Here is a 115,343-nt window from a genome sequence, read left to right as displayed (position 1 = left end):
CGGAACGCGACGACACCATCCTGATGACGGACCCGTTCGCCGACTGACCCGGCGGCAGGATGGTTGAAACAGCGAAGGGCCGGCGCATTGCCGGCCCTTCGCTTTTCTGAGTGATCCCGCGGCGGTCAGACCGCGCGGGTCAGGCCGCCGTCGACCCGGATGTTCTGACCGGTGATGTAGCCCGCCCCCGGCGAGGCCAGGAAGGCGACGGTGGCGGCGATCTCCTCGCTGCTGCCGTAGCGCTGCATCGGCACGCCCTGGCGGCGCTCCTCGGTCGCCGGCAGGCTGTCGATCCAGCCCGGCAGGACGTTGTTCATCCGCACATTCTGCACGGCATACTGGTCGGCGAAGATCTTGGTGTAGGCGGCCAGCCCGGCACGGGCGACGGCGGAAGTCGGGAACATCGCGCTCGGCTCGAAGGCCCAGGCGGTGGAGATGTTGACGATCGACCCGGCCTTCTGCGTCACCATGACTGGCGCCACCAGCCGCACCGCCCGCACAACGTTGAGGAAATAGACCTCGATCCCGCGGTGCCAGTCCTCGTCGGTGATCTCCAGCAGCGGCGCACGGGGGCCGTGGCCGGCGCTGTTGACCAGCACGTCGATGCGGCCCCAGCGCTCCATGGTGCTGTCGACCAGGCGCTTCAGATCGTCATTGGACTGGTTGGTCCCGGTCACGCCCAAGCCGCCCAGTTCGCCGGCCAATGCCTCGCCCTTGCCCGACGAGGACAGGATCGCGACCTTGAACCCGTCGGCCGCCAGCCGCCGCGCCGAGGCGGCACCCATGCCGCTGCCGCCGGCGGTGATGACGGCAACCTTGTCTGCGGACATTACGAATCCTCCCGAAGCCCTGCGCCCGGCATCGACGGCCGATACCGGCGCCTTGAGTTCCGGCAAGCATATGGTCGGCCGGCCGCCGCCTCAAACCCGATTCGAGGCAGGGGTATCGTTCATCGATGTCAGATGTCGAAATTCGCCGCGATGTTGCCGGTGGACTGGCGATGGCGCAGGGCGTCGGCCAGGGTGCGGTTGTCCAGCACATTGGCGGTGGCATCGCGGACCTGGACCATCAGCCAGCGGACCGAGCAGGTCTCGGTATCGATGCAGTCTTCGCAGGGCTTGAAGGACGCCTTGCTGGCGCAGGGGATCGGCGCCAGATGGCCGTCGATCAGGCGAATCACCTCGCCGAAGGAGATCTCGGTGGCCGGGCGGGCCAGCCGGTAGCCGCCGCTCTTGCCGCGCTTGGCGAACAACAGGCCTTCCTTGCGCAGTTCGACCAGGATCGCTTCGAGGAACTTGCGCGGGATGTTCTCGCGTTCCGCGATGTCGGCGATCAGGATCAGATCGCCGGTGTCCTTCTCCGCCAGCATGATCAGGGCACGCAACGCGTATTTGGCTTTCTGCGAGAGCATTCCGGCGGAATCCGTTCCTTTGCGGCGGCGGTCGGACCGACCGCTTCGCTCTAAAGCTTGATGGTTAACATTTCGTACCGGCCCGATATTCGACCGAAGGGGCCGGGACCGTGCTGTGAACAGCGGACAGTAGCCAGATTCGACCACCGAAGAGAAGGGTTTGCGCGAAGGATTTGCGGCCAACGCCCCCGGCGCGTTAAGGTCGCGCCGCTATCCGACCCGTCGCACCCGTTCGCAAGCAGCCCCGAAGGACAGGACATGCAGTACGCGATCGTTCCGGTCACCCCGTTCCAGCAGAACTGTACGGTGCTCTGGTGCCCCGAGACGATGAAGGGCGCTGCCATCGACCCCGGCGGCGACCTCGACCGCATCCTCGCCGCCGCGAAGGCCAAGGGAGTGACCCTGGAGAAGATCCTGGTCACCCACGGCCACATCGACCATGCCGGCGCCGTCGCCGACCTTGCCGACAAGCTGTCGCTGCCGATCGAGGGGCCGCAGCGCGAGGACCAGTTCTGGATCGACGGCATGCCGATGCAGAGCCAGATGTTCGGCTTTCCCCCCGTCCGCTCCTTCACGCCGGACCGCTGGCTGGAGGAGGGCGATACGGTGACCATCGGCAACCAGACGCTGGAGGTCCGCCACTGCCCCGGCCACACCCCCGGCCATGTGGTGTTCGTCCACCGGCCGTCCAAGCTCGCCATCGTCGGCGACGTGCTGTTCCAGGGCTCGGTCGGCCGCAGCGATTTCCCCAAGGGCAATCACGGCGACCTGATCGCCTCGATCCACGACAAACTGTTGCCCTACGGCGACGATTTCGCCTTCATCCCCGGCCATGGTCCGATGTCCAGCTTCGGCCAGGAGCGGCTGTACAACCCGTTCCTGAACGACTGAGGGGACCCGCCGGGCTCCTCAGCCCACCATCGCTCAATCCACCGTCGGGTCGTCGCCCAGCAGCAGGTCGATGCGGCGGCGCAGCCCGATCAGTTCGCGGCGCTGCATGTCGTCGACATAGGCGCGATGCTCGCGCGGGTCGCCCAGCCGGGCGGTGGCGCGGCGCAGCGCATCCAGGAAGCGGCCGACCGCCGACATGGTGCGCAGCGACGGCTCCTTGGCGGCATCCTTGCGGCTGCGGGCGGCCTGGACAGTACCGTCGCCCGCCTTCACCTGCTCCCACAGCGCCATCTGCTCTTCCAGATCCTTGATCCAGGCGATCTCGATCAGGGTGGAGCGGGAGACGTCGTGGTGGGCGGCGGCATATTCCTGCTTGATCGTCTCCGGCAGTGCGTTCAGCCGAAGGGTGTGGCTGATGTTGCTCTGGCTCTTGCCGATGATGCGGCCGAGCTGCTCCTGGGTGTAGCCGAAACGGTCGATCAGCCGGGCCAGCGCCTCCGCCAGTTCGAGCGCGTCGAGGTCGACACGCTGGACATTCTCGACCAGCGTCAGCTCGTCCGGATTGCCGGAGGTGACCAGCGCGTAGACCGTCGCCAGCCCGAGCATCTCATGCGCGCGCAGCCGCCGCTCGCCGGCAACCAGCCGGTGGCCGCCGACCGTCTCCTGCACCAGGATCGGCTGCTTCAACCCGTAATGCGCGATCGAGTCGGCCAGCCCCTGCATCTCGTCCGGGTCGAAATGGCGCCGCGGCAGGTTGGGATTGCGGATGATCCTCGCGACGTCCAGTTCCAGCAGACGGGGCGGCTTGCCCGCATCGTCGAACAGGTCCGAATGATCGGGTGCGAGCGTCGGCATGGCGTGTCGTGGTTCCCTGTTCACTCTTTCTTCCACTCCTGCGACCGTGCCCCGTCCGTCACGGCCCTGTCAACGGCGCAGTGAGAAGAAAAGGAGAACAGGACGGATCGGTTCCACCATGGCCGGCACCCGCCCCCCTTACGCCGCCCTCATGCCGCCTTGATATCGGCCAGGAAGCGTTCGATCTCCGCCCGCAGGTGGCCGGCCTGTCGCGTCAGGTCCTGGGACGAGGTCAGAACCTCTCCCGCCACCGTTTTGGTCGTGTCAGCGGACCGCGCCACCCCGTCGATGATCGCGGTGACCGACTGGGTCGCCTTGGCAGCCTGATCGGCGTTGGCGGCGATGTCCATCGTGGCGTTGCCCTGCTCCTCGATGGCGTTGGCGACGATGTCGGAGATGCGGCCCATGTCCTCGATCACCGTCACGATCTGACCGATGGAGGCGGCGGCCCCGTCTGTCACCGACTGCATGGTGCCGATCTGGCTGCCGATCTCGTCGGTGGCCTTGGCGGTCTGCGAGGCGAGGTGCTTGACCTCGTTGGCGACGACGGCGAAGCCCTTGCCCGCCTCGCCCGCCCGCGCCGCCTCGATGGTGGCGTTCAACGCCAGCAGGTTGGTCTGCGCCGCGATGTCGTGGATCAGCTGCACGACGGTACCGATGCGGTTGGCGGTCTCCACCACCACCCGCATGGTCTCGCCGGCCTGGGCAGCCGCGCCGACGGCGGCCTGGGTGATGCGGCTCGATTCCTGGATGTGACGGCCGATGTCGCCGATCGAGGCACGCAGCTGGTTGGCCGCCGACGCCACCGTGCCGACGTTGCTCGCGGTCTGGTCGGCAGCCGCGGCGACGCTGGTCGCCTCGTGCAGCGTCCGGTCGGCGCCGTCGCTCATCGACCTTGCGGTCGTCTCCAGCCCGCCGGCGGCATTGGCCACCGCGCGGACGATGCCACCGACCCGCGCATCGAAGCCGTCCGTCACCCGTTCCAGCTGGCGGGTGCGCTCCTCGCGCAGCAGCTGGATCCGCTCCTGTTCGGCATGGAGCTCGTCGGCCCTGATCAGCGCCTCCTTGAACACCTGCATGGCGCCGGCCATCCGGCCGATCTCGTCATGGCGCTCCTGCGCCGGCACGTCGAGCCGGCGTTCGCCCTGGGCCAGACGCTGCATCGCCTCGGACATCGCCGACAGCGGACGGGTGATGCCGCGGGCAAACAGGACGCCGCCCAGGCAGACGACCAGCAACAGGACGGCCCCAGCTCCGATCATCTGGTTGCGCATGGAATGGACCGGCGCGAGGATCTCGTCCACCGCCGCCTCCGCCAGCACCAGCCAGTGGAAGCCACCATGCGCCATCGGCCGATAGGCGGTCAGGGCCGGGCCGTTGCCTCCGACGTCGGTCGCCTCGACCACCCCGGCCCGGTCGGGATCGCTCTTGATGGCGCCGATGGCGCCGCCGTCATAGGGCTTCAGCACGGCCATTTCCCGGGCGAAGCGCGGCGTGCTGCGCAGCCGTCCGTCCTGCCCCAACAGGAACGTGTCGCCGCTGTCCCCCATGCCGCCGGTGGCACGCATGATGCGGTCCAGCCCGTTCGACTCCATGCGGAACACCAGCGTCGCCAGCGTCTGCTGGTTGCCGTCCGGCTGCCGCAGCACCACCGGAGTGGCGAGGAAGGCCGAAGGCACGCCGCCGGCCGGCGTGTAGGCGGTGAAATCGGCGCTCTGCGCCTCTTCGGACTTGGGATCGCGCTTCACCGCATCCATCAGGGCGACCAGCGGCCCGTCGGCGACCGGCTTGCCGAAATCGCCGCCCTTGGCGGCGCTGTAGACCACCTGCCCCTCCTGCGACACCAGGAGCACGTCGGCCAGCCCGCGGCGCAGCATCAGGTCGGTCATCCAGGAATGCAGCCGCAGATGCGCCATGTCGTACATGGTGCTGCCCTCCGGCTTCTCCATCTTGTAGCGCTCGGCCGGCGGGTTGGGATTGTCGTCGACATAGCGCTTGCGCAGCAGGGTGCCGGGGTCGCCGCGGTCGGCCTCGATCCGCCAGCCGTTGTTCAGCGCAACCGCGGCATCGCGCATGGAGCGTGTGTTCGCCGTCAGGACGATGTCGCCCTCCAGCCCCTCGATATACGATGCCACACTGGCGGCGCGGGCATCGGCCAACGCCACCAGCTTGTCCTGGGCCGCGGTGCGCAGCCGATCGGTTGCCGCGACATAGGCGAAGCTGCCGAGCAGCAGGGCCGTCAGCACCGCCGACCCGACCACCGCCCCCGGAATCTTGTGGCGCAAAAGCAGGCTATTCAAGGTTGCATCCCTCCCGGAAGAGCATGGCACCGGTTGATCCGGATTCATTGGCGCCGCATCGCCCGGTCCCACTCGCCGGAAAGTTGCCCACCGCAGGCGGCACGAACGTTGCGTCGCATACAAATTATCCTATCCATCAACTGTTAACAAATGCTGATATCGTCGATTCTTACGGTTTTGTTAAACGATCGTTCAAAATCCATTCGGCTGGCGCAATGAAACGCAACTCAGTAAAAGAGGTTGAAGCAGAGCCGAGGAATTGATCCGGCATCTGTGAGGAGGTCGGTCGATGTCACTTGCTGAACGCAAGCTTTTTGTCGAGCGCTGGATTCGCTCACCCCTGAAGGTTGCCTCCGTCACCCCGAGCGGCCCCGAACTGTGCCGGGCCATGGCCAAGGCGACGCAGTGCGGTCCCGGCCGCCGGGTGGTGGAACTGGGACCGGGCACCGGACCGGTCACCACGGCGCTGCTTGCCCACGGCGTCACCCCCGACAATCTGCTGATGGTGGAACTCGACCCGGCCTTCGCCGACCATCTGTCGGTGTTGCACCCGGACGCCACGGTGGTGCGCGGCGATGCGACCCGGCTGCGCCGGATCGTGCAGGCCCATGGCTGGGAGGATTGCGACGCCGTGGTGTCGGGACTGCCGCTGATCGCCATGCCGCTGTCGGTCCAGGCGCGAATCGTGCGCGGCGCCTTTTCCGTGCTGGCGCCCGACGGGGTTTTCGTGCAATTCACCTACGGTCCCTTCGCCCCGGTGAATCCGGAACTGATCCGCCGGATGCGGCTCAAGCCGCGGCGCCATGCCTGGATCGCCCGGAACCTGCCGCCGGCATCGGTGTGGACCTTCCGACGGCTGCCCTGACGACGAGTGATTTTGACCACTGATCCTGTTCTGGACCAAGCGCGCGCCCTGATCGGCGCGCGCCGCCACCGCCCCGCCCTGCGCCTGCTGCGCGGTGCGGCCGCTCCCGGCGGGATGGAGCGGCTTCATCTGCTCGGACTGGCCTATCTCGGCCACCGCGACCCGCCGGCGGCCATCGCCTGCCTGCGCCGGGTGCTGGCGGACAACCCCGGCGAGGCCGGTCGGCTGGCGGTTCTCGCCAGGGCCCATCAGGCCGACAACGCCCCTCTTCCCGCCGTCCGCTGGCTGGAACGTGCGGTCCGCCTCGCCCCCGAGCGCCCCGACCTGATCGCTGCGCTGGCCGGCGCGCTGCGCCGAGACGCCCGCTATGCCGATGCGCTTTCCCTGGCGCGCAAGGCGCTGGCCGCCGGTGATCCCTCCGCCGACATCCGCTTCGAGGCGGCGACGGCCGCCGCCTATCTGGGGTGCGACAAGGAAGCGCTGGCCCATTTCGATGCGCTGCTGGCCGACGATCCCGAACATGCCGCCGCCTGGTTCGGCAGCCATGCCCAGGCGCTGCATCATCACGGTCCCGACGACGCCCTGCGCCGGCTCCGCCGCGCCACCCGCTGCGGCGGGGCCAACGGCAAATACTGGGGCTATCTCGCCGCCACCCTGCGGCTGCTCGGCCATGGCGAGGAGGCCGACAGGGTCGAAGCCGCGGAGGTCGGCGACAACCCGAAGCGCCGGCCGCTGCCGGACGGGGCGAAGGCCCTGCTGCCCCGCCTCTCCGCCGATTTCCGGCTGTTCGGCAGCAGTGGACGGCTGCTGCGTCACGCGCTGGCCTGTGCGCAAGCGCCGGGTCTGGTGCTGGAGTTCGGCGTACGCCGCGGCACCTCGCTCGACCATATCGCCGAAGCGGCCGGGCAGGAAGTCCACGGCTTCGATTCCTTCGAGGGGCTGCCGGAAGGCTGGGTCAATTCTCCGCGCGGCGTGCTGACCACCGGCAATCAGTTGCCGCCGGTGCGCGACAATGCCCGCCTGCATGTGGGCTGGTTCGAGGACAGCCTGCCGCCCTTCCTCGCCGCACAGCCGGGGCCGGTGCGTTTCGTCAATGTGGACAGCGACATCTACGCGTCGGCCCGCACCGTACTGACCGCGCTTGCCGACCGGATCCGGCCGGGAAGCATCATCGTCTTCGACGAATATATCGGCAACCTGAGCTGGCGAGACGACGAGTACCGGGCCTTCCAGGAATTTGCTGTCGAGCACGCCGTACGCTACGAGTATTTCGCGGCAAGCCCCTATACGAAGCAGGTGGCTGTGCGGATTTTGGGAATCGGCACCGCGTCTTAGGTGGTCGCAGCGCTTGCCCCCACCCCGGCCCTCCCCCGCTATTGCGGGAGAGGGTGCCTTCTGCGAAGCGGCGGCAGTCCCCTCCACCGCCAGAGGCGGGGGAGGGTTAGGGAGGGGGCAAAAGCCCCCGTAACGCCAGAACTTACACCGCCGCCTTCACCTGACGGCGACGGGCGTGCAGCACCGGTTCGGTGTAGCCGTTTGGCTGAACGCGGCCCTTGAACACCAGATCGCAGGCCGCCTGGAATGCGATGCTGCCGTCGAAATTGCCGGCCATCGGCTTGTACAGCGGGTCGCCGGCATTCTGCTTGTCGACGACGGCGGCCATGCGCTTCATGACCTCCATCACCTGGGCCTCGGTGCAGATGCCGTGATGCAGCCAGTTGGCGATGTGCTGGCTGGAGATGCGCAGGGTGGCGCGGTCCTCCATCAGGCCGACGTCATGGATGTCCGGCACCTTGGAACAGCCGACGCCCTGGTCGACCCAGCGCACGACGTAACCCAGGATGCCCTGGGCATTGTTCTCCAGCTCCTGCCGGATCTCGTCCTCCGACCAGTTGGGACGGTCGGCGAGCGGGAGGGTCAGAATGTCGGACAGGGCTGCCGCCTGGCGCTTGGCCAGCAGGTCCTGCACCTCGGCGACGTTGACAGCGTGATAGTGGGTTGCGTGCAGCGTGGCGGCGGTCGGCGACGGAACCCAGGCGGTGTTGGCGCCGGCCTTCGGATGGCCGATCTTGGCGACCAGCATGTCGGCCATCAGGTCGGGCATCGCCCACATGCCCTTGCCGATCTGGGCACGGCCCTTCAGCCCGGCGCGCAGGCCGACGTCGACATTGTTGTCCTCATAGGCCGAGATCCATTTGGTGGCCTTCATCGCCGCCTTGCGGACGACCGGGCCGGCCTCCATCGAGGTGTGGATTTCGTCGCCGGTACGGTCGAGGAAGCCGGTGTTGATGAACACCACGCGATCCTTGGCGGCGCGAATGCACTCCTTGAGGTTGACGCTGGTCCGCCGCTCCTCGTCCATGATGCCGACCTTGAGGGTGTTGCGGGCCATGCCCAGCAGATCCTCGACGCGGCCGAACAGCTCGTCGGTGAAGGCGACCTCCTCGGGCCCGTGCATCTTCGGCTTCACGATGTAGACCGAGCCGGCGCGGCTGTTGCGCAAGCCGCCATCAGCTTTTTGAGGGGCCTTCAGGTCATGGAGGGCGATCAGCGAGGTGAAGACGCCGTCCAGGATGCCTTCCGGCGCCTCGCTGCCGTCGGACAGCTTGACCATGTCGATGGTCATCAGGTGGCCGACGTTGCGGACCAGCAGCAGGCTGCGGCCGTGCAGGGTCAGCGTGCCGGCCGGCGTGGTATAGACGCGGTCGGGGTTCAGCTTGCGGACGACGGTCCTGTCACCCTTGGGGAAGCTGGCCTCCAGCGTGCCCGTCATCAGGCCGAGCCAGTTGCGGTAGGCGCCGACCTTGTCCTCGGCATCCACGGCGGCGACGGAATCCTCGCAGTCCTGGATGGTCGACAGCGCCGCTTCCAGCACGACGTCGGCGACACCGGCCGGATCGTCCTTGCCGATCATGCTGGCGCGGTCGATGCGGATCTCGATATGGGTGCCGTTCTGGACCAGCAGCACCGCCGACGGGGCCGCGGCATCGCCCTGCCAGCCGACGAAGGCGGCCTTGTCCTTCAGGCCGGTCTTGCCGCCGTCCTTCAGCGTCACCGCCAGCGCATCGCCCTCGACCGCATAGCCGGTGGCGTCGGCATGGCTGCCGCCGGCCAGCGGCACGCTGTCGTCCAGGAACCTGCGCGCCCAGGCGATCACCTGCGCGCCGCGCGCGGCATCGTAGCCGCCGGCCGCCGGGGTGCCCGGGATCGCATCGGTGCCGTACAGCGCGTCATACAGGCTGCCCCAGCGCGCATTGGCGGCGTTCAGGGCATAGCGGGCATTGGTGATCGGCACCACCAGCTGCGGGCCGGCGAGATAGGCGATCTCAGGATCGACATTGCCGGTGCCGACACTGAAATCCTCGCCCTCCGGCACGAGATAGCCGATCCCGCGCAGGAAGGACTCATATTCGGCCTGGTCGAAGAGCGTGCCGCGGCGCGCGGTGTGCCACGCATCGATCTGCGCCTGCAGGCTGTCGCGCTTGTCCAGCAGCGCCCTGTTGCGCGGCGCCAGATCGTGCAGCAGCGCGTCCAGGCCGCTCCACAGACGATCGGCGTCGACACCGGTCCCGGGCAAAGCCTCGTCATTGATGAAGTCATAGAGGGGTTGGGCGATCTCGAGGCCGCCGCGGCGAATCCAGTTGCTCATCTCGTTGCGTGTCCCATTCTCTTGCGCTCGGTTCGCAGACTCCTCTCCGGGAGTCTTGGTCACCGGTTATCGCGTCATCCGATCGAACCGGTCAACACAATGTCGCACCGCAGCGTATGGCGAATTGGTAGCAGGCGCGATGCACCTCAGGCCAGCAGGTCGACCGCCACGGACGGCTGGACCGCCGGCTGTCCGGCCATGGCTCCCGCCATGCCCTCCATGCCTGTGAACGCGTCTGTGCCGAGGCCGTCCGGGCTGTCGTCGTCCGCCCCTCCGGCCAGCAGCCCCGCCGCCGCCAGCGCGCCGCTGGAGCCGAAGGCGGCTGCACGCAGCGCATTGACCTCCTTCTGGGCGCCCTCGACCATCTTGTCGTCGGCCTTGAAGCCCTCGCGCCGCTCCCGCCGCCGCTGTTCGGACGCGTCGAGCATGTTGGCGGCCTTGGCCTCGCCGATGATCCGCTTGGAGGTGGCCAGCACGCCTTCCACCCGCTGGCCGAAGGTGTCGGCCTCACGGTAGCGCGACATCTTCGCCGCGTTGTCGGCCATCAGTTGGTGGATCATCGCGCTGCGGCCGCCGGTGCCCGACGCCGCGCCCGACGCCGCCTGCCCTCCGCCGGTGAAGCCGCCATCGCCCAACCCCGACAGGACATCGTCGACCAGCTTGGCGATGTCGTCCGGCAGCATGGCATCCCCGGCGGCAGCCCCGCTCTCCACCATCTCGCCGGCCGCGGACTCGGCGGCGGCGGCGGACTCTGCAGCCGTCAGGTCGGCGGCCGTCTCGGCCGATGCCCCCTCCCTGGTCGAGATGCCGATGGTCAGCGTCACCTCGGTCTGCTGCAGGGTCAGGGTCGTGGTGCGGGTGGTGATCGTCGTCTCGCTGGACAGCAGGCTGCCGCCACCGGCGGCGGCGCTGCTGTCCCCGGGCAGCCCAAGGTCGGCCGCCGCCTTGATGCCGGCACCATATTCCTTGGCAGCGCGCCCAGCCTCCCGCGCCAGCAATGCCGCCTCGCGTGCCAGGGACGCCAGCTTCTGCGGGTCGCCCTGGGCGAAGCGCATCGCCAGCTTCAGCTCCTCGATCCGGCGTTCGACCTGTTCCAGCCGGGCGGCTGCGGAAGCCTTGGACCCGCCGACGCGCCGGGCCTCCTCCAGCGCCGTCCTGGCGTTGGCGCTGTCGCTCTGCCATTTGGCGAGGGGCTTGGTCAGACCCTGCGCACGCTCGGCCTTCTGGGCGAGCTGGCCCTGGGCGTCTTTCGCCTCCAGCTCCTTCTCCCACGGCTTTTTCGCCTGTTGCAGCCGGAAAATCCCCGACTGGCCGTCGGCCACCACGCTGAAGACGCTCATGCCGCCACCCTCCGGCCAGACCGCACCCGGATATTCGCGGCAAAGTTTAGCACATTCGCGACGACTGTCCATTTCGCGCAACAGAGTCGGGGAACACCAGGGCTTGGCTGGTGTTTCCCAATCCGACACCCGATTCCGCAACGGGCGGTTTGATGCCGCAGGCGCGGAGACGCGGAATACCGGAATCCCGAGGAGGAAAAACACGATGCCGAACCGCGATACGACCGGCACCGGCGGACCGAACCCGACCGGCCCGACCATTGGCAGTTCAACCACCAGCACGGCCGCCGGCACCTCCACCGGCGGCAGCCTGTCGGGCGGGCGCACCGGCGTCGAGGACATGAAGAAGACGGTGAACCGCGCCGCCGACGAGGCCGTGAACACCGGGCGCGAGGCGCTGGACCAGGCCCAGGGCCGCATCCGGTCGCTGCTGGAACAGCAGACCGGCCGTGCCGCCGACCAGTTGGGCGGCGTCGCCAACGCCCTGCACAAGGCCGCAGAGCAGTTGAACGCCGAGAATGGCGGCATGGTCGCCGACTATGCCGAGCAGGCCGCCGGCCGCGTCGAACGTGTCGCCGACATGCTGCGTGACGCGACGATCGACGACATCGTCGGCGAGGTGGAAGGCTTCGCCCGCCGCCAGCCGGAAGTGTTCATCGGCGCTGCCTTCGCCGCCGGCTTCCTGGTCGCGCGCTTCATCAAGAGCTCGGGCGAGCGCCGCATGCACCGCGCCTCCACCGCGCTCCGCTCCGGTGTCCACCCGTCGCAAGGCGTGCCCAGCACCCGCAGTCCCGGCCGCGACATGAACCGCGAGCCCGCACGCACGCCCAGCCGCGGCATGGCCGGCGGCATCGCGGAATCGGTCAGCCGCACCACTCCTGCCCACAGCGCCGACACCCCCACCACCGGCAGCCAGCCGGATCTCCCGGCCGCCGATCCGCTTGGTGAACCCAAGCCGGCCTCCGGCCGCATCGGCATGCCGCTGTCCTCCGCCCCGGCTTCCGTCACCGGCCACACCGCCACGCCGTCGGCCGACACCGCGCTCGGCACCAGCACGGTTCCGGGCGCCACGGGCACGACCGGCAGCGCCGGCGGTTCCGCGAATGCCGGCACCACCGGCTTCGCCGGGGTCGCAGGCACCTCCTCCACCTCCAAGCCGCAGGGGCAGCGTCCATGAGCGCCGCCGAGAACCGCTATGACGAGCCGCGGGATCCGCGGCAGGACCGGCCGCTCGCCGGCCTGTTCGCCGATCTCGCCCGCGAATCCGCCAACCTCGCCCGATCCGAGATCGCGTTGGCGAAGGCCGAACTCACCGACAAGGCCTCCGAGGCCGCCGGTGGCATCGCCTTCATCGCCGTCGGCGGACTGGTCGCCTTCGCCGGCGTCCTGTTCCTGCTCGCCTCCGCGGTTCTCGGCCTGTCCAACGTCCTGGCACCCTGGCTGTCCGCGCTGATCGTCGGCCTGGTGGTTCTGGCGGTGGGGGGCATCCTGGCCTATGTCGGCAAGAACCGGCTGAGCCCTGCCAACCTCCGTCCGCGCCGCACCATGAACACGCTGGACGAAGACAAGCGCTGGGCCAAGGCGCAACTCGCCCGCTAAACCCCCGCCCCCGCCCCTGCCCCCGCCGAGAGACGGCGGTAACAGGGATCGCCGCAACAGGGATCGCCGATGACCGAAGACACCCGCCATCCGCAGGATCTCGACGCCCTGGAGGGCGTCATCCGCGCCCGCCGCGCGCGCCTCGGCGGCACAGTAGAGGCGCTGCGCGACCGCACCGCGCGTCTGCGCGACGGTCTGGCGCGATGGACCCCCCATTCTCCGATGGAGCACACCATGAAGCACACCTATACGCCGGCAACGCCGGACAGCAGCTCGCAGTACCGCAACGACCGCCCGGAATCCGCCCGGACGGTTCGTCACAGGGGATCCCAGCCGTCCGGCTCGATGCTCGGCACCGTCACCAGCAACCCGATCCCGCTGGCCCTGGTCGGCATCGGCCTCGGCTGGCTGGCGCTGTCCAGCACCGGCTACGACCGCCGGATCGTCCGTTCCCGGGCCATCCGCTCGGCCCGCCACACCGTGAGCGACGCCGTCGACTATGCCCGCGAGTCGCTGGGCAGCGCCACCGACAGCGTCCGCAACGCAGCAGGCGACGCCTACGACCGGGCGTCGGGTGCCGTCGGCGATGTCTATGACCGGGCGTCGGACACCGTGGGCAACGCCTATGACCGGGCCAGCGACAGCGTCGGCGGCATGATCGGCCGCTCGGCCGAGGATCACGGCCGGGACAACGGGATCGGACAGCACGGGAGCCATGTCCAGGGAAGCCGCTCCCACTCCGGCGGTGTGTCGCGCCTGTCCGCCATGGCGCCGTCGGCCGATCATCTGCGCCACCGGATGCACGATGTCTCGTCCGGATTCTGGGACATGGTGGAGGATCACCCGATCGTCGCCGGCGTCATGGGCGTCGCCCTGGGCGCCGCCATCGGCGCGGCATTGCCCAGCACCCGCTATGAGAACCGGTGGGTCGGCGACTATTCCGACGAGGCGACCGAACGTGCCAAGACCCTGGCGATGGATGCGCTGGACCGCGGCACCCGCGCCGCACAGGCCGCCACCCAGACCGTGGTCGAGTCGGCCAAGGAGGACGTCCGCGACGTCATGTCGGCAGCAAAAAACGCCGCGCGCGAAGAGGTGAAGAAGCCGGGCTGATGCCGCCCCGCTCCCAACCGTATGCTTTCACGGGACGCCCCCGCGCCATGCCGGCGCGGGGTTTTCCGTTTCGGTGGAGAGCTTTTGCTTCAAGATCCGATGTGCGTGCAGATCCCCGCAACCTGGTGCCTGATCCCCGGCTCCCCTGCCCGGCCCACGCGCATCGGGCGGCATTATACCTGAGTGGAGCCGAAGGGTATTCCTGCCGGTGCTGTCATGCCGCAACTGCCGATCCGTTGCGAGGGTCGCAGAAACCCTGCCTTTCAATCGACAAACGCCCCTTGCCCCGCCGGTCAATCAGGACTAAATTGGTCCTGTATTCGAAACCGGAGGCGAAACGGGGTACGGTCATGATCCGGCTGAGCAAGCTCACCGACTACGCCATCGTCGTGCTGAGCGAGATGGCGCGCCATGTGGGCACGGTCCATACCGTCGCCCAGCTGGCCGATCGCACCGGCGTTCCCGCCCCGACGGTCGCCAAGCTGATGAAGGCGATGACCCCGGCAGGGCTCACCACCTCGCAACGGGGCGCTGCCGGTGGTTATGCGCTCAGCCGGCCATCCGATGCAATCTCCATCGCGGAGATCATCACGGCGCTGGACGGCCCGATCGCACTGACCGCCTGCGTCGAGGGTGCCGACAGCCAATGCGGGGTGGAGCAGCTTTGCCCCATGCGCGGCGGTTGGGAAAAGGTGAACCGCGCCATCCGCGGCGCGCTGGAAGAGGTGACGCTGGCCGACATGATGATCCCCATCACCTTCCCGGCTCCCGCCCCCAAGGCAACCGCCACAGCCGCCCAGCCGGCCCGCCCGGCATACTGACCGGCGCGCACCGACCAGAATTCTTGAGAAGGACGAGGCAAAGCCATGGCCGCCCAACCGGAAACCGTCGAGCAGGTCCGCGCCGTCACGGAACAGAAGTACAAGTACGGCTTCACGACCGACATCGAGTCCGATGTCGCGCCGAAGGGTCTGAACGAGGACATCGTCCGCTTCATCTCCGCGAAGAAGGACGAGCCGGAATGGCTGCTGGACTGGCGCCTGAAGGCCTTCCGCGTCTGGCAGACGATGGAGGAGCCGCAATGGGCCGCCGTCAGCTTCCCGCCCATCGACTATCAGGACGCGCATTACTATGCCGCGCCGAAGCAGAAGGCCGGCCCGAAGTCGCTGGACGAGGTCGACCCGGAACTGCTGAAGACCTATGAGAAGCTGGGCATCCCGCTGCGCGAGCAGGAGATCCTGGCCGGCGTCGAGGGGTCGGAGGGCAAGAGCCCGGCCATCGCCGTCGACGCCGTGTTCGACAGCGTCTCGGTCGCCACCACCTTCAAGGCGAAGCTGGAGGAGATGGGCATCATCTTCTGTGCGATCTCCGAGGCAGTGCAGAAGCACCCGGAGCTCGTGAAGAAGTATCTCGGCTCGGTCGTGCCCTACACCGACAATTACTATGCCACGCTGAACTGCGCGGTCTTCACCGACGGCAGCTTCGTCTACATCCCCAAGGGCGTGCGTTGCCCGATGGAGCTGTCGACCTATTTCCGCATCAACCAGGCCAACACCGGCCAGTTCGAGCGGACGCTGATCATCGCCGACGAGGGTGCTTACGTCAGCTATCTGGAAGGCTGTACCGCGCCCCAGCGCGACGAGAACCAGCTGCACGCCGCGGTGGTCGAGCTGGTGGCGATGGACGACGCGACCATCAAATATTCCACCGTCCAGAACTGGTATCCCGGCAATGCCGAAGGCGTCGGCGGTATCTACAACTTCGTGACCAAGCGCGGCGCCTGCCGCGGCAGGAACTCCAAGATCTCCTGGACGCAGGTCGAGACCGGCTCCGCCATCACCTGGAAGTACCCGAGCTGCATCCTGCAGGGTGACAATTCGGTGGGCGAGTTCTACTCGGTCGCCATCACCAACAACTTCCAGCAGGCCGACACCGGCACCAAGATGATCCACATCGGCAAGAACACCCGCTCGACGATCGTGTCGAAGGGCATCTCGGCCGGCAGGGCGCAGCAGACCTACCGCGGGCTGGTGAAGATCCTGCCCAAGGCGGAGGGGGCGCGCAACCATACCCAATGCGACAGCCTGCTGATCGGCGACCGCTGCGGCGCCCACACGGTGCCCTACATCGAGAGCCGCAACCGCTCCGCCCGCATCGAGCATGAGGCGACGACCGCCAAGATCAGCGAGGACCAGCTCTTCTATTGCCGCCAGCGCGGTATTTCCGAGGAAGACGCCGTGTCGCTGATCGTCAACGGCTTCTGCAAGGAGGTCCTGAAGGAACTCCCCATGGAATTCGCGGTGGAAGCGCAGAAGCTGGTCGGCATCAGCCTGGAAGGCAGCGTGGGGTAAGTCCCGCTGCCCCCTCTCCACCCGGGGAGAGGGGAAAATGAAACGGAGAACCGGACGGCGTGCCGGCAGCCTGAAGAAGACAACGAGGCGAAGACGATGATCGAAATCAAGAACCTGCACGCCACCGTGGACGGCAAGGAAATCCTCAAGGGTGTCGATCTGACGATCCGCCCGGGGGAGGTCCATGCCATCATGGGGCCGAACGGCGCCGGCAAGAGCACCCTGTCCTACGTGCTGGCCGGCCGCGACGGCTACGAGGTCACGGAAGGCTCGGTCACCTATTACGGCAAGGATCTGCTGGCCATGGAGCCGGAGGAGCGGGCGGCCGAGGGCGTCTTCCTGGCCTTCCAGTATCCGGTGGAAATCCCCGGCGTCGGCAACACCACCTTCCTCAAGACCGCGATCAACGCCATCCGCAAGCATCGCGGCGAGAAGGAGCTGGACGCCATGCAGTTCCTGAAGCTGATCCGTGCGAAGACCAAGGCGCTGGGCATGTCGGACGAGATGCTGAAGCGCGCGGTCAATGTCGGCTTCTCCGGCGGCGAGAAGAAGCGCAACGAGACGTTGCAGATGGCGGTGCTGGAGCCGAAATTCGCCATCCTCGACGAGACCGACAGCGGCCTCGACATCGATGCGCTGAAGATCGTCGCGGAAGGCGTGAACGCGCTGCGCTCGCCGGAGCGGTCGATGCTGGTCATCACCCATTACCAGCGCCTGCTCGACTACATCATTCCCGACCATGTCCATGTGCTGGCCGCCGGCCGCATCGTGAAGTCGGGCGACAAGGACCTGGCGCTGGAGCTGGAGAAGAACGGCTACCGCGACTTCGGCACGAGCGAGGCGGCGTGATGACGGCGCTCAACCCCCGGTCCGACTCTCCCCTTCACCCGATGACCTATTCGACGCGGGGCGCCGATCCGACGACGGCGCCGGCCCTGCTGGCGCCGCTCGACCAGGTGGGAGCCGGCCTGCCCGGCAGCGGGCTGTCCTGGCTGGATGATCTGCGCAGCGCCGGCCGCGAGCGCTTTGCCGCCGTCGGCCTGCCGACGATCAAGAACGAGAGCTGGCGCTACACCAACCTGCGCGACCTCGCAAAGCTGTCCTTCCAGCCGGCCGCTCCGGCGGCTGCGGCGGCCAGCATCGATTTGCTGCCGAGCGTCCGGCCGGAGGGGGAGGACGGGCCGCGGCTGGTCTTCGTCGACGGCCGGTTCCGTGCGGACCTGTCCTCGACCGGCGGGCTGCCGCCGGGGGTCCGACTGCTGAGCCTCGCCGCCGTGCTGACCAGCCCCGGCGATCTGCCGGGCGACCTGCTGGCCGACCATGTCGGGCGCCTCGCCGCAGCCGACGACCGGCCGCTGGTGGCGCTGAACAGCGCCTATCTGGCCGACGGCCCGGTCCTGCATGTGCCGGCCGGCGTCCAGCTCGAACGGCCGGTCGAACTGGTCTTCGTGTCCGTCGGCTCCGACGCCCAGGCGACCTCCTGCCACCCGCGCACGCTGCTGATCGCCGAGGCCGGGTCGAAGGCGGTGGTGGTCGAGCATCATGTCGGCCGCGGCGCCGGCACCACGCTCGCCAACCACGTCACCGAGGTCTTCGTCGGCGAGGGCGCCACGCTGCACCATTACAAGTCACAGCGCGAAGGCGGCGGGGCCATCCACCTGTCGCACATCGCGGCGACGGTGGCGACCGGCGGCTGCTACGACAACTTCATCCTGACGACCGGCGCCAAGCTGTCGCGCAACGAGGTGGTCAGCCGCCTGGACGGGACCGAGGCGCGGACCCATGTCAGCGGCGGCTATCTGGTCCGCGGCAAGCAGCATGCCGACACCACCACGCTGATCGTCCATGCCCAGCCCTTTGGGACCAGCCGCGAGGTCTACAAGGGCGTCATCGACGACACGGCGCGCGCGGTGTTCCAGGGCAAGATCACCGTCTGCCCGGATGCGCAGAAGACCGACGGCTATCAGCTGAACCGGGCGCTGCTGCTGTCCGACGGCGCCGAGATCGACAGCAAGCCGGAACTGGAGATCCATGCCGACGACGTGAAGTGCAGCCACGGCTGCACCGCCGGCGAACTGGACGACGACGCGCTGTTCTATCTGCGCGCCCGCGGCATCGACAGGGACACCGCCCAGGGGCTGCTGATCGGCGCCTTCCTGTCGGAATCGCTGGAGGAAATCGCCGAACTGTCGATCCGCGACGCCTTCCAGGGGATCGTGGCCGGCTGGCTGGAGGAGCAGAAGTAACCATGTCCGATGCCATCCTGAACCAAGCCTACGACGTGCAGCGGGTGCGGGACGACTTCCCCGTGCTGGCCCGCAGCGTCCACGCCAGGAAGGGAAAGCCCGGCAAGCCGCTGGTCTATCTGGACAGCGGAGCCTCCGCGCAGAAGCCGCGCCAGGTCATCCAGGCCATGACCCGCTTCATGGAGGAGGATTATTCAAATATCCACCGCGGCGTGCATTTCCTGTCGCAGACTGCGACCGACCAGTTCGAGGCAGTGCGCACCAAGGTCGCGCGCTTCCTGAACGCGCCGCACGACCGCTGCATCGTCTTCACCCGCAGCTCGACCGAGGCGATCAACCTCGTGGCGGCCAGCTATGGCCGGACCTTCCTGAACGAGGGCGACGAGGTCATCCTCTCGATCATGGAGCATCACGCCAACATCGTGCCGTGGCAGCTGCTCCAGGCCGAGAAGAAGATCGTCATCAAGGTCGTGCCCTGCGACGAGGACGGCGTCCTCGACATGGACGCCTACAGGGATCTGCTGTCCGACCGCACCAAGCTGGTGGCGATCACCCATTGCTCCAACGTGCTTGGCACCGTCACCCCGGCCAAGGCCATCGCCAAGCTGGCGCATGAGCGCGGCGTCCCGGTGCTGTTCGACGGCAGCCAGGCGGTGGTGCACGGCACCGTCGACGTGCAGGACATCGACGCCGACTTCTACGTCTTCACCGCCCACAAGCTCTATGGCCCGACCGGCCTCGGCGTGCTCTACGGCAAATACGACCTCTTGAAGAAGATGCCTCCCTACCAGGGCGGCGGCGACATGATCGAGAGCGTCAGCTTCGAGGGCACCACCTTCAAGGCTCCGCCGTCCCGCTTCGAGGCCGGCACGCCGCCGATCACCGAGGTGATCGGGCTGGGCGCCGCCATCGATTATGTCGAGGCGCTCGGACGCGACGCCATCGCCGCGCACGAGCACGACCTGCTGCAATACGCCACCCAACAGTTGTCGCAGATCGACGGCCTGCGCATCGTCGGCACCGCGCCCGGCAAGGGACCGATCGTCTCCTTCGCGCTGGAGGGCGTGCACCCGCACGACGTCGGAACCATCGTCGACCAGTATGGCGTCGCCGTCCGCGTCGGCCGCCATTGCGCCGAGCCGCTGGCCGAGCGGTTCGGGGTGGGGCCGACCGTCCGCGCCTCTTTCGGCCTGTACAACACCCGGGAGGAAGCCGACGCCCTCGTCCAATCCCTCCAGGCGGTCAAGGAGTTCTTCGGAGCATGATGGACGATCTGCGCGAGCTGTATCAGGAAGTGATCCTGGACCACGGCAAGCACCCCCGCAACTTCCGCCATCCCGACGACGCCAACCGCGAGGCCAAGGGCGAGAACCCGATGTGCGGCGACCGCTTCATGGTCTACCTGACCCTGAAGGACGGGGTGGTGGAGGATGTGGCCTTCCAGGGTCGCGGCTGCGCCATCTCCACCGCCAGCGCCTCGATGATGACGGAACTGGTGCGCGGCAAGACGGCGGCGGAGGCGGAAACGCTGTTCCACGCCTTCCACGAACTGTGTACCCAGGACGAGCCGGACATTCCGGAAGGCGTCGAGGAGGAGACCATGGAAAAGCTGATGGTCATGTCCGGCGTGCGCCAGTTCCCGGTGCGGGTGAAGTGCGCGACTCTCGCATGGCACGCCATGAACGCGGCCCTGCATGGCGAGGCCACGGCCTCCAGCGACCAGTTTTGACGGAGGGGATCGAGATGCCCGATGAAACCCTGACGCAACGCCCCATCGCCCCGACCCCCGCCGAGGCGGAGGCCCAGGTCAAGGCGGACACCACGGCGGACGCGCCCGAGGCGAAGGACTTCGCCCCGATGCCCAAGCCGCCCGAGGGCTTCGACCCGCGGGAGGAAATCATGGATCGCGTCGTGGCGGCGATCAAGACCTGCTATGACCCGGAAATCCCGGTCGATATCTGGGAACTGGGCCTGATCTACCGCGTGGACATGGATGGGGAGCGGAATGTCGAGATTGATATGACGCTGACCAGCCCCATGTGTCCGGTGGCCGGTGAATTGCCCGAACAGGTGCGCCAGGCCGTGCTGGGCGTCGAGGACGTCAACGAGGCCAAGATCGCGCTGGTGTGGGAGCCCCCCTGGCACCAGGGCATGATGTCCGAAGAAGCCCGTCTGCAACTGGATATGTTCTGAGTCGTTTTAGGAGACAGTCACCATGGCCCGCCCCCTGCCCAAGGCGATCACGATCACCGACGCCGCTGCGGAGCGCGTCAAGGCGCTGATGTCCAAGGCCACCGACGAGATCGTCGGCTTGCGCATCGGCGTGAAGGCGCGCGGCTGTTCCGGCCTCAGCTACGACGTCCAGTATGCCAAGGAAAAGCTGAAGTTCGACGAGGTGGTGGAGGACAAGGGCGTCACTGTCCTGATCGACCCGGCCGCCGTCATGTTCCTGATCGGCAGCGAGATGGACTATGTCGACGACAAGTTCCAGACCGGCTTCGTCTTCAAGAATCCGAACGAGAAGGGCCGCTGCGGCTGCGGTGAGAGCTTCCACGTCTGATATAATGGCATGCGGGCATACTCTTATGCTCCGCATGCCATTTTTATTAAATCACTCAATATTTTCGCGCTATCTCCCGTGGCGACTACTTAAGGCATCTTCAAGATGCTTCATGTCGATACGATGACGAAGCACGAATTCATGATAGTGTTCTGGCGCACTGTCTTTGGCAAAAGACATAATATTGAGATATCTGTCTGTCATGTGAGGATAACCCGAGAAAAATCGGGAGACGGCAGCAAAAAAGCTGCTGTTGACTATTCGGGATTGCGATATGAATGTTTCGCTGGAAACCTTTCCATAAAGAGTTTTCCCGATCATTAATTTTCCCAATCCTGTAATCGCTGCCTCCAATTCACCGCAGAGTGCCAAGCCAATTCGATCCCCAGAGTAAATTATGCAGCGCTCATACGGAAGCACAAGTAGATTAATGAGCGGAATATTCTTTATAGATTCCATTATTTCAAATACAATTGGGTAATAATGATCTTTTTTTATCTTTAGATACCCGACAAATCTGGCGATTGCCCACTCTATGTCACGATAATCTTTTGAAGCCTCGCAAGACTCAACAAAAGAAGAGTGTATAACGATGAATTTTGAAGAAAAGAAACGATATATTATCATATTAATACTTCCATCCTCTATAATATATATCTCTACATCCTTACTATAGCCAATTTTTTTCTTCACATCTCTCAATATATTTGAAATTTCTGGAAAATTATCGGGGCCGACTTTCACGGCATTGCCAATCAATGCGGCCCTCATAAGCTCTAAACCGATCCACAGCAGCAGACCGACAAACAACACATAAAATAATAGAACAGCAAAGAATGGAGGGTATTTGAAAGATATCCACGAAATCCATAATATTATTGGCACAACTGCAACCAGGGCAAGAACAAATCTTGAGTTCGTCGATGGGTGAATATATCGCCCGACATTAAACTCATCTCCTCTTTTAATTGCATAATCTGTCATTTTATATCTCCATCTGATAGTTCGTTAGGAATTTATCACGGTTTAAATTTATAACCAATTGGCATTTGCTCTTTATAAGATTGAAGTACATTGATATGCAATTTTTATATGCACTTATGCAGATTGCACGTATTTTTGGCTTGCAGATCCCATCTGGACAGCCGCCGAAGATCGGACTCTTGGCGCCTGAAGGTCACCGCCGCGTTGAGGATTCTCGTCGTTCTCCCGTCATGAGCCAGACCCAACCGGTTTTCACCGTTTCAGCCAAGGCACCTATTAAGAATCGTTCGCATTTTTGCTCGGACGCAGCTATATCCAACTGATCGATTTCCCACATGGTCGAGAGCCACCGGGCGGTCGTCTCCCTTGCATCCGCCATTCCGCGTATCCGTGACCGACACCTTCCGCTCTGCCCTGCCCGACGACACCCGTCCCTTGCACGCCCGATGACCGGCCCCGTCGGCACCTGGGCGCGCAAGATCGCGGAGCTGTTCGACAGCCACCGGCTGCGGGTCGAACGGGTCATCGCGCGACGAACCGGCGATCCGCAGAGTGCAGGCGATCTGGCGCAGGACGCCTTCCTGCGGCTGGCGCGGCTACCCGACGGCGAGGCGGTTCAGAATCCGGCAGGGCTGCTGTTCGTGGTGGCCGACCGCATCGCGCTGGACCATTGCCGAGCGGCGAAACGCCAGCGGCTGCGCGAGGCCGGACCGCCCGACGACCAGTTGCCGGCGACCGATCCGACTGCCGATGCGGTGATGGAGCGGAACGAGACGATGGCACGGCTGCGCGGAGCCATCGACGCCCTGCCGCCCAAGACCCGCGATGTCTTCCTGCTCTACCATGTCGAAGGGCTGCCCTACCGCGCCATCGGCGAGCGGCTGGGCATTTCACCGCGCACGGTCGAATACCATCTGCGTGCGGCCCTGGAGCAATGCCGCACCCACATGAAGCGGCGGCTACCACGATAATCCGCAGGATTCTTTCGCTTCCCGGACATTTTATTTGAGGGATTGGCCGCAGCCGGCCGTCTTGGTAAGCAGAAGGCAACCGGACCGCCCCCCGCGCGTCAGCGGGCGAACCCCAGCGAGCAGACCCCAGCGAGCAGATGATGGACCGGCAGGACGAACAGCGGAGCGGACCCAACGAGGACAGGCTGTTCTCGGAAGCGAACGCGTGGTTCTTCCGCCTGCAGGCCGACGATCATACCCCGGCGGAGCGTGCCGCGTTCGCCGCCTGGCTCGCCCGCAGCCCCGCCCATACCCGTGCCTTCGCCGAGTTGGAAACTCTCCTGCATGACCTGAAGGACCCTGCCCGGGCCGCGGCCCGAGCTATGCCCGCGCCCGCCCGGATCTCAGCACCTGGACAGGCGCGGATCGCCGGCTTCCGCCGCTTTGCCGCTGCGTTGGCAATCCTGCTGGCGGTCGGCGGCATCGGCCTGTGGCAGGGGCCGACGCGCTACCAGAACGCCATCGCCGATGAGGTGACGTCGCTCGGCCAGCGCCGCATGCTGACGCTGCCGGACGGCTCCAGGGCGGAGATGAACGGCGACACCGCACTGGCGCTCGACTTCCAGGGCGGCGAGCGGAGGGTCCGGCTTCTCCGCGGCGAGGCCTGGTTCCAGGTCGTCCGCGATCCCGACCATCCCTTCGTCGTCGATGCCGGGGCCGGAGCCGCCCGCGTGCTGGGAACCCAGTTCAGCGTCCGCCGCGACGATGACCGCACCACCGTCACCGTCGGGGAGGGGTTGGTCGAGGTTGCCGCGCATCCCGGCGGGAACGCCCATGCGCCATGGCCGGACAGCATCCGCCTCCGCCCCGGCGAAAGCGCGGAGGCCGGCCCCCTTGGCGTGACCGGGCCGCAGGCGGCCGATCCCGGCGTCGCCTTCGCCTGGCGGCATGGTCAGATCGTGTTCCGCCAACAGTCGCTCGCCTCCGTCATCACCGCGCTGAACCGGCAATGGCCCGGCCGCGTGGTGCTGCTGAACGACGAGGCGGCCGAGCGGGTGGTGTCCGGTGTCTTCGCCCTCGACCGGCCGGACGCCGTGTTCGACGCGCTGGAACGCGGCCTGGGTGTCCATGCCACCCGCATCACCCCCTATCTGACCCTGCTTCGGTAAAAAAACGCGGCCCCGAAAAAAAACCTCCCAGGGATTTCCGCTCCGCCATCGTCATGTCCGGGAAGGAAGAGAATGAGACGCAGTCGCGAATAAGCGGCGCGGGTTCGCACCGGACGACAGAGGCAAGCGATGGCATCGGCGGAGTATGGGGTCATGAGGGTAAAGAACGGGCGCCGGGGCAGCGCCTTCCTGGGACGGCTGCTGGCGACCACGGTGCTGATCGCACCGGGTGTCCTGCTTGCGAACGCCCCTGCCGCAGTGGCGCAGACCGCGCCGGCCGGGACGGTGTCCTTCACCATCGCGCCGCAGTCGGTGGACGGGGCGCTCGCCGCCTTCTCCGCCGCCACGCGCATCCAGGTGCTGACCCCCGGCGCGGTGACGCAGGGCGTCGGCTCCCCCGGCGTCAGCGGGTCGATGACCGCGCGCGAGGGGCTGAACCGCCTGCTGTCCGGCACCGGGCTGGTCGCCCGCTTCCTGAACACCGAGACGGTGACGGTGGAGCGGGTTGCCGCCGGCGGCGCCGTCCAGCTCGATCCGGTGCAGATCGAAGGCAACCGGACGGCGGCCGGCCCCGGCGCCCTGCCCCCGGCCTATGCCGGCGGCCAGGTGGCCCGCGGCGGACGCATCGGCGCTCTCGGCAACCAGGACGCCATGGACGTGCCGTTCAACGTCACCGGCTATACCGCCGAGACGATCCGCAACCAGCAGGCCGAGACGGTCGCCGACGTGCTGGCCAACGATCCGGCGGTGCGCACCGGCTTCGGCTACGGCAATTTCTCCGAAAACATCATCATCCGCGGTTTCCCGCTGTATGGTGAGGATCTGTCGGTCGACGGGCTTTACGGCACCGCCCCCCGCCAGATCGTCGCCACCGACATGTTCGAGCGGGTGGAGGTGCTGAAGGGCGCCAGCGCCTTCCTGAACGGCGCCGCCCCCAGCGGCACCGGCATCGGCGGCGGCGTCAATCTGGTGCCCAAGCGGGCGGACGACGAGCCGCTGACCCGCCTGACCGCCAGCTATGCCATGGACAGCCGCTTCGGCCTGTCGGCCGATGTCGGCCGCCGGTTCGGTGAGAACAAGCAGTTCGGCGTGCGGGCCAACGCCGCGGTCCGCGGCGGCGAGACCGCCATCGACGACGAGGAGCGGTCGCTGAAGCTCGGGTCTCTGGCGCTGGACTATCGCGGCGATCGCGCCCGCGTGACGCTCGACGTCGGCACCCAGACCCAGCGGGTGGAACAGGGCCGCACGGTCGTCTATGTCGGCAGCGTCGTCCCGGCGGTACCGTCCGCCTCGCAGAATTACGCCCAGCCCTGGGCCTATTCCGAGATGCGCGACACCTTCGGCCAGATCCGCGCCGAATACGATATCCTGCCCAACCTGACCGTCCATGGCGCCTTCGGCATGCGCAGCATGCGCGAGGACGGCGACTATTCCACCCCCACCGTCACGCGGGCCGACGGCACCAGCACCATCAGCCGCCTGACCGTCCCGCGCGAGGATTTCACCGTCACCGGTCAGGCCGGCATTCGGGCCGACGTCCGCACCGGGCCGGTGCGGCACCAGCTGAACGGCGGCTTCTCGGCGCTGCGCACCACCAACAACAACGGCTACGAGTTCGGCGCGACCTCAACCGTCAACCTCTACAACATGGTCGACATCGCCCGGCCGCGGACGACGCTGGCGGCCGGCATGGTCGGCGACCCGCCCAAGGTTTCCGAGGCGGTGCTGCGCAGCTTCTACGCCTCCGACACGCTGTCGATCCTGGACGACCGGGTGATGGTGACCGCCGGCCTGCGCCAGCAGAACATCCAGGTCCGCGGCTACAACCGTACCACCGGAGCCCGCACGTCCGATTACGACGCATCGGCACTGACGCCGGTGGTCGGGCTGGTGGTAAGGCCGCTCAAGGAACTGTCGCTCTACGCCAACCGCATCGAAGGCTTGGCCCAGGGACCGACCGCGCCCTCGACCGCCGCCAATTCCGGGGAGATCTTCGAACCCTACCGCTCGGTCCAGTACGAGGTCGGCGGCAAGCTGGATTTCGGCAGCTTCGGCGGCTCGCTGTCGCTGTTCCAGACCACCCAGCCCAGCGGCGTCACCGACGCGGCCACCCGCATCTACAGCGTGTCGGGCGAGCAGCGCAACCGCGGCATCGAGCTGATGCTGTACGGCGAGCCGGTGCAGGGCGTACGCCTGCTGGGCGGCGCCACCTTCATCGATCCGGAGCTGAGCGACACCGGCAACACGGCGACCGAGGGCAACGACGCCGTCGGCGTGCCACGCCACCAGTTCAACGCCAACGTCGAATGGGACCTGCCCTTCCTGCCGGCCTCCTTCCCGACGGTGACGCTGACCGGCCGCGTGATCCACACCGGCGAGCAGTACGTCAACACCGCCAACACGCTGAAGATCCCCAGTTGGACCCGCTTCGACGTCGGCGCGCGGATGATCACCGATATCCAGAACCGTCCGGTCACCTTCCGGGCGGCGGTGGAGAACGTGACCGACAAGGCCTATTGGGCGTCGGCCTTCGGCGGCTACCTGACCCAGGGCAACCCGCTGACGGCGAAGCTGTCGGTGTCGGTGGATTTCTGATCCGCCGCCAATCCGCCACCGATCAGCCGGGGGCATGACGGACGCATGAGGAACGCGCGATGACCAACCGAACCATCCGGATCTGGACCCTGATCCACAAATGGACCAGCCTGGTCTGCACGGTCTTCATGCTGCTGCTGTGCCTGACCGGCCTGCCGCTGATCTTCCATGACGAGATCGAGGCGCTGACGGCGGAGGACAACCTGCCGCACATGCCGGCCGATACCCCGCTGAAGACGTTGGACGAGGCGGTTGCGTCGGCGCTCGCGACCTACCCCGGCGAACGGCCGCTGTTCCTCAGCTTCGACGAGGACCGGCCGGTGGTGAACGTCACCACCGGCCCGGCCGCACGGTCACCGGTGTCGCAGATGCACATCTCCGCCATCGACCAGCGCACCACCAGGATCCTGGGCGACCTCAACGAAGACGGCGGCTTCATGCATGTGATGCTGCGCCTGCATGTCGACATGTTCGCCGGCCTGCCGGGGGAGTTGTTCCTGGGATTCATGGGCTTCCTGCTGTTCGTCGCCACGCTGTCGGGCGTGGTGGTCTACGCTCCCTTCATGCGCAAGCTGTCCTTCGGCACGGTCCGGGCCGGGCGCAGCACGCGGCTGAAATGGCTCGACCTGCACAACATGCTGGGCATCGTCACGCTGATGTGGGTGGCGGTGGTCGGCCTGACGGGCGTCATCAACACCCTGTCGGTCCCGCTGGTCGCCTACTGGCGTGCCAACGAGCTTGCCGCGATGATCGCCCCCTACGAGGGCAAGCCGGTGCCCGAGCGCTTCTCCTCCGTCGACGCCGCCGTCCGCACCGCGATGGAGGCAGCTCCGGGCATGCGCCCGCAATTCATCGCCTTTCCCGGCGTGCGCTTTTCCAGCAACCACCATTACGCGGTCTGGTTGAAGGGGGCCACCCCGGCGACCCGCCAGATCCTCACCCCCGCCCTGATCGACGCCGAGACCGGGGCCTTCACCGACATGCGCTCCATGCCCTGGTACATGCTGGCGCTGCGCCTGTCGCAGCCGCTGCATTTCGGCGATTACGGCGGGATGCCGATGAAGATCCTGTGGGCGGTTCTGGACGTGCTGACCATCGTCATCCTCGGCAGCGGCCTCTATCTGTGGGTCGCCCGCCGCCGCGGCAGCCAGGAGCACGCCGCCACCGCCCCCGGCTTCCGCTCCGATGCAAGGGAGGCCGCGGAATGAAGGCGCGCGCTTCCCTGCCCCTGGGCGCGATCTTCGGCTTTCCCACCGCGATCGCGCTGGTCACCATCGCCGGGCTGGTGTCCGCCCTGCTGGATGACGGGCTGGTGGATGCCGTGTCCTGGGTCGCCCTGTCGGTCCCGGTCGCGGTCGCGGCCAGGTCCTGGTGGAAGCGGGAGCGCTGACCGGGCGCCCTCCCGCAGGACATCGACCTCTCACGACATCGGCCTCTCACGACATCGGGTTCGCCGGCGGCTTCGGCATTTCCGGCAGCGGAATGAACTCCCCGTCGTCGAGGTCCGGCAGCTTCATCCGGCCGGCCCGCCAATCGGCCTTGGCCTGTTCGATCCGCTCCTTGCTGGACGACACGAAGTTCCAGTCGATGAAGCGGCGGCCCAGCGGTTCGCCGCCGATGGCCATCACGACCGACTGCTCGGCGGCGGTCAGCACCGCCGGATGGCCGGGGGCGAAGACCGCCATGCGTCCGGCCTCGAGCCGCTGCCCGTCCACCTCGACCGACCCTGCCGCCACATAGGCCGCGCGCTCCCACCCGTCCGCCGGAAGCTCCACCCGGGCGCCGGGGGCGAGATCCCAATGGATGTAGAACAGCGGCGAGTGGGTCTTCACCCCGGCCTTGGCCCCAAAGGCCTCGCCGGCCACCAGCCGGCCGCGGACCGCGCCATCCTCGAAGACCGGCAGGTCGCCAGTGCCATAATGACTGAAGGCGGGGTCCGTCTCCTCGTCGGCTTCGGGCAGGGCGACCCAGGCCTGGATGCCGTGCATCCGTCCGCCTTCCAGCCGGGCGCGCTCGAAGCGTTCGGAATGGGTGATGCCGCGCCCGGCGGTCATCCAGTTCACCTCGCCCGGTCGGATCGCCTGCTGCGATCCCACGCTGTCGCGGTGCATGATCTCGCCGTCGAACAGGTAGGTCACGGTGGACAGGCCGATATGCGGATGGGGACGCACGTCGACGTCCCGGGGCAGGCCGGCCTCGAAATCGACCGGCCCCATATGGTCGAAGAACACGAAGGGGCCGACCATCCGCCGCTGCACGAAGGGCAGCACACGTCCGACCTCGAATCCGCCGAGGCTCTTTCGGCGCTGCTCGATGACCAGTTCCAGCATGGATTTCTTCCCGGCGGGTGGAAAGGGCGTATCGCAGTCAGGCGTTCGGGTCGCGCTGCACGGTCTGGATGACCTCGAACCCCTCGAACTCCGGCGGGCCGACATAGAGCGGCTTGCGCGCGCCGGCGTTGCCGTGGGCGCTGCGGAAGGCTTCCGACCGGGTCCAGCCCTGGAACGCGTCTTCGGATTCCCACACCGTGTGCGAGGAATAGAGCCGGAAGTCGTCCCGGTCCGGCCCGCGCAGCATGTGAAACTCGACGAAGCCCGGCACCTTGTGCAGATGAACCTCCCGGTTCAGCCAGGCCTCCTCGAACTCCTGCTCGGCCCCATGGCGGACCTTGAAACGGTTCATCGCGATGTACATGCGGCAGCCCTTCCCGAATTGGCCGACCAAGCCGGCTTTCCCGAGGATAGAGGTTGGGGCCGCCATCCCGCAATCAACCCTTCGCCTGCCCCTTCGCCTGCTCTTCCCCGGTGCCCGGCCGGCGGAGCGGCCGCAGCCGCCCCGCCCGCCCGGGAAGCGGTCACTTGCGGGCGACCATCTCCGGCTTGCCGTTGCTCCAGACATACATGACGTAGTTCGGCTTGGTGATGTCGCCCTTCTTGTCGAACTCCACCGGGCCGACCACCGTCTCGTGGCTGCCGGAATGCAGGGCCGCGGCCAGCTTGGTCCCGTTGACGCTGCCGGCCTTCTGCAGACCCTGGGCGATCACCTGGACCGCGGCATAGCTGTAGAAGGCGAAGTTGCCCGGCTCGGGCAGGCCGGCCGTCTTGAAGGACGCGATCAGTTCCTGCGCCTTGGGATCGCTGGCCGCCGACGGGCTGTCGGTGTAGAGCGTGCCCTCGCCGGCCGGACCGGTGATCGACCAGTATTCCTGGTTGTTCAGCCCGTCGCCGGCGATGAACTGCGGCTTCAGCCCCTGTTCCTGCGCCTGACGCACGATCAGGCCCAGTTCGGGATGGTAGCCGCCGTAATAGACCGCCTCGACGCCCTTGTCCTTCAGGCTGGTGACCAGGGCGGAGAAGTCGCGCTCGCCGGCCGTCACCGACCCGCGGTAGGCGACCTTGCCGCCGGCCTTCGCCAGCGTCTCGACCACCACGTCGGCCAAGCCCTTGCCATAGGCCTGCTTGTCATCCAGCACCGCGATGTTCTTGCCCTTGAAGGTCTCGGCCAGATAGGTGCCGGCCACCACGCCCTGCTGGTCGTCACGGCCGCAGACGCGGAAGATGTTCGGATGGCCCTTGGCGGTCAGCAGCGGGTTGGTGGCGGTCGGGGTGACCATCACCATCCCTTCCTCCTGGTAGACGTCGGCCGCCGGAATGCTGGCGCCGGAGCAGAGATGGCCGACGACCGCCGCAACCTGTTCGCGTACGAACTGGTTGGCGACGGCGACCGCCTGGCGCGGATCGCAGGCGTCGTCCCCCACCTTCAGCACCAGCTTCTGGCCCAGCACGCCGCCCTTGGCATTGATGTCGGCGACCGCCTGCCTGGCACCATACACCGACTGCTCGCCCAGCGCCGCGACCGGACCGGTGGTCGCCGTGCCGAGGCCGATGACGATGTCCGCCTGCGCCGTGCCGAAGCCGGCCAGCAGCGCCGTCGCGCTGACGAAGGAAATGGCGGTGAGACGCATGATAGTTCTCCAAGGATGACCGTTTTCATGCCGGGCCATACCTGCCGGCCGCGGCATGGGATCTTTTCTGACCGAAGCGGCAGGATTTTGAAAGTGCGATCATGGGTTTCGCAGCGCTCCGACGCCCACCGCGACCGTTCGTCGCCACCCCCGATATGTCTCATTATTTGGGATCACATAAAACTATTTGACACACTGTGGCATGCACTCCTAGCATCCGGAGAAACAACGATGACAAAACAAATCATGGGCGGAATCGTCGAAGAGGCGGACCAGAAGGCAGAGGCAGGCAAGCCGCAAGGCGCCGGCACGCAGACCCTGCTGCGCGGCCTGACCCTGCTGAACTGCGTGGCGGAGGGGGTGTGCGACGTGAAGGGGATCGCCGCCCGGCTCGGCACCCCGCGCAGCACCACCCACCGCATGCTCGTCAGCCTGGTGGCGGAAGGGTATCTCCACCACATTCCGTACAAGGGCTATCTGCTGGGCCCGAAGCTGATCCAACTCGGCATGAAGGCGTTGGAGCAGCGGCCGCTGGTCGCCGTCGCCCGCCCGCACATCGAGGCGCTGGCAAAGGCGACCGGCGATACCGTCCATCTCGGCGTCGAGGAGCATGGCGAGGTCTTCTATCTCGACAAGATCCCCGGCACCCGCGGCCTGGAGATGCGCTCCCGCACCGGGCAACGCATGCCGATCGCCTCGACCGGCCTGGGCAAGGCGCTGATGCTGGGCATGACCCCGGCACGCTGGGCGGCGCTCCATGCGCTGACCTGCCCCCCCAACCTGCCGGCCGACCGGCCGCGGCCGGCGGACTGGCCGCTGTTCGAGGCGCAGTTGAACCGTTACGTCGCCCAGGGCTGGGCGATGGATTTGGAAGAGAACGAACTCGGCATCCGCTGTGTCTCCGCGCCGGTGCGCGACGGGCGGACTCTGGTGGTGGCGGCGATCAGCGTCGCCAGCGCCGTCCCCTATATGCCCGACGACCGCATGGCGGCGCTCGGGCCGCTGGTCCGCGCCACGGCGGATGCGATTTCCAAGGATCTGGGATGGACCACACCGTAACCTCCTCCGCCGAGCCCGCGCTGATCGCGCTGGACTGGGGCACGTCGAGCCTGCGCGGCTTCCTGATGGATGGCGAGGCGGGCATCCTCGCCGAGCGGGCGTCGGCCCACGGCATCCAGAACCTGCCGCAGCCCGGCCCAGCCGGGTTCGAGGCGGCGCTGGCCGGCCTGTGCGGCGACTGGCTCGACGCCTACCCCAGCCTGCCGGTGGTCGCCGGCGGCATGGTCGGCAGCGCACAGGGCTGGGTCGAGGCCCCCTATGTCGCCACCCCGGCCGACGCCGCGACGCTTGCCGGCCATGCCGCACGGGTGAAGACCGCTGCCGGCCGCGTCATCCCGATCGCCCCCGGCGTCCTGCACGATGCGCCGGACGGCATCCCCGACGTGATGCGGGGCGAGGAAATCCAGATCGCCGGCGCCCTGGCCGAAAATGCCGACTGGGCACGGAATGCCTGCGTCGCGATGCCCGGCACCCATTCCAAATGGGTCCGTGTCGCCGACGGCCGGATCACCGGCTTTTCCTCCTACATGACGGGCGAGCTGTTCGCCGTCCTGAAGACCCATTCGCTGCTCGGCCGGCTGATGCCCGCCGACCGCGAGGCCTCGCCCGAGGACGAGGACGAGGCGTTCGCCATCGGCATCCGCGCCGCGCAGGCCGCCGGTCCGGGTGACCTGCCGCACCAGCTGTTCGCCACCCGCACGCTCGGCCTGACCAAGCGCCTGCCCGCGGAAAGCCTGGCGCATTACCTCTCGGGCCTGCTGATCGGGCATGAACTTCGCTCCGGCCTCGCAGCGCTGCGAACGGAGTTTCCGGCCGATACGCCGCTGCTGCTGATCGGCGATCCCCGGCTGTGCCGCCGCTATACCCGCGGGCTGGCCGGCTTCGGCGTCACGCCGACCGCACAGTTGGGCAACACCGCTCCCCGCGGCCTTTTCCAGTTCGCGGCCGCAGCCGGGCTGTTGCCGTCCGCTGCCGCATCGGCCGGCCCTGCCGTAACCGCCAGCATCACGAGCGCCCCATGACCGATCCCACGCTTCCCGTCCGCCTCGACGCCGCCTTCACCGCCCTGCCGCTGGTCGCGATCCTGCGCGGCCTGACACCGGCCGAAGCGGAGCCGGCGGCGGCGGCCTTGTACGAGGCGGGTTTCCGCCTGATCGAGGTTCCGCTGAACTCGCCGGACCCGTTCGACAGCATCGCCGCCATCCGCCGCACCGTGCCGGCCGATGCCCTGGTCGGCGCCGGGACGGTGATGACGCTGGAGCAGGTCGACCGGCTGGCCGGCATCGGCGCCGACCTGGTGGTGATGCCGCATGCCGACACCGCGATCATCCGCGCCGCCAAGGCGCGGTCGATGGGTTGCACCCCCGGCGTCGCCACCGCGACGGAAGCCTTCGCCGCATTGGCGGCCGGCGCCGACGCGCTGAAGCTGTTCCCGGCGGAACAGATACCGCCGGTGGTGGTCAAGGCCCTGCGCGCGGTGATCCCGCACAGCGTGCGGCTTCTGCCGGTCGGCGGCATCACGCCCGACACCATGCAGCCCTACCGCATCGCCGGCGCCTCCGGCTTCGGCCTCGGGTCCGCGCTCTACAGCCCCGGCCTGCCGGTGGCGGAGCTGGCCGCCCGTGCCGCCCGCTTCGCCCGGGCCTGGGCCGAGGGAGCGGGTGCGGGCAGCGCCGCGCATTGAGTTTTCCGTTTCCACCCCACCGTCTTCCCCCACCGTCTTCCCCCACCGTCTTCCAACGACCGGCACGCAAGCCGGCGCACCATAGAGGGAATGCCATGAAGGTTTCCGCACGCCTGTCCCGCACGATCCTGTCGGCCGGCCTGTCCGCCGGCCTGCTGATCGCCGGCGCCGCCACCGTCCAGGCCGCCGACTATCCGACCAAGCCGATCGAGCTGATCGTCCCCTACGCCGCCGGTGGCGGCACCGATCTGGTCGCCCGCGCCTTCGCCGACTCGGCCAAGAAGCAGCTGCCGCAGTCGATCGGCGTGGTCAACAAGACCGGCGGCGGCGGTGCCGTCGGCCTGACCGAAATCATGGCCGCCCGCGCCGACGGCTACAAGGTCGGCATGGGCACTGTCGAGATCACCCTGCTGCCCCACATGGGCGTCGCCCGCTTCTCCGTCGACGACTTCACGCCCGTCGCCCGCCTGAACGCGGAGCCGAGCGCCATCACCGTCAAGGCCGACGCGCCGTGGAAGACGGTGGAGGAGTTCCTGGCGAACGCCAAGGCCAACCCCGGCAAGGTCCGCATCGGCAATTCCGGCACCGGCGCCATCTGGCATCTCGCCGCCGAGGCGCTGGAGGAGAAGACCGGCACGACCTTCAACCACATCCCGTTCGACGGCGCCAACCCGGCCGTCACCTCACTGCTGGGCGGCCACATCGAAGCGGTCTCCGTCAGCCCGGCCGAGGTGTCGAGCCAGCTCGCCGCCGGCCAGCTCCGCATGCTCGCGGTCATGGCCGACCAGCGCCAGAAGAATTTCCCCGACGTGCCCACCCTGAAGGAGAAGGGCATCGACCTGTCGGTCGCCACCTGGCGCGGCATCGTCGTGCCGAAGAAGACCCCGGCCGCGGTGGTCGATACCCTGCGCACCGCCAGCAAGGCGGCGGCCGAGGATCAGGCCTTCCGCGATCAGCTCGCCAAGATGAACCTGACCTGGGCCTATGCCGACGGTCCGGAATTCGGCCAGGCCATGCAGAAGGACAACGCCTTCTTCAAGGACCTGATGACCAAGCTGGGCATGGCGAAGTAACGCCGGACCGCTGCCGGCCCCGGCGGTCCGCCGCCGGGGCGCCTTCCTTCGTGAGAAGACCGGACCATGAGCAACGCCCCCGCCCGGAGCGATGCGTCAAGGCAGTCCGACGCGATCCCGATGACGACGAAGATCGCCAATCTGGTGATTTCCGTCGTGCTGATCGCCATCGCCGCCTCTGCCATCGCCACCACCGCCGATTTCCCGAAAAGCATGCTGGCGACCGACGTCGGCGCGGCACGCTTTCCCATCATCCATGCCGGCGCGCTGATCCTGCTGAGCCTGATCCTGATCGCCAACACGCTGCGGGCGCCGACCGCAGCCGCAGCAGGCGGGCCTTCGGTCGGCGTCGCCGGCTATGCCGGCGTGGCGCTGGGCATGCTGGCGACCGCCGGCTGCATCGCCGCCATGGAGTATGTCGGCTACGGCCCGGCCACCGCCGTCTACATGGCCGTCATCATGGCGCTGATGGGACAGCGCAGCCCGCTCTGGAACCCCGTGCTGGCGGTCGGCGTGACCGGGCTGATCTATGCGGTCTTCCATTACGCGCTGCAGGTGCCGCTGCCGGTGGGGAGCCTGTTCGAATGACCCGCACCACCAATCCCGCGACCGGGAGCCGCCGCCATGCATGAACTCGACCTCCTGATGGGCGGCTTCGCGGCGCTGGCCGCCAACCCGCTGGCGCTGCTGCTGGCGTTGGTCGGCGTCGCGCTCGGCATCCTCATCGGCGCCCTGCCCGGCCTGACCGCGACGATGGGCGTCGCCATCCTGCTGCCCTTCACCTTCGGCATGGACCCGGTGTCGGGCCTGCTGATGATCTCCGGCGTCTTCTTCGGCGGCATCTATGGCGGGTCGGTCACCGCGATCCTGCTGCGCATCCCCGGCACCCCGGCCGCCGCCGCCACGGCGATGGACGGGTTCGAGCTGACCAAGAAGGGCATGGCCGGCGTGGCGCTGGGCACGGCGACGCTGTCCTCCTTCCTGGGCGGCACCGCCAGCATCATCGTCCTGATCTTCATGGCGCCGCTGCTGGCCGGCTTCGCCCTGGAGTTCAGCGCGTCTGAGAGCTTCGCGCTCGCCGTCTTCGGCCTGAGCATCATCGCCAGCATCTCCGGCCGGTCGGTGGTGAAGGGGCTGATCGCCGGCTTCCTCGGGCTGCTGATCGCCACGGTCGGCATGGACCCGATGGACGGCTTTCCCCGCTTCACCGGCGGCTATACCGAGCTGTTCAACGTCCCCTTCATCCCGGTGATGATCGGGCTGTTCGCCGCCGCCGAAGCCTTCAAGTCGCTGGAGGATCCGAAGGTCCGGCTCGGCATGGCGGCGGCGCTGGGCCGCATCATCCCCGACTGGCCGACCTACCGCCGGATGCTCGGCACCGTGGCGCGCTCCACCGGGCTGGGCGTGGTGATCGGCATCATCCCCGGCGCCGGCGCCGACATCGCCGCCTATGTCGCCTACAACGAGGCCAAGCGCTTCAGCCGGACGCCGGAGAATTACGGCAAGGGCGAGCTGGCCGGCGTCGCCGCCTGCGAGGCCGGGGCCAACGGCTGCACCGGCGGCGCGCTGCTGACCATGCTGACGCTGGGCATCCCCGGCGACGCGGTGACCGCCGTGATGCTGGGCGCCCTGACGCTGCAGGGGCTGCAGCCGGGACCGCTGCTGTTCAAGGAACATGCGGATCTGGTCTTCACCCTGTTCGCCGGGATGCTGTTCTGCTACGTCGCCATGCTGGTGATCGGGCTGGGGTCGCTGCGCTTCATGGGCCGGGTGCTGCAGATGCCGAAGTCGGTGCTGACTCCGGTCATCCTGGTGCTGTGCGTGGTCGGCACCTATGCCATCAACAACAGCCTGTTCGACATCGGGATCATGCTGGCCGCCGGCATCGCCGGCTACTTCATGCAGAAGTGGGACTTCCCGGCCTCGCCGGTGGTGCTGGCGCTGATCATGGGGCCGATGGCCGAGGCCAACTTCCGCCGGGCGCTGTCGCTGTCGGGCGGCAGCTACGACTTCCTCTACAGCCGGCCGATCACCGCGATCCTGCTGTCCATCGCCATCCTGACGCTGCTGCTGCCGCTGGTGAAGCGCTGGCGGGCGCACCGGCTGGAGAGCCGCGCCGGCGGCACCGCCAGCCCGCTCAATCAAGCCTGACAATAAGGGAACACGTCCATGTTCGACGATCTGAAGGGCCGCCGCGTCCTGATCACCGGCTCCACCCAGGGGATCGGGCTGGCCGCGGCGCAGGCCTTCGCCCGCCGCGGCGCCAAGGTCGGCATCAACGGCCGCAAGGAGCCGGCCGGGCTCGACGCCACGCTGGCCGCCATGGCGGCGGACGGCGGCGAGGCCGCCTTCTTCGCCGGCGACCTCTGCTCCGGCGACGCCTGCAAGGCGGTGGTGGATGCCTTCGTCGAGCGGTTCGGCGGCATCGACGTGCTGATCAACAATGCCGGCGGGCTGGTCGGCCGCAAACCGCTGGAGGAGATCGACGATTCCTTCTTCGACGCGGTGACCGACCTCAACGCCCGCTCCGCCCTGATGACGACCAAGCATGCGCTGCCGCACCTGCGCCGGTCGGCCGGGGAGAGCGGGCAGACCGCCTCGGTCATCCTGGTCGGCTCGGTCGCCGGCTACACCGGCGGCGGGCCGGGGGCCGGGCTGTATGGCGCGGCCAAGGCGTGGCTGCACAACATCCAGAAGAACTGGGTCGCCTTCCACACCAAGGACGGCATCCGCTTCAACACGGTGTCGCCGGGCACCTTCGACACCGCCTTCCACGCCGACAAGGACGAGGCGGCCAAGGCCCGGGTGTCGACCGGCATCCCGATGGGCCGCTTCGGCCAACCCGCCGAATGCGCCCCGACCTTCCTGTTCTTCGCCTCGCACGCCTGTTCCGGCTACATCACCGGGCAGGTGCTGGACGTCAACGGCGGGCAGTTCATGCCCTGACCGGAGCAGGCCGGGCGGGCGGCGGATGGAACGTTTGGAACGCCGTGAAACAGGTTTCCGCACCCTGTTCACTGTTCCATCCATCCGGCACCGCCGGATCTCCGGCCCCGTTGCGAACACAGTGTACCGCCGGCCCCGGGCCGGCGGGACTCATTTCCCGAACAGCTCGGCCGCCACCGCATCCAGCAGGGCATCGTCGCTCTGCTGGTTGCCGTTGGTGAGGAAAATCAAGGCCATCCGCCGGCCGGGGTAATAGCGGACATCGGCCTCGAACCCGTCATAGCGTCCGTCATGGCCGACGCCGCGGCCCCAGCGATCCGTCCACAGCGCGACGCCCAGCCCCTGCCCCTCCTCGTTCTCCGATGGGGCCTGCATGCGCCTGACCATCGCCGGCCCCAGCAGGCGGCCGTCGCGGAACAGGGCGAAGACGAACCGTTCCAAATCCCCGGCGGTGGCGACCAGCGGCCCGTCGCCGGTCGTGGCCGCCCAGGACCGGCGGCTGACGTCGCCCTCCCCGTCATAGCCATGGGCAAGGCTGCGGTCGCGCGGATCGGCGCCGACACTGGTCGACGCCATGCCGGCCCGCTCCAGCACCCGGCGTTGCAGCACCTGCGCGAAGGGAGCCCCGTCGCGCACCGACGCGATGTGGCCAAGCAGGACATAGTTGCTGTTGGAATAGGCGTAATGCCCGCCGACTGGACCGGTCGCCGGCTCGCCATGGGCATAGGCCAGCAGCGCGCCGCCGCGCGGCAACCGGTCGGGATCGGCCGCCTCGTCCTCCGCATAGGCGTCGGTGAGATAGTCGGGAATGCCCGAACTGTGGTCGAGCAGATGGACCAGCCGCGCCCGGCCGGCATTCGCGAGGCGGCCGAGCGGCAGATCCCCCGCCAACGCCCGCACCGGCTGGTCGAGCGCCGCCAGCCCCTCCTCCACCTGCTGCAACACCGCGACGGCGGTCGCCATCTTGCCGACCGAGGCGACGTAGAAGCGCGTATCCTCCGTCACCGGCCGCTTGCCGCGCCGGTCGGCGATGCCCGACACGACGACGCGCCGGCCATCGGGACCGGACACCAGCAGGATTCCGCCGTCGAGTTCCTCGTCGGCCAGGAAACGGTCGAGCAGCCGTTGCAGGCGGTCGGACCCGGCGGCAGGCCCGGCGTCGGCAGGGATGGGCAGGAGCGCAAGACCCAGCAGGACCGCTGCGGCCAGCGCCAGCCCCCGCATCGGCGAGCCCGCGGCCCGAGTTGGGGCCACATCCGCTCGGCCCCGTCCGCAACGCTGCATGGCCCTGCCTCCTTCCAGTGCGCGACCCGACCGGAGACTGCCGAAGGTCATAGCCGGCCCCGAGGGTAGGCCGGGCAACCGGAACGCCGCAAGGGGGGGCGCCGGATCAGGTGAAGCTGTCGGACAGCCCGAGATTCTTCAGGTCGAAGCCGGCCTCCTTGCAGGTCTGGCGGATGGTGCGGACGGCGGCCAGCACATCCTTGCCCTGGCTGAGCGTCGGCGGCGTGCGCAGGATCTGGGCGAAGAGCTCCTGGTTCATCTGGTATCTCAGCGTGTCCTTGGGATCGTTTTCCAGATGCAGGAGGAACATGTCGTCGAAGATGTTGCTGTCGACGGTGCGGGATTTCGAGGTCTTCACCCGCTTGAACCAGCTCATGCTCTTGGCGAGCTTGGAGTTCTGCTCCACCGTCTTCATCTCGCTCGACAGCTTGGCGTAGGCGGCGGTGTCATCCTCCTTGTCGCTGAGGAACATCTTGAAGATGCAGAGCGCCTTGGTCTTGGTCGGCTCCCCGCGGAAATCCAGCACCATCCAGGGGAACAGCACCCGCTTGAGACGGTCGATCGAGGTCTGGACGGAGTCCACCGCCATGTTCATGGCGACGGCCCCCTGGCTCCGCGACAGGGCGGCATAGACGAGGGCACGACGGGTTTCCACCGGCGCGAACGCGATCTTCTGGGCAACGGACGCCACGCGAACCCCTCCTTTTCAAAGGGATATTTCTGGTCCGTCGGGGGTAACACACATAACTATGCGGGTTCAATGCGTTGTGGGAATGGCGGGAGGGGCGAGCATACTCAATAGGAATATGTGGAGGGTGTAGACCTTGTGGTGGTAACAGTACCATCCACCACCAAGCCGATATCACATTCTGATAGATATGCGTGTTCAGTCACCCCATTGCACGGAACTCATCTCAACGATAGATTCGTGTGTAGCTTTTGCGTATAATTTGACAAGTGAGATGGTTCCATCATCCACCCTTATACGGTGCCTCGCATCATGAACAAAATTATCGGAAAGATTACAGAAGCTCGCGAAATAGATGGGGCAAGGGCGGCGGACCGATTTCGCTTTCAAGCCGACGCTTCTTTATTAAAGGTTCTAAATATTCATCAGCGGAATAGTAACTATAGGGCTTTTTTTGATTGGATTGATGATCTTATAATTGTTCATGATTGCATTACACCGAATTGCATCGAGAGCTATCAAATTAAAGGTTGGGAAGGTAATAATTGCACGCCCTCAAAGATATCTGAGGAAATTGGAGCCTTACCTCCAAAATCCATTGTTGGAAGAATGTACAAAAATTATCAGCAATTTGGAGAACATTTGAAAATTTGCGGTTTAATTACTAACGCAAAGATACACATAACCCTCTCTAGTGGCAGAAAATCTAGTACTGGTGATTTTCTTATTACTGGCACGATGGTCCATGAGGATGATTGGAAAACTATTTCCAATACAATAAAAGAGGATTGCAGCACAGCTCCTGATGAGGAATATCGGAAAGTATTCTTGATTGAAAAAACAAAATTGGGTATCAATGATCATAGAGCCGCTATTTATTACTTTATTGAAGAAGAGATGAAGAAGAGAGGAGAACTTGATGGTCATTCCCCCATACGTGGGGTTTCGGACACGTTGATTCTAAAAGTTGAGGATAAGATCGGAACAGCGAGAAAATTTTCGAGTTACGAAGAAATTTGTGAAGAAAAATCACTTTCCGCAACGGAATTAGAGGAATTTTTGGCAAAAGCATCCAGCGCACCAAATTTTGACCGGTGTTGGCCATACATAAAGGAAGAGCTTATGGGAATAGGGAAAAAGGGTCCATTTATCGAGAAAATGGAGAGAAATTGTCAAAAATATATTTATATGCGCAATAAAGGTTGCGCAAATTATATAAAATTCTCGAACGCATCCCTAGATATTCTTAAAATCTATAAAGTTTCTGGAACTCTTCCTGAAACATATTTGGATACGGCTAAACTTTTATCAAATCTGAAAATCGAAGATCTAGATATTCGTGACGCTTCTGATCTATCATTTAGTGGCGCAATAGTCGAAGCATATGAGATTTTTGAATGAACGAAAATCGTAACCTTAGTCTCTATCGCCTTATCCACTCATTAAGGAACCAAAACAATGCGCATACTGAAATTTTCTCGTCTTTGCTTGCTATCCCAGAACGAGCGCAGCGGCTTGATAATAAAATTTACTCCGAGCCGAAACCTGATAGTAGCGGCAAACCAGAAGGGAAAATCCGCGATAATGAAGAGTCTATATGAGGCATTTGGAACGCAACCTCACAAAGTTGATAAGAAATGGCAGAAAGCTTCTGTTAGCACACTTTTGGAAATAACAATCAATAATCAAGAATATGTTGTTTTAAGAACAGCTGGATATACGTCAGTATATTCAGAAGATAGAGGCCTATTAATAGAGTCAAGCAGCTCAGACAAATTATCTCGATTTTGGTCCGAGATTCTTGACTTTGGGATGCTGATCGGAGATGAGGCTGGAAATCCTGTATCTCCTTCTTGTGCTCATATTTTTGCGCCATTTTATATGGATCAGGATAAAAGTTGGTCTTCTGCTTGGAATTCCTTTAAAGAACTTACCAGAAACCAATCAAAAAGATCCTTAGCTGAATACCATATTGGACTCAAGTCAAGGGAGTATTACATTGCATGGGCTCAAATGGAATCAAAAAAAACTGAAAGAAAGAAAATACTTCGTTTGCGAGATGGTGCCCATCAAGCACTATCTGCGCTCGGTGCGTCAATGCCTGACGTTAAAGTATCACTAGACCTATCAAATTTTGAATCTCAGGTCACTTCTCTTATAAAGGAATTCAATACACTCATGGCATTAGAGGAGTTGTACAAAGCAAAAATAGCTGGACTAAAAGAAGAAAAGAGAATTTGGCAAGAACAAAGAGATATTGCCACAGCTGCACTGTGCGACATGGACGATAGCATTCGTTTCCTTATAAAGCAGCCAAAAGAAATATTTTGCCCAACCTGCGGAAATGCATTCTCAAATTCATCAACCGCCCAATTTGGGCTTGTAAAAGATCAAGATAGTTTTATTCATGCCGCCAACAGAGCCAAATCCCTCATTAAGACTGTCGATCTCAAGATCGCAAGAAACCAAAACAATCTTACTAAGATTTCTGAAAAACTCGTCTCAATTAGGAAAATTCTTTCCTTCCGGAAAAGCGGCGTTCAGTTAATTGACGTAATAAGAGCAAAAGGAAAATTTGAAGCTGATAGTTCTATTCGGGCGAGAATAGCCTCGCTTGACTCGCAGATATCTGGTGTCACGCAAGAGATTTCAGAACTCAAGAGACTGATGGAGCATCAGGTTTCTCAAGACCGAGTTGAAGACATTACATCCTTTTTCTCAAATATTCTTAAAGAATTTTGCAAATACCTCGATGTTAGCACTCCAGAAAATATGCTTTCTGACATAATGCCGCCAGATTTAGGAAGAGGGAGCACTACCCCACGCTCTCTATTCGCGTATTACTTTGCAGTAATCGCGACCGGCAGAAGATATAGTGTTTCTCCTCGTTGCCCTATTGTTGTTGATGCCCCAAATCAGCAAGGGCAGGATGAAAAGCACATTGAAAGAATCATGCATTTCATGTTTGAGCAACAGCCCAAAGATGCGCAGGTCATCGTAGCTTCCGAAGGAAGCTACGATCTAAAGCTAAGAGACGATGAAGTTTTTCATGTCGGATCGGAGGGTGGATTGGTTCTAGACACAAATCAGTATGAAAGAGCGATGGAAGTATTCAGGCCCTACTTAGGTGCATTGATATAGAATATTCCTCAGTGCGCTTCCTCCCAGTTGTCCCCAATCCCCGCCTCCGCCACCAGCGGCACGCCCAGCTGTGCCGCGCCCTCCATCACCCCGCGGACGATCCGCGCGGTGTCCTCGGCCTCGGCTTCCGGCACCTCGAACAGCAGTTCGTCATGCACCTGCAGCAGCATCCGCGCGCTGCTGCCGGCGGCGGCCAGCGCGGCGGGCATGCGGTTCATCGCCCGCTTCATGATGTCGGCCGCGGTGCCCTGGATCGGGGCGTTGATCGCCTGGCGCTCGGCGAAGGCGCGGCGGGCGGCGTTCTTGTCCTGGATGCCGGGCATGTAGCAGCGGCGGCCGAACAGAGTCACCACATGGCCGTGCTGGCGGGCGAACGTCTTGATCGACTCCATCCACACCTTCAGCTCGTGGAAGCGCTCCAGATAGGCCTTGATGAAGGCGTTGGCCTCCCCCGGCGCGATGCCGAGCTGGCGGCTCAGGCCGAAGCCGGAAATGCCGTAGATGATACCGAAATTGATCGCCTTGGCCTTGCGGCGGATGTCCGGCGTCATCTGCTCCAGCGGAATCCCGAACACCTGGGCCGCGGTGGCGGCGTGAATGTCCAGCCCGTCGCGGAAGGCGTCCTTCAATGCCTGGATGTTCGCCATCTCCGCCACCAGACGCAGCTCGATCTGCGAATAATCGACGCTCAGCAGCTTGTGGCCGGGGGACGCGATGAAGGCGCGGCGGATCTTCTTGCCCTCCTCCGTCCGCACCGGGATGTTCTGCAGGTTGGGATCGGTCGAGGACAGCCGCCCGGTGTTGGTCGCCGCCAGCGCGAAGGCGGTGTGGACCCGCCCCGTCACCGGCGAGATCTTCTCCTGCAGCGCGTCGGTGTAGGTGCTCTTCAGCTTGGCGAGCTGGCGCCAGTCGAGAACGCGCTGGGCGATGGTGTGGCCCTGCTCCGCCAACTCCTCCAGCACGCTGCTGTCGGTGGAATAGGCGCCGGTCTTGCCCTTCTTGCCGGTGCCGAGCTTCAGGCCGTCGAACAGGATCTCGCCCAGCTGCTTGGGCGAGCCGATGTTGAAGCTCTGGCCGGCCAGCGCGTGGACGTCCTTCTCGATCTCGGCGAGGCGGACCGACAGATCCTGCGACAGCCCGGCCAGCGCCTGCCGGTCGATGTGCACGCCGGCCCGCTCCATGTCGGCGACCACCGGGATCAGCGGGCGGTCGAGCGTCTCATAGACGGTGACCAGACGCTCGTCGACCAGACGCGGCTTCAGCAGGGTCCACAGCCGCAGCGTGACGTCGGCATCCTCGGCGGCATAGGCCAGCGCCTTGTCCAGCGGCACCCGGTCGAAGGTGATCTGGGCCTTGCCGGTGCCGCAGACCTCCTTGAAGGGGATCGGCGTGTAGGCGAGATGCAGCTCGGCCAGCTCGTCCATGCCGTGGCCGTGGGCGCCGCCCTCCAGCACGTAGGAGATCAGCATGCTGTCGTCGACCGGCGCCACCCGGATGCCGTTGCGGGCGAACAGCTGATGGTCGAACTTGAAATTGTGGCCGATCTTCAGGACCGACGGATCCTCCAGCACGTCCTTGAGGATCGCCATCGCCTCGGATGTCGGGATCTGCACCGGCGGCGGCGGGGCGTCGAAATCGAGCTGGCCGGCGACGGTGCCCGGCGCGACATGGGCGAGCGGGATGTAGCAGGCCAGACCGGGCGCGGTCGACAGCGACACGCCGACCAGCGTCGCGGTCGCCGGGGTCAGGCTGTCGGTCTCGGTATCCACCGCCAGCACCCCGGTCTCGCGGGCGCGGTCGACCCAGGCGCGCAGGGCGTCTGCATCCTGCACCAGCTCGTAGCGCACCTCCGGCACGGTCAGAACCGTCCGGCGGGCGGGGCGCTCCTCCGGCCCGGCGGCGGCGGACGGCGGGACGGCCGCATCGGCGGCGGCGGGCGTCGCGGCGGCGGCAGAGGAGGCAGAGGGGGCAGCAGCCGGGAAGGTGGCGCCGTCGGCGAGGCGGCCGTCCTTCTGCATCTCCATCTCGACGCGGGTCACGATGCTGCGGAAGCCCTGCGCCCGCAGGAAATCGATCAGCTTCTGATGGTCCGGCTCGCGGACGCGCAGCTCGTCCAGCGGCTTGGGCGGCGGGGCGTTGTCGTCGAGCAGGACCAGACGGCGCGATACCCGCGCCTGGTCGGCGAAGTCGATCAGCTTCTGGCGGCGGGCCGGCTGCTTGATCTTGCCGGCATTGGCCAGCAGCGACTCCAGGTCGCCATATTCGGTGATCAGCTGGGCCGCGGTCTTCACGCCGATGCCGGGGACGCCCGGCACATTGTCGACGCTGTCGCCGGCCAGCGCCTGGACGTCGACCACCTTGTCCGGGGCGACGCCGAACTTCTCGAACACCTCGTCGGGGCCGATGGTCTTGTTCTTCATCGGGTCGAACATGCCGACGCCGGGACGAACCAGCTGCATCAGGTCCTTGTCGGACGAGACGATGGTGACTTCGCGGCCGGCCTCCTGTGCCAGACGGGCATAGGTGGCGATCAGGTCGTCGGCCTCATAGCCCTCCAGCTCCAGGCAGGGCAGGCAGAAGGCCTCGGTCGCCTCGCGGATCAGCGCGAACTGCGGCTTCAGCTCCTCCGGCGGCTCGGGGCGGTGGGCCTTGTAGTCGGGATAGAATTCGTTGCGGAAATTCAGCCGCTTGCTGTCGAAGACGACGGCGACCGCCTCCGCCTTGATGTCGGCCAGCAGTTTCAGCAGCATGTTGGAGAAGCCGAGCACCGCATTGACCGGCGTGCCGTCCGGCCGGGTCAGCATCGGCAGCGCGTGGAAGGCGCGGAAGATGAAGCCGGAGCCGTCGACCAGATACAGGCCGCTGCCGTCGCCGGTCGGGGCGGCGGCCCCAACGGCGGTGGTTTCGGTGGCGGCGGTGGTTCCGGCGTCGCTGGCGGTCATGGTCGTCTCTCGTCCCTTCCTTGCGGGCGCTACCATCGCCGAAGGCGGGCCGGGAGTCGAGAGTCGAGACCGCTATCCGCCGGTGCCCTCCTCCGCCGCGCTGCCGACCACCGGGCCGACGAAGGCATAGCCGACGCCGTGCACCGCCTGCACCGGCAGGGGGCAGCCGCTGCGCTCCTCCACCTTGATGCGCAGGCGGCGGACCAGCGAATCGATGGAGCGGCTGTAGGGATCCCAGTCGCGCCCGGTCAGCGCGATGGAGATGTCCTGCCGGCTCACCGGCTCGCCGGGGACGGTGACCAGCAGGGACAGGAACTTGTACTCGGTCGCGGTCAGCGGCACCGGGGCACCGGTCGGAGGCTGGATACGCCATTCGACATCGTCGAACACCCACGCCTTGCGCGCCTCGCCGGGGACCGGGGCGGGCGGCGGCTCCGGCTGGGCCGGCGCGACGGTGCCGCCCTTCTGCATCCGGCGCATCAGCGCCTTGATCTGCGCCTCGACCTCACGGAAATCGACCGGCTTGACCAGATAGACGTCGGCGCCCAGCTCCAGCCCGATCACGCGGTCGATCAGGCCGGACCGCGCGGTCAGCATGACGATCGCCGCATGCGAGGTGGCGCGGATGCGCCGGGCGACCGAGAAGCCGTCCTCGTCGGGCAAATTCACGTCGAGCACGATCACGTCGGCCGGGCCGGCGTCCAGCAGCCGGTCCAGCTCCGCCCCGCGCGACGCGCCCTGCACCTCGAACCCGCAGCGATCCAGATATTCGACGAGATCGTCGCGCAGGTCGGTTTCGTCTTCGACCACAATGATCCGGGCCACGACGCCTCACGCCCCCATCCACATTCGTATGAGGTTATATTAACCGTCTGAACGGCTTACGCAAAGCCAATCCGCCCGATCCGATCCAACCGGGCCTGCGCGATCTCCGTTCCCGTCCCTCACCTGGGCGACAGGTAGCGGTCGCCGACGGTTTCCGCGTAACGCGCCACCGCGGCGCGGTCGATGGCGTCGACCCGGCCCTGCGCCTTGAGGCCGGCGAAGCAGCGGTCGAAGCCGTCGCGCAGCGACTCGTCGCGGAAGACCATGGCATAGGGCGTCGGCGGGAAGATCGCGGTGAACGCCACCGGCTGGGACGGGTCGAACGGCAGGCCGCCGGCCAACCTGGCCTTTTCCTGCAGTTGGCGGTTGTATTCGGCAAAGATCAGGCCGTCGGCCAGCACGGCGTCCACCCGGCCGGCGAACAGCAGGTTGGAATGCACCATCTGGTCGGCGCGCTCGCGGAAATCCTCGAAGCTGGGGATCGCCGCGCGCAGGCCCGGCAACACATCGGGCGCCCCGGCGAAGGCGATCACGCGCTTGCCGGCGAGGTCGGCCAGCGAGCGCACCGCCAGCCCGCTGGACTTCAACACCGATGCACCGTTCCGGTAGAGGATGTAGGGGACGCTGCGCGCACCCGGCATCGCCATGCCGGCAGGAATGGTGGCGACGGCATCGACCGCGGCGCCGTTGCGGAATTCGTTCCAATGGCGGCCGAAGGGCACCACCTTGAAGCGCACCTGATGTCCGCAGGCGGCCAGCGTCTCGCCGATGATCGAGGCCTCGCGCCCGGTCCCGTCGGCGGACATCATCGGCGGCACTTCCGGCGCCAGCACCGTCACCGGACGGGCCGACGCCGGAGCCGGGGCAAGAACCTGGGCGAGGACGAATGCGGCGGTCAGGACGGCCGCGGGGACACCCGTGGCAGCGAATGCCCGAACACCGAAAGCCATGCCCCTTCCTCCCCCGCCGGCAAGCGAACGGGCCGGAGCCTAGCACGCGAAACGCCGCGGCAGTCCACCGAAAAGCTCCACGGAAAAGCTCATGTTCGGCAACGGCTCCCGGATTTCGGCATGGCGATCGTCACAATTCGTCGCAATTCGCCGATCTTCGTCGCCGGCAGTGGCCAGTCGTTTCGATTCGGCCGGACACCGGGCAATGAAGAGCGCGGTTGCCACATGTTCTTTCACGACTGGTTAGGGCGAACGTGTTAAGGATAGTCCCATCCGCCACACGCATCATGCCCGGAGGCCGGTTCGATGACTGTCGGCGTGCCGCATCCAGGGGTGGATTTACTGATGAGCGCGGGTTGGCGGCAGACCGGACCGGGACTGCCATGAAGACTGTTTCGGACGGACAGGCCCCGCCCGGACGGATCAGGAGGATGTGGATGAGCGTCACGGGATGGGACGACACCGAGTCCTATACGCTTCGCGGCTCCGGCCCCCAGGGCGCGGAAGAGAGCACGGTCCCCACGGGCGGTTCGTCGCTGCTGACCCGCGTCATCCTGATGATCGTCGGTTGCACCCTGCTGGTCGGGATGATCGCGATGGGCGTGTCGTCGGTGCTGGTCGGCCGCCAGCAGCGCGAGGCGCTGACCCACCGCGCCGCGTTGGTCGGCACGCTCCAGGCGTCGGCCATGGGACAGGCGGTCTGGGAATACGACACCCGCGGGGTCGAAGCGATGATCCGCGGCCTGATGGCCGAGGATCCGGCGGTGCGCAGCGTCAAGGTGTGGGCGGCCTCCGGCGGACGCGGCGGGCATGGCGAACCGCTGGTGACGGTGGAGCGCCCGGCCGGGCGGGCGGAGCTGGCGACGATCGAACGGCAGATCGGCATTTCCGGCAGCACCGGCGAACGGACGATGGTCGGCCTGCTGCGGCTGACCTATTCGCTGGAGGAGGCGGAGAGCGCGACCCTGACCGCACTGGCGCCGATGGCCGGCCTGGTCTTATTCTCTCTGCTGTCGGTCATCGGCATGATCAGCATCCTGCTGAACCGGCTGGTGCTGGCGCCGCTGGCGCGGCTGACGCGGTCGGCCGGGGAGATCGCCGCCGGCGACTACCGCGTCCGCCTGCGCAACCGCCGGGCCGACGAGATCGGCCAGTTGACCGTCGCCTTCAATCACATGGCCAAGACCGTCCACGGCTACACCGAGCGGCTGGAACAGCGCGTCGCCGAGCGGACGGAAGAGCTGCGCCACTCCAATGAACAGCTCGCCGTCGTCAACCGGCAGGTGATGGACAGCATCCAGTATGCCAGCCTGCTGCAATCGGCGATCCTGCCGGACGAGCGGGCGATGGCGCGCCGGCTGGACGGGCTGTGCGTGCTGTGGCGTCCGCGCGACGTGGTGGGCGGCGATTTCCACATCTTCCGCGAGTTCGACGACGGGCGGTTCCTGATCGGCGTCGCCGACTGCTCCGGCCACGGGGTGCCGGGCGCCTTCATGACCATGACGGTCTCCGCCATCCTCGACCATGTGCTGTCGGAAACGCCGGACAGCGATCCGGCCGCCATCCTGGGCCGGCTGAACCGCATGGTGCGCGCCGCGCTCGCCCGCGGACGCGACAACCCGCGCTTCGACAACGGCCTGGACATCGGGCTGTGCCTGGTGCGGCCCGATCGCGGCGATCTGCTGTTCGCCGGCGGCCGGATCGGCCTGCACATCGTCGAGACCGCCGCCGGAAGCGGTTCGGTCGGCGAGGTGAAGGGCGACGCGCAGAGCCTGGGCTACCGCCGGTCGGACATCGGCCACCGCTTCACCACGCACCGGGTGGATCTTGCGCCCGGCCGCAGCTTCTACCTGACCACCGACGGATTCCTCGACCAGGCCGGCGGCGCGCGCGGCTTCGGCTTCGGCAACCGCCGCTTCAACGCCATGCTGCTGGCGCACGCCGCCGTCCCGATGGCCGACCGCAAGGCGGCCTTCGCCGCCGCGCTGGCGGAGCACCAGGGCGACCGCCCGCAACGCGATGACATCACGCTGGTCGGCTTCACCGTTGCCCCGGCACGCTCCCCGGCGCATTCTGCGACGGTTTCCGCCGCAGAATGCGCCACGGATTCAGGCGGTGCCGAATCCCCGTTCCGCCCCATCCACCCGTAAGGCAGGTCATCAAGTCACGATGAAAGGCAACGAACTCTTCAACCTGCAGGAGCTGCTGTCGCGGCAGAAGCTGCTGATCTGTTTCAGCGGCCCCTTCAGCCACAGCGTGATCGAGGAACTGGGCAAGGCGGTCCGCAATCATCTGGAAAATGAGCGGATCGAGAAGTCGGCGATCATGGACGTCTTCTCCGTCTATGTCGAACAGGCGCAGAATGTCCGCAACTACACGGCGTCGCGCGACATGCTGGGCCGGCCGATCCCAGCCAACAGCGGCATCGTCGTGATCGGCAAGGACGGGGACCATTACGCCGTCAGCTCCGGCAACCTGGTGGAGGCGGACGACGTGCCGGGCCTGTCGGCGATGCTGGAGAGGCTGCGCGGCCTCGACAAGGCCGGGCTGAAGGCCGCCTACAAGGAACAGTCGCGCAAGCCGCGCGAGGCGGGCGCCAGCGGCGCCGGGCTGGGATTGATCGACATGGCGCGCAAGGCGACCCGGCCGCTGGACTACTCCCTGCGCGCGGTGGACGAGCGCTATTTCTTCTTCAGCCTTGAAGTCCAGCTATAAGAAATCACGGAACACTCATAATGGACAGTTTTCGGATCGAGGCAACCTCCTGCTCACCCCTGATCGATTTCGATCCGGCGGTCGGGCTTCTGCGCATCGAGGGGGAATCCTACCCGGAGAACTCCTTCGACTTCTATGCGCCGGTGTTCGTCTGGCTGGAGGATTACCTGAAGGAACCGGCGCCGGCGGTGGTGCTGGACATCGGGCTCAGTTACCTCAACACCAGCAGCATCAAATGCATGATCGACGTGCTGGAGATGCTGGACGGCGCCCACCAGCAGGGGCGGACGGTGTCGGTCCGCTGGCACTATGACAGCGACAACGACCGTGCGCTCGACATGGCGGAGGAGTTCGCGGAAGACGTGTCCCTGCCCTTCGAAATCCTGGCGCATTGACATGGCGCCCTGAGCACCCGAGATGACGATGCGCTCGCAGGAACAGGAGCTTTCTCAGTGGCTTCAACGGCTGGCCGATGACCCGGCCAATGCCGGCAACCCCCTGCTGGCCGAATTCGAGAAGCTGGCGGAGCGGCATGGCAAGCTGCTGCGCCAGTTCCGCAAGATCGCCAAGATCAGCGACCGCCTGCAGACCGAAACCAAGGACATGGCCCGCCAGCAGCGCCAGTTCGTGCTGATGGTCAGCCACGAGTTCCGCACGCCGCTGGCGATCATCGACAGCGCCTCGCAGATGCTGGAGCTGGAACCGAAGCTGCCGGTCTCGGTCATGTCACGGCTCGGCAAGATCCGCAACGCCGTCCAGCGGATGGCGCATCTGATAGAACGCTGCCTGACCGACGACCGGCTGGGCACCGCGGCGGCGCGGCCATCGTCCTTCGACCTCACCGCGCTGCTGACCGCGATGGCGGCGGAGGTCGGCGCATCGTCCCCCGGCCACCGCTTCATGCTGCTGGGCTTCGACCGGCCGGTGCCGATCCCCGGCGACCGCGACCTTTTGTCCGTCGTCTTTTCCAACCTGCTCGAAAACGCGGTGAAATACTCCCCCAAGGGAGGGGCGGTCCGCCTCGAGCTGTCCGTCGGCGACGGGCAGGTCACGATCCAGGTGGCCGACGAGGGAATCGGCGTCAATGCGGCCGACGCGGCGCGGCTGTTCGACAAGTATTTCCGCGCATCCAACGCCGCCGGGACGACCGGGGCCGGGCTGGGGCTGCACCTCGCCCGTTCCATCGTCGACACCCACGGCGGCGGAATCGCGGTGACGAGCGAACCCGGCCGGGGGTCGGCCTTCACCGTCCGCCTGCCCACGGTTCGCCGTGTGGCGGCCGTCCCCCCGGCGAAGGGGCCGTCACCGTGACGGACCAGACGCAGACGGACCAGACGAGGACGGACGAGAACCGGGCGGAAGAGGCGACGACGGACGGGACGAAGACGGCGGGTTTGAACAGACGCTGGGCCTTGCGGCGGGGGACGGTTGGGATGATGCTTCAGGAACAGAAGCTCAAGGACTGGATCGCGCGCCTGTCGGAGAACGGGGAGTACGCCTCCCATCCCCTGATGGAGGAATTCCGCGCCCTGGCCGCCGACCATCTCAAGCTGATGCGACAATTGACCAAGATCGCCAAGATCAGCGACCGCATCCAGACCGACACCCGCCAGATGACGCACGCGCTGCACGCCGCGTCGCAGACCGATCCGCTGACCGAGCTGCCCAACCGCCGCCACATGATCGAACGGCTGGACGCGGAACTGTGCCGCATCGGGCGCAGCGGCGGCGGCTTCGCCCTGATCATGCTCGACATCGACCATTTCAAGCAGGTCAACGACGCCTTCGGCCACATCGCCGGCGACCATGTGCTGGTGGAGATCGCCGGCCTGCTGCGCCGGAACCTGCGCGGCCATGATCTGTGCGCCCGCTGGGGCGGCGAGGAGTTCCTGGTCCTGCTGCCCGACGCCGACCGGACCCAGGCGGAAACGGTGGCGGAGAAGCTGCGCGGCATCGTCGCCCGCCAGCCGATCGTCCATCGCGGGCACGGCATCGCCATCACGCTCAGCCTCGGCGTCGCGGCCCATCGCCCGGGCGGGACGACGGATGCCTGCATCCAGGCGGCCGACGACGCGCTGTATGTCGCCAAGCGCGCCGGCCGCAACCGGTGGGCGACGGCGGCCTGAGGATCCGGCTCCCCGTCCCGGCGCCCACTCCCACGGGCGCCGGCTTCGGCGAGCCGGCGCCCATGCTCCCCCTCCTCAACCCTGCGTGATCGCGATCTTGCGGCTCGACGGCACGCCGGGCGCGGTCTTCGGCAGGGTCACGGTCAGGACGCCGTGCTTCAGGCTGGCGGCGATCGCCTCCGGATCGACAGTCGCCGGCAGCTGGAAGGACCGCACGCACATGCCGTAACGGCGTTCGGAGACGTAGCGGTTCTTGTCCTTCTCCTCCTTTTCCTCCTTCTTCTCGGCGCGGATGGTCAGGATGTCGTCCTGCAGGGCGACCTCGACGTCCTTCTCCTCCATGCCCGGCATCTCCAGGGTCACGCGGTACTCCGCCTCGGTCTCGTCGACCTGGGTGGCGGGAAGGATGGCGTCCATGCGGTCTTCGCTGCGCAGCAGCGGTTCCAGATCGAAGGCGGGACGGCGGCTCCAGAGCGCCCAGGGCTGCCGGAACATCGACGACGCCTCGTCGAACAGGCGGTCGAATTCGCCGCGCAAGGCCAGGAAGGGATGGCGGTTGCGCTCGGCCAATGCCTTGGCCGCGTCCTGCGTGGGGGCGGGTGTGGGCAGGGCGGACGGTGCGGTGGGCGGCGCGGCGGACTGGACGTCCGGTTTCTTCTGATCGGTCATGATGGTATCGGCCATGATGTCCTCCATCGGTCCGCCCCGGCCGGACCGGCGATCCGGGCGGCCGGGGCGATGAACTCCGGTGCGCGCACTGTCGCGCGAAGACCGGCCGGCCGCGTTAATCTGGGTTAAGCGCCGGACCGGACAACGGGCCGGCGACCTCCATCACGGTACGGACCGGAATCGCGAAGCCGATGCCGACGCTGGTGCCGGCCGGCCCGACGATGACGCTGTTGATGCCGACCAGGCGCCCGGCGACATCCACCAGCGCCCCGCCGGAATTGCCGGGGTTGATCGCGGCGTCGGTCTGGATGTAGCCGGCCCGCCAGCCGGGGCCATTCTGCGCCGGCCCGTTTCCGGCCCCCGCTTCCGCCGCCGTTTCCGCCGGTGCGATCGCGCTGACGATGCCCAACGTCGCCGCCTGCGCCAGCCCGAAGGGATTCCCGACAGCCACCACATAGTCGCCCACCCGCAGCCTGTCGGAGTCGCCGACCGGCACCGCTGTCAGCCCGGCGGCCTCGACCCGCAGCACGGCGACGTCGCGGCCCGGATCGACCGCCGCCAGACGGGCGGCGAGCCGGCGGCCGTCGTTCAAGGCGATCCCGATGCGCTCGGCGTCATGGACGATATGGCCGGCGGTGACGACGATGCCGCGGGCCGCATCGACGACCACGCCGGAACCGGAGGACCGGAACTCCCGCTCCTCCGGCCGCACCCGCCGCGGCAGGCCGAGGCTGCGGCGGAGGCCGGGGTCGGCCAGGACCGCCATCTCGTCATCCGACAGCCGCCCGTCCACGGTGATGCCGACGACGCCGGGCAGCACCGTCTCCAGCATCGGCGCCAGCGAGGGCAAGGCGGCCGAGGGGAAGGCCGCCAATGGAAAGGAAGGAGCGGTGCCGGCGCAGCCACCCGGGATCAGCGACAGGGCCGCCAGGACGATGCCCACCGCCGCACCCTTCATCCCGATCGCATTCCGTCCTTGTTGCCGCATCGCCTGACTCCGCCGGGGGGTGTCCAAGTCCACTCCCCCCAATCCGCCCCTGCAAGTCTGCCCCCCGCCCGTCCCGGCAACCTTCATCCAGGTTAAGCCTCCCCGGGCGCAGGCAGCGCCGGACCGGAGGCGGTCAGGCCCAATTCCTCCAGTTGCTCCAGCGCACCGGCCATGCCGGTGGCGACGAGGTTGGCATCGGTCTCGGCGCTGGCGCGCTGCGGCACCTCGGCCTCGGGATGGGCGCTCCACAGGCAGAGCAGGATCGGCACATGCGGGCCGAAATGCAGGCGCAGGCGACGAAGCAGGCGGCGGGCATGGCCGAGCGCCGACGGGTTCAGCGACGACAGCACGATCGCATCCACGCCGCCGGTGCCCAGGCTGGCGATGGCGCGGATCGTCACCTTCTCGCACGGGATGACGTCGGCCCGCAGGCCGCGCCCGGTCAGCAGATAGGCCAGCAACCCGGCCGCCGCCTCGTCCAGATTGTTGCGGGCGCCGACGCAGAGAATGCGCGGCGCCCCCTCCGCCGGGGCGGCGGTTTCCGCCAGCTCGTCCAGCAGGCCGGCCATCCCCTCGGCCACCGCCTGCCGCCCGTCCGGGTTCAGCGTGCCGCGCTGGCGGTCCTGCTCGGCCAGCGACAGGACGGGCAGCAGCAGGCCGTCCGCCACCTCGACCGGGCTGGAGCGGCCAAGCCGTTCCTCCGCGATCTCCGTCGCCTCGACCGGATCGCGGGCGAGCAGGCGCTGGTAGATCTTCGCCTCGTCGGGCAGCACGGGGCGGTCGCCCAGCATCACCTCCAGGAAATGCAGCTGCGGCACATGGCGGCCGAGCACCACCAGACAGACCGTCAGCGGCGTCGCCAGCAGCAGGCCGACCGGCCCCCACAGCGTCGTCCACACCACCGCCGCCACGATGATGGCGAGCGAGGACAGGCCGGTCGCCGAGCCGTAGAGCCAGGGCTCGACCACGTTGTTGGAGAACAGCTCTACCGCGACGAACAGGGCGATGCACAGCAACGGCAGGGTCCAGCCGCTGTCGACCGCGAAGGACAGCAGGATGGGAAAGGCCGACGCGATCACCGGCCCGAGGAAGGGGATGAAGCGCAGGACCGTCGCCAGCATGCCCCACAGCAGCGGATTCGGCACGCCCAGCAGCCAGAGGCCGACCCCGATCGGAAAGCCGTAGGTGACGTTCACCACCACCTGCATCAGCAGGTAACGGCTGACCCGCTGGCCGGCATCGTTCATCGCCTCGGTCGTCCGGCTGAGGTCGCCCGAGCCGACCAGCCGGATCATCCGGTCGCGCAGATCCTCGCGCTGCAACAGCATGAAGATGGTGAAGACCAGCACCATGCCCGCCATGGCGATGGGCGTCATCGCCGGACCCAGCACCCGGCCCATCAGGTCGAACACGCCGCTGTCGGACTGGTCGAGGCGCACCGGAACCGGCTCGCGCCGTGGGGCCGGGGCGTTCGGGCCGGCGTTCCGCGGCGCGTTGGAAGGGGTGGCGCCGGGGGCGGCGCCAGCCGATGTCGGGGCGGATGCGGGCGGTTCGGCGCCGGCGGCGCGCTCCAGCTCCTGCTGCAGGTCGCGGAAGGCGTCGGTCGCCTGTTTCAATGCGCCGCGGTCGCCGGTCGAGGCGGTGGCGGTGCGCAGCGCCTCGATCTTGGTGTGGATGTTGCGCTGGTAGGTCGGCAGATTGTCGGCCAGATCGCCGAGCTGGCTGCCCACCACCGCGCCGAAGCCGATGACCGCCACGAACAGCAGAACCACCACCGCCAGCACCGACGGGATCCGGCCGAGCCGCCAGCGCTGCAACCGGCTGACGATGGGGGTCAGCACGAAGCTGAGCAGCACCGCCAGCGCGATCGGCATCAGGATGTCGGCCGCCAGATACAGCGTCACCACGATCAGGGTGATGATCAGCAGGATCGTCTGGATGGAGACGGGCGGCGCCGCCTTCGTCACCGCGATGGGACGTGCCTGGAGCCGGCGGGCGGTGTCCTCGGCCATGGGTGTCGGGCTTTCCGGTAAGGAGGATGCCCGACAGGAACACCGGCGGACGTCCCCCGTTCCCTACCCCTTTTCCGCTCCTCCCAAACCGGCCGGCCGAGGCGGCGGAGCGACGGAAATCGTCATGCCGTCAAGCAAGCGGCTGCTGTTGTGTAATGCAGTGGATGCCGCCGCCGCCGCGGACGATGTCCATTGCCGCGATCTGCATCACCTCGCGGTCGGGGAAGGCCTTGCGGACGACGCGGAAGGCCTCGTCGTCAGCCGGATCCTCGAAGGCCGGCATGACGATGCCGCCGTTGGCGATGTAGAGGTTGGTGTAGGACAGGGTCAGGCGCACGCCGTTGAAGTCGCGGCGGGCGGGCTGCTGGATCGGGATGACCTCCAGCGCCCGGCCCCTGGCGTCGCGGGCGCGCTTCAGCCGGTCGAGATTGTCCTGGAACGCCTTGAAATTGGCATCGCCGGGATCGTCGGTGGTGATCGCCATCACCACGCCCGGCCGCACGAACAGCGCGATCTCGTCGATGTGGCCGTCGGTCTCGTCGTCCTGATAGCCCTCGCCCAGCCAGATGACCGTTTCGATCCCGAGATGATCCTTGAGCTGCCGTTCGATCTCGTCGCGGCCCAGGCCGGGATTGCGGTTCGGGTTCAAGAGGCACTGCTCGGTGGTGATCAGCGTTCCTTCCCCGTCGACATGGAAGGAGCCGCCCTCCATCACCAGCGGCGCGGTGAAGCAGGACAACTTCAAATGGTCGAGGATCAGGCGGCCGACCTTCTGGTCCTTCTCGCTGCCGTCGTAATTGCCGCCCCAGGCGTTGAAGCCCCAATGGATGCCGGCCAGCCCGCCGGAACCGTTGGTGACGAAGCTGGGGCCGGTGTCCCTGATCCAGGAATCGCTGATCGGCAGGGGCAGGATCTGGATGCCGGCGCCGCAGGCCAGCGACGCTTCCGCCACGTCCGCCGGGTCGCACACCATCGTCACCGGTTCGAACCGGGAGATGGCCTGCGCGACCTCGGCATAGGCCTCGCACGCGGCGTCGAAACCACCCTCCGGCCAAGTCTCGGGCCGGCATGGCCACGCCATCCAGCAACCGCTGTGGCGGGCCCATTCGCCGGGCATGCGGAAACCCTGGTCCGCCGGAGTCGGGGCGTTCGGTGTCGTCATGCGTCGATCCCTCTACCCTTTTTCGTTCCCTGCCCCGTCGCGGGCGCGGCCATGGAAGCGGCCGGTGCAACGCGTGATCGTGACAGTTTCCATACCGCCCAACCCTAACCACGGGAGCGCGCGTTTGGCAATCGCGACCACCACAGCGGGCACTTGGCCTTATGGCAGAGGAACTATGGCGGCGGGATTTTTAAAAAAGGACGCGGACGGCAGGCGCGGGAGGGGCCGCGTCGATCCGCCGGAACAGGAAGCCGGCGGAAGCAGCCCGGTGTCAGGCCGGTGGCGACCCGGCTCAGCGGCCGGACGGCGGGCGCAGGGCGCGGCGGGCAGTGACCGTACGGGTGGTCGAATAAGCACTGGAAACGGGGCTGAAAAATCCAAGCCTCAACAAGGGGAACCACAGGAGCGCGCGCATGGCACGGCCTCTTTCGCTGTTGACGATGAGACCAATATAGCAAAAGAAACGGGCAATTGCCATCCGCGGCGGCACGGGTCTGCCGCGCGCGGATTGACAGGTCTGCGGACCGGACCGCACAGTGCCTAAAAGCCGGCCGATAAGCCGGCCGATAAGCGGTGGTTCAACCGTTCTGGATCGCCATCTGCTCGTCGCGTTTGCGCTGGCGCTCCTGCCTTGCAATGACGAGGCTGGCGACGAAGATGCCGGTCGCCACCACCAGCACCATCAGGGTCGCCAACGCGTTGATCTGCGGGCTGATGCCGAACTTCACGCTGGAGAAGATCACCATCGGCAGCGTCGTCGATCCGGGACCGGAGACGAAGCTGGCGACCACCACGTCGTCCAGCGACAGGGTGAAGGCCAGCAGCCAGCCGGCGACCAGCGCCGGGGCGATCAGCGGCAGGGTGATGACGAAGAAGACCTTGGCCGGACGGGCGCCCAGATCCATCGCCGCCTCCTCCAGGCTGCCGTCCATGCCGGCCAGCCTGGATTGGATGACCACTGCGACATAGGACATGGTGAAGGTGGTGTGGGCGATGGTGATGGTGGTGACGCCGCGCCCGTCGGGCCAGCCCAGCCATTGTTCCATCGCCACGAACAGCAGCAGCAGCGACAGGCCGGTGATGACCTCGGGCATGACCAGCGGCGCGGTGATCATGCCGCCGAACAGGGTGCGCCCGCGGAACCGGCCGAAGCGCGTCAGCGCCAGCCCGGCGCAGGTGCCGAGCACCACCGACAGCGTCGCCGACACCGCTGCCACCCGGAAGGACAGCAGCGCCGCGTCGAGCAGGGTGTCGTTGTGGATCAGCTCGCCGTACCATTTGGTCGAAAAGCCGCTCCACACCGTCACCAGACGCGACTCGTTGAAGCTGTAGACGATCAGCAGGGCGATCGGGACGTAGAGGAAGGCATAGCCGAACCACAGCGCCCAGGACAGGAACCCGATCCGTCTCATCGGCCGGCCTCCGCCTGTTTGCCCTGGACATGCTGGAAGATCATGATCGGCACCACCAGCACCAGCAGCAGCGCGATGGCGACCGCCGAGGCGACCGGCCAGTCGCGGTTGGCGAAGAACTCGTTCCACAGCACGCGGCCGATCATCAGCGTGTCGGGGCCGCCCAGCAGTTCCGGCGTCACGAACTCGCCGACCGCCGGGATGAAGACCAGCAGCGAGCCGGCGACGATGCCGGGCAGCGACAGCGGCAGCGTGATCGCCAGGAAGGACTTGAAGGGCCGCGAGCCGAGGTCGGCCGCCGCCTCCAGCAGGCTGGGATCCATCTTCTCCAGCGTGGAGTAGAGCGGCAGCACCATGAAGGGCAGGTAGCAGTAGGTCATGCCGATATAGACCGCCCAGTCGGAATAGAGGATCTCCACCGGGCCGCTGGTGATGCCGGTCCATTCCAGCAGGTTGCTGATGACGCCGTTGCCCTTGAGGATGCCGATCCAGGCATAGATGCGGATCAGGAAGCTGGTCCAGAAGGGCAGGATCACCAGCATCATCAGCGGCCCGCGCCGCGCCGGGTCGGCCCTGGCGATGGCGTAGGCCATGGGATAGCCGATCGCCAGGCACAGCAGCGTGGTGACCGCCGCGATCCGCAGCGAGTTCAGGTAGGCGAGGATATAGAGGTCGTCGCCGCCCAGCCGGAAGTAATTGCCGATGTTCAGCAGGATCTGCAGCTTCGATGTGCCGGCGTCCTCGTCGGTCAGCCAGTCGACCAGCGACGAATAGGGCGGCTGGGCGATGATCGATTCGGAGAAGCTGATGCCGAAGACGATCAGGAAAGGCACCAGGAAGAACAGCAGCAGCCACAGATAGGGGATGGCGACGACCACGCCGCGGCCCCACAGCCCGATCCGGCTGAGCCCGGAAACCAGGATGGAGACGACCGCGTTCATTGGGTCAGCACCACGCCGGCGAAGGGCCGCCAGCTCAAGCTGACCTCGTCCTCCCAGGTGATCGGCATCTCGGTCCGGCGGGTGACGTTGGGGGCGGTGACGCGCACCGTCTTGCCGGTCGGCAACTCCACCAGATAGATCGACACGTCGCCGAGATAGGCGATCTCGCGCACGATGCCGGTGGTGCTGTTGCGGCCGTCTCCGGCCTCCGCCGGCTCCTTGGACAGGGCGATCTTCTCCGGCCGGATGGCGACCGAGACGGGCGACCCGGCCGGGGCCGGGGTGGCATGGGAGATCAGCAGCTCGCAGCCGGCCTCCTCCGAGGCGACCAGAACCTGATCACCGTCCGTCGAGACCACGCGGCCGTCGAACATGTTGATCGAGCCGATGAATTCGGCGACGAAACGGTTGTGCGGATATTCGTAGATCTCGGTCGGCGTGCCCACCTGCGCGATGACGCCATGGTTCATCACGGCGATGCGCGAGGACATGGTCATCGCCTCCTCCTGGTCGTGGGTGACGACGATGAAGGTGACGCCGAGCTTTTCCTGGATGTTCACCAGCTCGAACTGGGTGCGTTCGCGCAGCTTCTTGTCGAGCGCGCCCAACGGCTCGTCCAGCAGCAGCAGCTTCGGCCGCTTGACCAGCGAACGGGCGAGCGCGACGCGCTGGCGCTGGCCGCCGGACAGCTGGTGCGGGCGGCGCTTGCCGAAGGCCGACAGCTGGACCATCCCCAGCATCTCCGCCACGCGGTCGCGGATCTCGGCCTTGGCAACCCCGTCCTGCTTGAGGCCGAAGGCGACGTTCTGCTCCACCGTCATGTGCGGGAACAGGGCGTAGGACTGGAACATCATGTTGACCGGCCGCTCATAGGGCGGAATGCCGGCCATGTCGACGCCGTCGATGTAGATCCTGCCCTCGGTCGGCTGTTCGAAGCCCGCCAGCATGCGCAGCAGCGTCGTCTTGCCCGAGCCCGAGCCGCCCAGCAGCGCGAAGAACTCGTTGCGGTAGATCGACAGGCTGACCTCGTCCACCGCGACGAAGTCGCCGAAGGTCTTGGTCACCTTCTCGATACGGACATAAGGGGTCTGGCCCGCGTCCTGCCATGGTTCCAGGCGGGTGGGCTTGCGAATCTGCTGACCGGCCATCCGGTATCCTCTTTCATGACGACGCCCCGGCCGTTCCCCATCGCTGGGGATCGGCCGGGGCGGGTCGGCGCGCTGGCGGGCGCCTCACGGGATCGGCTTACTTGCCGGTCTTGACCTTGGTCCACACACGGGTGCGGGCGCGGTCGGTGGCCTGCTTGATCTGCTTCAGCGAGAACAGCTTCAGCGTGCTGTCGGCCGGCAGGAAGATGCCGGGGTTCGACTTGATGTCGTCGGCGACCATCGGCAGCGAGCCCGGCACGGCGTTGGCGTAGCTGACCTTGTTGGAGATGTTGGCCATGTTGGCCGGGTCGAGCACGAAATTGATGAACTGGTACGCCCCGTCCTTGTTGGGCGCGTCGGCCGGCACCGCCAGCGTGTCCCACCAGACCTGGACGCCCTCCTTGGGGGTGACGTATTCGACCTTGGCGCTCTTGGCTTCCTCGGCGCGGGCGGCGCCCTGGATGGCGTCGCCGTTGTAGGCCATCACGACGCAGGCGTCGCCGCCGGCCAGGATGTTGATGTTCTCGCCGGTCACGAACCGCTTGATGTAGGGGCGGACCGCCATCAGCGTCTTTTCGACCTTCTCCAGATCCTCCTTCTTCTCGGAGTTCGGGTCGAGGCCGAGATAGTTCAGCACCGACGGGATGACGTCGATGGCCGAATCCATCACGGTGATGCCGCAGGCCGCGACCTTCTTCGCCACGTCGGGCTTGAAGATCAGGTCCCAGCTGTCGAGCGCCACGTCGGGGGCGACCGCCCTGATCTTTTCCGGGATGATGGCGATGCCGACGGTGCCGCCGAGATAGGGCACGGAGAACTTGTTGCCGGGATCGGAATTTTCCAGCAGCTTCAGGACCTTGGGGTCGATGTTCTTGTAGTTGGGGATCTTCGACTTGTCGAGCGGCCCCACCACCTTGGCCTGGATCAGGCGCGACAGCGTCGGCTCGGCGGTCGGGACGATGACGTCGTAGCCCGACTTGCCGACGAGCACCTTCTGCTCCAGCAACTCCAGACTGTCATACAGGTCGACCCTCGTCTCAGCGCCCGTGGCCTTGGTGAAGTCGGCGAGGGTCGTTTCACCCAGATAATCGTTCCAGATGTAGATGTTGACCGGCTTCTTGGACTGGGCCAGCGCCGGCCCGGCGATGGCGACCGCCGCGACCGCGCCGATGAGGCTGAGAGCGAGTTTTTTCATGGTTTGCCCCGACCTGTTCGTTTCTGTTGCGGGTGCCGCTTCATCCCCACGGCGAACCCTGAGCGCGGGCGCTATTGCACCCACGCCCGGGCGCGTTGTCAACGGTCTGGGTCCGGTCGGGGGCGCAGATTCGCTTCGGCCCCAGCGCCTTGGCGGGAATGGCGAAAGTCGCCATGGGACAGGCCGGGCGCAACGGTCAGGACGGCGATACGGCCCCGGCCACCGTGGACGCTTCCTTGACAGCTTCCTTGGCCGCCGCCTTCGCTGCCCTGGCTTCGTCCAGCAGGCGCTGGGTCTCGCGGATCAGGGCACGGCGGCGGGCACTGTCGATGTCGTGGCGGGCCGCCGCCGCCGCAACGTCGGCGCCGCAATGGGGGCAGTCGGTCTCGTGCGGCCAGATATACTGGTTGCAGGAGCGGCAGAGCGTCAGGCTGGGCGGCACCACGCCGCCTTCCGCCGACCGCTCGCAACTGTGGCGATGCACCTTGGCCGGGTCGCGCTCGGGCAGGCCGGGCGAATCCGCGCCGGGAATCGGCTCGGTGATCAGGGCGAATTCGCCGATGGCGAAGGCCTCCTTCGGGGCGTCCTTGATCTTCACCACCCGCTCGCGCAGGCCGTGCTTGGCAAGGTCGAGCACCCGGTAATGGCAGTAGGGATTGTTGCCGCGCTTGCCCAGCAGCGATTCGGAGGTCCAGGTGCAGCCGGCCCGGCAGGCGTCGGCATAATAGCAGGTCCGGCAATAGCCCCACAGCTCGTCGACCGAGCGGGTGCGGGCGAAGGCCATGCGGTCGGACAGGCGCCAGATGTCCTCCAGCGTCATGTCGCGGATGTTGCCGGAGGCATAGAGCGAGGTCGCCAGCGACGGGCAGCCCTTGATCGTGCCGTCGGCCTCGATGCCGATGCCGGTCTGGCCGGCCGAACAGCCGCTCCAATGCTGCGATTCGTCGCCGAAGCCGCGCCACAGCCGCTCGTACGGGCCGTAATAGCCGACATTGTTGCCCATCACCAGCAGCAGCCCGCGGTCCAGACCCTCGCGGTAGAGCCGGGCCAGCAGCGGCATCACCTCGATCAGCCGGTGGGGCTGGAGGATCAGGTCGGGATTGTCCACCGCATTGCCCATGGCGACGGTGAACTGGATCTGCCAGTGGGTCGCCCCCGCCTCGATGATGGCATCCATGATCGCCGGCAGATGGTCCGGGGTTTCCGGGCCGATCTGGGTGTTGGCAGACACCGCCAGACCGCGCGCCTTGGCCCGGCGCAGGGCGCCGATGGCCTGCTCGTAGGATCCCGGAACGCCGCGGACGCGGTCGTGCAGCTCGGGCATGCCGTCGATGGACACGCCGATGGCCTGCAGCCCGGCCTCCGCCGCGGCATCGATGCGGGCGTCGGTCAGGTTGCGCGCGCCGGTCTGCATCGAGGTGCGCATGCCGTGGCTGCGGCAGCGCCGGACGATCTCAAGCCAGTCCCGGCGCAGATAAGCCTCGCCGCCGATCAGCGAAATCTCGCGGGTGCCCAGCGCCGCCAGCCGGTCGACGAGGTCCAGCGCCTCCCCGGTGTCCAGCTCGTCCGGGCGGGGGCGGCCGGCGCGCGAGCCGCAATGCTGGCATTTCAGGTTGCAGGCAAGCGTGATCTCCCACACCACATGGACGGGAACCAGCCGGCGGTAATCCTCCGCGTCGCAGAAGCGTGCCGGGACATGGTCCTGCGGCAGCTCTTCGGACGGCGAGCGGGCGGGAACGAGGCCGGGAATCGTCTGGTCCATGATGCCGGGATCCTTGGGTCTGCGGGCTGCGGTCTGCGGTCTGCAGTCAGCGAAATATGCGGGCTGCGAAATCAGCATCGGCGGGTGGAGGACGCGCCGCCCCGCCGGAACGGAGTCCGGCGGAGCGGGCACATGTCGGATCAGCCGGCGGCGGCTTCGGCCTTGGCGATCTCGACCTTCAGCAGCTGCAGCGCGGTCGGGATGTCGCCATAGGCGGTCAGAACCTCTTCGGCCTGGGACTGGAGGGTCTTCATCTGGGCGAGATCGCCCTTGGCGATCGCGTCGGTGATGGTGGCCATGTACATCGGATAATGCGGGAAGCGGGCCAGTTCGGACATCTTTCAAGTCTCCTGTCGGTGGAACGCGGGTTGGGAACGGAGTGCGGAACCGGTATGGCCGGCCTCAGGCGGAGGCTTCGGCCTTGGCGATCTCGATCTTCAGATGCTGCAGCAGCCGCCCGACGTCGCCGTACTGGGCCAGATGCTCTTCGGCCGCCGCGGCGACCTCCTTCATCTTCGCGAGATCGCCGGTCGAAATGGCCTCGACAATGGCCGGACCATAGGGGCGGACGGACGTCTTGTTCTGGGGCTCGGTGCTCATCGGCGGACGACTCCTCGGCAGTGTGGGATCGACATTGGGGGATGCGGGTGGTGATGAGGACGGCGGCCGACCGCGACCGCGCGGACGCAAAAGCCCGCACGGGAGACGTCGCGGCCGGCAAAGGAAATCCTTTTCCCGGATGACGGCCCACCGGCCGGCAGCCGGGCTGCCTGTCGCTAAAAATTGTGTCATGTAGTATTTTTGCTCGCGAATATGCTGTCAGTTATACCCACCGAACATTTCCGGTCAATGCCCGAATCATGACATTCCATTTTGAATTTGAAAGATTCGACGGCACAGAACGTTGCCATATCATGGTATTCACTCAAATACAGCCAGTCGTGTGCCGATAATATTGACGCACTGCAAAAAAGAAGGCGCCGCGACTATTGTCACGGCGCCGTCATATTCAGGGATACGGGGTGCGGGAGCGGGATTTTATCCTGTCAACTCTGTGCGGTCAGCACCACACCCAGAACCACCAGCAGCGTGCCGACCAGCCGGACCGGCGTCAGGGTCTCGCCCAACAGCAGCACGCCGAGCGCCAGCGTGACCAGGAAGCCCAGCCCGACGAAAGGATAGGCCATGGTGACGTCGACCTTGGCCAGCACCGCCAGCCACACCACCATCCCCAGCCCATAGCAGGCGAGCCCGGTCAGGATATGCGGCGTGGCGACCACCGACAGGGCGATGCGCCCCGCCTCCCCGGCCGCCAGCGCGGTCGAGACCTGGGGGCTGGACATGCCGATCTTCAGGGAAATCTGCGCCAGGGCCGACAGGGTGACGCTCAGCAGGATCAATCCGACGATGCCGATGGGCATGGGGACTCCGGAATGAAGGGGGCGGGATGAAGGGGGAAGGAACGGCTGTCGGGCTCAGGCCCGGCCGAGGGCGAGCGCGACGGCACAGACCAGGCCGATGGCGATGCTCCACTTGTCGCGGGCGGCGAAGACCACCGGGTCGTCATGCATCAGCCCGCGGTGGGTCTGCAGCCACACCCGCCCGATCCAGAAGAGCAGCAGCGGGCAGACGATCCACAGCGCCTCGGGCCGGCCATAGACGCGGCCGACCTCCGGGCTGTTGATGTAGAGCGCCATCACCAGCACCGACAGGAAGCCGGCGGACACGCCGATGGATTGCAGCACCGGCATGTCGGCGGTGAGGTAACCGCGGCCCTCCGCCTGCCCCAGCCCGAGCTTCACCATGCTGTCCATCTCGGAATAGCGCTTCACCATCGCCAGGCTGAGGAACAGGAACATCGAGAAGGCCAGCAGCCAGAAGGACGGGACGATGGCCGTCGCGGTGGCGCCGCCCAGCACGCGCAGCGAATAGAGCCCGGCCAGCAGCATCACGTCCCAGATGACCCGGTTCTTGGCGAACAGGTTGTAGAACAGCGACGAGCCGGCATAAGCCGCCAGCGCCGCCAGGAACAGCGGCGGCAGGGCCAGCACCGCGACGGCGACGCTCGCCAGCAGCAGCCCCGGGATCAGCCACAGGCCGAGATCGAGCGGCAGTTCCCCCGAGGCGAAGGGCCGGCGGCACTTGCGCGGGTGGCGGCGGTCGGCCGGCAGGTCGAGCAGGTCGTTCAGCACATAGATGCTCGACGCGCACAGGCCGAAGGCGAGGAAGGCCGCCGCCGCCTGCAGGGTCGGCCCGACCTCGCCCAGCTTGTTGCCGGCCAGCAGCGGCACGAAGACCAGCAGGTTCTTCAGCCACTGGTGCAGGCGCAGCGCCCGCAGGATCAGCAGCAGGCGCGGCCGGCCCGGCGTGACGATGGTCTCCAGCGGGCAGAGCGTCGCGGCATGGCGGATCACGGCGGACGAGGCGTTCACCGCCACGCCGCGGCGGGCGGCGCGCCAGATCGCGAAATCGGCCTCGTCGTTGCCCATGTAGTCGAAGACGCCCGACGGCACCTGCGCCCGGATGGCCTCGCACTTGCGCCCGGCCTTCAGGTTGACGCCGTCGTTGCTGGCCAGCACCTGGTCGAACAGGCCGAGATGCCGGGCGATGGCATCGGCGTAGCGATGGTGCGCGGCGGTGGCCAGCACCAGCCGGCGGCCCCGGCTGCGCTCCGCCTCCAGCCGTTCCAGGACGGCGGGGTTGTAGACCAGGGAGGCCGGGTCGATCTCCACCCGCCGGGCCAGCTCGGCCTTCAGCCGCGCCTTGCCCCCGGCCAGCCAGAGCGGGACCAGCAGCGCCGCCCAGGGCTGCGCCTTGATCAGGCCGAACAGCGATTCGTACAGCAGGTCGGTCTTCAGCAGCGTGCCGTCGAGGTCGACGAACAAGGGCGGCTCCCCGGCGGCGGTGGGCTCCGCGGGAGCGGCGAGGGTGGCAGGGGTGAGCGTGGTGGCGGTGAGGGTGGAGGGAGTGAGGTCGGCGGCGCCGGCCTCGGTCCCGCTCCACGGCGCCAGGGCCGCGCGGTCGTGCCAGCCAGCCAGACGGTGCAGCAGCGCCAGCAGCATCAGCGTGGCGATGAACAGGTAGGATTGCAGGACGTTCAACGGTGTGTCGGCGAGCGCGTTGACCGGCTGGAACAGCAGGTTGCCGGCGAGGAAATAGGCGACCGCCAACACGGCGGCCAGCAGGGCGGGCGCGGGCGCCGAACGCCGCGCCCCCGGCTCCATCAGGATCAGGAAGGCCAGCGCGAAGGCCGGCAGCAGGATGCCGAAATGATGAACCCAGGCGACCGGCGAGCCGACGGTGAAGCAGACGCCGGCGACGGTGAAGGCGACGATCCGTTCCGCCCCGCGGTCACGGCGCCGCCACAACAGGCCGAAAGCGACGAAGGCGAGGCCGGAGATCTGGGTCGCGAGATGGACCGCCGGATGGTAGGGGGCGAAGGAGTCCGCCGACCAGTCGAGGTTGTTGCCGTTGTGCAGCAACCGGTTGACCAGCCCGTTGACGGTCTGGTTGACATGATAGCTCTCGCCATGCCGGCCGATGAACAGCAGCACGTCGAGATAGTCGACCATCGGCGCGAAGCCGTAGAGCAGCGTCGCCAGCGCCACACCCGGCACCACGACGGCGGCCCAGCCCGTCGCCATCCGCCAGTCGCCGCGCACCAGCGCCCAGGCCAGGAACAGCGACATCTGCGGCTTCATCAGGGAGGACGCGCCCAGGAGCGCGCCGCACAGCATCCGCCGGTCGCGCAGCAGCGCGATGCAGGCGAAGACGAAGGCGGCGTTCAGCCAGACCTGGACCTGCCCCAGCGAGAAGGCCTTCAGCACCGGGTAGAAGCACAAGGTCGCGGCGAAGCCGAAGCCGCCCAGCAGCAGTTGGGTCGTCCGGTCGTCGCGGGCACCGGGCAGCCGCAGCCAGGCCGCCATCTCCAGCACCAGGATCGCCATGCCGGCCGCCGTCGCCAGCACGAGCAGCAGGTTGATCCGCGAGAAGGCGTGGAGGTCCAGCACCCCCAGCGCCTTCATCGCCTCCAGCGGCAACAGCGAGGTCACCGGATACTGGAACTTGACGTGCTGCTTGAAGAAGACCCCGTCATAGACATTCTCGCCGGGGCGCTCGTGCAGCCAATCCAGCGCCGCGATCATCGGATCCCAGGAATCGACCGGGATCAGGTCGGGATTCTCCAGCACGACCAGATTCTGGATGTCGGTCAGGTTGCTGGCATGGCCGCCGCGATGCAGGACCAGCCCCAGCAGGCCGGTGGTCAGCACGATGAACATCAATGCGGCGACGACGCTGCGCTGGACCCGACCGACGCTGTGCAGGCGTGTTCGAAGGGACGGGATCGCAGGTTGCATGCTCATGCTTGGCCATCCATCGGTTGCGTCTGACAAGGTGCTTTGCCGCCGGCCGCGGGGTCCGGCAGGACGGTCGGAGGCACACCGCGGCGGCTGCCGCCGTGAACCGCCATGGCCCAGGAAAAGACGATCCGTCGTCTTGACCATTTTCAAAGGAGATAACAAATAGAGCGCGCGCGAAACCCGACCCCCGGACCGGGCCGCCTTTTGCCATCTTCGAATATGTTTGGAAAATACACTGTAATTTTACTTGGACCGTCTTCGATTCCGGTACGCCGGCGGTCATAATGGTGTTAGCGGAGATCTTGCGTTTTTATGCTTGGCGCCAACGAAGGGGCGGCGCGGATGGGGATGGATGCGGCACCGGCCCATCGGACGGCCTGGGCGGGCGCACCCGTATGGGTAGGGCGATCGGCGGATACCGTCACGGCCAGCGCAGCCGTTCCGCCCGATCGAGGTGCATCGGCAGGAAAGCCGGCAAACGGGGCGTCGGCCGGTGCGAAGCGCTAAACGGCCGGCAGGTGGCCCGGCACCGGACGCGTGCAGGAGCCGGGGACCGGAAACGTAAAAGGGCGGCCCGCGGGTCTCCCCACGGGCCGCCCCTCGGTGGAAGCCGCCGGGATCAGACGTTCAGCAGCAGGTTTTCCCGTTCCCAGGAGCTGATGACCCGGTTGTAGGCCTCGTACTCCGTCTGCTTCACGCAGGTGACGGCGTCGATGAAGCGTTCGCCGAGGATTTCCTTCAAGGGCTTGCAGGCGTTGAACTTGGTCAGCGCCTCCGACTGGTGGCGCGGCAGGGTGAAGGCGAGGCGATAGGCGGAGCCCTTGATCGGGTCGTTCGGTTCCAGCCCCTGGGTCATGCCGATATAGCCGCAGGCGAGCGACGCGGCGATGGCGAGATAGGGGTTCGCGTCCGCCCCGGCGACCCGGTTCTCCACCCGGCGGGCGTCGGGCTGCGACACCGGCACGCGCAGGCCGGTGGTGCGGTTGTCGCGGCCCCAATGCACGTTGATCGGCGCATCGGAGTTGGGAACCAGCCGGCGGTAGCTGTTGACGTTGGGCGCCAGCAGCGGCATGGCATAGGGCAGGTATTTCTGCAGCCCGGCGATGTGCGACATGAACAGGTCGCTGTCGGTGCCGTCGGGGTTGGAGAACAGGTTGCGACCGGTGGCGACATCGACCACCGACTGGTGGACATGCATGGCGCTGCCGGGTTCGCCCTGCATCGGCTTGGCCATGAAGGTGGCATAGATCTGGTGGCGGATCGCCGCCTCGCGCGCCGTGCGCTTGAACAGGAAGGCCTGGTCGGCCAGTTCCAGCGCGTCGCCGTGGTTGAAGTTGATCTCGATCTGCGCGGCGCCGGCCTCGTGGGTCAGGGTGTCGATGTCGATGTCCTGCTTCTCGCAGAAATCATAGACCGCCTCGAAGATCGGGTCGAACTCGTTGACGGCATCGATGCCGAAGGCCTGCCGGCCGCTTTCCATCCGGCCGTTGCGCCCGACCGGCGGAACCAGGGGATAGTCGGGATCCTTGTTGACCTGGACCAGGAAGAATTCCAGTTCCGGCGCCACCATCGGCTTCCAGCCGCGCTCCTCGTACAGCGCCAGCACGCGCTTCAGGACATGGCGGGGCGAGACGTCGACCGGCCGGCCGTCGGCATAGACGCAGTCGGTGATGACCTGCGCCGTCGGCTCGTTGTACCAGGGCACGAAGCGGATCGTGCGCTCGTCCGGGATCATGTAGATGTCGGAATTCTCGTCCGACGTGATGTCCTCGTCGTCGGGGAACTCGCCGGTCACGGTCTGGACGAAGATCGCCTCGGGCAGGCGCAGGCCGCGGTCGCGCAGGATGCGGAGGAATTTTTCGGCGGGGACGATCTTGCCCCGCGCAATGCCCGACATGTCGGGCACAAGGCATTCGACTTCGGTGATTCGGTTCTTCTTGATGAAGTCTTCCATAAAACCCATGGGTATGGCGGACCGCTCCGGGCGATGGGCAGCCCCCTCCGTGCTGTGAACGACAGCGACACTATGACGCCCTTCGCGCGGCCCGCGCCAGTGGGTTCAGCATGACGGTCCGGTGAAATTTCCGCCTTACCGTTGACCTGCCCCATCGGCCGGGACTTAACTGCGGCCATGCCGAAAGCGACCTACCTGAACAGCTGGTACGCGGCCTCCGCCGCCCCACGCCCCGACCGCCCGATCCTGGAGGGCGAGACCGCCTGCGACGTCTGCATCGTCGGCGGCGGCTACACCGGCCTGACCGCGGCGCTGGAACTGGCCGAACGCGGCTTCGGCGTCGTGCTGCTGGAGGCGGAACGCTGCGGCTGGGGCGCATCGGGCCGCAACGGCGGCCAGATCATCACCGGCTACAACAAACCGATGGCGACCATCGAGGGCTGGGTCGGCAAGGAGGACGCGCGCCACCTGTGGGACTTCGGCGAGGAGGCCAAGGCACAGCTGGCGGAGCGGGTGGAGCGCCACGCCATCGCCTGCGACCTGAAATGGGGCTTCGCCTTTGCGGCGCTGAAGCCGCGCCACATGCAGGACGTGACGGCGCTGGAGCGCGAGGTGCGCGACGGCTACGGCTATGGCCGGATCCATCGGCTCGACCGGGCCGGCATCCGCGGGCATGTCGGCAGCGACGCCTATATCGGCGGCCTGCTGGACGAGGGCAGCGGCCATCTGCACCCGCTGAACTACGCGCTGGGACTGGCCCGCGCCGCCGACGCCGCCGGGGTGCGCATCTTCGAGCACAGCCGCGCCATCGCCATCGACAGCGGCCCGGCGCCGCGGGTGGACACCGGGCGCGGGGGAGTGAGGGCGAAGCACCTGATCCTGGCCGGCAACGCCTATCTCGGCGGGCTGGCCCCCGCGCTGGACCGCCACATCATGCCGGTCGCGACCTATATGATCGCCACCGAACCGCTGGGGGAGGGGCGCGCCGCGTCGTTGCTGCCGACCGACATCGCGGTGTCGGACATGAAGTTCTCGCTGAATTATTTCCGCCGATCCGCCGACCACCGGCTGCTGTTCGGCGGCGGCGTCAGCTATTCCGGAGTCGACACGCCGGGCCTGAAGCAGGCGATGCGGCTGAAGATGCTGGCGGTCTATCCGGAGCTGCGCGACGCCGCCATCGAGTATTGCTGGGGCGGCCGGGTCGCCATCACCATGAACCGCATGCCGCATCTGGGCCGGCTGTCGCCGACCACGCTGTTCGCCCACGGCTATTCCGGCCATGGCGTGGCGCTGGCCGGCATGGCCGGCCGGGTGATGGCCGAGGCGATCGCCGGCACCGCCGGGCGGTTCGACGTGTTCGCCCGCGTCCCCCACCTGCCCTTCCCCGGCGGACGGCGCTTCCGCACGCCGGCCCTGGTCCTCGCAATGATGTGGTTCCGTTTGCGCGATCTGCTGTAGTCTGCACGGGCAATCCACTGCTGCAACCCACCGCCGAGTTCCGCCCCCGCCATGCCGCCCATGACCGACACCCCCGCCAGCGGCGAGCCTGCCACCTCCCCGGCCCCCGCCGTCGACCCTGCGGAGGCCTCGGTCGCGGACAAGGCGGCGAAGGAGAATGTGCTGGTCCAGCCGATGCGGGACACGCATTTCGACTTCCAGCACAAGGTCTTCAGCCTGCCCGGCGCCTTCTTCTGCCAGGAGCCCAACGGCAAGGAGGCGGTGCTGAACATCCTGCTGGGCGACCTGAAGGCGACGCTGGCCTTTCCCACCCTGCTCGAGTCCTTCCAGATCGAGGATGGCAGCCACGATGCCCGCCTGCTGGAGATCATCGAACAGGGGCTGGCCTTCGTGAAGCTGATCCGCCCCGGCGAGGAGATCCCCGGCGAACTGCTGGACGGCCGCGCCTCCTGGTCGGTGGACGACAAGCACCGCATCATCGCCAAGGGCCGGTTGACCGTGCAGATCGTCTCCTCCTTCACCGGCAGCGAGATGATCGTGTCCGACATCGACGAGCTGGAGCAGCTGGTCGAGGATCCCCAGACCAAGGAACGGATGTCGGCCGCCTTCGGGAAGATCGCCGAGCGGCTGAAGCTGACCAACAACGCGGAACAGTATCTGACCGACCGCGTCGACGATCTGGCGCAGGAACTGTCCTACATCGAGGCGCTGCGCGACCGCTTCAAGGACATCCGCCGCATCGAGCAGGCGATGGCCAAGCTCGCCACCATCTACCGCACCGACCGCACCTTCTGCAGCGAGCTGAACCGCATGCAGGGGCTGATCCGCAAGCCGCTGCGGGAATTCGACATGATCTTCGATCAGGCCGACGCCCAGACCGGCGACATCGTCGGCGCCCTGCGCAACTTCCACCCGACCATCCAGTTCATCCGCAAGATCCGCGACGACCTGCGCGCCAAGCTGCTGGAATGGGAGGATCTGCTGCGCGGCTGGGACGAGATCAGCATGGAGCGCTCGGCGAAGATCGAGCAGCTGCAGAAGCAGACCTACCGGTTCCTGGCCAGCCGCTACATCGAGACGACGGTGTGGAAGCGGGGGGGATGAGATTGGGGGGAGAGTTGGCTGCCGAATGCCCCCTCCCCAACCCTCCCCCGCTCTCAGCGGACCTACGGTCCGCCTGTCGCGTCAGCACAAACCGCAGGTTTGTGCGAGAGCTTCGCGGAAGAGGGGGGCAAGAGCTTTTCGCCCCACCCAGCTCTCACGCCACCCCGCGCAGTTCCTCCACCCCGGTCAGGTCGACGCTGACCAGTTGCGACACGCCGCGTTCGACCATGGTCACGCCGAACAGCCGGTCGACGCGGGCCATGGTCAGCCGGTGGTGGGTGATGATCAGGAAGCGGGTGTCGCCCTGGCGGGCGATGTCCTCGACCAGATCGCAGAAGCGGCCGACATTGGCCTCGTCCAGCGGGGCGTCGACCTCGTCCAGCACGCAGATCGGCGCCGGGTTCGACCGGAAGACGGCGAACAGCAGCGACAGGGCCGTCAGCGCCTGCTCGCCGCCCGACAGCAATGACAGGACCTGAAGCTTCTTGCCCGGCGGGCTGGCATAGATCTCCAGCCCGGCATTCAGCGGATCCTCGGCATTCACCAGCTCCAGATAGGCCTTGCCGCCGCCGAACAGGCGGGTGAACAGCTCCTGGAAGTCACGGTTGACGATGTCGAAGCTGGCGACGAGCCGCTCGCGCGCCTCGCGGTTCAGGCCGGAGATGCCCTGGCGCAGCCGGGCGATGGCGGCGGTCAGATCCTCGCGCTCGCCATGCAGGCCGCCGATCTGCGCCTCCAGCTCGGCCGCCTCAATCTCGGCACGCAGGTTGACCGGCCCCATGCCCTCGCGCTCGCGCGTCAGCTTGTCGAGCCGGGACTCCACCGCGCCGGGATCGGGCATCGGCTCGGCGGGGTCGAGGTCGGCGGCGGCGCGGGTGTCCTCCGGCCGGCAATCCAGCCGCTCGGCGATCCGCTCGGTCAGCGTGCGTTCCTGCTGGAGGGCGGCCGACACCGCCGCCTCGGCACGGGCGCGGGCCTCGCGGCCGTCGGCCAGCGCCGCTTCGGCATCGTGCAGCGACTGCTCGGTCCCGGCCAGCCGGGCCTCTGCATCGGCCAGCGCGTCGGCGGCACGCTTGCGCTCGCGCTCGGCCACGGCGATGCGGTCGAGCAGATCCTGCCGCTCCGCCGCGATCTCCGCCGGGCGGCCGGACAGCGTGGCGATCTCGCCTTCCGCCTCCCCGGCCCGCTGGCGCAGCTCCGCCACCCGGCCGCCGGCCCCGGCGGAGCGGGTGTCCCAGGAGGCGGTTTCGGCCTGGATCGCGGCCAGACGCTGGCGTCGCGCCTGCGCCTCGCGTGTCAGGCGATCGAGGGCGTTCTGCCGCTCGGCCAGCACGGCGCGGCGCTCGGCCAGCGCGGCACGCCGCTCGTTCACCCGCTCGCGCCCCTCGCGCGGGTCGGGCAAGGAGTCGAGCAGCTCCAGCATCTCGTCGCGGCGGGACGCCGCCTCGCGCTCGTCGGCGGCAAGGCGCTCCAGCGCCTCGACCAGGGCGGCGAGGCGGGAGGACGCGGCGTCGGCCTCGCGCGCCAGCTTGGCATGGCGGTCGCGCGCGGCGCCCACGGCGGCGAAGCCCTCGCGTACGGCGTCGCGGGCGCGGCGGTCGGCCTGGGCGGCATCCTCCACCGCCCGCCTGGCCGTCTCCAGCCCGTCGCGCGCCAGTTCCACCCGCTCCTCGGCAAGCTCCAGCTCGACGCGCAGCTCGGCCAGCCGGTTGCGCTGCTTCAGACGGATGGCGGCAGCGGTCGGCGCTCCGGCCTGCACCGTCAGCCCGTCCCAGCGCCATGCCCCGCCGTCGCGGCTGACCAGGATCTGCCCGGGCGCCAGCGCCGGTGCCAGAGCCGCCCCGGCGGCGGCATCGGCGACCACCCCGACATGGGACAGCGCGCGGGCGGCGGCAGACGGCCCCTCCACCCGCATCGACAGCGGCTCGGCCCCGCCGGGCAGCGGCGCGACGGCCTGATAGCCGGGCAGCGTGCGCCAATGCACCGGCGCGGCCTCGTCCAGCGGAGCGGTCAGCGCGTCGCCAAGGGCGGCGGCCAAGGCGCCCTCATAGCCGGGCGACACCGTCACCGCATCGACCAGCGGCGGGAAGGGCCCACCAGCCCCAGCCTCCAGCAATTCGGCCAGCGCCCGTTCCTCGGCGCGCAGCCGGGCACGGGCCGAGTCGGCGGCCGACAGCGCCTCCCGCGCCCGGGACTGCGCCGGCTCGGCATCCGCCTTGGCCTGCTCGGCGGCCTCTGCGGCGTCGCGGGCCTGCTCCAGCCGCTGTTCGGCAAGTTCGACCGCCAGTTCGGCCTCCGACAGGTCGGCGCGGGCGGCGATCTCGGCCTCCAGCGCGGCGCGCTGGGCCTGCTGCTCGGCCAGCCGCTTGCCAAGGGTGGCGGCACGATTCTCCAGGTCGGCGGCCTGGCGCTGGGTGGCGGCGCGGCGGGCCTCGTCGATGGCGACCGCCTCGGTCAAGCGGGTCAGCTCGCCGTCGAGTGCCTCGACCTGCTCGCGCGCATCGGCCAGCGCGTCGGCGGCGGCCTCCTCCAGCATCTCCTCGTCGGCCTGCGCCGCGGTCAGGCGGTCGCGCTCGGCCTCCAGCCGGGCCAGCGCCTCGCCGGCATCGGCGGCGAGCGCCTCCTCGCGGCCGAGATCGCCGGCGATCTGGCGCAGCCGGGCCTCCAGCGCCCGCTGCTGCTCGGCGACGCGCTTTTCCTCGGCGTCGAGCTGTTCGCGGGCGATCACCAGCCGCTGCAGCGCCGACGCCGCCCGCGCCTCGCCCTGGCGGATGTCGGGCAGGCCGGCGGCGGCCTCGGTCCGGCGGGCGGCCAGCTGGTTGACCGACAGCATGCGGTCGCGCACCTCGGCCTCGGCAGTGGTGAAGGCGGCATGGGCGCGGGCGCGCTCCTCCTGCGCGGCGAGCCAGCGCAGATGCCACAGCACCGCCTCGACCCTGCGGATCTGGTCGGACAGGTTGCGGTAGCGGGCGGCCTGCCGCGCCTGCTTCTTCAGGCTCTGCAGCTGGGTGTCCATCGCCCTGATCACGTCGTCGAGACGGGTCAGGTTGGTTTCCGCCCCCTTCAGCCGCAATTCGGCCTCGTGCCGGCGGGAATGCAGGCCGGTGATGCCGGCGGCCTCCTCCAGCAGGGCGCGGCGGTCCTGCGGCTTGGCCGAGATGATCTGCGCGACCTTGCCCTGGCTGACCAGCGCCGGGGAACCGGCACCCGACGCGTTGTCGGCGAACAGCAACTGCACGTCGCGCGCCCGCACCAGCTTGCCGTTGACCCGATAGTCGGAGCCGGAGCCGCGCTCGATCCGCCGGGTGATCTCGAGCTCGTCATGCTCGTTGAGGCCGGCCGGGGCGGTGCGCGAGCGGTTGTCGACCGCCAGCGTCACCTCGCCCAGATTGCGGGCCGGGCGGCTGGAGGTGCCGCCGAAGATGACGTCGTCCATGTCGTCGCCGCGCATGCGCTTGGCCGACGTCTCGCCCATCACCCAGCGCAGCGCCTCGACCAGATTGGACTTGCCGCAGCCGTTTGGACCGACGATGCCGGTCATGCCGGGTTCGATGACCAGCTCGGTGGCATCGACGAAAGACTTGAAGCCCGACAGGCGGAGACGCGTGAACTGCACTGGGATAGGAACCTTCGGTGTGCTTGGCTTTATGGGGTGACGGCGTTGGGTGACGGCTGCCCCCTCCCTAACCCTCCCCCGCTTCGCGGGAGAGGGGACTGCCGCCGCATCGCATAAGGCCCCCTCTCCCGCGAAGCGGGGGAGGGCCGGGGAGAGGGCAATAACTGATAAAAACCCTGCAAACAGCTTTACTTCAACAGCTTGTCGATCGCCTTGGAGAATTCCTCGAAGGACTGGGCGCCGTCGATGCGGGCCTTGCCGTCGTTCAGGATGAAGGTCGGGGTCGCCTCGACCTTGTGCTGGTTCTGGCCGGTCAGGCGGCTGTTCAGGATGGCGTCGGCCAGCTCCTTGCTGGCGAAGCAGGCGTCGATGGTCTCCTGGCTCATGCCCGCCAGCTTGCCGTACTGGGCCAGCGCCTTGGCCGGGTCGGACGCGCGGCTCCAGGTCGACTGGCTCTTGAACAGCACGTCGGTCAGCGGGTAGTAGCGCTCGGCCGGCGCGCAATGGGCCAGCATGCTGGCGCTCAACGCCGCCTGGTCGAAGGGGAAGTCGCGGAAGATCAGCTTGGCCTTGCCGGTGTCGATGTAGGCCTCCTTGATCTTCGGCAGCACGTCGACATGGAAACGGGCGCAGTGCGGGCAGGTCATCGACGAATAGTCGAGGATCGTCACCGGCGCCTTGGGGTCGCCGAGCACGCGGTCGGCCATCATCTCCGACACCGGAGGCAGGGTCGCCGCGGCCTGCACGGCCGACGGGGCCACGGTCAGGGCGGTGCCGAACGCGGCGGTGACGCCGACGGCCAGAAGACCGGCCAGCCCGAAATTCCTGCGTCCCATAATTTTGCGGTTCACTTTGCCCTCATCCCTACAAGATGTTGATGTATAGACAATGATGTCCCGGCGCGTCCAGCGCGGGGCCCGGAATTGCCCCTCACCCCCGCGGAGGAGGGGGTCTCTTCGGACGGGCCATCAGCGAGCGGCCGAAGCGTTCCAGCGTGGCGCGCAGCTCCTCATCCTCGACCGCCGCCGTGGTGGCGGTGATGCCGATCTCCTCGTCCGTCGTCAGCGCGCGCGGACGCACCACCGGGGACGGGCTGGACGGCAAGGCGGCATGGATCAGCTTGATCCTCGCCACCGCGCGATAGCCGAAGAAACCGTTGATGCGCTCGATGATCTGCGGCTCCAGATGCTGGAGTTCGAGCGCGATGGCCCCCATGGCGCGGATGTGCAGGGTCGCCTCCTCGCGCTTGCCGCGGGGAAAGCTGAGCTTGTCGGGGGCGGTGCGCAGCGACAGCTGCTGTCCGACGATGGACGGCCAGTCGGTGATCAGCGCGCCGAAGGCAAGCCCGCGCTTGCCCAGCACCTTGCCGGCGACGTCCGGCACGGATTGGCCGATGCGACGGGGTCCGTTCATGCTCTGCGATCGCTCCTGTGCGGTACCGCGGCCTTGGCGGCCGGGTCCGGGTCATGTGGGTTGACGGCACCCTAGCGCAAGCCCGGGCCGATGCCCAGCACCGGACCGGCTCGCCCAACCGGTTCGCCCAACCGGTTTGCGAGCCCCGCTCCCTTCCCCAGACGCTCCGGACCCTCTATTTCTTCCCGACCATGATTCCGAATTCCGACAATCGAGCCTCCCCGGCGCCAGACCCCGAGACAGCCGCCCGGCTGCTGCTGGACTGGTACGACCGCCACCGCCGCGACCTGCCCTGGCGCGCCGGACCGGACGAGACCGCCGACCCCTACCGGGTCTGGCTGTCGGAGATCATGCTGCAACAGACGACGGTCCCCGCCGCAGCCCCCTTCTTCCGCAATTTCACCGAACGCTGGCCGGCCGTGCGCGATCTGGCCGACGCGCCGCTGGACGACGTGCTGGTCGCCTGGGCCGGGCTCGGTTACTACGCGCGGGCACGCAACCTGCACAAATGCGCCCGCGTGGTGGCGGATGGGCATGATGGCCGTTTCCCGGACAACGAGGCGGCGCTGCTGGAGTTGCCGGGCATCGGCGCCTACACCGCGGCGGCCATCACCGCGATCGCCTTCGGCCGCAAGGCGACCGTGGTGGACGGCAATGTCGAGCGGGTGATCGCGCGCATCTTCGCGGTGGAGGAGCCGCTGCCCGGCGCCAAGCCCACCCTGCGGCGGCTGGCCGCCACCCTGACGCCCGATTTCCGCCCCGGCGACTATGCCCAGGCGATGATGGATCTGGGCGCGACCGTCTGCACCCCGCGCAAGCCCAAATGCATGCTGTGCCCCTGGGCGGCCCATTGCGAGGCGCGCGCCGCCGGCATCGCCGAGAACCTGCCGCGCAAGACCGCCAAGGCGGAGAAGCCGACCCGGCGCGGAGTCGCCTATTGGCTGCTGAACCCCGAGGGCGCCGTGCTGCTGCGGCGCCGGGCGGAGGAAGGGCTGCTGGGCGGCATGGCCGAGGTGCCGTCGACCGGCTGGGGACCGGAATTGCCCGGCGAGGCGGCGGTGACGGCGCAGCAGCCGCTTGCCGCCCGCTGGCGCCGGCTGCCCGGCCTGGTCCGCCATACATTCACCCATTTCCACCTGGAACTTGAGGTGGTCGCCGCACAGGCGGGCGCCGATTGGCGGCAGGCGGACGGCAATTGGGTGCCGCTCGACCGGCTGGGCGATCACGCGCTGCCGTCGGTGATGGTGAAGGTGGTGCGCCACGCCCTGGCGCATGTCTGACGATGGAATGAGTGCCGGAATGCCGCGTGCCGTCTTGTCCGCCCTGCTCGTGCTTCTGATGATGGCCGGTTCTTCGATGGGTGCCGCCGCCCGGGCGGCGGAAGCCGCCGGCAGCAAGACCCCAGGCGGGAAAGCCGGGGTGGCGCTGGTGCTGGCGCTCGACGGCTCGGCCTCCATCACCACCGGGGATCTGGAGTTCCAGCTGCAGGGCCACGCCGCCGCCTTCCGCGACCCGGCGGTGGCCGACGCGCTGGCATCGGCGGACGCCCTCGTGACGCTGGCGGCCTATTCCGGCCCGAACAGCCTGCGGGTGCTGATCCCCTGGACCCGGTTGGCGAAGCCGGAGGATGCCGGGCGGCTCGCCGGGCGCATCGACGCCCTGCCCCGCGGCTTCCAGGGCGACTCCACCGCCATCGGCAGCGCCATCGTCGAGGCAGCCAAACTGTTCGACCGTGGCGGCAAGGCGCCACGGCAGGTGATCGACCTGGTCTCCAACGGCTTTTCCAACGGCGGCATCGACCCGGCGGAGGCGCGCGACCGGGTGACCCGGCGCGGCATAATCATCAACGGCCTCGCCATCCTCGACGAGTTCCCCTGGCTGGAGGAGTATTTCGAGGAGAACGTCATCGGCGGCCCCGGCAGCTTCGTGAAGAGCGCCATGGACAAGGACAGTTTCGTCGCATCCCTGCGGCAGAAATTGATCCTTGAAATGGTGGCCCTGCCCGATCACATGCCAAGCCAAAGCGCCGCCGCGCCTTAGGCGGTCGAAAAAATAGCCGACGAAGTTTGCCGAGGAGCGTTGAACGTGGAGCGGGTCGATTTCCTGGTGGTCGGGGCCGGCATCGCCGGCGCGTCCGCCGCATATGAGCTGGCGGCACAGGGCCGGGTGCTGGTGCTGGAGCGCGAATCGCAGCCCGGCTATCACTCGACCGGCCGCTCGGCGGCGCTCTACACCCAGACCTACGGCCCGGCGCCGATCCGCGCCCTGACGGTCGCCAGCTGGGACTTCTATACCAACCCGCCCGCCGGCTTCACCGACCATGCCATGCTGACCCCGCGCGGCGTGCTGATCGTCGGCCGCGACCATGAGACCGGCCGGTTGGACGCGGAATATGAGCAGGGCCGCCGCCTCACCCCCTCGGTCGAACGCTTCGACAGGGCGCAGGTGCTGGCCCGCGCGCCCTTCCTGCGCCCGGACTACGTCGCCGGCGGCGTGTGGGAGCCCGAGGCGCGCGACATCGACGTCCATGCCCTGCACCAGGGCTATCTGCGCGGGCTGAAGGCGCGCGGCGGCCGGGTGGTGACGGATGCCGCCGTGCGCGGGCTGACCCGACGCGACGGGCTGTGGGTGGCGGACACCGAGGCCGGGGCGTTCGCCGCGCCGGTGCTGGTGAATGCCGCCGGGGCCTGGGCGGACGAACTGGCGGCGCTGGCCGGCGTCGCCGCGATCGGGCTGGTGCCGAAGCGCCGCACCGCCATCACCTTCGACCCGGTGTTCGAGGATCCGGCCGACAAACAGGGACTCGACGGCTGGCCGATGGTGTCGGACGTGGCCGAGACCTTCTACGTCAAGCCGGATGCCGGGCGCCTGCTCGCCTCCCCCGCCGACCAGACACCGGTCGCCCCCTGCGACGTGCAGCCGGAAGACATCGACGTCGCCGAAACGGTGGACCGGCTGGAACAAGCGTCGCGCTTTTCCGTTCGCAGATTGGCCCATCGCTGGGCCGGCCTGCGCAGCTTCGTGGCCGACAAGGTGCCGGTCGTCGGATTCGCGCCCAACGCGGACGGCTTCTTCTGGCTGGCCGGCCAGGGCGGCTACGGCATCCAGACGGCGCCCGCCATGGGCCGGGTGGCGGCCGGGCTGGCGTCCGGCCGGGGCCTGCCGGACGATGTGCGGGCGCTGGGGGTGTCGGAGGCCGATCTGTCGCCAGTCCGGCAGCGGTGACCCCGGCGGCGGTGACCAAGGAGGGCATGCCATGACCACGCGTCGAAGCATGAAGGATCGGGCGATGCGCCGTGCGCTCGCTGTCGCGGCGCTGGCCGCCGCCGGGACGCTTGCCGGCTGCGCCAATCCGGCGGCCGACGAGGCGCTGGTCGCGCAGACCGCGCTGATCGGCATGCCCAAGGAGACGCTGCTGTCCTGCGCCGGGGTTCCCGAACGGCAGGCCGCCGTCGACAACCGGGAATTCTTCACCTACCGCAGTTCCCGCCTCGTCTCCTACCCCAGCCCGCCGCCGCTGGGCTATTACGGCGGCGGCTGGGGCTGGCCGTATCACGGTTATGGCTATGGCGGAGCGGGCTATGGCTACGAAGTCAGCAGCTACGACTGCGAAGCAACCTTCAGTTTGAGAAACGGCGTGGTCGAACGTGTGGTCTATGGCGGCACGTCCGGCGGAAGCGCGCGACTTGGACAGTGCTACGCCATCGTCCAGAACTGCGTTGCGCTGATTCCACAGCGGACGATCAAGCCAACTCCTTGAATTCATTGTCCATGCGACAACTCGTCACTGTTGCAGAGCTGCTGCATCGGGCGAGGATCGGTTGTGCCCCTCTAGTACCCTTACTCCGGGTCTGGTAATACCTCCATCGGCTGATGCCACAGAACAGAAACAACGCATTGCCTGGAGCAGACCCCATGAGCATCCTGTCGCGCGCCGCCGCCGCCCTGCTGGCGACCTCGGCCCTCGTCGCCATCGCTTCCCCGTCGCTTGCCCAGGACTTCAAGGGCAAGTCGGCCGGCGACATCGTCGTCCGTGCGCGCGGCCTGGCCGTGCTGCCGCAGGAAAAGGGCACCCTGAACAACAGCGCGCTGGGTGACATCGGGTCGGCCAAGGTCGGCAACGACTACATCCCCGAAGTCGACTTCTCCTACTTCTTCACCGACAACATCGCGGCCGAGCTGATCGCCGGCACCAGCCGCCACAAGGTCCACGGCAACCTGGCGTCCGCGCTCGGTGGCGGCATCGAGGTCGGCAAGGTCTCCCTGCTGCCGCCGACCCTGACGGTGCAGTACCACTTCATGCCGAAGGAGCGCATCAGCCCGTATGTCGGCGCCGGCATCAACTACACCCTGTTCTACAACGAGGATGCGGCCAACAACCCGAACCCGGCCGGCCTGAGCATCACCGACGTCGAGTACAAGAACCGCTTCGGCTGGGCCCTGCAGGCCGGTGTCGACGTGGCACTGACCGGCAACTGGTCGCTGAACGTCGACGTCAAGAAGATCTTCCTGAAGACCGACGTCACCGCCACCGTCAACGGTGCCCTGCCGGTCACCTCGAAGGTCACGCTGGATCCGTGGCTGGTCGGCGTCGGCATCGGCTACCGCTTCTAAGAACGGGCTTCGGGATCCGTCCCGGGCGTTCGACGGGCGGCCTCCCCCATCCGGGGGAGGCCGCCTTTTCTTTTATCCGATCGCCTTGCGGATTGTACGGTCATCCCCATGATTCCAGTATCGGGGTCATCGGAAGAGGGGCCATACCGCCATGCATGTCGCAGCCGTTTTGAAGCGCAAGGGCAACCGGATCGTCGCCGCCGCACCGGCCGACACGGTGGCCGCCGTCACCCGCCTGCTGACCGAGCACCGGATCGGCGCCGTGCTGGTGCTGGCCGACGACGGGCAGCCCGTCGGCATCCTGTCGGAACGCGACGTCGTCCGGGCGATCGCCCGCGATGGCGCTGCGGCCCTCGACCGCCCGGCCGCCGAGTTGATGACGCGCGAGCTCATCACCGCCGCCCCCACCGACACCGTGGCCGACATGATGGCGGTGATGACCGAACGGCGCATCCGCCACGTCCCCATCGTCGAGGCCGGCCGGGTGATCGGCGTCATCAGCATCGGCGACGTGGTGAAGGCCCGCATCGACGACGCCGAACTGGAGGTCGAATCGCTGCGCGGCTATGTCGCCGGGATGGGGTGAGCCGCAAGGCAGGACGGATCGAGCCGCAAGGCCCGAAATGCAAAGAACCCGCCGGACTGCTCCGGCGGGTTCTTCGTTTCCGGCCCTGCCGGCCGGCTCAGGCCGAGTGCGACTGCGGAAAGGCCATCGCCGCCTGGGTGCGGTTGCGCACGCCCAGCGACTTGAAGATCGCGGTCATGTGGATCTTCACGGTGCCCTCGGACAGCCCAAGCTCGTGGGCGATCTGCTTGTTCGACTTGCCTTCGCGCAGACGGTCCAGCACTTCGCGCTGACGCTGGGTCAGCAACTGTTCCAACTGCGGGTCGGACGGCGGCATCACCGATCCGCCGCCGCGCTGGTCGCTTTCGATCCCCTCGCGCAGGACCGTCGCCGGAACATAGACGCCGCCGGAGAAGATCAGGTCGAGCGCGCTCAGCATGATCTTCACGCTGGACGATTTCGGGATGTAGCCGGCAGCGCCGTTCTCCAGCGCCTCCCGCACGTCGGCCTGTGCCTCCGACGCCGAGATGACGACCACCTTGGCGTTCGGCTGCCGGTCGCGCAGCATGCCGATGCCGGAGAATCCGGGCCATCCCGGCATGCGCAGGTCGGTCAGAACGAGGTCATAGGCCTCGTCCTTCACCGCCGCCATGTCCAGAAGCTCGTCGAAATTGCTGGCCTCGGCAAAGGTCGCATTTTCGCGAAGCTGCTCAAGCAGACGGCGAAGACCTTCCCGGAACAGGACGTGATCATCACCGATCAGGATTTTCATCGCTTAAACTCCCGCACCATGCCTGCCCTCCGAAAGTCGCCCCATGGACGTGATAAAAGGAGGGGGCTGTCGCCACCCGCATATTCCCTAAAATCCAAAGGATATAGCAGGCACCGGCCGAACGTAATCTCTATTCAGATGTAACACGCCGGGGAGAGAGCGGACAACCGAAAATTAACTTTTGCTGCAATGCAGGATGCCGTTCGGATGGTACCGACACACCCCATCGGCGATATTCCCAAAGACTTATGACAATTCTAGATCATTGTGCGGATGCACCCTTGAGCCTGTGCGGAAAACATGAAAATAGGCCGGCCGACATCTTGGCGGCGCCGGACCGGCCTGGAGAACCTGCCTAGAAAGCGGCCTCTTCCAGTTCCATCAGCGGACCGGCTCCGGCGGCGATGGTGACGAACAGGCTGTTCACCTGGGGCAGCAGCTTGGTCATGTAGAAGCGCGCGGTCTTGATCTTGGCATCAAAGAAGGCGGCGTTGCCCGTCCCGGCCGCGAGCCCGGACTGCGCCTTCTCCACCATGGTCAGCCAGCTCCAGCCGAGCGCCACCAGCCCGAACAGGCGGAGGTAATCGCTGGCGGCGGCCCCCGCCTCTTCCGGATCCTTCAGGCCCTTCTGGGCGATCAGGGCGGTCGCCTGCTGCAGCTTGGCGAAGGCCTTGGCGAGCGGCATGACGAATTCGCCCAACTCGTCCTTCTCCATCGCCGCCTCGATGTCACGGCCGACCGGGTGGAAGAAGTGGCGCAGCAGGCGCCCCATGTCCTGCGGCAGCTTGCGGCCGACGAGGTCGAGCGCCTGGATGCCGTTGGTGCCCTCGTAGATCTGGCAGATGCGGGCGTCGCGGACATACTGCTCGACACCGGTTTCCCAGATGAAGCCGTGGCCGCCATGGACCTGCACCGCGATGTTGGCCGCATCGAAGCCGATGTCGGTGAACAGCGCCTTGACGATCGGCGTCATCAGCTGGACGAACTCGTCGGCATCGCGTCTGGTCCGGGCGTCGGAGTGCCTTTCCGCCACGTCGAGCTTGTAGGCGGTCAGGGCGCCCAGCGCACGCGCCCCTTCGGTGAAGGCGCGGGCGGTCAGCAGGTTCCGGCGCACGTCGGGATGGACGATGATCGGGTCGGCCGGCTTGTCCGGCGCCTTCACCCCCGACAGCGACCGGCCCTGCAGCCGCTCGCGGGCATAGTTGACGGCGTTCTGGTAGGAGACCTCGGCCAGCCCCAGCCCCTGGATGCCCACGGCGAGACGGGCCGCGTTCATCATCACGAACATGGCGCGCATGCCCTTGTGCGGCTCGCCGACCAGCCAGCCGGTGGCGTCCTCGAAGTTCATGACGCAGGTCGAGGACGCCTTGATGCCCATCTTGTGCTCGATGGAGCCGCAGGCGACGCCGTTGCGGGCACCCGGCGTGCCGTCTTCGCTCGGCATGAACTTCGGCACCAGGAACAGGCTGATGCCGCGGGTTCCGGCCGGGGCGTCCGGCAGGCGGGCCAGCACCAGATGCAGGATGTTCTCGGTCAGGTCATGCTCGCCGGCCGAAATGAAGATCTTGGTGCCGGTGATCTTGTAGCCACCCTCGCCGTCCGGCACCGCCCTGGTGCGGATGATGCCGAGGTCGGTGCCGCAATGCGGCTCGGTCAGGCACATGGTGCCGGACCAGGTGCCGTCGACCAGCTTGGGCAGGAAGCGCTGCTTCAGCTCGTCCGAGCCGTACATCGACAGCGCGTTGTAGGCGCCGAGCGACAGGCCGGGATACATGCCGAAGCTGAGGTTGGCAGAGCAGATGAACTCCTCCAGCATGATGTTGACCAGCTTCGGCAACCCCTGCCCGCCATAGGCCGGGTCGCAGGCCAGCCCCTGCCAGCCGGCGGCGATGTAGGTGTCGTAAGCCTCCTTGAAGCCGGCCGGCGTACGGACCTCGCCATTCTCGAAGCGGCAGCCCTCGCCGTCGCCCGACTGGTTCAGCGGGAACAGCACCTCCTCGCACAGCTTGGCGCCTTCCTCCAGCACCTGGCCGACGAGTTCGGGCGTGGCATCCTCGTAACCGGGCAGCGCGGTCAGCCTGTCCATCCCGACGATCTCGTCCAGGACGAAGCGCACATCCTCAAGCGGAGCCTTGTAGATCGGCATCTCTCGTTCCTCCCCCTCAGTTCCGCAGCGGCTTGCCGGTGAGCAGCATGTGCTCGATCCGGTCGATGGTGCCGCCGGCACGCACCAGCCCCATGAACGCCTCACGCTCCAGCCGCAGGACATGGTCCTCGCCGACCGGCTTGGAGATGTCGGCCTCCCCGCCGCCGCTCAGCACCTCGGCCAATGCCGAGCAGACCACCTTGTCGTGCGGCGTCACCTTGCCCTGCAGGGCGAAGCCCTCCACCGCAAGCTCCATCGCCGCCTTGGCGCTGGGGCCGGGCAGGACATAGGACGTGCTCTTCTCCGGCGGGGTGTAGGTCGCCGCCAGCTCCAGCGCCTTGGCCTTGGCGTCGGCCAGCAGGCGGTCGCGGTTCATGGTGATGCCGTCGGCGGCGCGGAAATACAGCAGCTCCTTGGCCTCCGCCGCCGACTTGGCGACGGTGGCGGTGCTGATGATCTCGAACGCCTTGGCGATGCCGGGCATCGGCCCGCGCGGTGCCTTGGGGTTGGCCTGATGGCGGGCCAGCATCTCGGTACAGCCGCCCCAGGCCGGGATCAGGCCGACGCCGACCTCGACCAGCCCGACATAGGTCTCGGCATGGGCCTGGACATGGTCGGAATGCAGCAGGATCTCGCAGCCGCCGCCCAATGCCATGCCGCTGGGCGCCGCCACCACCGGGAAGGGCGCATATTTCAGCGCGCGGTAGGTGCGCTGTCCGCCCTCCACCATCTCCTCGATCTGCGGCCACAGGCCGATGTTCAGGGCGAAGAGGGCAAGGCCGAGATTGGCGCCGACCGAGAAATTGTCGGCCTCGTTGTGGATGACCAGTGCCTTCCAATCGCCTTTGCCGTCGCCGACCAGACGCATCGCCTTCTCGTAGGCGGCCATGATGTCGGCGTCGACCGCGTTCATCTTGCTGGTGAACTCGACGCACAGCACGCCGTCGCCGATGTCCCACAGGCTGGCCGAGCCGTTCTTCCACACCGGCTTGCCGGCGGCACGCTTGATGTCGGACAGCAGCAGCACGCCGTCCGGACGCACCACCGTGTCGTAGACCCCGGATGTCGTCAGGTGCTGGAGCCTGCCATCCTCCACCCGGTAGAAGGGACGGCCGGCCGCGGCCTCGACCAGCGCCGGGACCGGGATGCCCTCGGACCGGCACAGCTCGGCGAACCAGCCGGTGCCGAGACGGTCGATCAGTTCGAACGGCCCCTGCTTCCAGTTGTAGCCGAGCCGCATGCCCTCATCGACGGCGATGATGCTGTCGGCGATCTCCGGCACCAGGCTGGCGGCGTAGGCCAGCGTCTGCGCCAGGACGCGGCGGGCGAAACGGCCGCCCTTGTCCGGGTGCTCGCACAGCTTGCGCAGGTCGCGGCCGGCGGCCTGGACGCTGTCGAGCCGGGCCTTCTCCGAGGGAGCGTAGTCGCCGGTCAGCAGATTGACCGACTCCTTGACCTTGCCGCCGCCGGCCTTGTTGATGCGGTAGAAGCCGCCCTTGCCTTTGCGGCCGGTGTAGCCCTCCGCGATCATCCGGGTGATGACCGGGTGCTCGCGCATCTGGCCGCGATAGGCGTCGCCGGCCGACAGGGTGGCCGACATGCTCTTGTTGATGTGCGGCATCAGGTCGAGCCCGACCAGATCCACCAGGCCGAACACGCCGGTCTTGGGGATGCCCATCGGACGGCCGCCCACGGCGTCCGCCTCCTCCACCGTCAATCCCAGATCGACCGCGGCGTTCACCGCCGACTGGATCCAGAAGACGCCGATGCGGTTGGCGATGAAGCCCGGCGTGTCCTTGCAGTGGACGACGCCCTTGCCGAGCCGGCGATCGCAGACGTCGGCGATGGCCGCCAGCGCGTCCACCCGCGTGTCGGGACCGCCGACGATCTCCAGCAGGCGCATGTAGCGCGGCGGGTTGAAGAAATGGGTGATCAGGAAGTCCCGGCGGAACTGCTCGCCCTGCCCGTCCGTCAGCACCGCCAGTGGGATGGTCGAGGTGTTGGACGACACCACCGACCCGGCCTTGCGCACCGGGTCGATGCGCTTGTAGAGGTCGGCCTTGATCGCCGGATTCTCGACGATGGCCTCGACGATCCAGTCGACGTCGGCCAGCAGGTTCAGGTCATCCTCAAGATTGCCGGACGTGATCAGCTTGGCGTTCTTCGGATGCATGAAGGGGGCCGGATCGGTCTTCAGCATCTTCGCCACCGCGCCCTTGGCGATGGCGCTGCGGTCGGCACCCTCCTTGGCGGGGATGTCGAGCAGGACACAGGGGATGCCGGCGTTGGCGAAATGGGCGGCGATGCCGGCACCCATCACGCCCGCACCGATCACGGCGGCGCGTTCGATCTTCATGGTCGTTTCTCCCCGATCCCGTCGTCAGACCGCTTCCAGGATGGTGGCGATGCCCTGGCCGCCGCCGATGCACTGGGTCGCCAGCGCGAACTGCTTGCCCTCGCGCTTCAGCAGGGCCGCGGCCTTGCCGGTGATGCGGGCGCCGGTGGCGCCCAGCGGGTGACCGAGCGCCAGCGCGCCGCCATCCGGGTTGATGCGGGACGGGTCGATGTCGAGGTCGCGCATGCAGGCGATGGCCTGGGACGAGAAGGCCTCGTTGATCTCGATGATGTCGATGTCGGCGATCGACAGACCGGCGCGGGCCAGCGCCTTGCGGGTCGCCGGGACCGGCCCCAGCCCCATCAGGTCGGGCGCGCAGCCGGCGACGGCGACCGAGCGGATCTTCGCCAGGATCGGCAGGCCGTTGGCGCGGGCATACTCCTCGGTCGTCACCAGCACGGCGGCGGCGCCGTCGGTCAGCGGCGAGGAGGTGCCGGCGGTGACCGTGCCGTCGGCGGTGAAGGCCGGCTTCAGGCCGGACAGGCTGTCAGCGCTGGTGCCGGGACGGATACAGCCGTCCTTGTCGACCAGACCGGCCGGGGTCTCGATGCCGACGATCTCGTCGGCCAGACGGCCGGAAGTCTGCGCCTCGGCGGCCTTGGCGTGGGAGGCGACGGCCAGCGCCTCCTGCTCGGCGCGGGAGATGGCGTATTTGCGGGCGACATTCTCGGCGGTGACGCCCATCGAGCAATAGGCTTCCGGATAGGAGGCCTTCAGCGCCGGGTTCGGCATCGGGTTGAAGCCCATGATCGGCACGCGGGTCATCGATTCGATGCCGCCGCAGACGAAGACCTCGCCGGCCCCCATCTGGATGGCGCCCGCCGCCTGGTGGATCGACTGCATGGACGAGCCGCAATAGCGGTTGACCGTGGTGGCCGCCGCGGTCTGCGGCAGCCCGGCCAGGAAGGCGATGGTGCGGGCGACGTTCAGCCCCTGCTCGCCCTCGGGGAAGGAGCAGCCGACGATGACGTCCTCGATATCGTCGGTCTTCAGGCCGGTGCGCTCGACCAGCGCCGCGATGATGCGGGCCAGCAGATCGTCGGGACGGACCTTGGTCAGTTCGCCCTTGTGGGCGAAGGCGAAGGGCGAACGGGCGTAACCGGCGATGACGACCGACTTCATGAGTGCTTCTCCTCCATGTCCTGCGTCTCCGTGATGCCGTTGCGGCGAAGATGCTCGGAGATCTGGGTGTCGATGACGCACAGCTCCGCCAGCGTCTGCTGAACGTCGGCAAGCTGCTGTTCGAGGGCGGAAATCCGGCGGCGCGCAAGGCTGCGCATGTAGCGCATCTGTTCGACCTGGGCGTCGTCGGTGTCGTAGAGGTTCAGGAAATCCTTGATCTCGGCGAGGCTGAAACCCAGCCGTTTGCCCCGGCAGATCAGCGCCAGCCGGGCACGGTCGCGGTGGCCGTAGACGCGGGCGTTGCCGACCCGCTCCGGCGCCAGCAGCCCCTCATCCTCGTAATGGCGGATGGTGCGGTGGGTCAGACCGAATTCCCCGGCCAGTTCGCCGATGGCGAGCCGGGACATGGACATGGGCGCGCAGCCGGCCGCCGCACCCCCCTCCTCCGTCCGCTCCATCGCGCCGATGCCGATCGAACTCCGCTCCACGCCGCGTCCTTCCGTTCCAGATCCCTGACGTTTACGTAAAGGTAAGGTCGATGCCGCGCGCTGTCAACAGACTCGTTGACCAAGCAAATCATTTTATCCGCCCTTCCGCCGGGATCCGGACGGGTGCGGCGCGCCCGCGCAGTGACAGGATGCCACGCCCCGGCCCACCCGGAGGCTATGGCAGGCTTTGCGGTAGACGCGTGCGCCCGGCAATCACCCGGACTTTGAAGATGGGGAGCGGGCACGGCGACGGACAGACGGCCGGACAAGGCCGCGGCGGAATTTCCGGGTGGTTTTCCGGACTTCCGGAATTCGGACGGATCAGGACAGGGTATAGGAGACAACCCATGTCGGCGCGCGCCATCGTATCGCTGGGCGTCTGGATACTGGCCATGGTGCTGGTCGGCACCATGACGGTCGGCCTGGCACTGGCCTTCTACGTTCTGCTGACCTTGTGCTTCGCGGTCGTGGTGGCCGCGCTGACCCTGCTCGCCCGCCGGCGCGAGGAGCACCGGAGGGAGCAGAGCTATCTGTAGGCAGGCTGTAGGGAGGCTATAGGCGGGCCGGCTGTCCGCCCCGCCCATTCACCTCACTCCGGCAACACGCGCAGCCGCGACACCCCGGTTCGGGCGGACAGGTGCGGGCGTTGCAGATCCTGCACCTGGGCACCCGGGTCCGCGAAGTCGCCTGGAGTGACCGCGCGGACAAGATAGACCAGACGGAAGCGGGGCGCCGACTTCGGCAGATCGACGGCGGCGACGAAACGGTCGTCGCGGAACTCGACGTTGCGCACCGCCGACAATTCGCCCAGCCAGGACAGCTTGCCGAGCTGGCCGCTGTTGGCGAGCCGGACATTCTCGATCTCGAAGCCGGCCGGCAGCGGATCGCTGACCAGCACCGAATGGTCGAGCGGGTCGCCGACCTCGCCCTCCAGGATCACCACCAGCAGGTCGTTGTGACGCACCCCGGCAGGGTCGACCGGCCGGCCGGCCATGTCGAACAGGCGGCGGCGGATGGTCATCCCCTGCTCTTCCGGCCCAATCGGCTGGTCGGGAACCCCGGCCACCGACAGGGTCTGGCGAACCTCACCGCCAAGGTTGCGGATTGCCGGCGGGGCGGCAGGGTCGATGCGCAGGAATTGCGGCTTGGCGTTCTCCACCGTCTGGTCGGCGATGGCGAGCTTCATCGGCGCGGCCCGGTCGGCCAGCGCCTTGGCGGCCAGCAGCAGCCACGCCTGTTCCTGCGGGTTGGTGGTGCGGACGGCGGCGAAGGTCTTCGCCACGCGCTCGCCCGCCTGGAAGATGCGGTCGCGGTCCACCGCCCCGCTCTCGGCCATCAGCGCGACCACGCCGGCCTCGTCGCGCAGGGAGGAGCCCTGGTCGCGCAGGCCGGCGGTCACCATGCGGGCACCAGTCAGCTTGGCGAACGCCTCGGCCGCCCCCGGCTGGTCGCCGAGCACGGCCATGGCGGCGGCGATCTGCGCCCGGCTGAAGTCGGTCGGCAGGCGGTCCCAGTAATTCTCGCGGAAATAGCGGACCGCACCGGCGTCGATCATCTTCGCCCGCGCCAGCACATGGAGGGCATAGGCGCGGCCCGGCAGGTCGGCGGTCTCCACCCAGGCATTGTCGATGGCCTGCTTCAGCCAGTCCAGCCCCTTGCGGTAGGGCTGGTCCGGAATGCGGTAGCCCGCGGCCTTCGCCCGGCCCAGCACATCGATGGCGTAGGCGGTCAGCCAGGGATCGAGGTCGCCCTTCGGCGACCACGCCGCGAAGGCACCGTCGGACCGCTGGAAGGTCAGCAGCCGGTCGATGCCGCGCTGGACCCGCGCCTTGATGCGGTCCTCCGGCGCGATGCCGAGGCCGGCGGCGAGGTCGCTCATCGACAGCAGCGGCAGGATGCGGCTGGCCGTCTGCTCCGCCCCGCCCAGTGTGGCGCGGTCGAGCGCGAACAGCAGTCCCGGCACGTCGAGGTCGGGCAGGGTCGAGACTGTGGCGCCGATGGCAACGGTCTCCGGACGCAGGCCGGCGGCGATGTCGGCGGGAATCGCCAGCCCCTTGTCGGTGGGCAGGGCGGCGACGCTGTGGCGCGATACCGCCGGCGAGGACGGACGGACGGTGACGTCCCAGCGCCGGGTGACGCGCAGGCCATCCGGTCCGGTGACGTCCAGCGTGACATGCCCGGCGCCGATGGCGGTGGCGGTCAGTACCCGGCCGGCGGCGGCCCGCTTGCCGCGCGCCAGCTTCGGCACGTCGATCCCGGCATCCTCCCCGCCTTGCAGGATCGACACCGCCCCTTCCGCGCCGAGCGTCATGCGGTAGTCGCCCGACGGGCCGTTGAGGTTGTCGAGCGACAACAGCACCTGCGCCGAGTCGCCGGGCGCAAGGAAGCGCGGCAGCACCGCGTCGGCGACCACCGGGTCGCGGACCAGCAGCTGGCTCTCGGCGCGTCCGGTCCGTTCCTCGCTCCAGGCCACCGCCATCAGGCGCAGGCGGCCCTGGAAGTCGGGCAGCTCGAAGGGCACCGCGACCTTGCCGTCGGCGCCCACCGTCAGGATGCCGGAATAGAGCGACACCACCCGTTCCGACTTGGGAGGGACCGGGCCGGAGACCTGTCGCAGCCGCGGTGCCGGCTGGGCCGGCGGGCGGGCGGCGTCCAGGCTGGCCGGATCGATCAGGCGGCCGTAGGAATCGCGCATCTCGACGGTCAGCGGTCGCTTGCCCAGATAATGGCGCGCCGGATCGGGCGAGGGCTGGTCGGTCAGCTGCATCACCGATTCGTCGACGGCGGCCAGCGTGACGAAGGCGGGCTTGCCCTCGGCCACGCCCTCCACCGTCACGTCGGCGGTCATGGCGCGGCGCGGCTCGACCTCCGCCGGGGTGGACAGGCGGACGTCCAGCGTGCGCGGCGCCTTGTCCATCGCCAGCCAGGACAGGCCGACGGCGCGGCGCGGCGGCGTCTTCGACTGCGGGTCGGAGGTGGCGAAGGCGGTCGCCAGGACATGGGCGCCGCTGGTCCAGCCCTGGCCGACCGGGATTTCCAGGAAGGCGCCCTGCGGGCCGATGGCGCGGGTGACGGCAAAGGTGACGCCGCGGTCGGCGACCGCGACCAGCACCTGGCTGTCGTAGGGCGGCTTGACGAAGATCCAGGCGCTTTCCCCGGCACGGTAGGCCGGCATCATCACCGACACGTCGACCGCGTCCGGCCGTTCGCCGGCGGTCGGGGTCATCCACCAGCCGGCGGCGAAGCGCAGGCTGCTGGCGACGCCGGTCTTGGGATCGAAGACCTCCAGCCGGTAGCGGCCGGCGGCGACCGGTGCCTCGACCGCGGCCGGGCCGGCGGCCTGGACCGACAGGGTGCCGCCGGTGACGCGGCGGTCCTTCACCGTGACCTTGTAGTCCCAGCGGCCGTTCGCCTCGTACCAGGCATAGTCGTACTCCTCCTCGAACAGCTCGTAGGAGAGGTCGGCGCGGTCGGCCGGCTTGCCGTCCGGTCCGACGGCGACGACGTCGAAGCCGGCGGTCGCCCCCTCCGGCACGCCGTCGCCCTCGAAGCGCGGCTTGATGCCGATCGCAAAGGGCTGGTGGCGCACCGGCAGGACGAAATCGCGGCCGACCGGGCGGCCGCCGATGTCGAACAGGGTAGCGCGCACCACCGCCTCCAGCGGACGGGTGCTGTCGGGCGGGCGCGGCAGCTTGACCTTCAGCCGGGCCGATCCGTTCTGGTCGGTGATGAAGCCCGGCAGGTCGGCGCGGGCCGGCTTCACCTCCTCCTGCACCAGTCCGAAATGATAGCCCGGCAACGTGGGATAGGGGTTGGCGGCGGTGCGCAGCGTCACCGTCAGCTCGCCCGGCAGGCCGGCGGCCGGCGCACCGTAAAGATAATGGCTGTCGAGGCCGATGTCCGCCTCGCCGTCCGCCGCCAGCTCCGTCGTCGCGGAGGCGAGCGCCAGATCCAGCCGCGGCGGCACGAAATCCTCCAGCAGGAACTCGACCTTGCCAATGGCGGGACCGTCCGGTTCGGCATGGGCGGTGACGAGCCAGTTGCCGGGATAGGCGTTCATCGGCAGGTCGATGCGGGTGGCGTAGCCGCCGGCCCCGCTGTCGGCGACCGTCCGCCGTTCCACCTCGAAGCCGTCGGGGCGCAGGATGCGCAGGGTCAGCGCCTTGCCGGCCGGCGGCGGGTTGAGGTCGGCGTCGCGCAGCAGGGCGGTCAGCTGGACCGTCTCGCCCGGCCGGTAGATGCCGCGCTCGGTGTAGAGATAGGCGTCGGGACCGCCGCTGACCGGACGGATGGGGGCCGGCTTGTCCGGCGACTCGGCCGACGGGGCTCCGCCGGCAGTCAGGTCGAGTACGGCGAAGTCGCCATCGCCGCGCGCGGCGAACAGCGCCTGCGCCGGTTCGGTCCCGGCGGCGCGCAATGCCGCGAGGTCGAAGCGGCCGAGCCCGTCCGCCCCGGTCTGCAGGCGCCCCAGCTCGGCGCCGTTGCGGGCGACCAGACGCAGGTCGACGCCGGCGGCGGGCGCCGCGGTCTGGACCGAGCGGGCGAAGACCACCAGCGAATCCTCGCCGAGGATGGTGTTCAGCCCGAGGTCGGAGACGACGAACCACTGGGTCGCCTTGCGGTCCCAGCCGCCCGGCTTGATCTCGTCCGCGCCGGCGACGGCGACATAGACGCCGGGATCCAACCGGCCCAGCACGGCGTCGATGGGGAAGGCCGTGGTGACGGTGCGGTTGGGCTGGTTGCCGATGCCCATCTCGCCGCGCCACACCTCCTGCCCCGCCTTGTCCAGGATCTCGCCGATGTCGTAGTCGGTCATCTGCTGGGTGATGCGGCCGAAATAGATCTTCTCGACCAGCGCCCGGTCGACGATGCGCAGCACCTGCAGCTTCGCACGGTCGAGGTTGATCGAGCGCAGCGGCAGCCCCTCCGCCCCGACGCGCGGCAGGATATAGCCGGCGCCGCGGAAGGCCAGCGACGGCTTGCGGTTGGGCACCTGCACCTCGCGGGTGTCGGCGGCCGGCAGCCGTTTGCCTTCGGCGCCGGGCAGACCGTCCTTCAGCGTGACCCGGAAAGTCTCGCCATGGCGCAGCCCCTCCACGCACAGCGTGCGGTCGCGGGCGATGGCGGCACCGTCCACCGCCGGCTCCACCGTGACATAGTCGCGGTAGTTCACTGCGCGCGAGCGCTCCAGCCGGTCGGTGAAGGTGAAACATGCCTGGGGGGTATCACGCTCCGCCACCACCTCGACGCTCGCGACGCCGAAGGGGACTGGTTCGGCCGGCGGATCGGCGGCCAGCGTCCGGGTGACGACGAACGTGCCGGAGCACGCGACGAGAACGGCACAGACACGCGCCAGCGCACGCAACATTCGAGACAGGCCCCAATTCCCCGGTGGATCCGAAACCGCATGACCGGGGACAGCCCTGGCGTCGGCTCGGACCTGGACAAAACCGGCGCGGAGTATGCCCAAGCGGCCGGGGTTTCGCCATGGCTTTGCGGCGCCCGCCGGCAGATCGTCCGCACCGGGTCGCCGGCGGGTACGGAGAAGCGTCAGCCGGTGAATTCCAGCGTCACCTGGCTGCCCTGTCCGGGACGGCTGTCGATGCGCAGATGTCCGCCATGGGCCTCGATCAGCGACTTGACGATCGGCAGGCCCAGCCCGGTGCCGCGCCCCGGATGGGTGGTGAGGGCCGACGCCTGGCCGAAGGGAACGGATGCCTGCCGCAATTCCTCCGCCGTCATGCCGATGCCGTTGTCGGTCACCCGCAGGATGCAGCGGCCATGGACGCCCCGCCCGATCGAGATGCTGACCCGCCCGTTCTCCTGGGTGAATTTGAGCGCGTTGCCGAGCAAGTTCAGCAGCATCTGCTTGAGCGCCCGTTCGTCGGCGCGCAGGACGGCCGGAGTCGGCGGGCGGTTGATCTCCAGCCGGATGTTCTTCTGCTCCGCCTGGGGGGTGACGATGCGGACCGCCCATTCGGCGGCGGCGACGGGATCGACATCCTCCATGTGCAGGGCGAATTTGCCGGCCTGGAGGCGCGACAGGTCGAGGATGTCGTCGATCAGCGTCAGCAGATGCCGGCCCGAGGCGTGGATGTCGCGGGCATAATCGGCATAGCGCGGACCGGCGTCGGGGCCGAACATCTGGTCCCCGATGATCTCGGAAAAGCCGAGGATGGCGTTCAGCGGGGTGCGCAGCTCGTGGCTGACGCGGGCCAGGAAATCGCGGTTGACCGCCAGCGCGACGGCCAGCCGTTCGGAATTGCGGTGCTGGACCAGCAGAAAGCCGGCGACCAGCAGCACCGACACGCTGAGCAGCCCGGCGATGATCCGCATCTGGCGGCGGAAGCCGGCGACCGCCTCGGCGATGTCCACCGCGGCGATGCCGGCCGTCAGGATCAGCGGGTAGCCTTCGACCGGGCGATAGGCAATGACGCGGCGGATGCCGTCGACGGCGCTGTCCTGCCAATAGACCCCGGTCAGCGACCGCCGGGCCGCCGCCCACAGCGCCGAATCCGGGACGGCCAGCCCGACGGCGTCGCGCCCGTCCTTGGCACCGCGGGCGCGGATGATGCGGTCGAGCCCGACCAGCGTCACCACGCCGTGGCGGCCGACATCGGCCTGCCGGTAGAAGCCGGACAACCGGTCCGGATCGAGGTTGGCGACCGCGATCCCGGCGAATTCGCCCTCCGAATCCTCCAGCCGGCGGGAAAGCCGCAGCAGGGGATGGCCGGTGGCCGACGACGCGCCCTGGGGTGGCCCGACCTTCATCAGCGCCCGTCCCTCGTCCCGGTGATAGGCAAGGGCGTCGGTCCCGTCGAGCCTGTCGGGCGGACCGGTGCCCTCGCTGCGGAAAATCTGGGCGCCATCGGGAGCGAAGATGCTGAAATGATGGATCAGGGCGGCATCGTACAGCCCGTCGTCGATGATGCGGCGGGCCCTGGGCAGGCCGCCTTCCGCATAGCGCTCCGCAAAGAAGCGCAGCGTCATGTCGACGTCGTGCAGGGTGCGGCTGGTGCTGCTTTCATAGGCGCGGACCGTCGCCTCTGCATTGGCGACGGCTTCGCGGGTCTGGTTGTCCAGCATGGAGGAGGCCAGCACGGCATAGCCACCCCACACCCCGGCAAGCGCCAGGGCGGCGCCCGCCAGGACGCCGTTCCGGAAGGATGGGAACCGAAAGGCCGGGAGACGTGGCATGCCGTGCGCTCCGCCGTTCCATCGCCCCGGCCGCTCTACTGCTGTGGGCGAGTGATCGACGGAGGCAGACCGATCATCGCATCAATCGGTTAAAACTTGTCAAAATTCTCGATAATCACCATCGAGAACATTTCATGTTGTCCGCGCCTATCGGGTGGCGAAACGCTTGTGCAGACGGGCGATGGCCTCGTCGAGCACTTCGTCCTTCTTGGAGAAGCAGAAGCGAACGACGGTGGTCGGCGCGTTTTCCACGAAAAAGGCGCTGACAGGGATGGCCGCGACCTTCGCCTCCGCCACCAGCCAGCGGCAGAAGGCCTGATCGTCACCGTCGAAGCCGAAGCGGGAGATGTCGGCGACGACGAAATAGGTGCCGGCCCCCGGCAGCACGTCGAACCCGGCGGAGCGCAGTCCGGCCGACAGCCGGTCGCGCTTGGCCTGCAGCCCGTCGGCCAGGGCGGTGAAATACCCCTCCTCCTTGCCGAGCCCGTAGGCGACGGCGGCCTGGAGGTTGGGCGGGGTGGTGAAGGTGAGGAACTGGTGGGCCTTGGCCACCGGCTGCAACAGGTGCGGCGGGGCGGTGACGTAACCGACCTTCCAGCCGGTCAGTGAGAAGGTCTTGCCGGCGGAACCGATCTTCAGGCAGCGGTCGCGCATGCCCGGCAGCGTCATCAGCGGGATATGGCGGCGACCGTCGAACACGAGGTGTTCGTACACCTCGTCGCAGACGGCCAGCGCATCGAAGCGCTGCACATACTCGGCGATCAGCTCCAACTCCTCGCGGCCGAAGACCTTGGCGGCGGGGTTCAGCGGATCGTTGATCAGCACCAGCTTGGTGCGGGGCGAGAAGGCGGCCTCCAGGTCGGCGCGGCTGAAGCTCCAGTCCGGCGCCTTCAGCGAGACGAAGCGCGGCACGCCGCCGGCCAGCCGGACGATCGGCAGGTAGCTGTCATACATGGGCTGGAACAGCACCACCTCGTCGCCCGGATTGATCAGACCGAGCAGGCAGGCGGTCAGTGCCTCGGTCGCGCCGGAGGTGACCATGGTCTCGGTCTTCCAGTCGATTTCGAGCCCGTAGAAGCGGCGGGCATGGCCCGCCAGCGCCTGCCGCAGGTCGGGGGTGCCCATCATCGACGGGTACTGGTTCCAGCCGGTCAGCAGCGCATCGGCCGCGGTCTGCAGCACGTCGGCCGGCCCGCGGTCGTCGGGGAACCCCTGGCCAAGATTGATCGCGCCATGCTCCTCCGACAGGCGGGACATGACCTCGAAGATTGTGGTGCCGTAGCTGGACAGCAGCGCGTTGCCGGACTTCACCGGTATGCCTCCTCATGCGAACGGACGCACAAGATGGAGGCAGCGGGGCGGCGCTGTCCAGCATCCGCTTCCGCAGGGCTGACCCGGGGTCTTGGGGAAGGCTGCCTGGAAAGCCGTCCGGCAGGCTTCCGCTCAGCCGCGGTTCATCTTGCGCAACCGTCGGTCGCGCAGCTTCACGCGGATGCGTTCCACCGGACTGAAGATGCGGGGATAACGCCGCTTGCCCCGCACGAACAGGCGGCGGGCGTCGGCGGAATTGCGCAACACCAGCACGCCGCCCAACAGCAGCACCGGCAGGCCGCCGGGCCCCGGAAGCGGTGCGATCAGCACGCCGAGCAGCATGATGGTGCATCCGGCGCCGATCAGTGCCAACTGGCGCACGCGCGCGAAAGACAGCGTCTGGGCGGGATCGGGACGGCTCATCGACGGTTCGCAAGGCTCCAAGCTGGGAATGGCCTGCATATGGGCCGGGGGCGGCCGATCGAAAAGGCCCCCTCCCCCACGGCGCCCGTCAGTGAAGCGTCTGGGCAGGTTCCCGATGCGCAGCGCGCAGGCGGGCGGGGTCGAGGCGGCTCAGCGCCGCGTCGCGTTCGTCGGGCTTGGGTTCCCAGCCGAATTCACGGCTGAGCTGGTCGCGGGCGGCACCGGCACGGTGGGCCAGCCGGGAGCAGTCGCCCTGCCGATGCGAATCCTGCCGGTGCGAACCGCAGCGGCGGTCGGCGCAGCTTTCCAGCATCAGGCGGATCATCCGCTCACGCTTGGCGGCGTCGACATAGCCGAGCTGGTCGAAATACAGCTTGGTGAAGGCCAACTCGGTCACGCGGCCGTGGGAGACACGGTCGCCGACGATCACCGCGGCCACCAGCTCGACGCAGCGTCCGGCGAAATGCGGCAAGGGGGCGGTGCCGTCATCGGCACTGTCGAACAGGCGGCTCGGCAGGTCGACGAGTCGTCCGGTCACGTCCTTCACCAGATAGCGGCGCCACACCGACATCTCCGCCTCCCGCCCGGCTCTTGCCAGAGGGAAGCCTACACCAGTCCGGCGGTGGACGGAACCGGTCGCGCGCTACACAAAACCGTGAGGCCGCAATCCCCGTCCCGCCCGGCGACGCGCCCCGCCCTGCGAAGCCCGGTCAGCGCGGCACCAGCGGCCAGAACAGCGCGATGGCCGCGGTGCCCAGCACCACCACCATGATCGACAGCGGCAGGCCGAGCCGCCAGTAATCGCCGAACCGGTAGCCGCCCGGCCCCATCACCAGCGTGTTGCACTGGTGGCCGATGGGGGTGAGGAAATCGCAGCCGGCCCCCACCGCCACCGCCATCAGGAAGGCGTCGGGCCGCAGCCCCAGATGGGTGGCGAGACTGGCGCCGATGGGCGCCATCACCAGCACGGTCGCCGCGTTGTTGAGGAAGGGCGTCACCGCCATCGCCGCCACCATGATCAGGCCCAGCGCCCCGATGGGGGGCAGGCTCTGCGCCGCCCCGGACAGGAAGCCGGCGATCAGCTCGGTCCCGCCGGTGGTGCGCAGGGTCTCGCTGACCGGGATCAGGGAGCCCAGCAGCACCAGGATCGGCCATTCCACGGCATCATAGGCCTCGCGCAGGGTGATCACCTTGAAGGCGGTCATCGCCACCGCCGCGCCGAAGAAGGCGATGGCGACCGGCAACGTGCCGGTGGCGACCAGCACCACCGTCAGCGCCAGCACGGCGACCGCGACCGCTCGCTTGGGCGTGCGGCCGATGGCGAGGTCGCGCCCGGCCAGCGGCAGGCATCCCAGCTCGGCCAGCGTGTCCGACATGGCGGCCTGCCGGCATTGCAGCACCACGAGGTCGCCCGGCTGCAGGCGGACCCGGCGCAGCCGCTGGCGGATCGGCCGGCCACGCCGGCTGAGCGCCAGCAGATTGGCGCCGTACCGCTCGCGCAGGCTCATCTCCTCGATGCTGTGCCCGGTCAGGGCGGAGCGCTGTTCCACCACCGCCTCGACCACGGCGATGTCGTCCTCGTTCTCGACCCCCTCCAGGTCCTTGTCGTGCATCATGCGCAGGCCGGCGCGCTTGACCACGTCGGCCAGCGCCGTGGTATCGCCCTCCAGCACCAGGATGTCATCGGCGAACAGCACCCAGTGGCCGGAGGGAACGTAGCGCCGGTAATTCTCCCGCACGATGGCGGCGAGCGTCACCTCGCCCTCGCCGAACTTCTCCAGTTCCGCCACCGTGCGACCGACGAACTGGGAGCCGGCGGGCAGCCGCGCCTCCGCAGTGTAGTCGTCGATGTTGAAGGCCGGCCCGGCGGCCGACGCCCGCCCCTTCGGCAGCAGCCGGTAGCCCACCGCCAGGAAGGCAACGCCGACCACCGCGATCACCAGCCCGACCGGAGTGAAGTCGAACATGTGGAAGGGCTCGCCGGTCATCTCGGCCCGCACGCGCGAGACGATGATGTTGGGCGAGGTGCCGACCAGCGTCATCAGCCCGCCGAGCAGCGACCCGAAGGCCATCGGCATCAGCAGCATCGACACCGGCGTGCCGGTCCGGCGCGCGACCTGGAGGGCGATCGGCATGAAGATCGCCAGCGCGCCGATGTTCTTGACGATGGCCGACAGCAGGGTCACCGCCCCGGCCAGGATCACCACCTGCGCCCACACGGTGGTCATCCGCGCTGCCAGCGGCCGCATCGCCGCCTCCACCACGCCGGAGCGGCCGACGGCGGCGCTGACCACCAGGGCGGACCCGACGATGATGACGATGTCATCGGAGAAGCCGTGGAAGGCATCCTTGGCGGGGAGGATGCCGGCGGCCACCGACGCCAGCAGGGCCAGCATTCCGACGAGGTCGTAGCGCAGCCGGTCCCAGATCAGCAGCGCGATCACCGCGCCGATGATGCCGAACGAAAACATCTGTTCGATGGTCATAGAGTGGCGCGGAGTCCTTCCTGACGGAGATCGAGGGCCTGGACCGGGATATGACGGGACGCCGGCCGAGCCCCGGAGGAGCCAGGGACGGTCAGCGCGCCGAGCCGGACGCCTTCCCCCCCTCGCGGCCCCCCTCGCGGCCATCTCCCGACTTGCCGGACGCGGGCGCGCCCCTGTTTGCGCCATTGTCGGGCGAGCGGGCGTCCCGCACCAGCCGGCCACACTGTGGCTGCTCATCGCTGCCCGGGTCAAGGAACGGCAGCACGCCGGCAAGCGGCGTCAGCAGAACGCCCAGCGCCACCGCCGCGGCGCCGCGGGCGGCCGACTCGGTGGGGTCGATGCCGATATCCGGGTTGCCCAGCGTGCCGCGCACCAGCACCGGGACATGGGTGGCGAAGATCTGCGCTTCCTTCGAGTCGCCGACGATGCGCAGGTCCAGCGCCTCGTTGCGCAGGCTGACGGTGCCCTTGCCGGTGACCAGCGTTTCCGGCGTGTCGAGCACCAGCGCCTCGGCCCGGGCGATGCCCTTCTCCACCGAAAGGTTGGCGACCAGGCAGTTGAAGGGCATCGGCCGCGACCCGGTGAGGACGACGCCCAGCGTCTCCAGGATGTTGGTCTTGAGCCCCTTGACCGCGAGGGACGTGATGCGGCCGCCGTCCACCGACATGCCGATCTTGCCGTCGGAACCCGCCAGCAGGTCGGCCACCGTGCCGCCGCTGCCGGCCAGTTGGATGCGCCCGGCCACCGTGCCGCCGATCTGGCCGGCGAGCGAGGTCTCGCTGAAGAAGGCCGACAGCTTCATGGCGCGGATGTCGAGGTTCGTGCGCAGTGCCGGCACCTCGCGGCTGCCGTCCACCTGCACCGCGCCGGTGATCCGCCCGCCGCCGATCCCCAACGACAGCGGGTCGAAATGCAGGTCGCCGCCGGTCAGCCGGATCGTCAGATCGAGATCCTCCAGCGGGGTGAAGGGCGCCTCCACATGCTTGCCGCGCAGGCGGACCTCCATGTCGGCGTTGCGCAGAATTTCCACGTTGACCGGCGTGGCCGGGATGACACGGCCGCGCGCCCGGGTGGGATAGTCGCCGCTGCCGCGGGGAGAGGCCCCGATCAGGCCGACCAGATCCTGTGCCGCCAGCCGGTCGGAGGTCAGCTCGGCCTTCACCAGAGGCTGCTCGCGGTTGGTGTCCACCGACACGTCACCGGCAAGGTCGCTTTCGCCGACCTTGCCGTTCATCCCGTGGAAGGCCCACAGCCCTCCCTCGCGCGACAGGTGGCCGGAGATGGAATAGGGACGCGTCTTGGGCGTCGGGATGCCGAGGATGGGAAAGATCTCCGCCAGATCGTCGCCGCTGAGCGACACCGACAGGTCGATGCCTTCCAGCTTCACCGGCTCGGCCACCGATCCCTCGATCCGGCCCCGGGTCTTGCCGACGGCGGCGTCGATCCGGATCGGATAGGGCGTCCGGTCGTCGCGCAGGGACAGCAGCGACCCGCCCTCCACCGCCAGGGTGAAGGCCTTGCCGGCGAAATCGCCCTTGCCGTCCAGCTTCACCGTGTCGGTGTCGTTGTCACCGGTCGCGGTGCTGATGCTGTTGTCGATGTCGATGTCGCTGGTGGGATCACGGTAGCGGAGTCTGCCGTCGGCGATCGACAGCCGCCCGATCACCGGAAGGTCGCCGCGCTTGTCGGGAGTGGCGGCCTCCTTCGCGATCTCCTTGCCCGCAGTGGGCGGGCCGAAATTCCAGTTGGCCTCGCCCTTGCCGTTCTTCTCCAGGATCAGCCGGGGCGCCTGGAACGTCAGTTCCGGCAGTTCCCAGTCGCCGCGCAGGATCGGCCAGGGCCGCAGCGTGGCGTCCAGCGCCTGGATCGCCACCATGTCCTTGTCCTCGGCCCATTCGGCATTGGCGACGCGCAGCCCTTCCACATGGATGCGGATCGGGTTGCCGATATGCACGCGCAGATCGCCGTCGATGGCGACCTCGCGGTTCAGGGTGGCCGCGGCGCGCCGGGCTATGAAGCCGCGGGCATCGTTCCAGTCGAACAGCAACAGGAATGCGCCGATCCCGATCACGACGAGACCGGCCAGCCCCAGCAGGCCGTAGCCGATCCACTTGAACACCGCTGCCATCCTGCCGGCCCTCCCCGCGCAACCCTATCCTCAACGGGCCAGCGGGCGGAACGGCGAAGGCCCGAAGTGCGGGCTACCGCGAGAGAACCTCCACACCCACCCGAACGTGCTATCCCCTTGACGGTCTATATTGTATTTAACGCAAAATTCAGCTTTCACGCGTCGTAATCGGTCGATCCGCCTGCTTCGACCTTCACTGCCATCCACGGCCGCAGACAAGATGCGATCCCTTACCAATTTCGCCCCCTCCACCTTCGAGGAACGCGGCGCCGCGGTGGCCTTCACCACGCCGGTCCTGGCGCAGACCCGGGTGCGCAAGGACAGCCGCGACCTGCTTGAGGTGCTGGTTCCCAACCTGTCGGAAGGGCGCGGCGTCTACGTGGTGCCGTGGAAATCGCTGCCGCTGGCCTTCCCGATGACCGTGCACGACCGCATGCTGCACGACCTGATCGCCAAGGCCGACGGCTGCTCGCCCGACGATATCCGCAAGGCGGTGCTGGAGGCGGCGCGCTGCGGTCTGGCGGGCGCCGGTGCGGTCGCGGCGGCGGAAGCGGCGCTGCAGGACGACGAGGAGCAGCGGCTGCTGATCAACTACCAGTTGATCGTCGAGGCGCTGAAGGCGGTCGGGCTGGAATCGACCGAGATCCTGCGGATCGGCCTGACCTCGGCGGACGGGCAGAAGCTGACCCGCGGGCTGATGATGAAGGCCGCCCAGCGGATGGCGCTGGAGCCGACCGAGCTCTATGGCCGCATCGCCGAGCTGGCGGTGCTGATGGAGCCGATCGGGCTGGCGACTTCGCCCAAGCCGGCGCGGCTGCGGCGGCTGATGCGCGACCTGCAGGGCTTCCGCGACAGCATGATCGACTGGGCGACGGACAACGTGTCGGAAGCGGCCCCCATCGGCGGCTTCTGCGCCGAGGTGGCGGAACACACGGTCAACCATGCCCGCAACGTGATGGGCCAGCTCGATCAGGCGATGGGCGCATTCGAACCGCTGCTGCGCCAGTGGGAGACCAAGCGCCCCCAGATCCGCAAGGCGTCCAGCCGGCTGTCCTGGCTGCTCGACGGCTGGGAATACCTGATCCTGCTGTGGTCGGATGCCCTCACCCAGGACCGCTATACCCAGGACATGGCCGTCCACGACATCTTCCGCGTCATCCCGCTGCTGCCCAGGGACGAGGGCCGCGCCGACCAGTCGCTGCTGGCCGACAAGCTGACAACGTCGCAGCGGCGGTCGGTGCGCGCCTATGTCGACTGGCGCAGCGGCCAGTTGGACGTCGATCTCGTCATGCGGATCGAGACGATCAAGGGAAGGGCGGCCTGACCATGGAGATGAGGGATCTGGTTGCGCTGGGCGACAGGCTGATGGACATCGACGAGGCCAAGTTCCGTCAGGTGGTCGGGCTGCTGGAGCAGATGAACGACCATCCCGACATCCAGCGGACCATCGCCGTCATCCGCCCGCGTCTGGTCGAACTGCGGCTGAGCCGCCGGCCGACCCTGAAGCGCCTGTTCTGCGACCCGTTCGAGGATCTGTTCGAGGCGCTGGGGAAGGCCGACCCGATGCCGCTGAGCGTGATCGAACGGTCGCTGATGAACAGCCTGTGGCCGCTGGTCGAGGCCCAGGTAGGCAAGGAGCGGCTGTGCGGCTATGCCCCCGCCCTGCAGGCCGGGACGGAGCGCAAGGCGCTGACCGAGGCGTTCTGGGCTGAATGCGCCGCTGCCGCGACACGGCTCTCCGACGGTGCCGTGGCCGGACACTACAGCGAAGCGCTCGAGCTGCGGATGAACCCCGACCGGGTGCGTGCGCTGGCCGACATCGCCACCATCCTGTCGATCGCGCCCGAGGTGGCCGAGCTGAAGGCGGCGCTGACGCCCAAGCCGGTGCCGAAACTGCATGCCGATCATGTCGAGGCGATCCAGGCGATCGGCCGCCGCGTCTCGCGCGCCAAGCCGGACGCGCTGAAGATCTTCATCCTGCTCGCCGCCTCGCGCCTGACCGACCCGTCGGTGCTGCTGAGCGGGCTGTGGGACATGGATCTGGGCCAGAAGCCGGCCGACCGCGCCGCCCTGTTCATGGCGCTGAGCGGCACGGTGGTCGCCCAGATGGAGGAGCGCTCGCGCGCTTTCCAGAAGACCCCGCCCGGCGCCGGCACCGACCGCATGGCGGTGGCCGACCTCGCGCTCGGCCTCGTCGCCAGCCTGGACGCCACCCGCGCGGCGATGGAGCACAGCCGCAACCGGGAGTTCGACCTGCGGCTGAAGCAGGTCCGCAACTCCGTCCACGGCATGGTCAGGGATCAGGTCCTGCAGGATGCCGACAGCGGCATCGTCGCGGCGCTGGACGGGCTGGACGGCGGCAAGGACGGGCGGGCGCAGCTGGCCCAGGCGGAGAACCAGGCACGCGCCCTGCGCAAATGCACGACCATCGCCGATACGCTCGGCCTGCGCGGCGAGTTGCAGGCGATGACTCGGAAGACCACCGCGTCGCTGACCGAGAAGGCCCGGCAGGCGCTCGCCGGCCCGGCAAGCGGCAACCCGCGCACCGGCTACACCGCCATCCGCATGATCGAACTGATTGCCGGGTCGGCCGAAGCGAACAAGATCATGGACGGGATCATGAATGGCGGCCGACAGTGAGTGCGTCGGCGCCTTGCGGCTCGGAGGATCGGGTCATGGGATCGGGATACACCGGATGGCAATTGCCCGCGGAGGAGCGCGACCGTCTGCTTGCCCTGTTCCCGCCCCGCTATGAGCGGCTGGTCGCCGATCATGTGACGCTGGCCTTCGGCGTCGGCCCGCAGGAGGCGCTGCCCGCCGCCACCCAGGGCGAAGTCATCGGCACCGTCGACGACGACGAAGGGGTGCAGGCGCTGATCGTCGCCATCGACGGCGCCAGCGACCGACCAGACGGCTCCACCTATCACATCACTTGGTCGCTGCGGGACGACCGCAGGCCGATCGAGTCCAACGACGTCATCCGGGATTATGGCTGGCGCCCGGCGGAACCGGTGACGATCGCACTGGAGCCGCGCTTCTTCACGGACTGAGGGGAGGCCGGCATCGGACGCCCGCTCACGGCACCTCCGCCACGCCCTCGCCCACAGCACCGCGCTTCAGGCGCTGCTCGCGATAGACGATGAACAGGCCGCTGCCGATGATCAGGGCGGCGCCGATCCCCATGCGGATTGTCGGCGCGGTGCCCCAGACCGCGAGGTCGAGGATCACCGCCCACAGGATCGAGACATACTGGAACGGCACCACCACCGCGGCCGGGCTGAGCTGCAGCGAGCGGTTCATCATGGCATGGCCGGCCAGGGCCGAGATGCCCAGCAGCCCAAGCAGGAGAAATCCCAGCCAATCCGGCGCCGCCCAGGACCAGGGCAGAGCTGCCCCGCCGATCAGCAGGCCGCCGACCATCTGGTTGCCGACCAGCGTCAGGCTGGACGACTCGCGCAGCATGCGGGTGGAGATCACGCCGCAGGAGAAGATGAAGGCGCCGATCAGCGCCACCAGCGACGGCCACAGGTCGAAGCGGCCGGTCGGGTTGAGCACGATCACGACGCCGACGAAACCGACCAGCACCGCCACCCACCGGCGCCAGCCGACGCTTTCCCGCAGCACCAGCACCGACAGCGCGGTGACGATCAGCGGCGCCGCCATGTAGATGGTCATGACGTCGGCCAGCGGCAGATAGCCGACCGCCCAGTAGAAGCAGGCGACATCCACGGTCATCAACACCACGCGCAGCATGTGCAGCGGTAGCCGGCGGACGGCGAAGACGGCGGCGACGCCGTCGCGCAGGATCATCGGCACCAGCACCGCCAGCCCGAACAGGCTGCGCACGGCGATCAGCATGGCGACCGGATGGTCGGCTACCAACCATTTGCCGAGCGCGTCGTTCAGCGTGAAAAGCGTCATCCCGCCCAGCATCATCAGGATGCCGAGGCGGGTGTCGGTCGCGGGTGCGGCGGTCATGGGAAAGCGGCTCGGGGTTCGATTGGGTGCATGATTTGTGAAGGACGGCAGATTTCGGCCCGCCACCGTTTCGTACGGGAAACGGTATTGCGGGAATACCGATCCGGCGCAAGCCCCACCCGACTGCAATGAGCGACGAGGACGGTTGCCGATACGCCATGGCTGGCACCGATGCAGGCGGACACCGGGGCGGCGAGGGCATGATCTGCGCAAACGTTCGATGTCTTTCCGTGAGCCCGCCACAGAGGAGACAGGAACGCCGCCGTACCAACCGGCCGACCGAACCCAGGGGGAGCGGTCCACAGCTCTTTTGCGAATGCATCGTCAAATGCATCGAGCTCGTCAAGCAGCACCACCGCCGACTTCCGGATAATTCGTTATTTATTTTTTGAAAACAGCACCTTAGCTGGACTTTGGCCAATTTCGCGATGCTGGGATCAGGCGTTGATCCAGAAGTCCGGGTCATTGGCGACGTAGTCGAGGGCTCTGTCGAGCGGCATGGTGGCGACGCCGAAGGGGCCTGACGCCCCCCAACTTTCGCCGTTCCACCAGAGCACCTTCACTTTGTCCCCGTCACCGGTGGGTCGAAACCTCGCGACGGGGGCACCGTTGTGCCCGCTGAGGAGCGTGTAACCGCGGGCGACCTTGCGTACGATCACGCCGCCGCCTCGGGTGCGATTGAAGCGCTCGATCCGCTCGAGCATGGCGTCCACGCTCATCGTGATCCTCCCGTTCCAGTCGGGTTTACCCAAGGGTTCCAACCAGCGGAGCCCTGTCATGTCTCCCGTTCCAGACAGCATTGAGCGCTGGATGGCGCCCTTTGCGGCGCTGTTCACTAGGCCGACCTGGCGCCATGTCCTGGTGCTGGTTGCCGGAGCGCTTCTCACCCCTGGGCGACGCACCGTGACGGCCGTGTTGAGCATCATGGGACAGCGCGAGACCGGCAGCTTCGCCAACTTCCACCGCGTTCTCAATCGGAACCGCTGGTCGAGCCTCGCTGTCGCCCGGCATCTGTTCACGCTCCTGATCGCCGCCTTCGTGCCGCAAGGCCCGGTGGTCATCGGCATCGACGAGACGATCGAGCGGCGCTGGGGTCCCAAGATCAAGGCGCGCGGCATCTATCGAGACCCAGTGCGCTCCAGCCATGGTCACTTCGTCAAGGCCAGCGGCCTGCGCTGGATGGTGGTCATGCTGCTGGTGCCGATCCCCTGGGCCGGACGGGTCTGGGCCCTGCCGTTTCTCAGCGCTTTGGCACCTTCGGAGCGGTTTGCCCAGGATACCCGACGTCGGCATAAGAAGCTTACCGATTGGGCACGGCAGCTTCTGCTCCAGGTCAGGCGCTGGGCGCCTGGTCGCCCGCTGATCGTCGTCGCCGACAGCAGCTACGCAGCCATCGAGTTGCTCAGTGATCTACGAGCCCACCTCACCGTCGTCACGCGCTTGCGCCTGGATGCCCGCTTGTTCGAACCGGCCCCGCCACGCATTCCGGGAACGAAGGGACGCCCTCGGGTGTCGGGCACCCGGTTGCCCTCGCTTGTCCAACGCCTGAAGGATACAGGCACATCCTGGTGCCGCGTTCGGGTGAACGGCTGGTATGGCGGTGGGGAACGCCAACTGGAGATCAGCACCGGCACGGCCATATGGTATCATCCCGGCAAACAGGTCCCGATCCGATGGGTGCTGGTGCGCGATGTGCAGGGCGCCTTCGAGCCGCAGGGCTTTCTGTGCACCGATCTCCAGGCCGATCCGCTCGATGTGCTACGCTGGTTCGTTCGGCGCTGGGCCGTCGAAGTGACTTTCGCCGAAGTTCGTCGACATCTGGGGGTTGAGACCCAACGGCAATGGTCGGACCAAGCTATCGCGCGCACCACTCCGGCCCTGCTCGGGCTGTTCTCGCTGGTCACGCTCTGGGCCAACGACATCTCCGCGGGGGCAGCGATCACACCGAGGGCCGCGCCGTGGTACCGTAAAGACGAGCCAACCTTCAGTGATGCCATCGCCGCCGTACGCCTCCAACTCTGGCGTGAAATGACTTTTCCAGTATCAGCCCATCACGCGGAGATCGCGAAACCCCCGGACCCTATCCTCAACCGACTGATCCAAGCCGTCTGCTTCCCGGCGTAAATGCGCAAAGTCCAGCTTAGTCAATGATGAGAACCAAACGCTTTGCAGGATATCAATAGGAGCAACACCTAATTGCACGAACAGATGTCCTTAATACCTCATTCATACTCTACAGACATACCGGGGTAGGTATGAGCGGAAACAGAATGTGTAGTGGCATAAGTACATGCGTTTTCCCCAGCCAGTCACCGCTCCCGACCTCGAGGACATAAGAACGTATTGGGAGTGAAGAAGACCATGTTCAGCCTCAAAAATCTTTCGATCGCAAAGAAAATTGGCGGAGCATTCGCATGCCTGGTCGCCGTCTCCGTGATGGTTTCCTTTTTCAGCTATTCTAAGCTCTCATTCATCGAGAGATCGAATGACTGGACCACCCATACATATGAGGTTCTCGAAGAGGTCTCCAAGATCATGGCGTCCATGGTGGACCAGGAAACCGGTGTCCGTGGCTATCTGGTTGCCGGCGAGGACAAGTTCCTCGAGCCGTTCCGGACCGGCCAGCGTGCCTATGCCGAGGCCTTCGCGAAAGCAAAGCAACGGACTGCGGACAATCCGGTGCAGCAGGCCCGCTTGGCGGAAGTGGACCGGTTCGCCCAGATGTGGCGAACAACGGTCGCCGAAAAAGTGATCGCGCTGATGGCCAAGCCGGAAAGCCGCGAACAGGCACGCGCCCTGGAGGCTTCCGGTGCGGGAAAGGTATCGATGGACGGGCTGCGCGCCAAGATCGCCGAGATCGACAAGATGGAGCGAGACCTGCTCGTCAAGCGCGCCGCCGACCAGGCCGAGGCATTTTCAGCCTCCTACACGGTCAACCTCGTCGGCGGTACCGCCCAGATCCTCATCGCGGCCGGCGCCGGCCTCCTGCTGTCGCGGGGCATCGCCGGACCGATACGCGGCATCACCGCCGTCATGGGACGGCTGGCCGCCGGTGACAACAGCGTTCTGATCGACGGACAGGACCGCCGGGACGAAATCGGTGCCATGGCAAAGGCCGTCGAGGTGTTCAAGCACAACGCCATCGAGAATGCCCGTTTGACTGCCGAACAGGAGGGAAACAAGGCAAAGGCGGAAGCGGAACGCAAGGCGAGCATGGCGGCGCTGGCCCAGAGCTTCGAAGCCAGCGTCAAGTCCGTGGTCGAGAGCGTCGCGACGGCGTCGACCAGGATGCAGTCGGTGGCAACGTCGATGGTCGGAACCGCCGAGCAAACCAGCCGGCAGGCCGGCGCGTCGGCGGCGGCCGCCGAGCAGACCTCCGCCAACGTCCAGACCGTGGCCGCCGCCGCCGAGGAGATGTCGGCGTCGCTGGTCGAGATCTCCAAACAGGTCAACGCCTCTTCGCAGATCGCCACGCAGGCGGTCCAGAATGCGGCACGAACCAACGACACCGTTGCCGGCCTGTCCAATGCCGCGCAGAAGATCGGCGAGGTCGTGACGCTGATCCAGAGCATCGCCGGACAAACGAACCTGCTGGCACTGAATGCGACCATCGAGGCCGCGCGGGCCGGAGATGCCGGCAAGGGCTTTGCCGTGGTGGCGTCCGAGGTGAAGAATCTGGCGACCCAGACCGCCCGTGCGACGGATGAGATCGCGGCTCAGATTGCCAGCATGCAGGCGGTCACCTCGGACGCCGTCGAGGCGATCAAGGGAATCGGGGCGACCATCACCCAGATGAGTGGAATCACCGCGGCCATCGCGTCCGCCGTCGAAGAGCAGAACGCGGCCACCGGGGAAATCTCACGCAATGTCACGCAGGCCGCCTCCGGAACCAAGGAGGTCTCGGTCAACGTCATACAGGTACAGCATGCCGCCAGCCAGAGCGGCAGCATGGCAGGCCAGGTGCTGGACGCCGCCGGGGAACTCTCGCGGGAAGCCAGGACGCTCAGTTCCGCGGTTGACGACTTCCTGCGTGGCGTTCGCCGGGCCTGACGCCGAAGCGTTCCGTACCGCAAGGGGAGTGGGCCGCCGATGGCGACGGCCCCCCCTTTCACGATGTCCGCTTCCGTCGCCTCAGATCACACCGCTGTCCCGCAGCGCCGCGATGTCCACCTCGCCCAGGCCGAGAGCTTCGGCCAGGACCGTCCCGGTGTGCTGGCCCAGCGTCGGCGGAGCGGTGTCGTGGACCAGCGGCGTGGCGCTGTAGCGGATCGGGCTGGCCACCGTGGGGACGCTGCCCTGCGTCGGGTGCGGCAGGTCCTGGCGGATGTTGCGGGCCTGGACCTGCGGGTCGGCGAAGACCGCGGCAAGGTCGTTGATCGGGCCGCAGGGCACGCCGACCGCCTCGAGCGCGCCCAGCCAGTCATGGCTGTCGCGGCCGCGGATCAGCTCCTCCAGCAGCGCCACCAGCTCCTTGCGGTTGGCGACGCGGGCCGGGTTGGTGGCATAGCGCTCGTCCCGCGCCAGTTCCGGTCGCCCGGCGACGGTGCAGAACTTGGCGAACTGGCCGTCATTGCCGACCGCCAGGATGATATGGCCGTCGCGGGTGGCGAAGGCCTGATAGGGTACGATGTTCGGGTGCGCGTTGCCGAGGCGCTGCGGCGGCGTGCCGCCGACCAGGCAGTTCATCGCCTGGTTGGCCAGCACCGCAACCTGAACGTCGAGCAGGGCAAGGTCGACCTGCTGCCCCTCGCCGGTGCGGTCGCGATGGGCGAGCGCGCCCATGATGCCGATGGTGGCGTAGAGGCCGGTGAAGATGTCGGTCACCGCGACGCCGACCTTGACCGGGCCGCCGCCCGGCTCGGAATCGGGCTGGCCGGTGATGCTCATCAGCCCGCCCATGCCCTGGATCATGAAATCGTAGCCGGCGCGGTTGCGGTACGGTCCGGTCTGGCCGAAGCCGGTGATCGAGCAATAGACCAGCCGCGGGTTGACCGCCTTCAGGCTGTCATAGTCCAGCCCGTACTTGACCAGTCCGCCGACCTTGAAGTTCTCGATGACGACATCGGCCTGGGCGGCGAGCTGGCGGACGAGCTCCTGCCCCTCCGGCCGCTCGAAGTCGATGGTGATCGACCGCTTGCCGCGGTTGGTCGACAGGAAATAGGCCGACTGGTCACCGGCCCAGGGCGGCCCCCAGGCGCGGGTGTCGTCGCCGGCCCCCGGCCGCTCCACCTTGATCACGTCGGCGCCGAGATCGGCCAGCGTCTGCGCCGACCATGGCCCGGCCAGCACGCGCGACAGCTCCAGCACCCGGATGTGCGACAAGGGTCCGGCCAAGGTCTCTTCCTCCTGCTTTTATTGTCCCTCCCCCGCCGGGCGGGGGAGGGAGGATGATCACGCCGAGACCAGTTCTTCCAGGGAACGCTCGATGATGTCCAGACCTTCGTCGATCAGGGCATCCGAGGCGGTCAGCGGAACCAGCACGCGGATCACGTTGGCGTAGGTGCCGCAGGACAGCAGGATCAGGCCCTTCTCCGCCGCCTTGGCGACCAGCGCCTTGGTCAGGTCGGCCGCCGGCTCCTTGGTCGCGCGGTCGGTCACCAGTTCCATGGCGACCATGGCGCCCAGGTTGCGGACGTCGCCGACCACCGGCAGGCTGTTGCGCTGCCCCATCGCGCGGAAGCGGTCGGCGATGCGCTCGCCGATCACCTGGGCGCGCTCGCACAGCTTCTCCTCCTCGATGGCCTCGATCACCGCCAGCGCGGCGCTGGTGGCAAGCGGGTTGCCGCCATAGGTGCCGCCGAGGCCGCCCGGAACCGGCGCGTCCATCAGATGCGCCTTGCCGGTCACCGCCGACAGCGGGAAGCCGCCGGCCAGGCTCTTGGCCATGGTCACGAGGTCGGGCTCGATCCCGGCATGCTCGACCGCGAACAGCTTGCCGGTGCGGGCAAAGCCGGTCTGGATCTCGTCGACGATCATGACGATGCCGTGGGTGTCGCAGACGGCCCGCAGCGACTGGAGGAAGGCCGGGGAGGCGATGTTGAAGCCGCCCTCGCCCTGCACCGGCTCGATGATGATCGCTGCGACGCGGGCCGGATCGACGTCGGACTTGAACAGATTGTCCAGCGCCTTCAGGCTCTCGGCCTCGCTGATGCCGCGGTAGGGGTTGGGGAAGGGAACGTGGAAGATCTCGGCCGGGAACGGGCCGAAGCCGACCTTGTAGGGCACGACCTTGCCGGTCAGGCCCATGGTCAGCAGCGTGCGGCCGTGGAAGCCGCCGGAGAAGGCGACGACGCCGGGACGGCCGGTGGCGGCGCGGGCGATCTTCACCGCATTCTCGACCGCCTCGGCGCCGCTGGTGAAGAAGGCGGTCTTCTTCGGGGTCGGGCCGGGGACCAGCGTGTTCAGCTTCTCCGCCAGCTCGACATAGCTCTCGTAGGGCGTGACCATCGCACAGGTGTGGGTGAAGCGGTCGAGCTGGGCCTTGACCGCCGCCATCACCTTGGGATGGCGATGGCCGGTGTTCAGCACGGCGATGCCGCCGGCGAAATCGATGAAGCGCTTGCCCTCGATGTCCCACAGCTCCGAATTCTCGGCGCGCTCGACATAGATCGGCAGACCGGCGGACACGCCACGGGAAACGGCGGCTTCGCGCCGCGCGACGTAGGACTGGTTGCTCATGATCGTCTTATCCTTGAGGCAGGTCGGGCAAGCGTCAGGCGCCGAGGCCGACGCAGAGGTATTTGACTTCCATGAAATCGTCGAGGCCGTACTTGGAGCCTTCGCGGCCGATGCCGGACTCCTTGACGCCGCCGAAGGGAGCCACCTCGGTCGAGATGATGCCCTCGTTGATGCCGACGATGCCGTATTCCAGCTTCTCCGCCACGCGCCAGACGCGGCCGATGTCGCGGCTGTAGAAATAGGCGGCAAGCCCGAACTCGGTGTCGTTCGCCATGCGGATGGCGTCCTCTTCCGTCTCGAACCTGAACAGCGGGGCGACCGGGCCGAAGATCTCCTCGCGGGCGACGCGCATCTCGGTGGTGATGCCGGTCAGGATGGTCGGCTCGAAGAAGGTGCCGCCCAGCGCATGGCGCTTGCCGCCGAGAGCGACCTTGGCGCCCTTCTCCAGCGCGTCGCCCATCAGTTCCTCGACCTTGGCGATTGCGTCGGCATTGATCAGCGGCCCCTGGGTCACGCCGGGCTCGACGCCGTTGCCGACCTTCAACTGCTTGACCGCCTCGGCCAGCTTGGCGGCGAAGGCGTCATAGACGCCGGCCTGGACCAGCAGGCGGTTGGCGCAAACGCAGGTCTGGCCGGCATTGCGGTACTTCGACGCCATGGCGCCCTTGACCGCCTCGTCGAGGTCGGCGTCGTCGAAGACGATGAAAGGGGCGTTGCCGCCCAGCTCCAGCGACACCTTCTTGACCGTGCTGGCGGCCTGCCGCATCAGCAGCTTGCCGATTTCGGTCGAGCCGGTGAAGCTGACCTTGCGGACGATCGGGCTGTGGGTCAGCTCATGGCCGATGGCGGCCGGGTCGCGGCCCATCACGATGTTGAAGACACCGGCCGGGATGCCGGCGCGCTCGGCCAGTTCGGCCAGCGCCAGCGCCGACAGCGGCGTGTCCTCGGCCGGCTTGACCACCACGGTGCAGCCGGCGGCGAGAGCCGGGGCGCATTTGCGGGTGATCATGGCGTTCGGGAAGTTCCACGGCGTGATCGCCGCGACGACACCGATCGCCTCCTTCAGGACGACGATGCGCTTGTTGGCGGCGAAGCTGGGAATGACGTCGCCATAGGCGCGCTTGCCCTCCTCCGCGAACCACTCGATGAAGGAGGCGCCGTAGACCACCTCGCCACGCGATTCGGTCAGCGGCTTGCCCTGCTCGGCGGTCATCAGCTGGGCCAGATCCTCCTGAGCGGCGAGGATCAGATCGTACCAGCGGCGCAGGATGGCCGCGCGTTCCTTGGCGGTCTTGGCCTTCCAGGCCGGCAGCGCGGCATCGGCGGCGGCGATCGCCTCGCGCGTCTCGGCGGCGCCCATGTCGGCGACCTCGGCGATGACGGCGCCGGTGGCCGGGTTGGTGACCGGGAAGCTCTTCCCGGAATCGGCCGCGCGCCACGCACCGTTCACGTAGCCCTTGGTTCGGAGAAGACCCTGGTCGTTCAACGACAGCATGTTCGATCGCCCTGGATTGAGAGATTGGACCGGCAGGCCGCGCCCGGCCGGATCGCCCTTTCACTTCAAGGGCTT

General features: G+C 67.5%; 96 protein-coding genes and 1 pseudogene (1 of these 97 only partly in view). 48 read left to right on the top strand and 49 right to left on the bottom strand.

From position 1 onward, the window contains the following. Nucleotides 1–47 carry the 3' end of an adenylosuccinate synthase gene (locus AL072_RS15805; RefSeq protein ID WP_045583233.1) on the top strand. 1,246 nt of this gene lie to the left of the window's left edge, so the window shows 47 of its 1,293 coding nt (coding positions 1,247–1,293); its start codon lies beyond the left edge, outside the window; its stop codon occupies nucleotides 45–47. A 78-nt stretch (nucleotides 48–125) separates the two neighbouring features. On the opposite strand, the gene AL072_RS15800 is transcribed toward AL072_RS15805, so the two are convergent. Then, nucleotides 126–830 (bottom strand): SDR family oxidoreductase, encoded by a 705-nt coding sequence (locus tag AL072_RS15800; RefSeq protein WP_045583234.1) that lies wholly within the window; start codon nucleotides 828–830, stop codon nucleotides 126–128. Between the two features lie 128 nt (nucleotides 831–958). After that, entirely contained in the window at nucleotides 959–1,411 is a 453-nt protein-coding gene (locus AL072_RS15795; protein ID WP_045583235.1) for an RrF2 family transcriptional regulator, read from the bottom strand. Between the two features lie 258 nt (nucleotides 1,412–1,669). Here AL072_RS15795 and AL072_RS15790 point away from each other — a divergent pair, with 258 nt between their 5' ends. After that, nucleotides 1,670–2,302, top strand: a complete 633-nt coding sequence (locus AL072_RS15790; RefSeq protein ID WP_045583236.1) for an MBL fold metallo-hydrolase — start codon at nucleotides 1,670–1,672, stop codon at nucleotides 2,300–2,302. 33 nt (nucleotides 2,303–2,335) lie between these two features. Here the strand turns inward: AL072_RS15790 and AL072_RS15785 are convergent, their stop codons facing one another. Continuing rightward, nucleotides 2,336–3,157 carry a ParB/RepB/Spo0J family partition protein gene (locus AL072_RS15785; RefSeq protein ID WP_045583237.1) on the bottom strand — a complete coding sequence of 274 codons (822 nt, stop codon included), beginning with the start codon at nucleotides 3,155–3,157 and terminating at the stop codon, nucleotides 2,336–2,338. Between the two features lie 149 nt (nucleotides 3,158–3,306). Further along, nucleotides 3,307–5,457 carry a methyl-accepting chemotaxis protein gene (locus tag AL072_RS15780; RefSeq protein ID WP_158511069.1) on the bottom strand — a complete coding sequence of 717 codons (2,151 nt, stop codon included), beginning with the start codon at nucleotides 5,455–5,457 and terminating at the stop codon, nucleotides 3,307–3,309. Nucleotides 5,458–5,746: 289 nt separating this feature from the next. Between AL072_RS15780 and AL072_RS15775 the strand changes: the two genes are divergently transcribed. Continuing rightward, nucleotides 5,747–6,322, top strand: coding sequence for a class I SAM-dependent methyltransferase (locus AL072_RS15775; protein ID WP_045583239.1), 576 nt, complete (start codon nucleotides 5,747–5,749; stop codon nucleotides 6,320–6,322). 6 nt (nucleotides 6,323–6,328) lie between these two features. Then, on the top strand, nucleotides 6,329–7,657 hold the full coding sequence (locus tag AL072_RS15770; RefSeq protein ID WP_425388602.1) for a class I SAM-dependent methyltransferase: 1,329 nt from the start codon (nucleotides 6,329–6,331) through the stop codon (nucleotides 7,655–7,657). A gap of 142 nt (nucleotides 7,658–7,799) precedes the next feature. Here the strand turns inward: AL072_RS15770 and AL072_RS15765 are convergent, their stop codons facing one another. Further along, on the bottom strand, nucleotides 7,800–9,971 hold the full coding sequence (locus AL072_RS15765; RefSeq protein WP_045583240.1) for a malate synthase G: 2,172 nt from the start codon (nucleotides 9,969–9,971) through the stop codon (nucleotides 7,800–7,802). A gap of 146 nt (nucleotides 9,972–10,117) precedes the next feature. Beyond that, nucleotides 10,118–11,311: a hypothetical protein gene (locus AL072_RS15760; protein ID WP_045583241.1), complete on the bottom strand. Its 1,194-nt coding sequence runs from the start codon at nucleotides 11,309–11,311 to the stop codon at nucleotides 10,118–10,120. Between the two features lie 205 nt (nucleotides 11,312–11,516). Between AL072_RS15760 and AL072_RS15755 the strand changes: the two genes are divergently transcribed. The 11 genes and pseudogenes from AL072_RS15755 (at nucleotide 11,517) to AL072_RS15705 (ending at nucleotide 21,180) form a co-directional block, all read left to right on the top strand. Continuing rightward, nucleotides 11,517–12,488, top strand: coding sequence for a hypothetical protein (locus tag AL072_RS15755; protein ID WP_045583242.1), 972 nt, complete (start codon nucleotides 11,517–11,519; stop codon nucleotides 12,486–12,488). Beyond that, nucleotides 12,485–12,910, top strand: a complete 426-nt coding sequence (locus tag AL072_RS15750; RefSeq protein WP_045583243.1) for a phage holin family protein — start codon at nucleotides 12,485–12,487, stop codon at nucleotides 12,908–12,910. Before AL072_RS15755 ends, AL072_RS15750 begins: the two co-directional genes overlap by 4 nt. 69 nt (nucleotides 12,911–12,979) lie before the next feature. Next, nucleotides 12,980–14,023, top strand: a complete 1,044-nt coding sequence (locus AL072_RS15745) for a hypothetical protein (protein ID WP_045583244.1) — start codon at nucleotides 12,980–12,982, stop codon at nucleotides 14,021–14,023. Between the two features lie 350 nt (nucleotides 14,024–14,373). Then, complete coding sequence (locus AL072_RS15740; protein WP_045583245.1) at nucleotides 14,374–14,844, top strand: SUF system Fe-S cluster assembly regulator; 471 nt, start codon at nucleotides 14,374–14,376, stop codon at nucleotides 14,842–14,844. Between the two features lie 45 nt (nucleotides 14,845–14,889). Next, entirely contained in the window at nucleotides 14,890–16,374 is a 1,485-nt protein-coding gene (sufB, locus tag AL072_RS15735; RefSeq protein ID WP_045583246.1) for a Fe-S cluster assembly protein SufB, read from the top strand. A gap of 159 nt (nucleotides 16,375–16,533) precedes the next feature. Next, nucleotides 16,534–17,223: pseudogene (gene sufC / locus AL072_RS15730) on the top strand (Fe-S cluster assembly ATPase SufC); the annotation flags it as partial. Then, nucleotides 17,223–18,620, top strand: coding sequence for a Fe-S cluster assembly protein SufD (gene sufD / locus AL072_RS15725; RefSeq protein WP_245636882.1), 1,398 nt, complete (start codon nucleotides 17,223–17,225; stop codon nucleotides 18,618–18,620). The pseudogene sufC and the gene sufD, both read left to right, overlap by 1 nt. A 2-nt stretch (nucleotides 18,621–18,622) precedes the next feature. Next, complete coding sequence (locus tag AL072_RS15720; protein WP_045583248.1) at nucleotides 18,623–19,885, top strand: cysteine desulfurase; 1,263 nt, start codon at nucleotides 18,623–18,625, stop codon at nucleotides 19,883–19,885. Next, nucleotides 19,882–20,349 carry a Fe-S cluster assembly sulfur transfer protein SufU gene (sufU, locus tag AL072_RS15715; RefSeq protein WP_045583249.1) on the top strand — a complete coding sequence of 156 codons (468 nt, stop codon included), beginning with the start codon at nucleotides 19,882–19,884 and terminating at the stop codon, nucleotides 20,347–20,349. Before AL072_RS15720 ends, sufU begins: the two co-directional genes overlap by 4 nt. Nucleotides 20,350–20,363: 14 nt before the next feature. Continuing rightward, nucleotides 20,364–20,813 carry an iron-sulfur cluster assembly protein gene (locus tag AL072_RS15710; protein ID WP_045583250.1) on the top strand — a complete coding sequence of 150 codons (450 nt, stop codon included), beginning with the start codon at nucleotides 20,364–20,366 and terminating at the stop codon, nucleotides 20,811–20,813. A 22-nt stretch (nucleotides 20,814–20,835) separates the two neighbouring features. Further along, nucleotides 20,836–21,180: a HesB/IscA family protein gene (locus AL072_RS15705; protein WP_045583251.1), complete on the top strand. Its 345-nt coding sequence runs from the start codon at nucleotides 20,836–20,838 to the stop codon at nucleotides 21,178–21,180. Between the two features lie 69 nt (nucleotides 21,181–21,249). Here AL072_RS15705 and AL072_RS34345 read toward each other — a convergent pair whose 3' ends face one another. Then, on the bottom strand, nucleotides 21,250–22,164 hold the full coding sequence (locus AL072_RS34345; RefSeq protein WP_144428254.1) for a M48 family metallopeptidase: 915 nt from the start codon (nucleotides 22,162–22,164) through the stop codon (nucleotides 21,250–21,252). A 446-nt stretch (nucleotides 22,165–22,610) separates the two neighbouring features. Here AL072_RS34345 and AL072_RS15700 point away from each other — a divergent pair, with 446 nt between their 5' ends. The 5 genes from AL072_RS15700 to AL072_RS15680 all read left to right on the top strand — a co-directional run bounded on the left by AL072_RS15700 (nucleotide 22,611) and on the right by AL072_RS15680 (nucleotide 28,268). Continuing rightward, nucleotides 22,611–23,135 (top strand): RNA polymerase sigma factor, encoded by a 525-nt coding sequence (locus AL072_RS15700; protein ID WP_045583252.1) that lies wholly within the window; start codon nucleotides 22,611–22,613, stop codon nucleotides 23,133–23,135. A 137-nt stretch (nucleotides 23,136–23,272) separates the two neighbouring features. After that, nucleotides 23,273–24,283 carry a FecR family protein gene (locus AL072_RS15695; protein WP_144428253.1) on the top strand — a complete coding sequence of 337 codons (1,011 nt, stop codon included), beginning with the start codon at nucleotides 23,273–23,275 and terminating at the stop codon, nucleotides 24,281–24,283. Between the two features lie 153 nt (nucleotides 24,284–24,436). Beyond that, nucleotides 24,437–26,878, top strand: coding sequence for a TonB-dependent receptor (locus tag AL072_RS15690; RefSeq protein ID WP_245636881.1), 2,442 nt, complete (start codon nucleotides 24,437–24,439; stop codon nucleotides 26,876–26,878). A 59-nt stretch (nucleotides 26,879–26,937) separates the two neighbouring features. Then, on the top strand, nucleotides 26,938–28,086 hold the full coding sequence (locus AL072_RS15685) for a PepSY-associated TM helix domain-containing protein (protein ID WP_045583253.1): 1,149 nt from the start codon (nucleotides 26,938–26,940) through the stop codon (nucleotides 28,084–28,086). Continuing rightward, complete coding sequence (locus AL072_RS15680; RefSeq protein ID WP_045583254.1) at nucleotides 28,083–28,268, top strand: hypothetical protein; 186 nt, start codon at nucleotides 28,083–28,085, stop codon at nucleotides 28,266–28,268. The genes AL072_RS15685 and AL072_RS15680 overlap by 4 nt, the downstream gene beginning before the upstream one ends. 46 nt (nucleotides 28,269–28,314) lie before the next feature. Here AL072_RS15680 and AL072_RS15675 read toward each other — a convergent pair whose 3' ends face one another. The 3 genes from AL072_RS15675 to AL072_RS15665 all read right to left on the bottom strand — a co-directional run bounded on the left by AL072_RS15675 (nucleotide 28,315) and on the right by AL072_RS15665 (nucleotide 30,842). Beyond that, entirely contained in the window at nucleotides 28,315–29,208 is an 894-nt protein-coding gene (locus tag AL072_RS15675; RefSeq protein WP_045583255.1) for a pirin family protein, read from the bottom strand. A gap of 37 nt (nucleotides 29,209–29,245) precedes the next feature. Next, the gene (gene hmuQ / locus AL072_RS15670) at nucleotides 29,246–29,572 is read right to left on the bottom strand and encodes a heme-degrading protein HmuQ (RefSeq protein WP_045583453.1); all 327 of its coding nucleotides are present in this window, start codon (nucleotides 29,570–29,572) and stop codon (nucleotides 29,246–29,248) included. A gap of 160 nt (nucleotides 29,573–29,732) precedes the next feature. Then, entirely contained in the window at nucleotides 29,733–30,842 is a 1,110-nt protein-coding gene (locus AL072_RS15665; protein ID WP_045583256.1) for a branched-chain amino acid ABC transporter substrate-binding protein, read from the bottom strand. Nucleotides 30,843–31,073: 231 nt separating this feature from the next. Here AL072_RS15665 and AL072_RS15660 point away from each other — a divergent pair, with 231 nt between their 5' ends. From AL072_RS15660 to AL072_RS15630, 7 genes are all read left to right on the top strand, one after another. Then, on the top strand, nucleotides 31,074–31,901 hold the full coding sequence (locus AL072_RS15660; RefSeq protein ID WP_245636880.1) for an IclR family transcriptional regulator: 828 nt from the start codon (nucleotides 31,074–31,076) through the stop codon (nucleotides 31,899–31,901). Next, nucleotides 31,886–32,923 carry a 2-dehydro-3-deoxygalactonokinase gene (locus AL072_RS15655; RefSeq protein ID WP_045583258.1) on the top strand — a complete coding sequence of 346 codons (1,038 nt, stop codon included), beginning with the start codon at nucleotides 31,886–31,888 and terminating at the stop codon, nucleotides 32,921–32,923. The genes AL072_RS15660 and AL072_RS15655 overlap by 16 nt, the downstream gene beginning before the upstream one ends. Then, nucleotides 32,920–33,585, top strand: a complete 666-nt coding sequence (locus AL072_RS15650; protein WP_045583259.1) for a 2-dehydro-3-deoxy-6-phosphogalactonate aldolase — start codon at nucleotides 32,920–32,922, stop codon at nucleotides 33,583–33,585. The genes AL072_RS15655 and AL072_RS15650 overlap by 4 nt, the downstream gene beginning before the upstream one ends. 95 nt (nucleotides 33,586–33,680) lie before the next feature. Beyond that, a complete protein-coding gene (locus tag AL072_RS15645) occupies nucleotides 33,681–34,658 on the top strand; it encodes a tripartite tricarboxylate transporter substrate binding protein (protein ID WP_045583260.1) in 978 nt (325 codons plus the stop codon). A 66-nt stretch (nucleotides 34,659–34,724) separates the two neighbouring features. Next, on the top strand, nucleotides 34,725–35,246 hold the full coding sequence (locus AL072_RS15640) for a tripartite tricarboxylate transporter TctB family protein (RefSeq protein ID WP_082109058.1): 522 nt from the start codon (nucleotides 34,725–34,727) through the stop codon (nucleotides 35,244–35,246). A 36-nt stretch (nucleotides 35,247–35,282) separates the two neighbouring features. Continuing rightward, nucleotides 35,283–36,809, top strand: a complete 1,527-nt coding sequence (locus tag AL072_RS15635) for a tripartite tricarboxylate transporter permease (protein ID WP_045583262.1) — start codon at nucleotides 35,283–35,285, stop codon at nucleotides 36,807–36,809. Nucleotides 36,810–36,827: 18 nt separating this feature from the next. Then, complete coding sequence (locus tag AL072_RS15630) at nucleotides 36,828–37,604, top strand: SDR family NAD(P)-dependent oxidoreductase (RefSeq protein WP_045583263.1); 777 nt, start codon at nucleotides 36,828–36,830, stop codon at nucleotides 37,602–37,604. A 150-nt stretch (nucleotides 37,605–37,754) separates the two neighbouring features. Here AL072_RS15630 and AL072_RS15625 read toward each other — a convergent pair whose 3' ends face one another. Together AL072_RS15625 and AL072_RS15620 are read right to left on the bottom strand one after the other, a co-directional pair. After that, nucleotides 37,755–38,828 (bottom strand): serine hydrolase domain-containing protein, encoded by a 1,074-nt coding sequence (locus AL072_RS15625; protein ID WP_045583264.1) that lies wholly within the window; start codon nucleotides 38,826–38,828, stop codon nucleotides 37,755–37,757. A 166-nt stretch (nucleotides 38,829–38,994) separates the two neighbouring features. Continuing rightward, entirely contained in the window at nucleotides 38,995–39,579 is a 585-nt protein-coding gene (locus tag AL072_RS15620) for a hypothetical protein (RefSeq protein WP_045583265.1), read from the bottom strand. Nucleotides 39,580–39,888: 309 nt separating this feature from the next. Between AL072_RS15620 and AL072_RS33495 the strand changes: the two genes are divergently transcribed. Together AL072_RS33495 and AL072_RS34340 are read left to right on the top strand one after the other, a co-directional pair. After that, a complete protein-coding gene (locus tag AL072_RS33495; protein ID WP_082109059.1) occupies nucleotides 39,889–40,977 on the top strand; it encodes a dsDNA nuclease domain-containing protein in 1,089 nt (362 codons plus the stop codon). A gap of 183 nt (nucleotides 40,978–41,160) precedes the next feature. Next, nucleotides 41,161–42,717 (top strand): hypothetical protein, encoded by a 1,557-nt coding sequence (locus AL072_RS34340; protein ID WP_158511068.1) that lies wholly within the window; start codon nucleotides 41,161–41,163, stop codon nucleotides 42,715–42,717. An 8-nt stretch (nucleotides 42,718–42,725) separates the two neighbouring features. Here AL072_RS34340 and polA read toward each other — a convergent pair whose 3' ends face one another. The 3 genes from polA to AL072_RS15605 form a co-directional block, all read right to left on the bottom strand. Further along, nucleotides 42,726–45,659: a DNA polymerase I gene (polA, locus tag AL072_RS15615; RefSeq protein ID WP_045583266.1), complete on the bottom strand. Its 2,934-nt coding sequence runs from the start codon at nucleotides 45,657–45,659 to the stop codon at nucleotides 42,726–42,728. Between the two features lie 72 nt (nucleotides 45,660–45,731). Next, nucleotides 45,732–46,484 carry a response regulator transcription factor gene (locus tag AL072_RS15610; RefSeq protein WP_045583267.1) on the bottom strand — a complete coding sequence of 251 codons (753 nt, stop codon included), beginning with the start codon at nucleotides 46,482–46,484 and terminating at the stop codon, nucleotides 45,732–45,734. 119 nt (nucleotides 46,485–46,603) lie between these two features. Further along, nucleotides 46,604–47,434, bottom strand: coding sequence for a substrate-binding periplasmic protein (locus AL072_RS15605; RefSeq protein ID WP_045583268.1), 831 nt, complete (start codon nucleotides 47,432–47,434; stop codon nucleotides 46,604–46,606). A 437-nt stretch (nucleotides 47,435–47,871) separates the two neighbouring features. On the opposite strand from AL072_RS15605, the gene AL072_RS15600 reads away from it, so the two are divergent. From AL072_RS15600 to AL072_RS15580, 5 genes are all read left to right on the top strand, one after another. Continuing rightward, a complete protein-coding gene (locus AL072_RS15600; protein WP_245636879.1) occupies nucleotides 47,872–49,584 on the top strand; it encodes a SpoIIE family protein phosphatase in 1,713 nt (570 codons plus the stop codon). Nucleotides 49,585–49,603: 19 nt separating this feature from the next. Next, on the top strand, nucleotides 49,604–50,149 hold the full coding sequence (locus AL072_RS15595; RefSeq protein ID WP_045586245.1) for a SiaB family protein kinase: 546 nt from the start codon (nucleotides 49,604–49,606) through the stop codon (nucleotides 50,147–50,149). Between the two features lie 20 nt (nucleotides 50,150–50,169). After that, complete coding sequence (gene siaC, locus AL072_RS15590; RefSeq protein ID WP_045586244.1) at nucleotides 50,170–50,544, top strand: biofilm regulation phosphoprotein SiaC; 375 nt, start codon at nucleotides 50,170–50,172, stop codon at nucleotides 50,542–50,544. Between the two features lie 22 nt (nucleotides 50,545–50,566). Then, nucleotides 50,567–51,460, top strand: coding sequence for a sensor histidine kinase (locus AL072_RS15585; RefSeq protein ID WP_045586243.1), 894 nt, complete (start codon nucleotides 50,567–50,569; stop codon nucleotides 51,458–51,460). Nucleotides 51,461–51,582: 122 nt separating this feature from the next. Further along, nucleotides 51,583–52,275: a diguanylate cyclase gene (locus AL072_RS15580; protein WP_082109442.1), complete on the top strand. Its 693-nt coding sequence runs from the start codon at nucleotides 51,583–51,585 to the stop codon at nucleotides 52,273–52,275. Between the two features lie 75 nt (nucleotides 52,276–52,350). Here the strand turns inward: AL072_RS15580 and AL072_RS15575 are convergent, their stop codons facing one another. The 14 genes from AL072_RS15575 to AL072_RS15510 all read right to left on the bottom strand — a co-directional run bounded on the left by AL072_RS15575 (nucleotide 52,351) and on the right by AL072_RS15510 (nucleotide 69,888). Next, the gene (locus AL072_RS15575) at nucleotides 52,351–52,959 is read right to left on the bottom strand and encodes an Hsp20/alpha crystallin family protein (RefSeq protein WP_158511067.1); all 609 of its coding nucleotides are present in this window, start codon (nucleotides 52,957–52,959) and stop codon (nucleotides 52,351–52,353) included. Nucleotides 52,960–53,059: 100 nt separating this feature from the next. Further along, entirely contained in the window at nucleotides 53,060–53,902 is an 843-nt protein-coding gene (locus AL072_RS15570; protein WP_052710495.1) for a trypsin-like peptidase domain-containing protein, read from the bottom strand. Nucleotides 53,903–54,024: 122 nt separating this feature from the next. Beyond that, entirely contained in the window at nucleotides 54,025–55,944 is a 1,920-nt protein-coding gene (locus AL072_RS15565) for an AI-2E family transporter (protein ID WP_045586242.1), read from the bottom strand. 130 nt (nucleotides 55,945–56,074) lie between these two features. Further along, nucleotides 56,075–57,106: an agmatine deiminase family protein gene (locus AL072_RS15560; RefSeq protein ID WP_045586241.1), complete on the bottom strand. Its 1,032-nt coding sequence runs from the start codon at nucleotides 57,104–57,106 to the stop codon at nucleotides 56,075–56,077. 578 nt (nucleotides 57,107–57,684) lie between these two features. Beyond that, nucleotides 57,685–58,518, bottom strand: coding sequence for an ABC transporter permease subunit (locus AL072_RS15555; RefSeq protein WP_045586240.1), 834 nt, complete (start codon nucleotides 58,516–58,518; stop codon nucleotides 57,685–57,687). Then, nucleotides 58,515–59,459: an ABC transporter permease subunit gene (locus tag AL072_RS15550; RefSeq protein ID WP_045586239.1), complete on the bottom strand. Its 945-nt coding sequence runs from the start codon at nucleotides 59,457–59,459 to the stop codon at nucleotides 58,515–58,517. Before AL072_RS15550 ends, AL072_RS15555 begins: the two co-directional genes overlap by 4 nt. Beyond that, entirely contained in the window at nucleotides 59,456–60,607 is a 1,152-nt protein-coding gene (locus tag AL072_RS15545) for an ABC transporter ATP-binding protein (protein ID WP_045586238.1), read from the bottom strand. The genes AL072_RS15550 and AL072_RS15545 overlap by 4 nt, the downstream gene beginning before the upstream one ends. 97 nt (nucleotides 60,608–60,704) lie before the next feature. Continuing rightward, nucleotides 60,705–61,802, bottom strand: coding sequence for an extracellular solute-binding protein (locus tag AL072_RS15540; protein ID WP_045586237.1), 1,098 nt, complete (start codon nucleotides 61,800–61,802; stop codon nucleotides 60,705–60,707). 196 nt (nucleotides 61,803–61,998) lie between these two features. Beyond that, nucleotides 61,999–63,564, bottom strand: a complete 1,566-nt coding sequence (locus tag AL072_RS15535) for a GDL motif peptide-associated radical SAM/SPASM maturase (protein WP_045586236.1) — start codon at nucleotides 63,562–63,564, stop codon at nucleotides 61,999–62,001. 140 nt (nucleotides 63,565–63,704) lie between these two features. Then, the gene (locus tag AL072_RS15530; protein ID WP_045586235.1) at nucleotides 63,705–63,902 is read right to left on the bottom strand and encodes a DUF1843 domain-containing protein; all 198 of its coding nucleotides are present in this window, start codon (nucleotides 63,900–63,902) and stop codon (nucleotides 63,705–63,707) included. Nucleotides 63,903–63,966: 64 nt separating this feature from the next. Next, entirely contained in the window at nucleotides 63,967–64,164 is a 198-nt protein-coding gene (locus AL072_RS15525) for a DUF1843 domain-containing protein (RefSeq protein WP_045586234.1), read from the bottom strand. A gap of 446 nt (nucleotides 64,165–64,610) precedes the next feature. Beyond that, on the bottom strand, nucleotides 64,611–64,985 hold the full coding sequence (locus AL072_RS15520) for an EamA family transporter (protein WP_045586233.1): 375 nt from the start codon (nucleotides 64,983–64,985) through the stop codon (nucleotides 64,611–64,613). Between the two features lie 54 nt (nucleotides 64,986–65,039). Further along, nucleotides 65,040–67,928 carry a UbiA family prenyltransferase gene (locus AL072_RS35325; RefSeq protein ID WP_082109439.1) on the bottom strand — a complete coding sequence of 963 codons (2,889 nt, stop codon included), beginning with the start codon at nucleotides 67,926–67,928 and terminating at the stop codon, nucleotides 65,040–65,042. A 616-nt stretch (nucleotides 67,929–68,544) separates the two neighbouring features. Continuing rightward, nucleotides 68,545–69,888 carry a glutamine synthetase family protein gene (locus AL072_RS15510; protein WP_045586232.1) on the bottom strand — a complete coding sequence of 448 codons (1,344 nt, stop codon included), beginning with the start codon at nucleotides 69,886–69,888 and terminating at the stop codon, nucleotides 68,545–68,547. A gap of 168 nt (nucleotides 69,889–70,056) precedes the next feature. Between AL072_RS15510 and AL072_RS15505 the strand changes: the two genes are divergently transcribed. Further along, a complete protein-coding gene (locus AL072_RS15505) occupies nucleotides 70,057–71,337 on the top strand; it encodes an NAD(P)/FAD-dependent oxidoreductase (protein ID WP_045586231.1) in 1,281 nt (426 codons plus the stop codon). Between the two features lie 60 nt (nucleotides 71,338–71,397). Beyond that, nucleotides 71,398–72,441, top strand: a complete 1,044-nt coding sequence (locus tag AL072_RS15500; protein WP_045586299.1) for a hypothetical protein — start codon at nucleotides 71,398–71,400, stop codon at nucleotides 72,439–72,441. A gap of 154 nt (nucleotides 72,442–72,595) precedes the next feature. Here AL072_RS15500 and smc read toward each other — a convergent pair whose 3' ends face one another. From smc to AL072_RS15485, 3 genes are all read right to left on the bottom strand, one after another. Next, nucleotides 72,596–76,057, bottom strand: coding sequence for a chromosome segregation protein SMC (gene smc, locus AL072_RS15495; protein WP_045586230.1), 3,462 nt, complete (start codon nucleotides 76,055–76,057; stop codon nucleotides 72,596–72,598). 188 nt (nucleotides 76,058–76,245) lie between these two features. Continuing rightward, nucleotides 76,246–76,908: a DsbA family protein gene (locus tag AL072_RS15490; protein WP_245636878.1), complete on the bottom strand. Its 663-nt coding sequence runs from the start codon at nucleotides 76,906–76,908 to the stop codon at nucleotides 76,246–76,248. A gap of 79 nt (nucleotides 76,909–76,987) precedes the next feature. Further along, entirely contained in the window at nucleotides 76,988–77,470 is a 483-nt protein-coding gene (locus tag AL072_RS15485) for a DUF721 domain-containing protein (protein WP_045586228.1), read from the bottom strand. Nucleotides 77,471–77,661: 191 nt separating this feature from the next. Between AL072_RS15485 and mutY the strand changes: the two genes are divergently transcribed. The 6 genes from mutY to AL072_RS15455 all read left to right on the top strand — a co-directional run bounded on the left by mutY (nucleotide 77,662) and on the right by AL072_RS15455 (nucleotide 82,670). Then, entirely contained in the window at nucleotides 77,662–78,750 is a 1,089-nt protein-coding gene (gene mutY, locus AL072_RS15480) for an A/G-specific adenine glycosylase (protein ID WP_045586298.1), read from the top strand. A gap of 19 nt (nucleotides 78,751–78,769) precedes the next feature. Continuing rightward, the gene (locus AL072_RS15475; RefSeq protein WP_045586227.1) at nucleotides 78,770–79,510 is read left to right on the top strand and encodes a DUF1194 domain-containing protein; all 741 of its coding nucleotides are present in this window, start codon (nucleotides 78,770–78,772) and stop codon (nucleotides 79,508–79,510) included. A gap of 45 nt (nucleotides 79,511–79,555) precedes the next feature. Continuing rightward, a complete protein-coding gene (locus AL072_RS15470) occupies nucleotides 79,556–80,695 on the top strand; it encodes an NAD(P)/FAD-dependent oxidoreductase (protein ID WP_045586297.1) in 1,140 nt (379 codons plus the stop codon). A gap of 31 nt (nucleotides 80,696–80,726) precedes the next feature. Then, nucleotides 80,727–81,230, top strand: a complete 504-nt coding sequence (locus tag AL072_RS15465) for a hypothetical protein (protein WP_245636877.1) — start codon at nucleotides 80,727–80,729, stop codon at nucleotides 81,228–81,230. 155 nt (nucleotides 81,231–81,385) lie between these two features. Beyond that, nucleotides 81,386–82,084, top strand: a complete 699-nt coding sequence (locus AL072_RS15460; RefSeq protein WP_045586225.1) for an OmpW/AlkL family protein — start codon at nucleotides 81,386–81,388, stop codon at nucleotides 82,082–82,084. 151 nt (nucleotides 82,085–82,235) lie between these two features. Further along, nucleotides 82,236–82,670 (top strand): CBS domain-containing protein, encoded by a 435-nt coding sequence (locus AL072_RS15455; RefSeq protein ID WP_045586224.1) that lies wholly within the window; start codon nucleotides 82,236–82,238, stop codon nucleotides 82,668–82,670. Nucleotides 82,671–82,767: 97 nt separating this feature from the next. Here the strand turns inward: AL072_RS15455 and AL072_RS15450 are convergent, their stop codons facing one another. The 5 genes from AL072_RS15450 to AL072_RS15430 all read right to left on the bottom strand — a co-directional run bounded on the left by AL072_RS15450 (nucleotide 82,768) and on the right by AL072_RS15430 (nucleotide 89,497). Next, nucleotides 82,768–83,421 (bottom strand): response regulator, encoded by a 654-nt coding sequence (locus tag AL072_RS15450; protein ID WP_045586223.1) that lies wholly within the window; start codon nucleotides 83,419–83,421, stop codon nucleotides 82,768–82,770. Nucleotides 83,422–83,776: 355 nt separating this feature from the next. Continuing rightward, nucleotides 83,777–85,567 carry an acyl-CoA dehydrogenase C-terminal domain-containing protein gene (locus AL072_RS15445; RefSeq protein ID WP_045586222.1) on the bottom strand — a complete coding sequence of 597 codons (1,791 nt, stop codon included), beginning with the start codon at nucleotides 85,565–85,567 and terminating at the stop codon, nucleotides 83,777–83,779. 16 nt (nucleotides 85,568–85,583) lie between these two features. Then, a complete protein-coding gene (locus AL072_RS15440) occupies nucleotides 85,584–87,923 on the bottom strand; it encodes a 3-hydroxyacyl-CoA dehydrogenase/enoyl-CoA hydratase family protein (RefSeq protein WP_045586221.1) in 2,340 nt (779 codons plus the stop codon). Between the two features lie 24 nt (nucleotides 87,924–87,947). After that, nucleotides 87,948–89,084 carry a thiolase family protein gene (locus AL072_RS15435; protein ID WP_045586220.1) on the bottom strand — a complete coding sequence of 379 codons (1,137 nt, stop codon included), beginning with the start codon at nucleotides 89,082–89,084 and terminating at the stop codon, nucleotides 87,948–87,950. Continuing rightward, nucleotides 89,081–89,497, bottom strand: coding sequence for a MerR family transcriptional regulator (locus AL072_RS15430; RefSeq protein ID WP_045586296.1), 417 nt, complete (start codon nucleotides 89,495–89,497; stop codon nucleotides 89,081–89,083). Before AL072_RS15430 ends, AL072_RS15435 begins: the two co-directional genes overlap by 4 nt. A 422-nt stretch (nucleotides 89,498–89,919) precedes the next feature. Here AL072_RS15430 and AL072_RS15425 point away from each other — a divergent pair, with 422 nt between their 5' ends. Then, nucleotides 89,920–90,108 carry a hypothetical protein gene (locus AL072_RS15425; RefSeq protein WP_045586219.1) on the top strand — a complete coding sequence of 63 codons (189 nt, stop codon included), beginning with the start codon at nucleotides 89,920–89,922 and terminating at the stop codon, nucleotides 90,106–90,108. 53 nt (nucleotides 90,109–90,161) lie between these two features. Here AL072_RS15425 and AL072_RS15420 read toward each other — a convergent pair whose 3' ends face one another. From AL072_RS15420 to AL072_RS15390, 7 genes are all read right to left on the bottom strand, one after another. Next, nucleotides 90,162–94,940 (bottom strand): alpha-2-macroglobulin family protein, encoded by a 4,779-nt coding sequence (locus tag AL072_RS15420; RefSeq protein WP_045586218.1) that lies wholly within the window; start codon nucleotides 94,938–94,940, stop codon nucleotides 90,162–90,164. A 182-nt stretch (nucleotides 94,941–95,122) separates the two neighbouring features. Next, nucleotides 95,123–96,769, bottom strand: a complete 1,647-nt coding sequence (locus AL072_RS15415) for a sensor histidine kinase (protein ID WP_045586217.1) — start codon at nucleotides 96,767–96,769, stop codon at nucleotides 95,123–95,125. Between the two features lie 147 nt (nucleotides 96,770–96,916). Further along, nucleotides 96,917–98,080: an aminotransferase gene (locus tag AL072_RS15410; RefSeq protein ID WP_045586216.1), complete on the bottom strand. Its 1,164-nt coding sequence runs from the start codon at nucleotides 98,078–98,080 to the stop codon at nucleotides 96,917–96,919. A 132-nt stretch (nucleotides 98,081–98,212) separates the two neighbouring features. Continuing rightward, on the bottom strand, nucleotides 98,213–98,503 hold the full coding sequence (locus AL072_RS15405) for a hypothetical protein (protein WP_052710493.1): 291 nt from the start codon (nucleotides 98,501–98,503) through the stop codon (nucleotides 98,213–98,215). A gap of 88 nt (nucleotides 98,504–98,591) precedes the next feature. Next, nucleotides 98,592–99,074 carry a hypothetical protein gene (locus tag AL072_RS15400; protein ID WP_045586215.1) on the bottom strand — a complete coding sequence of 161 codons (483 nt, stop codon included), beginning with the start codon at nucleotides 99,072–99,074 and terminating at the stop codon, nucleotides 98,592–98,594. A gap of 139 nt (nucleotides 99,075–99,213) precedes the next feature. Beyond that, complete coding sequence (locus AL072_RS15395) at nucleotides 99,214–100,989, bottom strand: SLC13 family permease (protein ID WP_045586214.1); 1,776 nt, start codon at nucleotides 100,987–100,989, stop codon at nucleotides 99,214–99,216. Nucleotides 100,990–101,080: 91 nt separating this feature from the next. Continuing rightward, nucleotides 101,081–103,117 carry an AsmA family protein gene (locus AL072_RS15390; protein ID WP_045586213.1) on the bottom strand — a complete coding sequence of 679 codons (2,037 nt, stop codon included), beginning with the start codon at nucleotides 103,115–103,117 and terminating at the stop codon, nucleotides 101,081–101,083. A gap of 220 nt (nucleotides 103,118–103,337) precedes the next feature. Between AL072_RS15390 and AL072_RS15385 the strand changes: the two genes are divergently transcribed. From AL072_RS15385 to AL072_RS15375, 3 genes are read left to right on the top strand one after another with little or no spacing between them, the layout of a single operon-like run. Beyond that, entirely contained in the window at nucleotides 103,338–104,441 is a 1,104-nt protein-coding gene (locus AL072_RS15385) for a hypothetical protein (protein WP_045586212.1), read from the top strand. A 2-nt stretch (nucleotides 104,442–104,443) separates the two neighbouring features. After that, nucleotides 104,444–105,757, top strand: coding sequence for a hypothetical protein (locus tag AL072_RS15380; protein ID WP_045586211.1), 1,314 nt, complete (start codon nucleotides 104,444–104,446; stop codon nucleotides 105,755–105,757). Between the two features lie 35 nt (nucleotides 105,758–105,792). Next, the gene (locus AL072_RS15375) at nucleotides 105,793–106,167 is read left to right on the top strand and encodes a hypothetical protein (RefSeq protein WP_045586210.1); all 375 of its coding nucleotides are present in this window, start codon (nucleotides 105,793–105,795) and stop codon (nucleotides 106,165–106,167) included. Between the two features lie 25 nt (nucleotides 106,168–106,192). Here the strand turns inward: AL072_RS15375 and AL072_RS15370 are convergent, their stop codons facing one another. Further along, complete coding sequence (locus AL072_RS15370; RefSeq protein WP_045586209.1) at nucleotides 106,193–107,095, bottom strand: DMT family transporter; 903 nt, start codon at nucleotides 107,093–107,095, stop codon at nucleotides 106,193–106,195. A 437-nt stretch (nucleotides 107,096–107,532) separates the two neighbouring features. Next, nucleotides 107,533–107,814 (bottom strand): hypothetical protein, encoded by a 282-nt coding sequence (locus AL072_RS35320; protein ID WP_045580520.1) that lies wholly within the window; start codon nucleotides 107,812–107,814, stop codon nucleotides 107,533–107,535. Nucleotides 107,815–107,872: 58 nt separating this feature from the next. Between AL072_RS35320 and AL072_RS15360 the strand changes: the two genes are divergently transcribed. Together AL072_RS15360 and AL072_RS15355 are read left to right on the top strand one after the other, a co-directional pair. Beyond that, nucleotides 107,873–109,219, top strand: coding sequence for an IS701 family transposase (locus AL072_RS15360; protein ID WP_045582059.1), 1,347 nt, complete (start codon nucleotides 107,873–107,875; stop codon nucleotides 109,217–109,219). 225 nt (nucleotides 109,220–109,444) lie between these two features. After that, nucleotides 109,445–111,145, top strand: a complete 1,701-nt coding sequence (locus AL072_RS15355; protein ID WP_342669610.1) for a methyl-accepting chemotaxis protein — start codon at nucleotides 109,445–109,447, stop codon at nucleotides 111,143–111,145. An 81-nt stretch (nucleotides 111,146–111,226) separates the two neighbouring features. On the opposite strand, the gene AL072_RS15350 is transcribed toward AL072_RS15355, so the two are convergent. From AL072_RS15350 to AL072_RS15340, 3 genes are read right to left on the bottom strand one after another with little or no spacing between them, the layout of a single operon-like run. After that, nucleotides 111,227–112,429 (bottom strand): CaiB/BaiF CoA transferase family protein, encoded by a 1,203-nt coding sequence (locus AL072_RS15350; RefSeq protein ID WP_045586207.1) that lies wholly within the window; start codon nucleotides 112,427–112,429, stop codon nucleotides 111,227–111,229. A 57-nt stretch (nucleotides 112,430–112,486) separates the two neighbouring features. Next, on the bottom strand, nucleotides 112,487–113,773 hold the full coding sequence (gene gabT, locus AL072_RS15345) for a 4-aminobutyrate--2-oxoglutarate transaminase (RefSeq protein WP_045586206.1): 1,287 nt from the start codon (nucleotides 113,771–113,773) through the stop codon (nucleotides 112,487–112,489). Between the two features lie 34 nt (nucleotides 113,774–113,807). After that, nucleotides 113,808–115,268, bottom strand: a complete 1,461-nt coding sequence (locus AL072_RS15340) for an NAD-dependent succinate-semialdehyde dehydrogenase (RefSeq protein ID WP_200909866.1) — start codon at nucleotides 115,266–115,268, stop codon at nucleotides 113,808–113,810. Between the last annotated feature and the right edge of the window lie 75 nt (nucleotides 115,269–115,343).

Source organism: Azospirillum thiophilum, assembly GCF_001305595.1.
Classification (GTDB): Bacteria; Pseudomonadota; Alphaproteobacteria; order Azospirillales; family Azospirillaceae; genus Azospirillum; species Azospirillum thiophilum.
The sequence above is the reverse complement of the archived record's forward strand: the minus strand, read 5'-3'. Positions and strand labels throughout refer to the sequence as shown.

Coding starts and splice junctions, on each gene's coding strand:
- AL072_RS15800 (WP_045583234.1), bottom strand. CDS start 830: ATGTCCGCAGACAAGGTTGCCGTCATCACCGCCGGCGGCAGCGGCATG.
- AL072_RS15795 (WP_045583235.1), bottom strand. CDS start 1,411: ATGCTCTCGCAGAAAGCCAAATACGCGTTGCGTGCCCTGATCATGCTG.
- AL072_RS15790 (WP_045583236.1), top strand. CDS start 1,670: ATGCAGTACGCGATCGTTCCGGTCACCCCGTTCCAGCAGAACTGTACG.
- AL072_RS15785 (WP_045583237.1), bottom strand. CDS start 3,157: ATGCCGACGCTCGCACCCGATCATTCGGACCTGTTCGACGATGCGGGC.
- AL072_RS15775 (WP_045583239.1), top strand. CDS start 5,747: ATGTCACTTGCTGAACGCAAGCTTTTTGTCGAGCGCTGGATTCGCTCA.
- AL072_RS15765 (WP_045583240.1), bottom strand. CDS start 9,971: ATGAGCAACTGGATTCGCCGCGGCGGCCTCGAGATCGCCCAACCCCTC.
- AL072_RS15760 (WP_045583241.1), bottom strand. CDS start 11,311: ATGAGCGTCTTCAGCGTGGTGGCCGACGGCCAGTCGGGGATTTTCCGG.
- AL072_RS15755 (WP_045583242.1), top strand. CDS start 11,517: ATGCCGAACCGCGATACGACCGGCACCGGCGGACCGAACCCGACCGGC.
- AL072_RS15750 (WP_045583243.1), top strand. CDS start 12,485: ATGAGCGCCGCCGAGAACCGCTATGACGAGCCGCGGGATCCGCGGCAG.
- AL072_RS15745 (WP_045583244.1), top strand. CDS start 12,980: ATGACCGAAGACACCCGCCATCCGCAGGATCTCGACGCCCTGGAGGGC.
- AL072_RS15740 (WP_045583245.1), top strand. CDS start 14,374: ATGATCCGGCTGAGCAAGCTCACCGACTACGCCATCGTCGTGCTGAGC.
- sufB (WP_045583246.1), top strand. CDS start 14,890: ATGGCCGCCCAACCGGAAACCGTCGAGCAGGTCCGCGCCGTCACGGAA.
- sufD (WP_245636882.1), top strand. CDS start 17,223: ATGACGGCGCTCAACCCCCGGTCCGACTCTCCCCTTCACCCGATGACC.
- AL072_RS15720 (WP_045583248.1), top strand. CDS start 18,623: ATGTCCGATGCCATCCTGAACCAAGCCTACGACGTGCAGCGGGTGCGG.
- sufU (WP_045583249.1), top strand. CDS start 19,882: ATGATGGACGATCTGCGCGAGCTGTATCAGGAAGTGATCCTGGACCAC.
- AL072_RS15710 (WP_045583250.1), top strand. CDS start 20,364: ATGCCCGATGAAACCCTGACGCAACGCCCCATCGCCCCGACCCCCGCC.
- AL072_RS15705 (WP_045583251.1), top strand. CDS start 20,836: ATGGCCCGCCCCCTGCCCAAGGCGATCACGATCACCGACGCCGCTGCG.
- AL072_RS34345 (WP_144428254.1), bottom strand. CDS start 22,164: ATGACAGATTATGCAATTAAAAGAGGAGATGAGTTTAATGTCGGGCGA.
- AL072_RS15700 (WP_045583252.1), top strand. CDS start 22,611: ATGACCGGCCCCGTCGGCACCTGGGCGCGCAAGATCGCGGAGCTGTTC.
- AL072_RS15695 (WP_144428253.1), top strand. CDS start 23,273: ATGATGGACCGGCAGGACGAACAGCGGAGCGGACCCAACGAGGACAGG.
- AL072_RS15690 (WP_245636881.1), top strand. CDS start 24,437: ATGAGGGTAAAGAACGGGCGCCGGGGCAGCGCCTTCCTGGGACGGCTG.
- AL072_RS15685 (WP_045583253.1), top strand. CDS start 26,938: ATGACCAACCGAACCATCCGGATCTGGACCCTGATCCACAAATGGACC.
- AL072_RS15680 (WP_045583254.1), top strand. CDS start 28,083: ATGAAGGCGCGCGCTTCCCTGCCCCTGGGCGCGATCTTCGGCTTTCCC.
- AL072_RS15675 (WP_045583255.1), bottom strand. CDS start 29,208: ATGCTGGAACTGGTCATCGAGCAGCGCCGAAAGAGCCTCGGCGGATTC.
- hmuQ (WP_045583453.1), bottom strand. CDS start 29,572: ATGTACATCGCGATGAACCGTTTCAAGGTCCGCCATGGGGCCGAGCAG.
- AL072_RS15665 (WP_045583256.1), bottom strand. CDS start 30,842: ATGCGTCTCACCGCCATTTCCTTCGTCAGCGCGACGGCGCTGCTGGCC.
- AL072_RS15660 (WP_245636880.1), top strand. CDS start 31,074: ATGACAAAACAAATCATGGGCGGAATCGTCGAAGAGGCGGACCAGAAG.
- AL072_RS15655 (WP_045583258.1), top strand. CDS start 31,886: ATGGACCACACCGTAACCTCCTCCGCCGAGCCCGCGCTGATCGCGCTG.
- AL072_RS15650 (WP_045583259.1), top strand. CDS start 32,920: ATGACCGATCCCACGCTTCCCGTCCGCCTCGACGCCGCCTTCACCGCC.
- AL072_RS15645 (WP_045583260.1), top strand. CDS start 33,681: ATGAAGGTTTCCGCACGCCTGTCCCGCACGATCCTGTCGGCCGGCCTG.
- AL072_RS15640 (WP_082109058.1), top strand. CDS start 34,725: ATGAGCAACGCCCCCGCCCGGAGCGATGCGTCAAGGCAGTCCGACGCG.
- AL072_RS15635 (WP_045583262.1), top strand. CDS start 35,283: ATGCATGAACTCGACCTCCTGATGGGCGGCTTCGCGGCGCTGGCCGCC.
- AL072_RS15630 (WP_045583263.1), top strand. CDS start 36,828: ATGTTCGACGATCTGAAGGGCCGCCGCGTCCTGATCACCGGCTCCACC.
- AL072_RS15625 (WP_045583264.1), bottom strand. CDS start 38,828: ATGCGGGGGCTGGCGCTGGCCGCAGCGGTCCTGCTGGGTCTTGCGCTC.
- AL072_RS33495 (WP_082109059.1), top strand. CDS start 39,889: ATGAACAAAATTATCGGAAAGATTACAGAAGCTCGCGAAATAGATGGG.
- AL072_RS34340 (WP_158511068.1), top strand. CDS start 41,161: ATGAAGAGTCTATATGAGGCATTTGGAACGCAACCTCACAAAGTTGAT.
- polA (WP_045583266.1), bottom strand. CDS start 45,659: ATGACCGCCAGCGACGCCGGAACCACCGCCGCCACCGAAACCACCGCC.
- AL072_RS15605 (WP_045583268.1), bottom strand. CDS start 47,434: ATGGCTTTCGGTGTTCGGGCATTCGCTGCCACGGGTGTCCCCGCGGCC.
- AL072_RS15600 (WP_245636879.1), top strand. CDS start 47,872: ATGAGCGTCACGGGATGGGACGACACCGAGTCCTATACGCTTCGCGGC.
- AL072_RS15595 (WP_045586245.1), top strand. CDS start 49,604: ATGAAAGGCAACGAACTCTTCAACCTGCAGGAGCTGCTGTCGCGGCAG.
- siaC (WP_045586244.1), top strand. CDS start 50,170: ATGGACAGTTTTCGGATCGAGGCAACCTCCTGCTCACCCCTGATCGAT.
- AL072_RS15585 (WP_045586243.1), top strand. CDS start 50,567: ATGACGATGCGCTCGCAGGAACAGGAGCTTTCTCAGTGGCTTCAACGG.
- AL072_RS15580 (WP_082109442.1), top strand. CDS start 51,583: ATGATGCTTCAGGAACAGAAGCTCAAGGACTGGATCGCGCGCCTGTCG.
- AL072_RS15575 (WP_158511067.1), bottom strand. CDS start 52,959: ATGGCCGATACCATCATGACCGATCAGAAGAAACCGGACGTCCAGTCC.
- AL072_RS15570 (WP_052710495.1), bottom strand. CDS start 53,902: ATGAAGGGTGCGGCGGTGGGCATCGTCCTGGCGGCCCTGTCGCTGATC.
- AL072_RS15565 (WP_045586242.1), bottom strand. CDS start 55,944: ATGGCCGAGGACACCGCCCGCCGGCTCCAGGCACGTCCCATCGCGGTG.
- AL072_RS15560 (WP_045586241.1), bottom strand. CDS start 57,106: ATGACGACACCGAACGCCCCGACTCCGGCGGACCAGGGTTTCCGCATG.
- AL072_RS15555 (WP_045586240.1), bottom strand. CDS start 58,518: ATGAGACGGATCGGGTTCCTGTCCTGGGCGCTGTGGTTCGGCTATGCC.
- AL072_RS15550 (WP_045586239.1), bottom strand. CDS start 59,459: ATGAACGCGGTCGTCTCCATCCTGGTTTCCGGGCTCAGCCGGATCGGG.
- AL072_RS15545 (WP_045586238.1), bottom strand. CDS start 60,607: ATGGCCGGTCAGCAGATTCGCAAGCCCACCCGCCTGGAACCATGGCAG.
- AL072_RS15540 (WP_045586237.1), bottom strand. CDS start 61,802: ATGAAAAAACTCGCTCTCAGCCTCATCGGCGCGGTCGCGGCGGTCGCC.
- AL072_RS15535 (WP_045586236.1), bottom strand. CDS start 63,564: ATGGACCAGACGATTCCCGGCCTCGTTCCCGCCCGCTCGCCGTCCGAA.
- AL072_RS15530 (WP_045586235.1), bottom strand. CDS start 63,902: ATGTCCGAACTGGCCCGCTTCCCGCATTATCCGATGTACATGGCCACC.
- AL072_RS15525 (WP_045586234.1), bottom strand. CDS start 64,164: ATGAGCACCGAGCCCCAGAACAAGACGTCCGTCCGCCCCTATGGTCCG.
- AL072_RS15520 (WP_045586233.1), bottom strand. CDS start 64,985: ATGCCCATCGGCATCGTCGGATTGATCCTGCTGAGCGTCACCCTGTCG.
- AL072_RS35325 (WP_082109439.1), bottom strand. CDS start 67,928: ATGAGCATGCAACCTGCGATCCCGTCCCTTCGAACACGCCTGCACAGC.
- AL072_RS15510 (WP_045586232.1), bottom strand. CDS start 69,888: ATGGGTTTTATGGAAGACTTCATCAAGAAGAACCGAATCACCGAAGTC.
- AL072_RS15505 (WP_045586231.1), top strand. CDS start 70,057: ATGCCGAAAGCGACCTACCTGAACAGCTGGTACGCGGCCTCCGCCGCC.
- AL072_RS15500 (WP_045586299.1), top strand. CDS start 71,398: ATGACCGACACCCCCGCCAGCGGCGAGCCTGCCACCTCCCCGGCCCCC.
- AL072_RS15485 (WP_045586228.1), bottom strand. CDS start 77,470: ATGAACGGACCCCGTCGCATCGGCCAATCCGTGCCGGACGTCGCCGGC.
- mutY (WP_045586298.1), top strand. CDS start 77,662: ATGATTCCGAATTCCGACAATCGAGCCTCCCCGGCGCCAGACCCCGAG.
- AL072_RS15475 (WP_045586227.1), top strand. CDS start 78,770: ATGCCGCGTGCCGTCTTGTCCGCCCTGCTCGTGCTTCTGATGATGGCC.
- AL072_RS15465 (WP_245636877.1), top strand. CDS start 80,727: ATGACCACGCGTCGAAGCATGAAGGATCGGGCGATGCGCCGTGCGCTC.
- AL072_RS15460 (WP_045586225.1), top strand. CDS start 81,386: ATGAGCATCCTGTCGCGCGCCGCCGCCGCCCTGCTGGCGACCTCGGCC.
- AL072_RS15455 (WP_045586224.1), top strand. CDS start 82,236: ATGCATGTCGCAGCCGTTTTGAAGCGCAAGGGCAACCGGATCGTCGCC.
- AL072_RS15450 (WP_045586223.1), bottom strand. CDS start 83,421: ATGAAAATCCTGATCGGTGATGATCACGTCCTGTTCCGGGAAGGTCTT.
- AL072_RS15445 (WP_045586222.1), bottom strand. CDS start 85,567: ATGCCGATCTACAAGGCTCCGCTTGAGGATGTGCGCTTCGTCCTGGAC.
- AL072_RS15440 (WP_045586221.1), bottom strand. CDS start 87,923: ATGAAGATCGAACGCGCCGCCGTGATCGGTGCGGGCGTGATGGGTGCC.
- AL072_RS15435 (WP_045586220.1), bottom strand. CDS start 89,084: ATGAAGTCGGTCGTCATCGCCGGTTACGCCCGTTCGCCCTTCGCCTTC.
- AL072_RS15430 (WP_045586296.1), bottom strand. CDS start 89,497: ATGTCCATGTCCCGGCTCGCCATCGGCGAACTGGCCGGGGAATTCGGT.
- AL072_RS15425 (WP_045586219.1), top strand. CDS start 89,920: ATGTCGGCGCGCGCCATCGTATCGCTGGGCGTCTGGATACTGGCCATG.
- AL072_RS15420 (WP_045586218.1), bottom strand. CDS start 94,940: ATGTTGCGTGCGCTGGCGCGTGTCTGTGCCGTTCTCGTCGCGTGCTCC.
- AL072_RS15415 (WP_045586217.1), bottom strand. CDS start 96,769: ATGCCACGTCTCCCGGCCTTTCGGTTCCCATCCTTCCGGAACGGCGTC.
- AL072_RS15405 (WP_052710493.1), bottom strand. CDS start 98,503: ATGAGCCGTCCCGATCCCGCCCAGACGCTGTCTTTCGCGCGCGTGCGC.
- AL072_RS15400 (WP_045586215.1), bottom strand. CDS start 99,074: ATGTCGGTGTGGCGCCGCTATCTGGTGAAGGACGTGACCGGACGACTC.
- AL072_RS15395 (WP_045586214.1), bottom strand. CDS start 100,989: ATGACCATCGAACAGATGTTTTCGTTCGGCATCATCGGCGCGGTGATC.
- AL072_RS15390 (WP_045586213.1), bottom strand. CDS start 103,117: ATGGCAGCGGTGTTCAAGTGGATCGGCTACGGCCTGCTGGGGCTGGCC.
- AL072_RS15385 (WP_045586212.1), top strand. CDS start 103,338: ATGCGATCCCTTACCAATTTCGCCCCCTCCACCTTCGAGGAACGCGGC.
- AL072_RS15380 (WP_045586211.1), top strand. CDS start 104,444: ATGGAGATGAGGGATCTGGTTGCGCTGGGCGACAGGCTGATGGACATC.
- AL072_RS15375 (WP_045586210.1), top strand. CDS start 105,793: ATGGGATCGGGATACACCGGATGGCAATTGCCCGCGGAGGAGCGCGAC.
- AL072_RS15370 (WP_045586209.1), bottom strand. CDS start 107,095: ATGACCGCCGCACCCGCGACCGACACCCGCCTCGGCATCCTGATGATG.
- AL072_RS35320 (WP_045580520.1), bottom strand. CDS start 107,814: ATGAGCGTGGACGCCATGCTCGAGCGGATCGAGCGCTTCAATCGCACC.
- AL072_RS15360 (WP_045582059.1), top strand. CDS start 107,873: ATGTCTCCCGTTCCAGACAGCATTGAGCGCTGGATGGCGCCCTTTGCG.
- gabT (WP_045586206.1), bottom strand. CDS start 113,773: ATGAGCAACCAGTCCTACGTCGCGCGGCGCGAAGCCGCCGTTTCCCGT.
- AL072_RS15340 (WP_200909866.1), bottom strand. CDS start 115,268: ATGCTGTCGTTGAACGACCAGGGTCTTCTCCGAACCAAGGGCTACGTG.